The following is a 95,461-nucleotide window of genomic DNA, read 5'->3' on the forward strand; positions in this document are numbered from 1 at the left end:
CCGCGGCGGCGAGGTAGCCGTCGGGAGCGGGCTTGCCGTTCGCGACGTCGTGCGCGGTGACGACGGTGTCGGGGGAGGGGACGCCCGCCGCGGCCAGACGGGCGGCCGCCAGTGCCGGGCTCGCGGACGTGACCAGGGCGACGCGCTCGCGGGGGAGTGAGGCGAGGAACGCCGTCGCGCCGGGGATCTCGACGGTGCCCTCGGTGTGCTCGAGCTCGTACGCGTCGAGCTCCGCGACGATCGCGTCGACGTCGCTGCCGGCCGGAGCGAAGCGGCGGACGCTATCGGCGGCGCGGACACCGTGAACGGCGCCGAGCACCGCGTCGTGGTCGAGAGCGAAGCGCTCGGCGAAGGCGCCCCAGATGGTCTCCACGACGGCCGTCGAGTCGACGAGCGTCCCGTCCATGTCGAAGAGGGCGGCGCGGGCTCGGAGGAGGTGGGGCATGCGTCCATCCTGGCGGTCGGCGGCCTCCGGCGCCTGCCGGTGCGGACAGCGCTCGGACAGCGCGCGATCAGCTCGCCCTCAGGCCATGCATCGTGTCGCGGCGCTACGGTGGTCCGAGATCGCGGGCAGACGCCCGGAGGGGAGTGGAGGACGCCATGACGGACGACAACGGAACCGGCACGGACCAGGGCGCGAGCACGGGCGGCGAGGCCTCCGGACCCCGCGCCGGGTGGTACCCGGACCCGGCGGGCTCGTCCCGTCAGCGCTGGTGGGACGGGACCGGCTGGACGGAGTCGCTCCGCGACGCGCCGGCGGCCACTCCCACCGCCCCGGCCGAGAGCGGGTCGGCGCAGGCCGCCGCGACTCCCGTTCCGCCGACCGCACCGACTCCGCCTGCGCCGCCCGCCGAGCGTCCCGCCTACGGGGAGACGTCGAGCGGAGCGGCGACGAGCTACGGGCAGTCGGCCTCGGGTCAGTATCCGCAGCAGCCGTCGTCCGCCGACCCGCAGCAGAGCTACGGGCAGCAGGGCTACGGCCAGCAGGGCGCCGGTCAGCAGCCGCAGCAGCAGCAGCCCTCCGGCCAGCAGCAGCCGCAGCAGGGCTACGGCCAGCAGGCTCCCCAGCAGTACGGCCAGCAGGGGTACGGCCAGCAGCCCTACGGCCAGCAGCCGCAGCAGCCCTACAACCAGCAGCAGCCGCAGTACCCGGCCTACGCCGCGGCTCCCGGAGCACCCGTGCAGCAGCGCGACACGAGCATCGTCACGTCCACCCCGTGGATCTGGGTGGTAGTCCTCCTGCCGCTGCTCTCGGCGCTGTCGATCTTCCTCCTCCCGCCGAGCGCGATCGTCGACTCGTCGATGGCCTCGACCTACGGGCCGAGCTCCTCGATGGGGATGTCGACCGCCTACCTCGTCGGCCTCGGCGTGCTCCAGGTCGTCGGCTTCCTGATCTACGCGGCGGAGGTCGTCTTCGCCTTCCTCGACTGGCGCCAGCTGAAGCGAGCCGGCCTGCAGCGTCCGTTCCACTGGGCGTGGGCCTTCCTCGCCGCTCCCTACGTCTACGTGATCGGCCGCAGCGTGGTCGTGAAGCGCGTGACCGGCGGCGGACTCCTCCCGCTCTGGGTCTTCCTCGGCGTCGTGGTCGTGTCGTTCCTCATCGCGATCGGCTGGACGGTGTCGCTCTTCTCCCAGATGACGCAGGCCTTCGCTCCCGCGGGCTTCTGAACCCGTGCGCGCCCCCGATCTCGTCCTGACCGGCGGCGCCGTCTTCACCGCCGACGCCGTGCGCTCCCGAGCGCACGGCGTCGCTGTCGTCGGAGGGCGGATCGTCGCGGTCGGCGCCGACGCCTCCGACCTGATCGGGCCGCGCACCGAGGTGGTCGACCTCGAGGGCCGGATGCTCGTCCCCGGCTTCCAGGACGCCCACGTGCACCCGGTCTGGGGCGGTGCCGCGCTGCTGCGCTGCTGGCTCGGAGCGGGAGGGTCGCCCGCCGAGCACCTGGCGACGGTCGCCGAGTACGCGGCTCGGGAGAGCGGAGCGGAGTGGATCCTCGGCGGCGGCTGGAACCTGCCCGACTTCCCCGGAGGCACTCCGACCGCCCGCGAGCTCGACACGGTCGTCCCTGACCGGCCCGCCTTCCTCACCAACGCCGACGGGCACGGTGCCTGGGTCAACTCCGCCGCACTGCGCCTCGCGGGGATCGACCGCACGACGCCGGACCCCGCCGACGGCCGCATCGAGCGCCTGGCCGACGGCACCCCCTCCGGCACCCTGCACGAGGGGGCGATGGACGCGGTCCGCCGCCACCTCCCGCCCGCGAGCGCGGACGAGCTCCACCGCGCGCTGCTCCTCGGGCAGGAGACCCTGCACTCGTTCGGAGTGACGGCGTGGCAGGACGCGATCATCGGCTCCTACGGCGATGTGGGCGACCCCGGTCCGGTGTACCGCCGCGCGGCGCTGAGCGGCGAGCTGACCGGGCGCGTCCGCGGTGCGCTGTGGTGGGACCGGGGCCGCGGCGTCGAGCAGATCCCGGAGCTCGTCGAGCGGCGCGCGGCGCTCGCCGCCGACGGCTTCGCGCCGACGACCGTCAAGATCATGCAGGACGGGGTCGCCGAGAACTTCACGGCGGCGATGCTCGAGCCCTACCTCGACGGGCACGGCGGCCACGGTCACGGCGACGGCCTCTCGATGGTCGACCCGCGCCTCCTGAACGAGGCCGTGCCGCTCCTGGACGCGGCCGGGTTCCAGGTGCACTTCCACGCGATCGGCGATCGCGCCGTGCGCGAGTGCCTGGACGCCGTCGAGCGGGCGATCGAGGCGAACGGGCGCCGCGGCAACCGCCACCACCTCGCGCACCTGCAGGTCGTGCATCCGGACGACCTGCCGCGCTTCCGTGCGCTCGACGTCGCGGCCAACCTGCAGATGCTGTGGGCCTCGCTGGAGCCGCAGATGGTGGAGCTGACGCTGCCGTTCCTCGGTGAGCGGCGCGGCTCGTGGCAGTACCCCTTCGGCGACCTGCTCCGCTCGGGCGCGGTGCTCGCCGCGGGGAGCGACTGGCCGGTGTCGACGCCCGACCCGCTCGCCGCGATCCACGTCGCGGTGAACCGGCTCTCGGCGCCGTCCGAGCGCGAGCCGGGGTGGAGCGAGGAGGTGTTCCTCCCGGAGCAGCGCCTCGACCTCGCCACCGCCCTCTCCGCCTCCACGGCCGGCTCGGCGTGGGTGAACGGCCTGGAGGGCGAGTCGGGCTCGATCGCCGTGGGACTCGCGGCGGACTTCGCCCTGCTGCACCGGGACCCCTTCGCCGGCGACCCCCGCGCGATCGGGGACACCCGGGTGCTGGGCACCTGGATCGGCGGCGAGCGCGTCCACACCGCAGCGGACGCGCCCGCCTGATCCGGGTCGTTCAGGAGGCGGCGCTCAGCAGGTGATCGCTCCGCCGATGATCCCCGCGAGCAGCCCGCCGGTCGCGGAGGCGATCGCGCCGGGACCGGAGATCGCGCCGATCACCCCGCCGGTCGCGGCACCGCTGACGCCGCTCCCGGCGACGCAGTGGCCCCACTCGGGCGAGCTCCAGTCGCTGTTCAGGTGCAGGCCGCCCGCCGCCGAGCGGGACGCCGAGTCCGGGGCGAAGTGGAAGGTGAGCGTGTCGGAGTCGTCGATCGACCAGTGGCCCGACACGGTGCGGCCGCGTCCGACGTCGATCCTCTCCGGGAGTGCGTCGGACGTCTCGGCGCCGTCCGTGAAGCCGACCCCGCCGCCCGCCAGCTCGACGATCCGCGTGTCGTCGGTGACGTCGAAGGTCACCGTCGACGCCGATCCGCCCCGTGCCTCGAGGTGCACCCGGCTGCTCGTCTCCTGCCTCGCCGGCTCGGCGTGCGCGGCCTGCGCTGTGAACAGCGGCACCGCCAGCAGAGCGGCCGCCGCCGCGACCAGTGCCGTGCTCGTCCTCTGTCGTTCCATCGTCGTTCCCTCCCTCGGATTCCGATCCAGGAGGGAGGGCTCAGCGCCGCCGGTCGACGAGGGCGAGGACGACGGACGCCACCGCTGCCGCGACGGCGGCGGTGACCACGACGTCCCACGGATCCTCGGCGCCCACCGCGGTCGCGACGAGGTGCCCGGCCAGGACGCCGACGAACAGTGCCGGCAGCATCAGCCAGATGCGCCGTCTCCGTCGTGCCGCCGTACCGGCCTGTTCCCTGTCGCTCACGCTCGCCCTCCTGGATTCACCATACAGGTATGGAGTACCAGGCGGTCGCGACGCGCGTCGAGGAGGTGGCGCGATCCGTCAGGCCTCGCTGCGCTGGATGAGGCGGGAGAGGACGATCGCGGAGCGCGTGTGGTCGACGTTGGGCGCGATGCGGACCTTCTCGAGGGCGAGCTCGAGGCTGGGGATGTCGCGCGAGCGGATGTGGACGATCGCGTCGGCGGAGCCGGTGACCGTGCCCGCGTCGACGACCTCGGGGACCGCGGAGAGGATGCGGCGGAGCTCGTCCGGAGCGACGGTGCCGCGGCAGAAGAGCTCGACGTAGGCCTCGGTGGCCATGCCGTCGACCGCGGGGTCGACCTTGATCGTGAAGCCGCGGATCACGCCGTCGGCCACGAGGCGGTCGACGCGGCGCTTCACCGCGGAGGCGGAGAGCCCGACCACGCCGCCGATGTCGCCGTAGCCCGCGCGGGAGTTCTGGCGCAGCAGATCGAGGATCTTCCGATCGATGTTGTCCATGCTCCGAGGATAGGCGCGGCCGGAGCGGCGCCTGGGCGACAGCAGAGTGCCACTGGAGATTCGTGACGCCCGGCTATATAGTTGCTCTTGGTCAATAGTTGATCGCGGTCAACTAGAACCGCCGCCGTGCTGAAGAGGAGCCCATGTCACACCCCGAACACCGCGCCGCATCGCGCGGAACCACCGAGCCGCACGCCCCCGCCGGACCGGACGGCGCCATGTCGCACCGCCAGGTGCTCGAATCGCTCAGCGGCCTGCTGCTGGGCATGTTCGTCTCGATCCTCGCGGGCACGGTCGTGTCGACCTCGCTGCCCCGGATCATCTCCGACCTCAAGGGCGACCAGAACGCCTACACCTGGGTCGTCACCGCGACCCTGCTCGCGACCACGGTCTCCACCCCGCTCTGGGGCAAGTTCGCCGACCTGTTCAACCGCAAGCTGCTGATCCAGCTCGCCCTCGGGCTGTTCGTCATCGGCTCCGCCCTGGCCGGCTTCTCGCAGGACACGAACATGCTGATCGTCTTCCGCGTGTTCCAGGGCCTGGGCGCCGGCGGACTCGCCGCGCTGAGCCAGATCATCATGGCCGACATCATCAGCCCCCGTGAGCGCGGCAAGTACGCCGGCCTCTTCGGCGGCGTGATGGCGATCGGCACCGTCGGCGGCCCGCTCCTGGGCGGCGTCGTGACCGACGCGTTCGGCTGGCGCTGGAACTTCTTCATCGCGATGCCCGTCGCGATCGTCGCGATCGTCCTCCTCCAGATGACCCTCCGCCTCCCCGTGCACCCGAAGCGCAAGGTGCGGATCGACTACCTCGGCGCCGTGCTCATCGCGGGCGGAGTCTCGCTCCTGCTGATCTGGGTCTCCCTCGCCGGCAAGAACTTCGACTGGGCCTCGTGGGAGACCGCGGTCATGGTCGGCGGTGCCGTCGTGCTGCTGATCGCCGCCGTGATCACCGAGCTCACCGTGGCCGAGCCGATCATCCCGATGGGGATGTTCAAGAACCGCACCTTCAGCCTCGCCGTCGTGGCGAGCATCTCGGTCGGCGTCTCGATGTTCGGCGTCGCCGTCTTCCTCGCGCAGTACATGCAGCTGGCCCGCGGAGCCACGCCGACCCAGTCGGGTCTGCTCACCATCCCGATGATGGCCGGCCTGCTGATCGCGTCGACGATCTTCGGCGGGATCATCTCCCGCACCGGCAAGTGGAAGGCGATCATGATCAGCGGCGGCGTGCTCGCCGTGATCGGAACCTCCCTCCTCAGCACCCTCCGCTACGACACGGACCTGGTCCTCGTCGGGATCTACATGGCCGTCCTCGGCGCCGGCCTGGGCATGCTGATGCAGAACCTCGTCCTGGTGGTGCAGAACTCGATCGAGGTGAAGAACCTCGGCGTCGCGACCAGCGCGGTCACGTTCTTCCGCAGCCTCGGCGGCACCGTCGGAGTCTCGGTCCTGGGCTCGATGCTCGGCACCGTGATCGCCGACCGCATCAAGACCGGCATCGCGGGGCTCGCTCCCGCCGACCAGGCTCTCGCCGCGCAGGCGCTGGGCAGCGGCACGATCCCGCAGCCGGCCACCCTGCCCGACGCCGTGCGCGTCGTGGTCGAGAGCGCTTACGGGATCGGCGTCGGCGACGTGTTCCTCTACAGCATCCCGCTCGCCGTGGTCACGCTGATCGCCGTCGTCCTCCTGCCCAACGTGAGCCTCGGCTCGAAGAACGCGGTGCAGCTCAAGGCGGAGCCGACCACTCCGCTGCAGGCCGCGGAGGACGCCCTCATCGCCGCCTCGGACGGCCAGGCGGCGCTCCGCCCCGTCGGCCAGGCCCGGCGGACGGACGACGCGACGCACGCCCGGGAGGGTCGCGAGGCCACTCCCGTCGGACACGGCCGCCACGCCGACGAGGAGCGGCAGGAGGAGCCGGTCGGGCACGCCCGGCACGCCGCTCCCACCGGCTCCGTCGACGTGATCGAGCGCTCCTGATGCCCGCCGCCGCGCCCTCGGCCGAGGCGCTGCACGAGGTCGAGGAGCAGATCACCGTGCTCGCCGTCCAGGTGCGCCTCGCCGTCCGGGACGCGGCGGCGTCGATCGACCCGGCGCTGCCGCCCTTCGGACTGCGGCTGCTGCGGATCCTCGAGCGCTGCGGTCCGGTCCACTCCGGCGCCGCGGCGGAGCGGCTCGGGGTCGACCGCAGCGCGATCAGCCGCCAGGCCCGCCAGCTCGCCGAGCTGGGCCTGGTCGAGATGACCTCCGATCCCGCCGACGGCCGAGCGCGGTTCCTCTCGCTCAGCGCGGCCGGATGCGAGCGGATGCGCGACCTCGGCGGCCGTCAGCGGCAGCGGATGCAGGAGGCGCTGAGCGCCTGGCCCGAGGAGGACCTGCGTGCGTTCGCGGGATACCTGGAGCGGCTGACCGCGGCGGAGTGACCCGCATGATCTGGACGAGTGGCGCGGACCGACGGGGTCCGCGCCACTTCTGCGTGCGGGCCGCCGGACGCGGCGCGGGCGCGCTGACCGCGTGCCGTCTCGCGCCACCCGGTGCCGACGGTGTCGTGGCCGTTCTACATTTCCTGAGATGTTCTCACTCAGGAGGCGATGACCCTGTTCTCTTTCGACCACGCAGCAGCGGCGGAGCTGGTCCGCGCCTCGGACGAGGCGGCGGAGGCGCTCGCCTCCCAGGGGCTGCTGAGGTCCGTCGCTGCCGAGTACGCGCTGGGCGAGTTCCGCGGCGCGTACGCCGAGCTGTTCCGCCGGGTCTGCGTCTGCGACAGGGAGAATCGCGGTCGGCTGAGCGCCGAGCTGCACGAGCTCGCCGACACGGTTCGGCTCGTGGCACGGAAGGCCGAGGAGGAGCGTCGGCGCCGGGAGGAGTACGCGGCCTGGGAGCGGCGGGCGGACGAGCGCGAGCAGCAGCGCCGCCTCGATCCGGTCGCGGCCCTCGCGGCGGGAGTCGAGGAGGTCGTCGACCGGCCGCCGTCCGATCGGCCGGTCGTGCCTCCGCCGATCCGTGCGCTGTTCTCCCCCCGGTCGGTGCCCCGCACGTCCCCGGGCGGCCCCGCCTCGGGAGGCACGACCTCCGCCGACCCCGAGCGTCTCGACGTGTTCGTCTCGCAGACCCGGCAGGCGGACGAGGCGATGCGCTCCCGGCTCCAGGATCTGATGGCCGCCTGGGGAGCCTTCGGCAACCGCTGCTCGTGGGCGCCGGTCGAGTCCTTCTCGGTGCTCCAGGGCTTCCGCGAGCTGCTGTCGATCGGTGCGGCCGACGCGACCTGGGTCGAGCAGATCTCCCTGGCCTTCACCGCCGCCGGGGGAGCGGCGCTCTCCGTTCCCGTCCTCGACGCCGTCGGCACCCTGGCGCGGCCCCGGGGCGGCCGGAGCCTGCTCGACTCCCTCGCGGCGCTCTCGTCCGACGATCTCGCGACACTCCTCGCCGCGTCGCCCGATCTCGCGGCCCGCCTCGGGCGACTGGCTCCGACCCTCGTGAACGACTGGTGGCGGAGCCTCGACTCCACGGACGGCGCGCGCTTCTCGCCGCAGCAGGAGGCGCTGGTCGCCGGTCTGCCCGGGGTGATCGGGAATCTGGAGGGTGTTCCCTACCGCGCCCGGGTGAGGGCGAACGAGAGGGCGCTGAGGGCGCGGATCGTGGCGCTGAGGAGCGAGGCGGCGGGCCTGCGCGGGAAGGCGGACGACGGGGAGCGACTCGCGGCGGTGGAGTCGCAGCTGGTGGCGCTGAGGGACGTGCGGGCATCGCTCCGGCGCGGTCTCGGTCAGGACCCGCGCTTCCTCATCTCCCTGACCGCCGACGAGCCTCCGCTCGCCGCCGTCTCGATCGGCGATCCCGACACCGCCACGAACGTCACCTACGCCGTCCCCGGGATGGGACAGACGACGGAGAGCATGACCCGATGGACGAAGGCGTCGCAGAATCTGCAGTCGCTCCTCCCGCCCGGCAGCGCCGTCGTCTCCTGGATCGGCTACGAGACCCCGCCGATGGCGCGGCTCGGCGGGAACGGCATGGACGTCCTCACCTCGAACCAGGCGGTCGCCGGCGGCGCCGCACTCGCCTCGGCTGTCCAGGGGCTCTCCGCGGTCCGGGGCGACGACCTGCCGAAGCCGAACGTCGTCGCCCACTCCTACGGCAGCACCGTCATGGCCGTCGCCGCCTCGCGCTCGGACGTCGAGCTCGGGGTCGTCGTGACGCTGGGCTCGGCCGGCCTCCCGGACAGCGTCGACGAGGCGAGCGACCTGCACGCGGAATCCGTCTTCGCGGGGCAGGCGCGGGACAAGTACCTCGGCGAGACCGAGAGCGGCGACGAGGCCGCGTGGATGGGCCGCGCCTTCAGCTGGAACCACCACACGGATCCCGCTGACGAGGACTTCGGCGCGCGCGTCTTCGGTGTGGAGACCGGAGGCGACGCCGGGAGGATCGTGACGGATCACGCTGCGCTGAAGAGCGACGACGGCGATCTCGCGGGGTATCTCGACACGAACACCGAGTCCCTGCAGAACGCGGCGTGGGCCGTCTCCCGGCGACTCGACCTGCTGACCGAGAACCGGCCGCTCGGACCGACCGCCTTCCAGAAGGCGGTCGTGGGAGCCTCCCATGGCGGGTAGAGGCTCTCCTCAGCGGACGGGCGTCGCGCTGACCGTCGCCGCTCTGCTCGTGATGTCGATGACCGCTTGTGCAACGGAGAAGGAGGCGAGACCGGTGAGCACGATGAGTCCTCGGGAGGGTCGGGATCGGGTGGTGGAGTTCGTGCGGGACTCCGCGGGGCGGCTCGATGTGGAGGGGTGGTGGCCGCGGAGCGGCGCGGCCAGGCCCGATGTGTGCGGCCCCGGCGACCGGGTGAGCGGTGCGAGCTACAGCTACGCCTGGTGGGCCCCGGCGGGCACCGATGTCGAGGGGGATGCGCGGAAGGTCGCGGACTACTGGGAGTCGCTGGGGATGACGGTGAGAGTGACCGATTCGACTCCGCGCCCGACGGTCTACGGGCAGGGCGGACCGGTGCTGCGGGCGAGCTTCGTCACCGGCGCTGTCGAGGAGATGTACATGATCGGGGCGGAGATGCCGTGCGCGCCCGGCGATTTCGAATCACTCCTCCTCGAGGACGAGGCTCAGCGCGCGGCGGGCGCGGTCCTTCCGGGTGATGAAGGGGTCGTCCCGAAGCCGGATCCGCGGGACCTCCCAGTCTCCTCCGATCCGTCGGGTTCCGGCTCGGAGGGATGAGCCGCCCCGTCCACCGCGTCCGGATCGGAGATGCCGACGTCGCTTCCGTTGCCGGGGGAGGGGTCGGCCTCAGCGCGGTGCGCCCACCAGCTGCGCGACGTGCACGACGAAGGCGCGGCGGCGGTCGCGCGTCTTCTCCCCGCCCCGGGAGGCGAAGGGGGTGAGGTGCCAGATCTCGCAGAGGCCGAGGAGGGCGATGAAGAGGTCGTCGGCGGACCAGCTCGCGTCGACGACGCCGGTGCGCTGCCACTCGAGGACCCGGGCCTCGGGGGCGGGGACCCCGCCGAGCTGCTCGCCGGCCTCCTCCCAGACGCCGGCTCCCTCCAGGCGCGCCCACGTGAGCAGGCGCAGGAACTCCGGGTGCTCCCACACGTGGTCGAACATGCGGCCCGCGAGGTCGGGGAGGTCCGCCGCCTCGGCGAGGAGCGTCTCGTCGAGAGCGCCGAGCGCCTCGACGACGGTCGCGACGAACAGGCCGCGCTTGCCGCCGTAGTAGGCGTAGAGCCGCTCCTTGTTCAGACCCGCGGCCGCGGCCACACGGTCGACCCGGGCGCCCGCGAAGCCGTGGGCGGCGAACTCGACGGAGGCCGCGCGGAGGATCCGCTCGCGTGCGGGCAGCGCCGCATCGGATGTCGGCTCCATGGTTCACCTCCGGGCGCTCGAACGATACACTCTTCTTCGCCCAACCAACTGGTTGGGGTGGTTCGGCCCCGATGACGCGGCTCGGATCCGGACCCGCCGGTCCCGCTCCGCTCCGTGTGAAAGGCCGCCATGCCCTCCCCGTCCGCTCCCTCCTCCGCCCGCCGCTGGTGGGTGCTCGTGATCCTCGCGCTCACGCAGCTCGTCGTCGTGCTCGACGGCACCATCGTCACGATCGCCCTCCCCGCCGCGCAGGCCGACCTCGGCCTCACCGACGTCGAGCGCCAGTGGGTCGTCACCGCCTACGCCCTCGCGTTCGGCGCGCTCCTGCTCCTGGGCGGCCGCATCGCCGACTACACCGGCCGCAAGCGCACCTACCTGATCGGGATGATCGGCTTCGGCGCCGCCTCCGCCTGGGGCGGCCTCGCCACCTCCGGCACCGAGCTGATCGCCGCCCGCGGGCTGCAGGGCGCCTTCGCCGCGCTGCTCGCTCCGGCCGCTTTGGCCCTCCTCACCGTCTCCTTCCCCTCCGGCCGCGAGCGGGGCACGGCCTTCGCCGTCTTCGGAGCGGTCGCCGGAGCGGGCGCCGCCGTCGGCCTCGTGCTGGGCGGGCTGCTCACCGAGTTCGCCGACTGGCGCTGGTGCCTCCTCGTCAACGTCCCCGTCGTCGTAGTCGGCGCGATCGCCGGCCAGCTGCTCGTCACCGAGAGCCGCGCGGAGGGGCGCAACCGCTTCGACGTCGCCGGGACGATCACCGTCGCGCTCGGGCTCGCGAGCGTCGTCTACGGCTTCACCCTCGCCGAGCAGGGCTGGCTCCGCGTCGACACCCTCGGCTTCCTCCTCGTCGGCGTGCTGCTGCTGGCCCTCTTCGTGCGGATCCAGGCCCGCTCCGACCACCCGTCGCTGCCGCTGCGCATCGTCGCCGACCGCGTCCGCGGCGGAGCCTTCCTGGTCCAGGCGATCGTCGGCAGCGTGATGATCGGCTCCACCCTCTACCTGACCCTGCACCTGCAGCTGGTCCTGGGCCTGCCGCCGCTCGAGGCGGGCCTGGCCAATCTGCCGATGACGGTGACGATCATGATCGTCGCCGGAGTCGCCGCCAAGCTGCTGCCGCGCATCGGCCCGCGCGTGCTGATGATCGTCGGCCCGCTGATCGCGGCGGCCGGGCTCCTCTACCTGAGCCGCATCACCCCCGACGGCGGCTACCTCTTAGAGGTGCTGCCCGCGCTGATCCTCCTGGGCGTCGGCATGGCGATGGTCTTCGTGCCGCTGCAGAACCTCGCGCTCACCGGAGTCGCGGCCCACGACGCCGGTGCCGCCGGAGCGACCGCGAACGCCGCCATGCAGATCGGCGGCTCGATCGGGCTGTCGATCTTCACGACCCTCTACGCGGGAGTCGCGGGTGAGCAGCAGTCGCCGGTCGCCTTCGTCGACGGCTACTCCGCGGTCTTCGTCGCGGCCGCGATCGGGCTGGTCGTCGCCTCCGTCGTCGCCGTCGCGATGATCCGGGTGAAGAAGGAGGAGTTCCTCGCTCAGGCTCCGAAGGAGGCCGTCGCCCACCTGGGCTGATCCCGGCCTAGGCTCGGAAGCGCTATGCAGCCACTGACCGAGACCGAGATCCGCGAGTCCTTCGTCAACGCCTCCCGCAAGGAGGTCGCCGATCTCGCGCTGCCGAAGGACTTCGACGCGCTCGACTGGTCGGTCATCGACCATCTCGGGTGGCGCGACCGGAGGATGGGCCGCCGCGCCTACGTCGTCGTGCCGCTGGAGGAGCGCCTCGTCGGGGTCCTGCTCACCCAGGCCGACGCCCTACCGCGCTCGCGGGCGCAGTGCTCGTGGTGCCGCGACGTGCAGCTCCCGAACGACGTCGTCTTCTTCGGGGCGCGGAAGGCCGGAGCGGCCGGGCGGGCGGGGGACTCGCTCGGCACGCTCGTCTGCTCCCGCTTCGAGTGCTCGGAGAATGTGCGGCGGCGCCCGTCGGTGGCCTACATCGGGTTCGACCTCGAGGCGGCGCGGGCGCAGCGGATCGCGACTCTGCGGGCGCGCACCGAGGGCTTCGCGCGCGAGGTGCTCGGCGAGGCGTGACCGCGCTCAGCGGCGCGTGGACGCGCGCACGTGCATCCGCTCGCCCTGGCGGCCGAAGAGGCTGAGGAACTCGACCTGCTGCTCGTCGGCGCGGCCGAACCAGTGCGGCACCCGGGTGTCGAACTCGGCGGCCTCGCCGGCCGGCAGCACCAGATCGTGCTCGCCGAGCCGCAGGCGGAGCCGCCCGCTCAGCACGTAGAGCCACTCGAAGCCCTCGTGCGCGCGCTGCTCCGCCGGCTCCGTCACCGGCCCGGCCGGGAGCGTGTGCTTGAACGCCTGGAGCGCACCCGCGTCGCGGCTGAGCGGCTGGATGAGCATGCCGTTCCGGCGCACCGGCCGGCCGTGCACGCGGGGATCCTCCGGTGCGGCGCCGACGAGCTCGTCGAGCGGCGCCCCGAGGGCGCGGGCGATCGGGAGGAGCAGCTCCAGCGTCGCGCGACGGCCTCCGCTCTCGAGGCGCGAGAGGGTGCTCGCCGAGATGCCGGTCTCGGCCGCGAGGGACGCGAGCGTGCGGTCGCGGCGGGTGCGCAGGCGCCGGAGCCGTGGCCCGACGGCGGCGACGATCTCGTCGTCGGACGGGGCGGGCGGGGTCTCGGGCACGACGCCATCCTGGCACGTGCGGTCGCGCCGCATGCCGGAACGGCACGGATCCTCGCGGCCCGCCCCGGGGCGGCGGACCATCGACCCATGACCTCCACCGACGCCCCCACCGGCCCGTCCGTCCCCGCCCCCGCCGACGTCCTGATCCTCGGCGCCTCCTTCGCCGGCCTCGCCGCTGCCACCGCCCTCGGCCGCAGCCTCCGCGACGTCCTCGTCGTCGACGGCGGACCTCCACGCAACGCACCCTCGCCCGGTGCCCACAACGTGCTGACCCGCGACGGCGTCCCGCCCACGGAGCTGGTGCGCCTGGCGCGCGCCGAGGCCGAGGGCTACGGTGCCCGGGTGGTCGAGGGCGAGGCGGTCCGCGCCTCCGCGGGTGCCGAGGGCGTGACCGCGACCCTCGCCGACGGCACGGTCCTCCGCGCGCGCCGCCTCCTGCTCGCGACCGGCGTCCGCGACCTGCTGCCGGAGATCCCCGGGCTCGGCGCCCGCTGGGGACGGGACGTCCTGCACTGCCCCTACTGCCACGGCTTCGAGGTGCGCGGCCGGCGGATCGGCGTGCTCGGCAGCTCGTTCGCCGGGCACCAGGCGCAGATGTTCCGACAGCTCAGCGACCGGACGTCGATCCTGCTCCACGGCGCACCCGCGCCCGTCGGCGACGAGGCGGCGGGGCTGGCCGCCCGCGGGATCGCTCTCGTGCCGGGTCGCGTCGAGAAGGTCCTCGTCGAGGACGACCGCCTGGTCGGCGTGGTGATCGACGGTCGGCGGCACGAGCTCGACGCGCTCGTCGTCGGCCCGCGGGTCGAGGGGCGGCTCCCCGAGGGGCTCGGCCTCGAGCTCGCCGACCACCCGTCGGGAGTCGCGCGGCACCTCGCCGTCGATCCGATGGGCCGGACCGGCGTCGCCGGGGTCTTCGCCGCGGGCTCGCTGGTCGAGCCGATGGCTCAGGTCGTCGCCTCGTCCGCCGACGGGCTGCGCGTGGGCGCGGCGATCAACCACGACCTGATCGAGGAGGAGATCGCCGACGCGCTGCAGGCCGCCTGACGCGCGCTCAGCGGCGGCGGTACTCCAGCTCCGGGCGGCCGGGGGAGCCGTAGCGGGGCGCGCGGTCCGCCACTCCGGAGTCGGCGAGGTGCTCGAGGTAGCGGCGAGCGGTCACCCGCGAGATGTCGAGGCGGGTGGCGAGCTCGGCCGCCGAGAGGCCGACGGGGCCCAGCAGTGCGGTGACGGCCTCGAGGGTCTGGGCCGAGAGCCCCTTCGCCAGACCCGGGGCGTTGGAGGTGCGGAGCGCCGCGAAGGCCCCGTCCACCTCGTGCTGGCTGGCGACGTCGGCGCCGTGCATCCGCTCGCGGTACGACCGGTAGCTGGCGAGCTTGGCGGCGAACGCGCTGAAGACGAACGGCTTGATCAGGTACTGCACGATGCCGGCGGCGACGGAGGCGCGCACGTTCGCGGCGTCGCGGACAGCGGTGATCGCGATGACGTCGACGTCCAGGCCCGCCGCCCGGACGGCCCGGCAGAGGTCGAGGCCGCCCATGTCAGGCAGGTTCATGTCGAGCAGGATCAGCGCGATGCCCGGGTCCGCGCGCAGCGCCCGGATCGCCTCCGCGCCGCTGCCGGCGACCGCGGCCACCTCGAAGCCGTCGACCCGCCGGACGTAGTCGGCGTGGGCGCTCGCGGTCAGCGGCTCGTCCTCGACGACGAGCACTCGGATCACGACGCCACCCGCGCGGGCAGCGGCAGCTGCACCGTGAACACCGCGCCGACGTGGCGCGAGACCTCGATCGAGCCGCCGAGCCGCTCCACCACCTGCTGCACCAGCGCCAGGCCGATGCCGCGGCCGAAGCCGTCCGACTCCTTCGTCGAGTAGCCGCGCGCGAAGACGTCGGCGGTGCCGGCGACTCCGGGGCCGCTGTCCGACACCTGCACCACCAGCTCGCCCTCCGCGAGGCCGAGGTAGACCTCCACCCACGGCTCGCGGTCCGGAGCGGAGGAGGCGGCCGCGTCGAGGGCGTTGTCGATCAGATTGCCCAGCACCGTCACGAGGTCCCCGGGCTCCAGCCCCTGCGTGCCGGGCTCGAGGTGCGTCTCGAAGTGCAGCTCGACGCCGCGCTCGCGGGCCTGCGCGGCCTTGCCCAGCAGCAGGGCGGCGATCACCGGCTCCTGCACGGAGCCGAGGACCCGGTCGGCCAGGCGCTGGCTGAGGTTCAGCTCGCCGGCGGCGAACGCGAGCGCCTCGTCGGGCCGGCCGAGCTCGATCAGCGACGCGATGGTGTGCAGGCGGTTCGAGAACTCGTGGGTCTGTGAGCGCAGCGCGTCCGAGAGGGTGCGCAGCGACTCCAGCTCGCCGCTCACCCGCTGCAGCTCGGTGCGGTCACGGAGCGTGACGACCGTGCCCAAGGGGCGGGCGCCGGGGGAGGCGGCGGGCCGCTCGTTCACCACGAGGATCCGCTCGCGGGCCACGACCAGGCGGTCCGAGACGGGCTCGTCGTCCTGCAGCAGCTCGCGCAGGGCGACGGGGAGGTCGAGCTCGGCGACCGGCACCGGCGTCCGCACGCCCTCGAGCCCGAGCAGCTCCAGCGCGTGGTCGTTGGCGAGCACCAGTCGGCCGCGGTCGTCGACCAGCAGCAGCCCCTCCCGCACCGAGTGCAGGACGGACTCGTAGTAGGCGAAGACCTGGCTCATCTGCTCCGGGCCCCGCCCGCCCGTGACCCGCCGCAGGTAGCGGGCGAGGAGCCACGAGCCGAGTGCGCCGAGCGCGACCGCGCCGAGCGCGCCCCACGCGACGACCTGCACGCGGGCGGCGAAGGAGGCGTCCACGGCCGAGAGCGTGACGCCCGCCGACACGAGCGCGACGACCGCGCCGTCGGCGTCCTCGATCGGTGCGACGGCGCGGACGGAGGGCCCGAGCGTGCCGGTGTACGTCTCGGTGAAGGTCCGCCCCTCCAGCGCGGGCTCGATCGTGCCCTGGAACGGCAGGCCGATCCGGTCGCGGTCGCGGTGGGTGTACCGGGTGCGGTCGGGGGCCATGATCGTGAGGAAGTCGACGCCGGTGTCCCGCATGACCTCCTCGGCGTACGGCTGCAGGCTCGCGGAGGGATCCGCACCGGCCGTCGACTCGAGGACGAACGGATTGTCGGCCACCGTCCGCGCCACGACGAGGCTCCGCTGGGCGGCCTCGTCGCCCGCCCGGCTCCGCGCGTCGAGGGCCAGCACCGCGACGGCCGCTGCGGCGATCAGCAGGATGCTCAGCAGCTGCACGGCGAACAGGCGCGCGGCGATGCTGCCGCGCGGTCCGCGTGCGCTCGGCGTCCTGACCATGCCACTCCCTCGTGAGCGAGCGCTCGGGGCGCCCCGCCGTGAACAGTATGAACGCAACCGTGCCGGGCTCCGGAGCCGGGGCCACCATCGTCCTACCCCCTCACCTCGACGAAGAGAAGGACACCCCCATGGCGAAGACGCCTCAGACGCCGTCCGACCGGCTGATCCCCGCGGTCACCCCTCCGAAGACCCGGCGGCGCATCGATCGGAACCACTGGCTCTACATCGCCGTCATCATCGCCGTGGTCGCCGGCGTCGTGGTCGGACTCGTCGCTCCCGCCTTCGCGGCGACGCTCGAGCCCGTCGGCAAGGCCTTCGTCGGACTGATCAAGATGATGATCGCGCCGATCATCTTCTGCACCATCGTCATCGGCATCGGCTCCATCGCGAAGGCCGCCACGGTCGGCAAGGTCGGCGGACTCGCGCTGGGCTACTTCATCGTGATGTCGACCTTCGCCCTGGCGATCGGCCTCGTCGTCGGCAACATCCTGCACCCGGGCGAGGGCCTCGACATCTCGAGCGCCACCTACGACACCAGCGACCTCAAGGCCGAGAGCACCAGCGACTTCGTCCTCGGGATCATCCCCGTCTCGCTGTTCTCCTCGCTCGTGGACGGCAGCATCCTGCAGACCCTCTTCGTCGCGCTGCTCGTCGGCTTCGCGCTGCAGAAGATGGGCGCCAAGGGCCAGCCGATCCTCGGAGCGATCAAGCAGCTCCAGGTCCTGGTCTTCCGCATCCTCTCGATGGTGCTCTGGGTCGCCCCGATCGGCGCGTTCGGCGCCATCGCCGCGGTCGTCGGCAAGACCGGCTGGGGAGCGGTCGTCGCTCTCGCCACCCTGATGATCGGCTTCTACATCACCTGCGCGATCTTCGTGGTCGTCGTCCTCGGCCTGCTGCTGCGCCTGGTGACCGGCGTCAGCATCTTCTCGCTGATGAAGTACCTGGCCCGCGAGTACCTGCTGATCGTCGGCACCTCCTCCTCGGAGGCGGCGCTGCCCCGCCTGATCGCGAAGATGGAGCACCTCGGCGTCTCCAAGCCCGTCGTCGGCATCACCGTGCCCACCGGCTACTCCTTCAACCTCGACGGCACGGCGATCTACCTCACGATGGCGTCGCTGTTCATCGCCTCGGCCACCGGAGCGCCGATGTCGATCCCGGAGCAGATCGGCCTCCTCCTCTTCATGATGATCGCCTCGAAGGGCGCCGCGGGCGTCACCGGAGCGGGCCTGGCCACGCTGGCCGGCGGCCTCCAGTCCTTCCGCCCCGACCTGGTCAACGGCGTCGGCGTGATCGTCGGCATCGACCGCTTCATGTCCGAGGCCCGCGCGGTCACCAACTTCACCGGCAACGCGGTCGCCACCCTTCTCGTGGGCACCTGGACCAAGCAGATCGACATGGTGCAGGTCCGCGAGGTCCTCGGCGGGCGCTCGCCCTTCGACGAGACCACGCTCGGAGCGGACGAGCACGAGGCCCCCGCGTCGGGCACCTCGATCACCGAGGGGATCGCCTCGATCCAGGACTCCGATGAGGCGTCGCGGATGCGTGCGGAGATCGCGGCCAAGCGCTAGCCGATCCGATCGCGACGGCCCCGCCTCCCGGAACCGGTCCGGGAGGCGGGGCCTCCGTCGTCCGCGGGTCAGTGCCTCCGCACCCCGAGGAGAGGCAGGGTCACCGAGCAGAGCGGCCCGATCAGCACCGCGAAGAGGAGGGTGCCGAGGCCGGCGTCGCCGCCGAGGGCCCAGCCGATGAGCAGCACCGTGAGCTCGACGCCCGAGCGCGCCACCCAGATCGGCAGGCCCGTGCGGGTGTGCAGGCCCAGCATCAGTCCGTCGCGGGGCCCCGGACCGAGGTGGGCGCCGATGTAGATCCCGCTCGCGACCGCCAGAAGCACGAGGCCTCCGGCGAAGAGCAGGCCGCGGGCCCACCACTCGTCCGGCGTCGCCAGCACGCGCAGCCCGACATCGATCATCGTGCCGACCACGAGCACGTTCAGCACGGTGCCGAGACCGGGCCGCTGTCGGAGGGGGATCCACAGCAGCAGGACGAGCAGGCCGATCACGTTCGTGAGCAGTCCGATCCCGAGCCCGGTCTGGTGCGCGACCCCCTGGGCGAAGACGGTCCACGGGTCCACGCCGATCGCCGCGCGGATCATCATCGCGTCGGCGAATCCGTAGAGGATCAGGCCCACCAGCAGGCGCGGCACGGGTCGGAGGCGCCACTGGCCAGCCGGGGGAGCGGCGGCGGCGACGGGAGCGGTGAGCGTCATGGACTCATCACAGCGCGACATTGGCCTTCTTCGCGCGGTCCAATCCGGCTACCTTGGACGCATGGCTGATGTCCACTTCGGCGCGCGCGCCCTGCAGACCCTCCTCGGCGACTGGCGCGAGCAGCGCGGCACCCGGCCCGCCTACCTCGCTCTGGCCGACCGGATCCGCCTCCTCGGGATCGACGGCCGCATCCCCGCGGGCAGCCGCCTGCCCGCCGAGCGCGAGCTCTCGGCCCGCCTCGGCGTCAGCCGCACGACCGTGGCCGCCGCGTACCGCGAGCTGCGCGACAGCGGCTACCTCGTCAGCGTGCGCGGCTCCGGCAGCGTCACCCGCCTGCCGGGAGCGGCCGTGCACGCGGTGCCCTCGCTCGCGCCGGACTTCCTCGACTTCACCAGGGCGGCCCTGCCCGCCGTCCCCGAGCTGGCCGAGGCGTACACCCGCGCGGCGCAGGCGGCCCCCGAGCACTTCGACTCCGGCTCCTACGACACGGTCGGCCTGCCGGTGCTGCGCCGCGCGATCGCCGAGCGCTACACCGCGCGGGGTCTGCGCACCGAGCCCGGCCAGATCATGGTGACCATCGGCGCGCAGCACGCGATCGCGCTCGTCGCCCGCACCCTGCTCGCGCGGGGCGACCGGGCGCTGATCGAGGCACCGACCTACCCGCACGCCTACGAGGCCCTCCGGCTGGCCGGCGCGCGGCTCGTGCCGGTGAACGTCGACGGGGCGGACGGCTGGGACGGAGAGGGCCTGATCGCCGCGCTGCGCGGCACGAGCCCGAGCCTGGCCTACCTGATGCCCGACTTCCACAACCCGACGGGCCGCTCCATGGCCCCCGAGCTGCGGGAGCGGGCGATCGCCGCCGCGGCCCGGCAGGGCACGCTGATCATCGCCGACGAGACGACGGCCGAGCTCGACATCGACCGGCGGATGACGCCGCTGCCGTTCGCCGCCTACGGGCCCGAGGGGACGGTGCTCTCGATCGGCTCCGTCGGCAAGACACTGTGGGGCGGCATCCGGATCGGCTGGATCCGCGCCGAGCGGGCGGTGATCCGCAAGCTGGCGCTGGCGCGCTCGGCGAGCGACCTCGGCACGCCGATCCTGGAGCAGCTCCTGGTCGCGGACATGCTCGGCCGGATGGACGGCGTGCTGGAGCTGCGGCGCTCGCAGCTGCGCGCGGGCCGCGACCACCTCGAGGCGGCCCTGGCGCGCGCGATCCCGGAGTGGAGCGTGCCGCGGGTCTCGGGCGGTCTCTCCACCTGGGTGGGCCTGGGCCGGCCGGCGAGCTCGCAGCTGGCGCTCGCCGCCCGGACGGCGGGACTGCTGATCACCGCGGGCCCGCGCTTCGGGATCGACGGCGCCTTCGAGCGCTTCCTCCGCATCCCGATCGGCTACTCGCCCGAGGCGACCGACCGGGCCGTGGAGGCGCTCGCGACGGCGTGGGCGCAGGTCGCCCGGCACCCGGCGGCCGACCCGGGGTACCTCGCCGACGTGGTCTGAGGTGGAGTGCCCGCCGGGCGTGTGAGATCGTTCTCTCATGAGCGACGGGTACGGCTACCTGCTGGTCCACTTCGTGGAGGACCGGACCGGCCACAGCGAGAAGATCTTCCTCTCACTCAGCCGGGGCGACGATCCGCTGCGCTGGCGCGCGCTCGGGCCGGTGCTGGAGTGGACCGGCGGCACGGGCGGCGTCCGCGACCCCCACATCGTCCGCGGGCCGCGGGGCTTCCACCTCGTCGCCACCGATCTCCGCGTCTGGCGGCCCGAGGGCCCGGACTGGGACCTCTACCGGCACCGGGGGAGCCGCGACCTCGTGGTCTGGGACTCCCCGGACCTCCTCGAGTGGTCCGAGCCGCGCGCGGTCGCCGTCGCTCCCGAGGGCGCGGGCATGGCCTGGGCGCCGGAGTCGGTCTACGACCCGGTCTCGGGCGACTTCCTCGTGCACTGGTCCTCCGGCCTGGCCGAGGACGGCGACCCCGCCACCGGCGAGACGGGCGACAGCCGCGTCCTGCTCTCCCGCACGCGCGACTTCCGCACGTTCACCGAGCCCGAGACCTACCTGCGGCTGCCCGGCGGAGTGATCGACATGACGCTGCTGATCGAGGGCACGGCCGTCCACCGCTTCGCCAAGCAGCACGACGAGGCCCCCGACACGATGCAGGTGTTCCAGCAGGTCGGCTCCTCCCTCCTCGCGGACGACTTCGCCACCGTCGCCCGGGGGATCGGGCAGGAGCTCGGCCCGAGCATCGAGGGGCCGCTGGTCTTCCGGCACCACCGCGAGGAGCGCTGGTCGCTCTGGGTCGACCAGTACGCCCTCCGCCCCTACGGCTACCGCGCCTACACGAGCACCGACCCGGCCTCGGGCCGCTGGGAGCTCGTGGAGGAGTTCGACCTGCCCGAGGACACCAAGCACGGAGCGGTCCTCCCGCTCACCCGATCCGAGTACACGGCGCTCGACGAGCGCCACCCCGCCTGAGAGGCCCCGCATGACCGACTTCAGCCCCCGTCTCGCCGACGCCCTCGTCACCGTCCTCGGTGCCGACGGCGCTCCGCTCGCCCACGCCGACGTGACGGTCGAGCAGCGCCGCCACGCCTTCGCCTTCGGCTGCACCCCTCCGAGCACCGACCCCGCGCGCGCCGAGGAGCGCCGGCTCTGGCTCGACCTGTTCGACACGGCGACGCTCCCCGTCTACTGGGGCCGCTTCGAGCCGGAGCGCGGCCGCACCGCGACGGAGGAGGTGCTCGCCGAGGCGCGCGCGCTCGCCGCGGACGGCGTCCGGCTGAAGGGGCACCCGCTGGTCTGGCACTACGTGAAGCCGGAGTGGCTCGACGCGCTGCCGCTGGACGAGGCCGAGCAGCTCCTCCGCGCGCGCATCCGCCGGGAGGTGGGCGCCTTCGCCGGGCTGATCGACACCTGGGACGCGATCAACGAGGTCGTCATCATGCCGCGCTTCGCGAACGAGCCGGACGGCGTGACGAACGCCGTCACCCGCCTCGCCCGCGAGAAGGGACGCGTCGGCATGGTCGAGCTGGCCTTCTCGGAGGCGCGCAGCCTCGGCACCGGACCGGTGCTCGTGCTGAACGACTTCGACCTCGGGCCCGAGTACGAGCGGCTGATCGAGGACGTGCTCGAGGCCGGGATCCGGCCCGATGCGATCGGCCTGCAGTCGCACATGCACCAGGGGTTCCGCGGGGAGGAGCAGATCACGGCGATCTGCGACAGGTTCGCGCGCTTCGGCCTGCCGCTGCACTGGACCGAGACCACCCTCGTCTCGGGCGAGCTGATGCCCGCCGAGATCGAGGACCTCAACGACCACGTGGTCGAGGACTGGCCGACCACTCCGGAGGGGGAGGCGCGGCAGGCGGACGAGATGGTGCGGCACTACGAGACGCTGGTCGCGCATCCGGCGGTCGAGGCGATCACCTACTGGGGCTTCGACGACGCCGGAGCCTGGCTCGGAGCGCCGGGCGGGTTCCTCCGCCGCGACGGGAGCCCGAAGCCGGCCTTTGAGGCGCTGCGCTCGCGGATCCGCGGGGACTGGTGGCTCGAGCCGACGGTGCTCCGGACGGACGCCGAGGGGCGCGTCGGAGTCCGGGCCTTCGCCGGGGACTTCGCGCTCTCGAGCGCGGGGGCGGGCGCTGCAGTGAGCCTCACTGTCGGGTCGTCGACGGCGGAGGTCCGCCTGGGCTGAGGGCGTCCGGGCCGGCCGGTGGCGCGGGTCGCCCCGTCGCGCGCCCCGGAACGCCGCGTCCCTCCCAACACTCAGTCGGCTGATGGAAGACTCGGAGGGTGCATCTCCTCGCGGTCCTCAGCATGAAGAACCGGGCGCTCATCGCGCTCGTCACCGTCGTCATCGCCGTCTTCGGCGGAGTCGCCCTGACCGGGCTCAAGCAGGAGCTCGCGCCGTCGATCTCCTTCCCGCAGCTCGCCGTCGTCACGTCCTACCCGGGCGCCGCTCCGGAGGTGGTCAACGACGACGTCTCGACGCCGATCGAGACCGCCATCCAGGGGGTGCCGGGGCTCGAGACGACCAGCGCGACGTCCTCCACGGACTCCTCCCTCATCTCGGCGTCCTTCACCTACGGCACCGATCTCGCCACCGCCGAGCAGAAGATCCTGCAGGCGATCAACCGGATCAAGAGCACGCTCCCGGACGGCGTCGACCCGCAGGTGGTCACCGGCTCCCTCGACGACCTGCCGGTGCTGCAGCTCGCCGTCTCGAGCGACGGCGACGCGGACGCGCTGGCCGAGCGCCTGCGCACCACGGTCATCCCGGACCTGGAGAAGGTCGAGGGCGTGCGCGAGGCGGCGCTCGTCGGCGAGACCGCCCAGCGCGTCACGATCACCCCGGACGACGCGGCGCTCGCCGCGGCCGGCCTCTCGACCGGCGACATCCGCTCGGCCCTGCAGCAGAACGGCGTGCTCGTCGCGGGCGGACAGATCACCCAGGACGGGTCGACCTTCTCGGTGCAGTCGGGCGTCAAGCTCGACTCGACCGACGCGATCGCGGCGCTGCCGCTGCTGCCGTCCGCAGGTGCCTCCGCGGGTGCGGGCGGCGCCGGTGCGTCAGCGGGCGCGGGTGCCTCCGCGGGCTCCGGCGCTTCGGCGGGCGGCTCCGACGCCGGAGCGGCGGCGGGAGGCGCGGCCGTGACCGCAGAGCCGACCGTCACCACCCTCGGCTCCGTCGCGACGGTCGCCGTCACCGACGCCCCCGTCACCTCGATCTCGCGCGTCAACGGCCAGCCCGCCCTGACCCTCTCGATCACCAAGCTCCCGGCCGCGAACACCGTCGACGTGTCGACCGGCGTGGCCGCGCTGCTCCCGGACCTCGAGGAGTCGATCGGCGACAACGCAGCCTTCACCCCGGTCTTCGACCAGGCGCCCTACATCCAGGAGTCGATCGCGTCGCTCGCGCAGGAGGGGGCGCTCGGCCTCGTCTTCGCCGTGCTGGTGATCCTGCTGTTCCTGCTGTCGGTGCGCTCGACCCTGGTCACGGCCATCTCGATCCCGACCTCGGTGCTGATCACCTTCATCGGCCTGCAGACGGCCGGCTACACCCTCAACATCCTGACCCTCGGCGCGCTCACCATCGCGATCGGCCGTGTGGTCGACGACTCCATCGTCGTGATCGAGAACATCAAGCGGCACCTCGACGCGGGTGAGGACCGGGCCCGGACCATCGCGGTCGCCGTCCGCGAGGTCGCCGGCGCGATCACCGCCTCCACGATCACCACGGTCGCGGTGTTCCTGCCGATCTCGTTCGTCGGCGGCACCACGGGCGAGCTGTTCCGGCCCTTCGCGCTGACCGTGTCGATCGCCCTGCTCGCCTCCCTCGTGGTGGCGCTGACGATCGTGCCGGTGCTGGCCTACTGGTTCCTCCGCCCCTCGAAGCGGCCGGCGGTGCGCCAGGCCGCGCAGGCGGCGCTCGCGGAGGAGCGCGCGGCGGCCGGAGGGGCACCCGCCTCGGGGGTCCCGGCCGACACCGCCGCGCCGGTCGAGGAGGCCCCGCACCACGGCGCCCACGCCGCTCCCCGGCGGGCGCGCGGGCTGCAGTCGGTGTACGGCCCGATCATCCACTGGACGCTGAAGCACTCGGTCGTCACCGTCCTCCTGGCGCTGCTCGTGCTCGTCGGGACCGGTGCTCTGTACCCGCTGATGAAGACGAACTTCCTCGGCTCCAGCGGGCAGGACACCTTCACCGTCACCCAGACGGTCCCCGTCGGCCAGAGCCTCGACGCGCAGGACGCGACGGCGCAGCAGGCGAGCACGGCGATCCTCGGCGTCGGCGGCGTCGAGACCGTCCAGCTCACCGTCGGCTCCTCCGGCGGTCTGCAGAGCGCGTTCGGCGGAGGAGGCGGCGGCGGCACCTCGATCCGCTACTCCGTCACCACCGACGAGTCGGCCGACCAGGAGGCCGTGCAGGCGGACGTCCGCGACGCGCTGTCGGGCGTCGCCTCGGCCGAGGACATCAGCGTCGCCGCCTCCTCCGGCTTCGGCGCCTCCTCGGACATCGAGGTCGACCTCTCGACCGCCTCGCAGAGCGATCTCCAGAGCGCGAGCGACCAGCTCCTCGAGGCCCTGCGCGGGACCGACGGGATCAGCCAGGCCGAGAGCAACCTCTCCTCCTCGCTGCCCTACATCGCGGTGCGGGTCGACCGCGACGCCGCGGCCCGGGCGGGTCTCAGCGAGGTCGCCGTGGGCACGATCGTCAGCCAGGCGCTCCAGCCCAGCCAGGTCGGCAGCGTCGTGATCGACGACCGCACCCTCTCGATCTACCTGGCCGACGGGCAGCCGCCGGCCACCGTGGACGAGCTGCGGAACCTCGAGGTGCCGACCCTGACCGGCACCGTCGCGCTCTCCACCCTCGCGGCGGTCGAGCAGACGGACGGCCCGGCGAGCATCACCACCGAGCGTGGCCAGCGCACCGCGACCATCACCGTCACCCCGGAGGGCGACGACCTCGCCTCGGCCAACGTCGCCGTGCAGAACGCGATCGACGCCACGGCGCTTCCGGCCGGTGTCGACGCCTCCCTCGGCGGAGTGACCGCCGACCAGGCCGACGCGTTCTCGCAGCTGGGCATCGCGCTGCTGGTCGCGATCCTGATCGTCTACGTCGTGATGGTGGCGACGTTCCGCTCGCTCCTGCAGCCGCTGCTCCTGCTCGTGTCGGTGCCGTTCGCGGCGACCGGCGCGATCCTCCTGCAGGTGATCACCGGCGTGCCGCTGGGCGTGCCGTCCCTGATCGGCGTGCTGATGCTGATCGGCATCGTCGTCACGAACGCGATCGTGCTCGTGGACCTGGTGAACCAGTACCGCGACCGCGGGATGCCGGTGCGGGAGGCGCTGCTGCACGGCACCGAGCGGCGGCTCCGGCCCATCCTGATGACCGCCCTCGCGACGATCTTCGCCCTGCTGCCGATGGCGCTGGGGATCACGGGCCACGGCGGCTTCATCTCGCAGCCGCTGGCGATCGTCGTGATCGGCGGCCTGGTGTCCTCGACGGTGCTGACCCTCGTGGTCCTGCCCGTCGTCTACAACCTGGTCGAGGGGTATCGTGAGCGGCGGCGTGCCGCCCGCGCCGGGAAGGCGTCGGCATGACGGACATCAGGGATGCGGCCGAGACGGTCGGCTCGCGCTGGCGCAGCGGCCCGGAGCGCGCCACCGCGGTCCTCGACGAGATCGGTCCGGAGCGCTTCGTCGCCCGCGACTTCCGCCCGGGCACGCTCCGGCACCTCGTCCTGATCCGCTTCCGCCCGACGGCGCTGGTCGCCGAGGCGGACGAGGTCACCCGCCGCTTCCTCGCCCTCGCCGACGAGTGCGTCCGCGACGGACGGCCCTACATCGAGTCCATCGAGACCGGGCCGCAGCTGAGCATCGAGGGCGCGGGCGAGGGCTTCGACCGCGCGTTCCTGCTGACCTTCTCGTCCGAGGGCGACCTGCACTACTACCTGGGCCGGCCGGCCGTCGAGGACCCCGCGCACTGGGATCCGGCGCACGACGCGTTCAAGGAGTTCGTCGGGCCGTTCGTCGACACGGCCGGCATCGTCGCGTTCGACTTCCGACCCGAAGCGCACTGATGGCGACTCCCGAGTTCGTGCTGCGGCTGCGCGACCGGATCGGGACCGAGCTGCTCTGGCTCACCGGCGTGACCGCGGTGATCCTCCGCGAGGAGCCGGCGCTCGAGGTCCTGCTCGTCCGGCGCGCCGACACCGGCGCCTGGACGGCCGTCACCGGGATCATCGACCCGGGCGAGACCGTCGCCGGGACCGCCCGCCGCGAGGCGCAGGAGGAGGCAGGTGTCGAGATCGAGGTCGAGCGCCTCGTGCAGGTGCACACCCTCCCGCCGATGCAGTACCCCAACGGAGACCGCTCGCAGTACCTCGACCACGTGGTGCGCTGCCGCTGGATCTCGGGGGAGGCCCACGTCGCGGACGACGAGTCGACCGAGGTCGGCTGGTTCGCGCCCGACGCGCTGCCGCCGATGTCGGACGAGCACCGCGCGCGGATCGAGCGTGCGCTGTCGGACGAGCCGGGCTGTTCGATCGACTGACGGCGGGGGTGCGCGCCGGACGAGGCGGGGCCGCCTCTCGGGAGCGGCACAGGGATGGCGCCGGGCGTCCTGCCGTGTCGGCCTCCGACCGGGCGGGCCCTCGGGCCGGGCTCCTCGGACCCGGTTCGCCTCGGATCGGGCGCTGCTCAGACCGGACGCGCGAAGCAGAGCACCGCGTCGTCGCCGACGTGGGCTCCGAAGCCGTCGATCGCCGTGAAGCCGAGCGCCCCGGCCGCTGGGGCGAGCTCCGGAGCGGCGGCCAGGCGCAGCGTGCGGATCCGCTGCACCCGCGCCCACGACTCCGCCGCCGCGACGAGCCGTCGGGCGACTCCCGTGCGCCGATAGACGGAGGCGACCACGAGCTCCAGCACCTCGGCGAAGTCGTCCGGGCCGGGAGCGAGCACCAGCACGCCGGCCGCCGCCCCGTCGATCCGGGCGATCAGGACCCGGGCGTGCGGGGGCGGGACCGCGGCGAGGAGGCCCTCCGCTCCGGCTGCGTCCTCGAGGCGGACGACGACTCCGCTCACGAGCCCAGGTGGGCGCGGAGGAACTCGACGACCCGAGCACGCAGAGCGTCGTCGAGGAGCGCGATCGAGTGCAGCGAGCCGGGGAGGACGAGGAGGTCGACGCTCGAGCCCGCTCCGCGCAGCGCCTCCGCGAAGCGGGTCGACTGGCTGAGCGCGACCCGCTCGTGCGCCGCGTGCGCGATGAGGAACGGCGGCTCGGAGCCGTCCACCTGCGCGAGGGGCGAGGCGGCGGTCGCGGAGGGGCAGGAGGCCAGGTCCGCGCAGTCGAGGTAGCTGCGCACGGCGGCCGCGACTCCGACCACCGGGTCGTCGTCGGCGAGGCCGGCGGCGCTGAGATCGGAGGGGCCGCTCAGGTCGACCACGGCGGCCAGGCGCGACGAGGTCGCCGGCAGCGTGCCGAGCAGAGAGGCGAGGTTGCCGCCGGCCGAGCCGCCGAAGGCCGCCACCCGCTCCGGATCGATGCCGAAGCGCGCGGTCTGCTCCGGCTCGAGCAGCCAGTCGAGGGCGGCCGTCACATCGTCGAGCTGCGCGGGGAACACGGCGGCGGGCGCGAGGCGGTAGTCGACCGAGACGGCGACGAACCCCTCCGATCCGAGCCACTGGCAGATCGGACGCCAGTTCGCGTCGGCCTTGCCTCCACGGGCCCAGCTGCCGCCGTGCACGACGAGGACGGCGGGCCGCGGCTCCGCCGACGGGGCAGGGGAGGAGCAGACGTCGGCGCTCTGCCCAGTGCTCGCGTCGTAGACGACGTCGGCCGTCACGCTCACGCCGGACCAGTCGGGTGCGGGTGCCGCTCCGAGCGCCTGCGCCACCGGCTCCGAGACGGGAGTGGTGCTCGCGCAGCCCGAGAGGAGGAGTGCGAGGGCGGCCAGGACCGCGGCGACGCGTCGCGGGGATCGGGTGGGCTCGCGCATGAGTGCGATCAGCGTACGGGGTGCCCGGCGCCCCGGATGCGGCACCCCCGCGATCAGGGGGTGCCGGGCTCGCGCTGCAGCCGGACCAGGACGACCCCCGCGACGATCAGCGCGCCGCCGCCGAACTGGATCGGCGCGGGCAGCTCGCCGAGGATCAGCCACGCGGCCGCGATCGAGAACAGCACCTCCGTCAGGCCGACGAAGGAGGCGATCCGCGTGCCGAGACGGCGTCCGCCCTCGATCCCGAGCAGATACGCCAGCACCGTCGACATGCCGAGGATCACGCCCGCGGGGAGGAGCCAGCTGACCTCCGCTCCGACGAACACCACCTCTCCGAAGGTCGCGCGCAGCGGTGTGACGCGGAGCGCCCCGAGTGCCAGCAGGATCGCGGCGCCGACCGTCATCGCCCCCGCCGTGAGCGCGATCGGCGGCAGCTCCGGATCCACCCGGCCGGCGATGACGTAGTAGACGCACAGGCCGAGCGAGGCGGTCAGCGCCCAGGCGATGCCGACCAGCTCGGGGGTCGACTCGCCGGACAGGTCGAGCACGAGCACCAGGCCGCCGAGCGCGAGCGCGGAGCCGGCGAGGGTGAAGCGGCCGGGGTGCCGGCGCGTGCGCGCCCAGGCGAGGAGGACGAGGAACACCGGCGCGAGGTACTCGATCAGCAGGGCGACGCCGACCGACATGTGCTCGATCGCGCTGTAGAAGCAGAGCTGCGCGGCGATCACGGCGAAGACTCCGTAGAGGGCGATCGTGCCGAGGTTGCGGCGGAGCACGGGCCAACGGCCGCGGAGGGACAGGACCGCCGGGATCGCGAGGATCAGGGCCGCGCCGCCCGCCCGCCAGAGGACCGCGGACGCCGGCGTCCAGCCCGCCTCGAGGAGCGGCTTCACGAACGGCCCGCCCAGACCGAACGCAGCCGACGCGGCCAGCGCCGCGGCGAGGCCGGAGCCGAGGCGCCGTGCAGGCGCGGGCGCGCTCGCGGCGGGGAGGGTGACGGCGGCGGTGCTCTCGGCGGTCATGGCCGGCTCCTTCAGGAGTCAAAAGGATTACACTCGTGACAGCGAGCTGATCGCACACTACTGAGCCGCACTGTCAGGAGTCAACATGGTGTTCGCCTATGACGTCGAGGCGTCACTGACCTCCACCGCCACCCTCGTCAACACGCTCCCCGAGCTGTCGCCGTCCGGCGAGGACGAGATGGCGACGATCGAGCAGCTGGACGACTTCCTCCTCGAGAACCGGTACACGGGCAGCCGCGACGGATCGGCCGAGGAGCTGGAGGCCGTGCGGGCGATTCGCTCCTCCCTCCGCACACTCTGGCTCACGCGGGCCGAGGAGGACCTCGTCCCCGTCGTCAACGGGATGCTCGACTCCGGCCGCGCGCTCCCGCAGCTGGTCCGGCACGGACCCTACGGCTGGCACCTCCACGCGACGCGCGACGAGAGCCCGCTCGCCACGCGCATCCTGGTCGAGGCCGCCATGGCGTTCGTCGACGTGATCCGCGGCGACGAGCGCGAGCGGATCCGCGTCTGCGCGGCGGAGGACTGCGAGGCGGTGCTCGTGGACTTCTCCCGCAACCGCTCGAAGCGCTACTGCGACACGGGCAACTGCGGCAATCGCGCGAACGTGGCCGCGTACCGCGCTCGGCGGGCGTCGCAGTAGCGGACGGGCGGTCGTTGCGCGCGGGCGCGCGTCGATCGTGCTGCGGCTCGGGGCCGGGGGGCTGTATGCGGGGCGACTCCGCGGGGGACCGGTTGCGGAGGTGCCGCGACTCCCGGGCTTCGCGGCTCCCGGCTTTCGCGGCCCCCGACCTGAGCGGCTCCTGGCCGCACGTCTCCCCGCCCTAGCCAGGCTCCGGGGCCGCGTGTAGACTCGCTCGGTCGGCTCTTGACACCGTGCGTTCGCGTGCGGATGGGTTTGTTAGTCAAGTGGGCCGAGTCTCCGACAGTCGTCGTGAGACGAATCACATGTGTGAATCGGCCCCGGTCAATGACTCGCCCGGGTTCTCCCCCTGCTGCCCCGCAGCAGTCCAGCGCACGGACGCCCCTCACGACGGGGCTCCTCCGGCGTCGCCTCCTCGCGCACGACCTGAACCCAGGAAGAACTGCCATGCCCAAGAACAAGAAGCCCGCCGGCGGACGTCCGGCCAAGAACTTCGAGCCCAACCGCTTCGGCGCCTCGAGCGGCAAGTCCCAGCTCGGCGGCCGCTCGCGCTTCCCCGGCGCCAAGCCGGGCTCGCGCAGCGAGGGCCACCGCGGCTTCCGCGCCGTCGACGAGAACGCCCCCAAGAAGGCGCGCTGGAACGCCGATGAGCGCGCCGAGCGGGCCACCGAGCGCACCGATCGGCCCGCCCGCGGGAACGACCGCGACGAGCGGCCCTCGCGCGGCTACGACCGCGACGCGCGTCCGGCGCGCTCGAACGACCGTGACCAGCGTCCGGCGCGTTCCTACGGGCGCGATGAGCGTCCGGCGCGTTCCTACGGGCGCGATGAGCGTCCTGCGCGTTCCTTCGACCGGAGCGACCGCCCGGCCCGTTCCTTCGACCGTGACGCGCGTCCGGCCCGCTCGAACGATCGCGACGATCGTCCGGCCCGTTCCTACGGGCGCGACGACCGTCCTGCGCGTTCCTTCGACCGGAGCGACCGCCCGGCCCGTTCCTTCGACCGCGATGCGCGTCCGGCCCGCTCGAACGACCGCGACGATCGTCCGGCCCGCTCCTACGGACGCGACGACCGTCCGGCCCGCGCCGGCGACCGCGACGAGCGCCCCTCGCGCGGCTACGACCGCACCGAGCGTCCCGCCCGCTCGTTCGACCGCAGCGACCGCCCGGCCCGTTCCTTCGACCGGGATGCGCGTCCCTCGCGCGGCCACGACCGCGGCGACCGCCCGACCCGCTCGTTCGACCGCGACTCCCGGCCCTCGCGCCGCGACTCCGGCTCGGACTTCTACCCCAGCCGCGACGCCCGTGCGCCGCACCAGGCCGACGACGTCGTGCTCGAGCGCCTCGAGGCGACGGCCACTCTCGCCGTCGACGTCGAGGGCGTCACCTTCGGCGACCTCGGCCTGGGCGGGAACATCGTCCGGATGCTGACCGAGCTCGGAGCGGCCGCGCCGTTCCCGATCCAGGCCGCGACCATCCCCGAGGTGCTCGCCGGCAAGGACGTCCTCGGACGCGGCAAGACCGGCTCCGGCAAGACCATCGCCTTCGGCGCCCCCGTCGTCGAGCGGCTGATGGAGAACAACGGAGCGAAGGGCCGCAAGCCGGGCCGCGCTCCGCGGGCGCTCATCCTCGCGCCGACCCGCGAGCTCGCCATGCAGATCGACCGGACGATCCAGCCGATCGCCCGCTCCGTCGGCCTGTTCACGACGACCATCTACGGCGGCGTCCCCCAGTACAAGCAGGTCGGAGCCCTCCAGCGCGGAGTCGACATCGTCATCGCGACGCCGGGCCGCCTCGAGGACCTCGTCGAGCAGGGCCGCCTCGACCTCTCCAACATCACCATCACGGTGCTCGACGAGGCCGACCACATGTGCGACCTCGGCTTCCTCGAGCCCGTGCAGCGCATCCTCCGCCAGACCGCCGACGGCGGCCAGCGGCTGCTGTTCTCGGCCACGCTCGACAAGGGCGTCGCGACGCTCGTGGACGAGTTCCTGGTCGAGCCGAGCGTCCACGAGGTCGCCGGCGAGGACCAGGCGTCCTCGACCATCGACCACCGCGTGCTCCTGATCGAGCACCGCGACAAGGCCGAGATCATCGAGCAGCTCGCCGCCCGCCAGGGCAAGACGCTGATCTTCGCCCGGACCCGCGCGTTCGCGGAGCAGCTCGCGGAGCAGCTCGACCACGCGGACATCCCCGCGACGAGCCTCCACGGCGACCTCAACCAGTCGCGCCGCACCCGCAACCTCGCACTGCTCACCAGCGGACGCGTGGACGTGCTGGTCGCGACCGACGTGGCCGCGCGCGGCATCCACGTCGACGACATCGACCTGGTGATCCAGGCCGACGCTCCCGACGAGTACAAGACGTACCTCCACCGCTCCGGCCGCACCGGCCGCGCGGGCAAGACGGGCACGGTCGTGACGCTCATCACGCGCAACCGCCGCCGCCGCATGGAGGAGCTGCTCGACCGGGCCGAGATCGAGGCCGAGATGATCGAGGCCCGCCCCGGCGACCGCGTCCTGCGCGAGATCAGCGCCCCGGCCGAGTAGCCGCCGACCGCACGACACGAGGCGCGGACCCCCTGCATCGGGGTCCGCGCCTCGTGTCGTTCGTGGTGAGTGCTGTGGTGCGGAGTGACGGCGAGTGCCGGGTCGTGGTGACCCTCCGACTCCGCGCTGCGCAGGGCTCCTCGCTGTACGGCTTCCCGTGGGGCGGCGCTGCGTTGCGCGACTCTGTGCTGGACGACTCTGTGCTGGACGACTCTGCAGTGCCCGGCTTCGCGGAGGGCTTCTGCACGCACGAACGCCGAAGGGCGGACACCGCGAGGTGCCCGCCCTTCGGCGTGTTCACCGGCCGGAGCCGGTGAGGGGAATCAGCTGGCCGGGGGGGTCAGCACGGTGTCGATGAGGTAGACGGTCGCGTTGGCGGTCTGGACGCCACCGCAGATGACGGACGCGTCGTTGACCTTCAGGTCGTCGCCGGAACCGGTGACGGTGAGGTTGCCACCCTGGACGGTGGCGTGGTCGCCGGCGATCGCGTCAGGGGCGATCTGGCCGGGGACGACGTGGTAGGTCAGGATCGAGGAAAGCGTCGCGGCGCCCTCGGGGGTCTTGAGGGAGTCGACGGTCGCGGCGTCGAGCTTGGCGAACGCGTCGTCGACCGGGGCGAAGACGGTGAACTCGCCGCTGTTCAGCGTGTCGACGAGGTTGACGTCGGGGTTGAGGCCACCGGAGACCGCAGCGGTCAGGGTGGTGAGCAGCGGGTTGTTCGACGCGGCGGTCGCGACGGGGTCGAGCGACATGCCCTCGACCGAGCCGGCGCCGTCCGGGACCTGCTCGGCGTACGCGGCACAGCCGGGACCGACGAGGTTCGCGGCCGGGTCCATGGTCGCCATGGGGGTCGAGGAGGCGGAAGCCGACGAGGTGGCCATCGGGGTCGACATCTCGGTCGCCGCGTCGCTGGCGGCGGTGGTCGAGCCGCTTCCGCTCGAGCAGGCGGTGAGGCCGAGGGCGGCGGTGCCCAGCAGGGCGAATGCGGCGAGGGCGGAACGCTTGGTGGATCGCATGGGATTACTCCTTCGTGAGACGGCCCCCACGTGATGCGGAGGACCTGTTCTGTGTGGACCGTTTCGCGGCCGTTGACATGTGTTCGGAGCCCTCCCTGCGGGGGTTTGGATTTCTTTCGGTGATCTAGGTAACGGCTTCGTAACGGCAAGGATCCGGAACGCGGGGGGCTGCTCCGCCGCGTCGATTACCCTGGAGACGTCGCGCGCACGCGTCGACGCGACGACGAGAGGACGGGCGAGTGCAGACCCGAGGTGCACGAGTGGCTCGCGGCGTCGCCGCCGCTCTCGCAGCGACCGCCACGGCCGCCGCCTCCCACACGCTCGCGGGCGCCGAGACCCCCGCTCCTGCCGTGCTCGCCCTCGCCGCGGCGTTCGCCGTCGTCGTCTGCGTCCTCCTCTCGGGGCGCCGTCCGTCCCTTCCCCGGCTGACGCTCTCCGTGCTCCTCAGCCAGATCGCGTACCACGGCCTCTTCCTCATCACGGGCAGCGGTGGGGAGGTGAGCGTGGTCGGGACGACGGGCACCGGCGCGCACTTCCACGATGGGGCGACCATCGAGCTGATCGCCGGCGGAGGCGGACACGCGGCTCACGCGCCGGTGATGCTCGTCGCCCACCTCGCTGCGGCTGCCTTCACGATCGCGGCGTTCCGGTACGGCGAGCGCCTCTTCTGGACGCTGGGAGCAGGCCTCCACCGCGTCGTCGTACGGATCGTCGCCCGCGCGTCCGCGGTCGCGCTCCCGTCGGCACCCTGCGTCTCGATGACTCGCACCCCCGAGCCGCGGGCGCCCCGATCCCTCGACGCGGTCCTCTCGATCCTCCGGCACCGCGGGCCGCCGCTGCGGGTCCTCCGCGCCGCCTGACGCCCCTCCCGTGCGGGAGCGGCTCCGGTCGGCGCCTCCGCACGCACCGCAGACCCGCGCTGCGTCCAGAACTCCCGGCCCCGCGCCGGATCTCCCCCGAGGACACGACCGTCATGACCCGTTCTTCTTCTTCTTCTTCCTTCTCGCGGCTCCGCCTCGTCGGCAGCGGCGCACTCGTCGCCGCCGGATCGATCGCGCTCGCTGTCGCCGCGCCCACGGCGGCCAGCGCCCACGTGACCGCGGCGGCGAGCAGCACCGCCGCCGGCTCGTACACGGTGGTGACGTTCTCGCTGGCCCACGGCTGCGAGGGCTCGCCGACGACGGGACTCACGATCACGATGCCCGACGGCATCAACTCGGTCAGCCCGACGATCAACCCGAACTGGGACGTCGTGAAGAACGAGGTCGCGATCGCCGACCCGGTCACCGACTCCCACGGGAACACCGCGACCAAGCGGGTCTCGGACGTGGTCTACACGGCGAAGACGCCCCTCGCCGACGGCTACCGCGACACCGTCGCCCTCCAGCTTCAGCTCCCCGAGGACGCAGCCGGCTCCACACTGGAGTTCCCCGTGCTGCAGACGTGCGAGACCGGCAGCACCGCCTGGGACCAGCCGACCGTCGACGGCCAGGACGAGCCCGAGCTGCCCGCTCCCACCGTCGCGGTGACCGCCGCGGAAGCGGGGTCCGGCCACGAGGCCGGACACGACGACGACGGCGACGGTGACGACGCGGTCGCGACCACCGCCTCGGCGACGACTGCCACGAGCGGCGACGACGTGCTCGCCCGCATCCTCGGAGTCGGCGGGCTCGTCGTCGGCGCGGTCGGCGTGGCCGTCGGGCTCGCCTCCCGCCGCCGCGGACCCCGGGCGTCGGCGTGACCCGTCGGAAGGCCCTCGTCGCCGCTACCGCGATCGGGCTGCTCGGCTCGATCGCGGTGGCGGCGCCCGCCAGCGCGCACAACTACCTCGTCTCGACAACTCCCGCTGCGGACTCGACCGTGACGGAGCAGCCGGGAACGCTGGTGCTGACGACGAACGACGACCTGCTCGTCCTCGGGACAGACGGAGCGGCGGCGGCTCTGCGCGTCGTCGGGCCGGACGGGCTCTACTACGGCGACGGCTGCGTCAGCGTCGTCGGGCCGGAAGCGTCGATGCCGCTCGAGCTCGGCGCGGCGGGGGAGTACGAGGTGACGTGGCAGGTCGTGTCGACCGACGGGCACCCCGTGTCGGGCCAGTACGCGTTCGACTGGGCGCCGGCCGACGGGACCGCGCTCGCCGACGGGGCGGACTCGGTCCCGGACTGCAACGGCACCGTCGCGGTCTCAGGAGGACAGGCCGAGTCCGCCGACGAAGCGCAGGCGACCTCCGGATCGGACCCGGCATTCCTCGGGGACGTCCTGTGGATCGGCGGCGCTCTCGCCGCGGTCGCCGCCGCCATCGGAGTGACGCTCCTCGTGCTGCGACGGCGACCCCGCGACTGAGGCTCGTGAGCCTCCTGGGGTGGCGGTCGGTCAGTTCAGGAGGCTCGCGAGGGGCCCTTCACCGAGACCGGTGAGGACGGCCGCCGCGTCCTCGTAGACGGCGACGGCTCCGGCCTCGCGGAGTTCGGGCTCCGAGGTACCGCCGGAGAGGACTCCGACCGTTGCCAGGCCCGCGCGCTCGGCGGCCAGGACGTCCCAGGTCGCGTCGCCGACCATGACGGCGCGGTCGACGGAGACGCCCGCGCGGTCGAGCGCGATCGAGATCAGGTCGGGTGCTGGCTTGGCGGTCGAGACGTCTGTGCCGCTGGTGACAGCGTGGACGGAGCCGCCGAAGTCGAGGACGTCGAGAAGCACGTCCAGCTCGTTCTGCGGTGCCGAGGTGGCGAGGACGACGTGGACGCCTCGACCGACGAGCGTCGCGACGAGCTCGCGAGCTCCCGGGAGTGGAACGATGCGTGCTGTCGTCTCGGCGTAGTTCTTGGTGTGCAGCGACTTCAGCAGTGCGCGCTGCTCCTCCTTCACGTCGTCCTCGAGGAGCATGTCGAGCAGCTCCGACGAGTCTGCGCCGATCGCTCGTTGGATGCGCCAGGCGGGCACGACGAGGTCGGCCTGCCAGAAGGCGCGCGACCACGCCTCGACGTGGAGGAAGTTCGTGTCGGCGAGGGTCCCGTCGATGTCGAAGAGCACCGCCGAGGTCCCCGTCGTCGCGTCTTTCCTGTCCTTCGTTCCTGCCATGTCGCTGCCCCTCTTGTCGCTTCCGCGCCTATCGGCCCGTGCCGTCCACGCTACGCGGGCGCGCCGAAGCGGGCCCGCCCCTTGACCTGCCCGTCCACGCCACCCGACCTGCCCCTTGTCACGCCCCGCCGGTCCCGGTCGGATCGTGTCCGCCCTCCGTCCCGTTCCCCGGCTCCCCGGGCCGGGTGACATGCTGCCGTCCCGTCGGGCTCGTCCAGCGCAGCGTGCCGTCCGGCTCCTGCCGGTGGGTCCACCCCGTGGTGTGGCGGAGCCGGTGGTGGTGTCGGCAGAGGTGTGCGAGGTTGTCGGCCGACGTGGTGCCTCCGTGCTGCCAGTCGTTCGTGTGGTCGACGTCCGCGTGGCGGGTGCTGTGGGTGCATCCCGGGAACCGGCAGGTCCCGTCGCGGTGCTGGAGGTGGCGACGCAGGTCCGCCGGCACTCGGTAGGAGTCGCGTCCGACGGAGAGGACCGCTCCGCTCTCCGGATGGGTGAGCAGCCGCGTGAACGAGGGAGCACCTGCTGCGAGACGCCGCGCGGTCTCCGGATCGACGGGTCCGTATCCGTCGAGGACCGCGGGCTGGTCGGAGCGCCCGAGGAGGGTCAGTGCAGGCACGGTCACCGCGACTTCGGCGCGCACTCCCGCCGGCATCGACGTGCCGTCTCCCTCGGCCGATGTCTCCCCGTCGACCAGCAGCGCAACGGCGATGTCCGCGCGGAGCTGGCCCAGCGTCCGCTCCTCGTCCGGCAGATCCGCGAGGGAGCGGGCGGCCCGGTCGATCCTGTCCATCGCGCCGAGCGCATCGGGAGCTGCGGTGTAGAGGTGCAGGATCGCCATCCCGTCGTCGAGGCCCTCCACCCAGAGCGCGCGACGACGGGCGCAGTCCCGATGACGTTCGCTGAGCGTCTGCGGGTGCAGCCGTTCCCGGAGCGACCGGAGGGCGCGTCGCAGCTGGGGCGGCGTGCAGGCTACCGCGATCGTGGCGGCCTCCTCGTCGAAGCGCCCACGGACCTCGGCGGGGACGTCGAGCGCTCCTCGCACCACGAGTCGCGCGTGCTCGGGGGAGAGCGCTCCGTCCGCGAGTGCGCGCAACGTCGCCGGGAGGTCGTTCACCAGCAGGCGTGCCTCGTCGACCAATGCAGAGGCGTGCGCCTCCGAGACCCGGAGTCCCGTCGCGAGCTCCGCGATCAGCGCCCGGTGCGCCGCCTCCGCCCGATCCACCTGCACCTGGACGTGCTCGCCGACGAGAACCGCCGGTGCCGCCATCGCGAGGCGGCGTGCCTCCTCGACTGCCCGGTACCGGGATGCCTCGACGGCGGACCGCTCAGCGTGCCGTGAGCCGGCGAGCGCGAGCGCCTCCGTGAGCGCGTCGTCTACTGTCGCCGATTCCTTCATGCCCTGATCTCACCGGACGAAGTCTCGTCGTGGACCTCGGGACCGCCGTTTCATCGGACAGCATCGCGAAGAGCCGCCTGTGGAGGAAGTTCCCGCCCCCCTCACACCTTCCGCGGCACCGTGAACACGGTCTCCACTCCGGCCGAGTACAGCACCGAGTCCGGCGCGCGCGTCGCCAGCCCGGGGAAGCCCGCGGCGTCGAGCAGCCCGTCGTCGAGCGCCAGCAGTTCCGCGCGGCGCAGCGGCCACGGCCGGTGCAGGTTGCGGCCGTACCAGGTGGAGCCCAGGTGGCGCTCGTGGTAGGCCCAGCGTGCAGTGAGGAACGAGGCGAGCGGGTCCTCGCCGACCGGGTCGCCCGGGCGGACGACGATCCGGGAGCGGGCGGCCGAGTCCGAGTGCCGGATCGTGTCGTAGATCACCGCGCCGTGGCGGTGCTCGATGCTCATCCGGGCCCAGCGGTAGGGGAGCCCGAACACCGCCTGCGCGGTGAGCACGGGAAGGAGGTGGTAGGCGTCGAGCGAGACGAACACGACTCCGCGTCGTCCCTGCTCGTCGACGGAGTAGAGCCGGACGTTCACCTCGGGGAAGGTGCCGAGCCAGGGCACCCGCGGGCCGCCGAGGAAGGCCGTCCGCGAGAGCCGGAACGGGATCAGGCCCACCCAGGAGGAGCCGTCGTGCTCGTCGGGCCTCGTCCCGGCCGGGAGGTGGGGCGCCACCAGGGCGGGGTCGACCCGCCAGTGCAGGAACGTCGCCTCGGTCCAGCGCTGCTTCAGGATGCGCGGTCCGCCGAGCGCGGGCGCGGAACGGGTGACGGGTTCGACGGAGCTCACGCGCCCATCGTGCTCCGATGTGCTGCGAGCTCGCCCGTGCAGGCGCGCTCAGCGGCGCGCGACGAGGGCCTTCAGTGTCTCCAGCACCAGGGCCACCGGTGCGGAGGAGGCGGCGGAGTTCCGCACGACGGCCTCGAGGGAGCGGACGGGCCGGGGACGGACGACGGGCACGGCGCGGACGCCGTCCGGGAGGCGGTGGGCCGCGAGCTCCGGCAGGACCGTCACGCCCATGCCCGCGGCGACGAACGCGGCGGCGGTGATGTGGTCGTTGGCCTGGACGTGGAAGGGCGGCGCGAACCCGGCGGCGGCGCAGGCCTCCACGACGTTCCGGCGGCACCAGCCGGTGGGCAGGTCGTTGTCGACCCAGCGCTCGTTCGCGAGCTCGGCGAGGTCGATCTCGCTCCGGGAGGCGAGCGGATGACCGTCGGGCAGGACGACGAGGTAGGGGTCGTCGAGGAGGTGGTGCGCCGTGAATCCGGGGGCGGTCGGCTCGGAGGAGGCGACGAGGAGCTGCACGTCGGGGCGCGCTCCGACGTCGTCGTCGAGCTCCTCTCCCAGGCGCAGATCGAGGGCGAGGCCGGGGAACGCGGCGGTCAGCCGGCGGGCGACCTCCGGCATCCAGGCGCTGCCGACGGAGGCGAAGTACGTCACCGAGAGGCGGCCGGAGCGGCCCTCGCGCAGCTCCTCCACCACGGCCTCCGCTTCGGCGAGGCGCTCGAGGACGCGGTCCGCCTGGGCGGCGAGGGCGCGTCCGGCTGGGGTCGGGCGGACGCCGCGGCCCACCCGCTCCAGCAGGGTCAGTCCGGTCTCGCGCTGCAGAGCGGAGAGGTGCTGGCTGACGGCGGAGGACGTGTAGCCGAGGCTGGAGGCGGCTCCCGCGATCGAGCCGGAGGCGACGACGGAGCGGAGGATGCGGAGCCGGTGCACATCGAGCATGAGACGACCGTACAGTCCGGCTGAACGATCCGACAGTGAACGGAACTGGTGCTGAATCCCCGGCAGCGCCACGATGGCCTCATGACCGACGTCTCCTCCTCCGCCCCGCCCTCCACGAGGGACGCCCTCCTGCTGTGGGGAGCGATCGCGGTCACCGTCCTGCTCTGGGCGTCGGCCTTCGTCGGCATCCGCGCCACGACGGAGGACTTCGGCCCGGGCGCGCTGACCCTCGGCCGCATCGTGGTGGGGTCGCTCGCGCTCACGGTGGTGCGCGTCGTCCTCATCGCCCGGAGGCACCGCTCGGAGGCGGCTCCGGATCCGCGCACGGCGGTCCCGCGCGGGCGCCTCCTCCTGCTCGTGCTGGGCTGGGGGGTCGCCTGGTTCGGGGTCTACAACCTGGCGTTGAACGCTGCGGAGCGGCATGTCGACGCGGGGACGGCGGCGCTGCTGGTGAACATCGCGCCGATGATCACCGCCGTGCTCGCCGGGCTGCTGCTGGGGGAGGGATTCCCCCGCCGTCTCCTCGCCGGGATGCTCGTGGCGCTGACCGGCGTCGCGGTGATCGCGTTCTCCACCTCCACCGGGCAGTTCGACGTGATCGGCGTCGCCCTCGGCCTGGTCGCCGCCGTCGTCTACGGCAGCGCGGCGACCCTTCAGAAGCGCCTGCTGGGACGGATCGACGCACCGACGATGACCTGGCTCGGCTGCCTCGCCGGCACGGTCGCGTGCCTGCCCTTCGCCCCGGAGCTCGTCGAGGCGCTCGCCGCCGCTCCGCTCTCCTCGATCCTGGCCGTGGTCTACCTCGGGATCTTCCCGACGGCCGTCGCCTTCACGACGTGGGGGTACGTCCTCGCGCGCTCCAGCGCGGGTCGCACCGCGGCGTCCACCTACGCGGTGCCCGCGGTGGTGGTGCTGCTGTCCTGGCTCGTCCTGGGCGAGACCCCGCCGCTCGCCGCGCTGCTCGGAGGCGCGCTCGCCCTGGCCGGAGTCGCGGTGGCGACGCTGCGGAGGCGCCCGAAGGCGGTCTGACCGGCGGCGGACGCTCCTCCACAGCCGCCCGATCGCGTCGAGTCCTCGGGCGAGGCGGCTCGCGGGGATCCCGCGGGAGGGCCCGGGATATGCTGGGCGGACGTTCATCCCAGTCGGCGCCGAGCGCCAGGAACGGTGAGGATCCCGATGACCGAGGCCCTGCAGCCGCCCGTCCAGAACGCCCTCTCGCTCACGCCTCCGGAGCCGGTGGCGGCGGTGCCGACCACCTCGGCGCCGTCGATCGCGCCGAAGGTGCCCGAAGCCGCCCTGCCCGGCCTCGAGGCGAAGGTCGACGGCTACCTCGACACGCTCCTGGCGACGGAGTCCCGCAGCCCCGAGTTCGCGACGCGGGCCAACGACATCCGCACGATGGGCGACGCGGACATCCGCTCGGCCGCCGACTCGTCGAACCGGCTGCTGAGCACGCCGGTGCGCGCCCTCCAGGAGGGCGGGCTCTCCGAGGGGTCGACCATCGGGAAGACGCTGCTCGAGCTGCGCCGCACGGTGGAGGATCTGGACCCGTCCGAGGACAACCTGCAGAAGAAGATCCTGGGCTTCATCCCGTTCGGCAACAAGATCACCGACTACTTCCGCCGCTACGAGAGCGCCCAGTCGCACCTGAACGCGATCATCCAGGCCCTGTACGACGGGCAGGACGAGCTGCGGAAGGACAACGCGGCCCTGAACCTCGAGAAGCAGAACCTCTGGGAGACGATGACCCGTCTCAACGAGTACATCTACGTCGCCGAGCGGCTCGACGTGAAGCTCTCGGCGAAGATCGCCGAGCTCGACGCCACCGACCCGGAGCGGGCGAAGGCGCTGCGCGAGGACGTCCTCTTCTACGCGCGCCAGAAGCACCAGGACCTGCTGACCCAGCTGGCCGTGTCGATCCAGGGCTACCTCGCGATCGACGTCGTCATCAAGAACAACGTCGAGCTGATCAAGGGCGTCGACCGGGCGACGACCACGACCGTCTCGGCGCTGCGCACGGCGGTCATCGTGGCGCAGGCGCTCGCCAACCAGCGCCTCGTGCTCGATCAGATCACGGCGCTGAACACCACGACGTCCAACATGATCGAGGCCACCTCGCGCATGCTCGCCGACCAGTCGGCCTCGATCCAGTCGCAGGCCGCCTCGGCCACGGTCGGGCTGCCGCAGCTGCAGGCCGCGTTCGCGAACATCTACCAGACGATGGACTCGATCTCGGACTTCAAGATCAAGGCGCTCGACAGCATGGCCCAGACCGTCGGAGTCCTGCAGACCGAGACGGCGAAGGCCGGCGAGTACGTCGAGCGGGCCCGCCGCAGCAACTCGGACATCGACGCGACGTCCTCGCTCGATCTCGGCCGCTAGCCGATGGGCTGGTTCTCCCGACTGTTCACGGGTGCCCCCGCGGTGCCTGAGGAGGCCGCGCCCGCTCTGCCGAGCGTCCCGACGAGCGACGACATCCTCGCGGCGCTCGACCGGGTCGGCACGCGGACGGAGGGCCGGGTTCCCGGCATCGTCGCGGCACGCATCCAGCGGATCGACGAGACGGTCCGCGAGATGGTGCCCCGTCTCGACCGCCTCGGCGGGATGAGCCGGCAGGGCCACACCGTCGTCGCGACCGCGACCAGCTACCTCCCCGAGGCGGTGGAGGGCTACCTCCGCCTGCCGAGGGACTTCGCCGACCGCCGCGCCGTGCACAGGGGGAAGACCTCGCTGATGATCCTCTGCGATCAGCTCGACCTCCTCGGAGGCACGCTCGACCGCATCTCGGACGCCGTCTCGCGGCAGGACGCCTCGGCGCTGATCGCGCACGGGCAGTTCCTGGCCGAGAAGTTCACGGAGTCCTCGCTCTCCCCGAGCGGTCTCGACGCGCCTCCGCAGCCGGGAGCGCCGTCCGGATCCGGCTCGCTGACCCCGCCGAGCGCCTCGTGACCGCGCTCGCCCCGGCGCTGGACGCCCTCGTGCTCGCGGGGACGGCCGCCGGCCTCGACGCCGCGGCCGTCCGCGACGAGGGTGCGCGGCTGGCCGCCGCCGTCGCCGAGTCGATCCGCGGCGCCGGACAGGACTGGCTCGCCGCGACCGGCGCGACGGGCGGTCTGGAGGCGTTCTTCACCGCCGCCTCGAGCGGCCGGCGCTGGCGGTCGGGGCCGACCGATCAGCTGGCCGCCCTGGTCGGCGCGGGCTCTCACCACTCCTCCGCCTACGCCCGCGCCCTGACCGAGGTCGTCTCGGCGGCCAGCGCTCTCGGCGACCCGGGCATCGGCGGCATCGCCTCCGCCTCCGCGACCGCCGCGGCCCAGCTCTCCGCCGTCCCGGGCGCTCGGGGCGCCGCTCCGACGACGAGCGGAGGAGTACCGCACACTACCGGCCGGACGCCGGACGGTGCCGCGAGCGCCGACCTGCCGACCGGTCTGCCCGCCGGCGTGCCCGGGGTCGACGAGATCCTCGAGCGCCTCCGCCGGACCGAGCACGACGGTCCACAGGACGAGCCGGTGCCCGCCGCCGCTCCCGCCGCGGAGCCCGCCTCCGAGCCGGAGCCGCTCGACCCGCCGGAGTCCATCGACGACCTGCTCGCCGAGCTCGACGCGCTGATCGGCCTCGACCGGGTGAAGAGCGAGATCAAGCGGCAGACGCAGCTGCTCCGGATCGACACCCTGCGCCAGGCCGCCGGACTCAGCACGCCCACGCTCACCCGCCACCTCGTCTTCACGGGGAACCCCGGCACGGGCAAGACGACGGTGGCGCGGCTGGTCTCGCGGATCTACCGCTCGCTCGGCATCCTCTCGAAGGGCGTGCTCGTCGAGGTCGACCGATCGGAGCTGGTGGCCGGCTACCTCGGGCAGACCGCGACGAAGACCGCGGAGGTGATCGCCTCCGCGCGCGGCGGCGTCCTCTTCATCGACGAGGCCTACGCGCTCGCGCTCGACCAGTACGGCGCGGAGGCGGTCACCACCCTCGTGAAGGACATGGAGGACCACCGCGGCGACCTCGTCGTGATCGTCGCCGGCTACTCCGGGCCGATGCAGGGCTTCCTCGACACGAACCCGGGTCTCGCCAGCCGCTTCTCGACCACGATCGACTTCGCCGACTACTCCGACGACGAGCTCTCGGCGATCTTCGGCCGCCTCGCCGCCTCCGCGGACTTCGAGCCGACGGAGGAGGCGCTCGCCGCGTTCGCGGGCCTCGCCTCGGCGCAGCAGCGCACGGAGGCGTTCGGCAACGGGCGCTGGGTCCGCAACGTCCTCGACGCGGCGATCGCCCGGCACGCCTGGCGCCTCCGCGACGTGGAGGAGCCGACGCTCGACGAGCTGCGCATCCTGCTCCCCGAGGACGTGGTGGAGAGCCCCGAAGCCTCGAGCAGCCCGGACGGAGCCGGCGACGACGACGAGGGCGCGGTCGACGGCTCTGAGGAGGCCTTCGGGCAGGCGGACGCCGCCCCGAGCGGCGCGGCCGTCCCCGTCACCGACGACCCCGAGGAGGAGAGCCGTTGAGCACCGCACCCGCCGCGCCGCCCGCGCAGAGGATCCCCGAGCCGCCCCTCGTCCAGGTCGCCAACCGGCCGGCGCAGCGGAGGCCGTCGCTGCTGGCCCGCGCGACCGCGACCACTCCGGCCACCCTGCGCCTCCTGCTCGCCCTGACGGCGCTGGCGGCCGTGCTGTTCGGCGTGTTCGCGCAGCAGGCAGGAGCGATGCAGGCGCGCGCCGCGACCACGGCCCGGGAGCAGTCGGCGCAGCTGCTCGGAGTGCAGAACGTCCGCACGCTGCTGGTGGACGCCAACGCGATCGCGGCCAACACCTTCCTCGTCGGCGGACTGGAGCCGACCGAGCTGCGGGCGTCGTACGTCTCGAGCCTCACCGGCGCCGCCTCCGCGATCGCCGGGCTCTCGGCAGCCGACTCGGCGGACACCCGGGCCCTCGCCCGGGTCGCCAGCAGCATCACGACCTACAGCGGGCTGATCGAGCAGGCGCGGGCCAACAACCGGCAGGGCTTCCCCGTCGCCTCGGCGTATCTCGACCAGGCGTCGACGGCCCTCTCGGGAGACGGCGGCATCCTCGAGGACGTCGACGGACTCGTCGACTCCGGTGCCGACCGGGTCGCGGCCGCCTACGACGCCGTCCGCTGGAGCGTCCTGCTCATGATCGGCTCGCTCGTGATGCTGGTCCTCCTCCTGGCGGCGCAGCTCTGGCTCGCCCGCCGTACGCACCGCTACCTCAACCGCCCGCTCGCCACGGGGACCGCCCTCCTGCTGGTCGTCGGCGTCGGCGGGGCGCTCGCCTACGGATCGGTCGCGGCGGACGCGGGGACGGCGCGGGTCGAGTCCTACCGCGAGGCGCTCACCGTGTCGAACGCGCTCATCGCCGCGAGCGACGCCAAGTCGCTCGAGAGCTTCACGCTGATCAAGCGCGGCTCCGGCGCCGCCCTCGAGGAGCGCTACACCCAGGCCGTCGACTCCGCCCGGGAGAAGCTCTCGGGCGACCTGCAGGACGAGCTGGCGAGGACACGGCTCGTCGACGAGTTCGGGCAGTGGCAGTCGTTCCACGAGGAGATCCGGGAGGCGGACGACGCCGGGAACTGGGACCAGGCCGTCCGCGTCGCCACGATCACCGGGAACGGCACGCCGAACGACCTCTTCACCACCTTCTCCGACGACGCCCGCGACGTGGTGCAGGAGAAGGCCCTGGCCGCCGCCGCCACGCTCGACAGAGGTGCGGAGTTCGCGACCCTCGTCTCGTGGATCCTGCTGGCGGCGGGTCTCGCCGGAGCCGTGTTCGCCTGGCGCGGCATAGCCCAGCGACTGGAGGAGTACCGATGAACCGCCTGCGCGCCGCCGCCCTCGCCCTGGCCACCGCCGCGGCACTCGCCCTCACCGGCTGCACGACGGGGGCGGACGACCTCGGCACGCCCCTCGCCGCGGCGACCCCGACTCCGACGGCGAGCGCGTCCGCTCCCGCCGCTCCTGCCGCGGCGGACTGCTCGCCCTCGGCGGTCACCTCCTACGCGCCGACCGGCGTGACCGACAGCACCAGGCTCGCGGAGATCCGCGGGCGCGGGACCCTGCGCGTCGGCGTCTCGGCCGACACCCTCCTGATGAGCGCCCGCAACCCGATCACGGGGGCGATCGAGGGCTTCGACGTCGACATCGCCCGCGAGGTCGCCCGGGCGATCCTCGGCAGCGACTCCATCGACTACGTCGTGATCACCTCCGCTCAGCGCCTCCCCGCGCTCACCGGCGGCGACGGCGCCCCGCAGGTCGACATGGTGGCCCGCACCCTCACGATGACCTGCGATCGCTGGAGCTCGATCGCCTTCTCGTCCGAGTACTACGACGCCGGCCTCAAGGTGCTCGTCTCCGACGACCCCGACGGAGTCCCGATCACGGGCATCGGCGACCTCGACGGCGAGAGGGTCTGCGCGCCCAGCGGCACCACGACGCTCAGCCGCCTGCAGAACGACTACCCGGAGGTCGAGGCCGTCGAGGCCGCCACGCACTCGCAGTGCCTCGCCCTCTTCCAGGCAGGAGAGGTCGACGCCATCGCGGGCGACGACACGATCCTCGCGGGCTTCGTGGCGCAGGACCCGTACGCGAAGGTCGTCGGCGACGCCCTGAGCTCGGAGCCCTACGGCCTCGGCCTGCCCGCCGACGACCCCGACTTCGTGCGCTTCGTCAACGCCTCGCTCGAGAGCATCCGCAGCGACGGCCGCTGGCAGAGCATCTACGAGCGCTGGCTCGGGGTCCTCGGCGAGGCCTCGCCGCCGGCCCCGGTGTACGGCCGATGAGCACCGGTCTCGCGGAGGGGACCCCCGTCGCTCCGGGCCGGCTGGGGGAGGCCGCGCCGCAGCGCGAGCTCTTCGAGTACCTCGCCGCTCTCACCCGCTGGCTCCAGCGGACCACGCGAGAGCTCTCGCGGCTGGACGCCGCCGCGCTGGCGTCGCCGCAGGCCGAGAACTACACGGCCGACGTGGTGCTCGCCCAGTCGCTCCGCGAGTCCGTCACCCGGCGCCTCGCCGAGCTCGAGGCGGTCTGGGACTCCGGCCGCGTCGACGTCGTGGCGCGCGAGCGGATGTCGCAGCTGATCTGGGGCCGTCTCGACGCCTCCGGGAGCGGCGCGGTCTCGCTGGTGGAGGCGGTGCGCCTCTGCGACGCGGTCGTCGGCCAGCTGCGCTCCCGGCTCGAGCTCGACCCCAGCGGCACCGACGTCGCCGGACGGATCGTGGGGGTGCGCGCCGAGATCGAGCGCTGCCGCGACCTCACCCGTGACGGCGGCGGCACGGTCGACCGCGAGCGGGCGGAGCGGGTCGCCGTGCTGCGGTCCCGCCTCGACGCGCTCGCCGAGCGGGCGGGCCGGGGAGCCGACGTGTCGGGGCCGCTCGGCCAGCTCGAGAGCGACTCCGCCCGGCTCGAGCGCGACCTGATCATCGCCGCGTCCGAGCGGCGCGGACTCGAGCGCGACCGCCGTCGGGCGCGCGAGCTGGCGGAGGCGGCCGAGCACCGCGAGGCGCCGCTGCGCGAGCTCGTGGCCCGCTGCCGCCGCGAGATCGCCGACCCGCCGCGGCTGGCCGTGCCCGACGTCTCCCGGCTGGGCGATCCTCCGTCCGACCGCGAGGCGCTCGACGCGCACCTCGCCCGGCTCACCGCCGTCGGCCGCGCGTTCGACGCGGTCGAGGCCGCCTACACCTCGCCGCTGCGCGAACGGGCCGCCCTGGGCTTCCGCCTCCGGGCGCTGCGGGAGCGGGCCGAGGGCAACGGCCGCGCTGCCACCGCCGTCGGCGTCGCGGCCGAGGAGGAGGTGCGCGCCGCCCTCGACGCGGTGCCCTGCTCCGTCCCGCTCGCCCGTCACCTGGTCGAGCAGTACGACGTCGTCACCCGCGACCTCCCGCACCCCGACCCCGCGCACCACCGGAAGGCCACCCCATGAACGGCGCCCCCTGCACCGCGACTCCCGGCTGCACCGGAACGATCGAGGACGGCTACTGCAACGTCTGCGGCCTCCCGCCCGAGGAGGGCGCCGCCGCCTCCACGCCGACCGCGCGCCGCGCCGCTCCGGCCTCCCCGCCCGCCACCGCCTCCGCCGCCTTCGGCACCGGCTTCGTCGAGGGCACCCCCGGCGCCACGGCACCCGGCCCCGCGGAGGAGTCGGCCACCGCGCGCAGCACTCGCACCTCCTCCGCCCGCCTCGCCACCGCCGCTCTCGGCTCCGCCCGCACGGCGCAGACCGGCTCGAAGGTCACCCGCCGCGTCGGCACCACCTCGACCCGACTGCGCGGCCCGAGGCTCGGCGCCGGGCTCACCACCGTCCCGTCCCGCCCGGCCGCCGACCCGATGGCCGCCCTGATGACCGAGGCGGTCCTCCCCGAGCGCAAGCGCTTCTGCTCGCACTGCGGCACCGCCGTCGGCCGCGGGCGCGACGGTCGGCCCGGCCGCACCGAGGGGTTCTGCCCCAACTGCCGCACGCCGTTCTCGTTCACCCCGCAGCTGGTGAAGGGCGATGTCGTCGGCGGCCAGTACGAGGTCGTCGGCTGCCTGGCCTACGGCGGCCTCGGCTGGATCTACCTCGCGCGCGACCGGAACGTCTCGGGGCGCTGGGTGGTGCTCAAGGGCCTGCTCAACTCCGGCGACCCCGACGCGTACGCCGCGGCCGTCACCGAGCGCCGGTTCCTGGCCGAGGTCGAGCACCCGCTGATCGTCGAGATCTACAACTTCGTCCTGCACGACGGCGCCGGCTACATCGTGATGGAGTACGTCGGCGGGCCGAGCCTCAAGCAGATCCTGAAGGAGCGGCTGGACGCCAACGGCGGCGCCGCGGATCCGCTGCCGGTGGACCAGGCGCTCGCCTTCGTGCTCGAGGTCATGCCCGCCTTCGCCTACCTGCACGACCACGGCCTGCTCTACTGCGACTTCAAGCCGGACAACATGATCCAGGTGGGCGACCAGGTCAAGCTGATCGACCTCGGCGGAGTGCGCCGGATCGACGACGAGGACTCCGCCATCTACGGCACCGTCGGGTACCAGGCTCCGGAGGTCGCCGACCTCGGTCCCTCGGTCGCCTCCGACGTCTACACGATCGGCCGAACGCTGGCCTCGCTGGTGCTCGACTTCCGCGGCAACCAGACGACCTTCGTCGCCTCGCTGCCGCCGGTGTCCGAGACACCGCTGTTCCAGCGGTACGACTCCTTCTACCGCCTGATCGCGAAGGCATGCGCTCCCGACCCGCAGGACCGCTTCGCCACGGTGGACGAGATGCGCGGCCAGCTGCTCGGAGTGCTGCGCGAGGTCGTCGCGACCGACCGCGGTCCCGGACACCCCGCGCTGCACTCGACGGAGTCGGCCCTGTTCGAGGCGCCCGTGGCCGACGTGGTCGACCGCGTCCCGCCGTGGGACGCGCTGCCGGCGCTCCGCCGCGACGAGTCCGATCCCGCCCGGTCGTGGCTCGCGGGCGTGAACGTCGCCGACCCGATCGTGCGCCTGCGCGCTCTCGCGCTCGCGCCCACCGTGACGGTCGAGGTGCGGCTCGCCCGCGCCCGGGCGGCGATCGAGGCGCAGCGCTGGGAGGAGGCGGCCCGCGCGACGGGCGAGATACTCACGGAGGACCCGTGGGAGTGGCGGGCGGTCTGGATGAGCGGCCTCGCCCAGCTCGCGCGCGGCGACGACATCGGGGCCCGCGCCTCCTTCAACACCGTCTACGGTCAGGTCCCCGGCGAGCTCGCCCCGAAGCTCGCGCTCGCCGCGGCGTGCGAGGCGAGCGGTGAGCCCGAGGTCGCCGAGTCCCTCTACGTGATCTGCGCCCGCGCCGACGCGAACTACACGGCACCCGCCGCCTTCGGTCTCGCCCGGGTGCGGCAGCTGCGCTCCGACCTCGACGGGGCGCTCGACGCGCTCGACATCGTCGCGCCCACGCGCTCCTCCTACTCCGACGCGCGCCGCCGCCGGGCGGAGCTGCTGGCGGAGTCGGGCCGCGGGCTGCCCGCGCTCTCGGCCGCCCTCGCGAGCGTCGACTCCGTGTCGATCGACCAGCGGACCCGCCTCGAGCTCACGACCCAGGTCCTCGCCTCCGCCCTCGAGCTGGTGCGGCGCGACGGCCCGGCCGAGGGAGCGACCCTCGGCGGAGTCGAGGCGAACGAGGCCGCCATCCGCGACGGCCTCGAGGCCTCCTACCGCGCGCTCGCCGCCTCCACTCGCGAGCGCGACGAGCGCCTGCGCCTCGTCGACCGGGCCAACGAGGTCCGACGCTGGACGCTGACATGAGCGGCGCGCTGTCGACTCCCTGCCCGAACTGCGGCGAGCCGGTCACGACGGGCGACGCGTTCTGCGAGGCCTGCGGGACGCCGCTGATCGTCGCGGCCACCTCCTCCGCTCCGCCCGTCGCCGTCGGAGGATCCGCCGCCTGCGTCTACTGCGGGGGAGCGGTCGCCGAGGACGGCTACTGCGAGCAGTGCGGACGCCCCGCTCCGACCGAGCGCGAGCACTGGGCCGAAGCGCCGCACCCGCTGGTCGGCGGCGTCTGCGACCGCGGGCTCCGGCACCCGGCCAACGAGGACGCGATGGCGCTCGGGGCGACCACCGGCGCCGACGGCTCTCTGAGGGCGGCGCTGCTCGTGGTCTGCGACGGGGTCTCCTCGACCCCCGACTCCGACAAGGCGTCGCTCGCCGCGGCCCGTGCAGCACTCAGCGCACTGCAGGCCGAGGTCGGCGGGGAGAGCGCGGGAGCGGACCGCTGGCGCGCGCTGCTGCAGATGGCCACCGCGCGCGCCTCCGGAGCGATCGACGCGGCCGTGCCCGAGAAGCGGTCGAATCCGCCCTCGTGCACCTTCACCGCGGCGGTGCTGGACGGCGCGCTGCTCGTCACGGGCAACGTGGGCGACAGCCGCAGCTACTGGATGCCGGACGCGGGCGAGCCGCGGCAGCTCACGGTCGACGATTCGTGGGCGCAGGAGCAGATCGCCTCGGGAGTGCCGCGGGAGCAGGCCGAGACGGCGCCCGACGCTCACGCCATCACCCGCTGGCTCGGCGCCGACGCGCACGACGAGGAGCCGCGGGTCGCCTCCGAGGAGCTGACCGAGCCGGGCTGGGTTCTGGTCTGCTCCGACGGGCTGTGGAACTACGCGTCCGCCGCCGAGGACCTGGCGCGCGTGCTGCGCGAGTCGCAGGAGCGGGTGGGCGCGGATCCGGTCACGCTCGCGGAGGCGCTGGTCGCCTGGGCGAACGAGCGCGGCGGGCACGACAACATCACGGCGGCGCTGGCGCGGTTCGACCCGGCGGGTGCGGCGGAGGCAGCGGCTGAAGCGTCCGCTGCCGAGGTGCACGGTGAGGAGATCGGCACAGCCGAGCAGGATGCTGCCGACTCCGGTGCCGATCCCGATGGTGCGGAGCCGGACGCTGCCGAGCCGGACGCTGCCGGCGCCGCCGACCTCGGCGCTGCGGGCCCGAGCGCGGCCGACCCCGATGCTGCGGACCCGCGCGCGGCCGACCCCGCCGCCTCGAGCCCCGATTCGGCGACGCCCTCGCCCGACGCCTCCCGTCCCACCGACTGAGCGCGCCGATCCGTCCAGACCACCCCTCCACCGCTGGACGGATCGGCACCCCCGCGGCCGTGGTCACGCCCCTACAGTCGTCGCCATGAGCATCGCCGAGCCCGCCACCGCCCTGTCCGTCGTCGGCCACTGGATCGACGGGGCTCCCTCGGCCTCCTCGTCCGGCCGCACCGCTCCCGTCTACGACCCGGCGCTGGGAGTCGCGACCAAGGAGGTCGCGCTCGCCGACTCCGCCGAGGTGGACGCCGCCGTCGCCTCCGCGAAGGCCGCCTTCCCCGCCTGGCGCGACACGTCGCTCGCGAAGCGGCAGCAGATCGTCTTCCGCTTCCGCGAGCTCCTCGAGGCGAAGAAGCAGGAGCTCGCCGAGCTGATCACGTCGGAGCACGGCAAGGTCGTCTCGGACGCGCTCGGCGAGATCACTCGCGGCCAGGAGGTCGTGGAGTTCGCGACCGGGCTCGCGCACCACCTCAAGGGCGAGTACTCGGAGCAGGTCTCCACGGGCGTCGACGTCTACTCGACCAAGCAGCCGCTGGGCGTGGTCGGGATCATCTCCCCCTTCAACTTCCCGGCGATGGTGCCGATGTGGTTCTTCCCCATCGCCATCGCCGCCGGCAACACCGTCGTGGTGAAGCCCTCCGAGAAGGACCCGTCCCCGGCGATCTGGCTCGGCGCCCTCTGGAAAGAGGCCGGCCTCCCCGACGGCGTCTACACGGTGCTCAACGGCGACAAGCAGGCCGTCGATGGGCTGCTCGAGCACCCCGACGTCCGCTCGATCTCGTTCGTCGGGTCGACCCCGATCGCGCAGTACGTCTACGAGACGGGCACGAAGCACGGCAAGCGCGTCCAGGCCCTCGGTGGGGCGAAGAACCACATGCTGGTGCTCCCCGACGCGGACCTCGACCTCGTCGCCGATTCCGCGATCAACGCCGGCTTCGGCTCGGCGGGGGAGCGGTGCATGGCGATCTCGGTCGTCGTCGCGGTCGAGCCCGTCGCCGACGAGCTCATCACCAAGATCCAGGACAGGGCCGCGACCCTGCGCACCGGCGACGGACGTCGTGGCTGCGACATGGGCCCGCTGATCACCGAGGCGCACCGCGACAAGGTCGCCTCCTACATCGCGATCGCGGAGGAGGACGGCGCCGAGGTCGTCATCGACGGGCGCGAGATCGAGGTGGACGGCGACGCGAACGGCTTCTGGCTCGGCCCGACCCTGCTCGACAAGGTCCCCACCACCTCCCGCGCCTACACGGAGGAGATCTTCGGCCCGGTGCTCTCCATCGTCCGCGTCGCCTCCTACGAGGAGGGCGTCGCACTCATCAACAACGGCGCCTTCGGCAACGGCACCGCGATCTTCACCAACGACGGAGGAGCGGCACGCCGCTTCCAGAACGAGGTCGAGGTCGGCATGATCGGCATCAACGTCCCCATCCCCGTCCCCGTCGCCACGTTCTCCTTCGGCGGCTGGAAGGCGTCCCTCTTCGGCGACACCAAGGCTCACGGAGCAGAAGGCGTCCGCTTCTTCACCCAGCAGAAGGCCATCACCAGCCGCTGGCTCGACCCCTCCCACGGCGGCATCAACCTCGGGTTCCCGCAGCATTCCTAGGCTCTCTCCTCCTTCGTCGTCGATCGCCCGCAGTCGGCCTGGGAGGGTGGTCGCGTCTCGCAGAGCGTCCTGCGTTCCGCGCACGTCGATCCGCTGAGACGCGGATCACCGGTTGCGCTCCGCGGTGCTCGTGAGGCTCTCTCCTCCTGGCGTCGTCGATCGCCCGCAGTCGCGGTACGCGACCCGCTCTTCCCCGCGCGACCACCCTCCCCAGCCGACCGCGGCCGATCGACGACGCAGGAGGAGAGAGGCTCTTGAGCACCGCGCAACCGGCGATCCGCGTGGGAGCGGATCGTCGTGCGCGGTACGCGACCCGCTCTTCCCATCGTTCCCGCGTTCTGAGGCCGACCGCGGCCGATCGACGACGAAGGAGGAGAGAGGCTTTCCAGCACCGCGCAACCGGCGATCCGCGTGGGAGCGGATCGTCGTGCGCGGTACGCGACCCGCTCTTCCCAGCGGGACCACCCTCCCCGGCCGACCGCGGCCGATCGACGACGCAGGAGGAGAGAGGCTTTCCAGCACCGCGCAACCGGCGATCCGCGTGGGAGCGGATCGTCGTGCGCGGTACGCGACCCGCTCTTCCCAGCGGGACCACCCTCCCCGGCCGACCGCGGCCGATCGACGACGAAGGAGGAGAGAAGCTCTTGAGCACCGCGCAACCGGCGATCCGCGTGGGAGCGGATCGTCGTGCGCGGTACGCGACCCGCTCTTCCCAGCGCGACCACCCTCCCCGGCCGACCGCGGCCGATCGACGACGCAGGAGGAGATCGGCTATGAGTGCAGCCGCAGCGCCGTCCAGAGCTCGGTGCGGGCGGAGACGTCGTCGAGGTCGAGGCCGAGGGCGCGCTCGACGGCGGTGATGCGGTTGCGGAGGGTGTGACGGTGCACGCCGAGGTCGCGGGCGGCGGGCTCCCAGGCGCCGTTGCGGCGGAGCCAGACGCGGGCGCTCTCGAGCAGCACGGCTCCCTCGGGGGTCAGCAGCGGTGCGAGCATCCGGCGGGCGAGCGGTGCTGCTCCGGCGGCGGCGAGGAGCCCGATCATCCCCTCGGCGGTGACGTCCTCGAACCGGACCACCGGCCCGTCTCCTGTCCGCTCGGCGGCGCGCCGCGCCTCCTCGAGGCCCCGGTCCAGGTCCGACCAGCCGATCGGGGCGGAGGCGCCGGCGCTCGCGCCGTGCCGCTCCAGCACGGCGGTCAGCGGCTCGAGTCCGTCGGCGGCGGCCACGGCGACGAGCGAGCCGTCCCTCTCGGCGAAGAACAGGCATGCGCCGTCCTCCTCCGCCACGACCTCCAGCTCGTCGAGGAGCGAGTCGCCGTGCACGGGCGCGCTCAGCACGACCACCCGCACGGGCTCGGCGGGCAGCGGGCTCCCCAGGCGCCGTGCGGTGCTCTCGGCGACGTCGAAGGCTCCCGCCGCCAGCAGCTCGAGCAGTCCGGAGCGCAGCTGCCGGCGGGAGGAGTCCAGCGCGCGCCGCTGCTCCAGCGCGATGCTCGCCAGGGCTATGACGCTCGCGACGAGGTCGCTGCCCGCCGGGTCCAGGGGCGTGCCCGTGCCCACGGCGAGCACCCCGCGCAGGTGGTCGCGGCGCCCGATCGTCTGCAGCGTCACACCGCCGCCGTCGTCGAGCCTGAGTCCTGCTCGGCTACCGCGGGTCAGCGCGTGCCTCGCGGCCGCGGCGACCGCCTCCTCCGCCGGCACGTCGAGCCGGGTGGGCAGGTGCACCCTCTGCCCGGCCGCGTCGTAGAGGGCGACCCAGCAGTCCAGCTGCCGCTCCAGCTCGGTGAGGATCGCCGCGAGCCCGTCCGGCCGCAGCGCCGCGCGGGCGACCCGCCGCTGCGCCTCGAGCGACCACTCCAGCCGCTCACGCTGCTCCCGCGAGATCACGTCGGCGACGAAGCGGATGATCCCCATGAACGGAGTCAGGTCCGCCACCTCCAGCAGCGGCAGGCCCTGGCGCTCGCACGCCGTGACGAGAGCGGCGGGCACCTCGTCGTGCACGATGCGGGTGGCGAAGCCGAGCGCGCGGATGCCGCGGCCGCGCAGCCGGGCGACGTACTCCTCCGAGAACTCGGCGCTGTCGTGCCCGGTGAAGTGGACGCCGTCGGTCAGCAGCAGCTGCCCCGACTCGAGCCAGGGCGTCGGATCGACGAGGTCCGAGGAGTGCGCCCACACCAGAGGGGCGTCGAGGTCGGCCTCGTCGTGGACGCCGGCGAGCACGCGCAGGCGGAAGGCCGGTTCGGCCAGCAGATCGCGGACGGTCGCGGGCATGCGCGGCTCCCTTCGACGTTCCGTCCATCGTAGGGTCCGCGGATCGACGGATCCGCACGCCCGCTTCCGAGGCGCGCGCGGCACGATGGGGAGCATGACGTCCTCGACCGCCCCCACCGTCCGCGACAACGCCTCGGTCACCGCCGCCGACCGGTCCCGCGTGTTCCACTCCTGGTCGGCGCAGGGCGCGCTGAACCCGCTGCCGATCGCAGGCGGTCTCGGCGCCGAGGTCTGGGACGTCGACGGCACCCGCTACCTCGACTTCTCGAGCCAGCTCGTCAACGTCACCATCGGCTACCAGCACCCGAAGGTCGTCGCCGCCATCCAGGAGCAGGCGGGCGTCCTCACCACCGTCGGCCCCGCCTACGCGAACGAGACCCGCGCCGAGGCGGCCCGCCTGATCACCGAGCGGGCGCCCGAGGGCATGGAGAAGGTCTTCTTCACCAACGGCGGCGCGGACGCGAACGAGAACGCGATCCGCATGGCGCGGCTGTTCACCGGCCGCGACAAGGTCGTCTCGCTGTACCGCTCGTACCACGGCAACACGGGAGCGGCGATCGTCTCGACCGGCGACTGGCGCCGCATCCCCAACGAGTACTCCCGCGGGCACTTGCACGCCTTCGGGCCCTACCTGTACCGCAGCGAGTTCTGGGCCGAGACCCTCGAGCAGGAGTGCGAGCGCGCCCTCCACCACCTCGAGCGCGTCGTGCAGGCGGAGGGGCCGGAGTCGATCGCCGCGTTCCTCCTCGAGACCATCCCCGGCACCGCCGGCGTGCTCACCCCGCCGCCCGGCTACCTCGCGGGTGTCCGCGAGATCGCCGACCGGTACGGCATCCAGCTGATCCTCGACGAGGTCATGGCGGGCTTCGGCCGCACGGGGGAGTGGTTCGCCTTCGACGCCTTCGACGTGCGCCCCGACCTGATCACCTTCGCGAAGGGCGTGAACTCCGGCTACGTCCCGATCGGCGGCGTCGTCATCTCGGACCCGATCGCCCACCACTTCGACGAGCGCGTCTTCCCCGGCGGACTCACCTACTCAGGCCACCCGCTCGCCGCGGCCAGCGTCGTCGCGACGCTCGAGGCGATGGAGGAGGAGGGGATCGTCGACAACGCGCGCACCATCGGCTCGGAGCACCTGGCCCCCGGCCTGGCGGCGCTCGAGGCGAAGCACGACCTGATCGGCGAGGTCCGGGGCTCCGGAGTGTTCTGGGCCCTGGAGCTGGTCACCGACCGGTCCGCGCGTACCCCGCTGCCGGCGGCCTCCGTCGCCCGCCTCAAGACCGACCTGCTGTCCCGCGGTCTCCTGCCCTTCACCGCCGACAACCGGATCCACGTGGTCCCGCCGGCCGTCATCACCCCCGCCGAGGTCGCCCGCGGCCTCGGCATCCTCGACGACGCCCTCACCGCCTTCAACGGCTGACCGCACTCCGTTCCGCGGGGAGCGGCGTCCTCGCGGGGCGTATCCGGGGATCCGCGTTCCAGCGGATCCGCGTCGCCGTGCGCGACCCGCTCCTCGGGACCCGGCCCCGCGCTGGAGCCGACTGCGGGATGCCGCGAAGGCAGCGGCGCCGTCGCGAGGCGTATCCGGGGATCCGCGTTCCAGCGGATCCGCGTCGCCGTGCGCGACCCGCTCCTCGGGACCCGGCCCCGCGCTGGAGCCGACTGCAGGATGCCGCGAAGGCAGCGGCGCCGTCGCGACGCGTATCCGGGGATCCGCGTTCCAGCGGATCCGCGTCGCCGTGCGCGACCCGCTCCTCGGGACCCGGCCATGCGCTGGAGCCGACTGCGGGACGCCGCGCGGGGAGCGGCGCCGTCGCGAGGCGTATCCGGGGATCCGCGTTCCAGCGGATCCGCGTCGCCGTGCGCATCCCGCTCCTCGGGACCCGGCCATGCGCTCGAGCCGACTGCGGGACGCCGCGCGGGGAGCGGCGTCCTAACCAGCACTGTGCAAGGCGAACGCCGTCACGAACCCGAGGACCGCGTACAGCCCGGTGAGCACGTCGTCGCGGTCGAACGCCTCGGGGATCATCGTGTTCGAGATCATGGCGAGGATCGCGCCGGCGGCGACGGTCGTCACGAAGGCCACGACCGCGCCCGGTGCGGCGGCGAAGACCAGGAAGCCGACCAGCGCTGCGGCGGCCGAGATCGCGGCGATCCCGCCCCAGACGGTGAAGACGTAGCGGGCGGAGCGGCCGTCGGCTTTCATGCCGACCGTCGAGGACAGTCCCTCGGGGAGGTTCGAGATCGCGACCGCGGCGACGATGGGCACGCTGATCGCCGCTCCCGCTCCGCCCTGGGCGACCGAGAGGCCGAGCACGATCGATTCGGGGACCCCGTCGATCAGGGCGCCGGCCGCGATGGCCGCGCCTCCTCCTCCGCCCGACCCCTTCGCGCTCTTGCGGTTCCCCGCGCCGGCGCGGGTGAGCAGCGCGTCCGCGCCGACGAAGACGACGGCTCCCGCGAGCGTGCCGAGGATCGTCGGGAGCAGTCCTCCGTCGTCCGCCGCCTCCTGCACGAGCTCGTAGGCGAGCGCCGAGATCAGCACCCCTGCTCCGAAGGCGGAGATCGCGGCGGTGAGCTTCGGGGGCACGCGCACGAACCAGGCGAGCGCGGCGCCGATCAGGAGGGTGGCGCCGCCGATGGCGCCGCTGGCGAGGGCGAGGGTCCAGGGAGGCACGGCTCCACCCTGGCATCGGCGGCGTCCGGTCGCGGCGGGCTTGACGGGGGCGCTCCGGCGGCGCTCGACCCGCCTCCGCCCGCCCCGACAGCTGTCGTGCAGGCGTCGGGCCGCGATGCCCGGCCGATCCTCGGCGATGGAGGGCCGCTCGGGCCGGGCGTCCCCGTAAACTGCCGGAATGGCGGAGTTCAGCGCGAGTGTTTTCCAGAACGAGTTCCTCTCGGACGGCGCCACCGACGTGCACGCCATCGTCACGGTGACCGCGTCCGGCACGGGGGTCGCCGGGTCCGACGGGGCCGCGGCCGAGATCATCATCGTGGACTGCTCCGGATCGATGACCGGCGAGAACATGACGGCCGCGAAGCGCGCCGCCGCCGTGGCCGTCGACCAGATCCTGGACGGCACCTTCTTCGCCGTCGTGGCCGGATCCGAGCGCGCCGACCGCGCCTTCCCCTACCCCAATGCCACCGTCTCGATGGTGCGGATGGAGCCGGGGGCGCGGGCCGCGGCGAAGGAGGCGATCGGCTACCTCCAGGCCGACGGCGGCACCGCGATGGGCACCTGGCTGACCCTCGCCCGCCAGCTGTTCGCGACCGTGGCGGAGGCGACGCAGAGGCACGCGATCCTCCTCACCGACGGCAAGAACGAGCACGAGTCGCGGATGCAGCTGGACGCGGCGATCCGCGCGGCGTCGGGCGACTTCCAGTGCGACGTGCGCGGCGTCGGCTCCCGCTGGATCGTCGAGGAGGCGCGCACCATCGCGAGCGCCCTGCTGGGCACCGTGGGCCTGATCGCGAACCCGGCCGACATGGCCGCCGACTTCGAGTCGCTGATGCGGGCGTCGATGGGCCGGGGAGTCGCCAACGGCGAGCTCCGCGTCTGGACTCCGCAGGGCGCGCAGCTGCTCTTCGTCCGCCAGGTCGCGCCGAACCTCGAGGACCTCAGCTCCCGGCGGAACGCCGTGAACCCGCTCACCGGCGCCTACCCGACCGGCGCTTGGGGCGACGAGTCCCGGGAGTACCACGTGGCGGTCCGGGTCGCGTCGAAGCCGGTCGGCTCGGAGCAGCTCGCCGCGCGGGTGCAGCTCAGCGTGCGCGACGAGGTGGTCGCCTCGGCCCTGGTGAAGGCGCGCTGGACGGACGACTCCGCACTGACCGCCCGCATCGACCCCGCCGTCGCCCACTACACCGGCCAGACCGAGCTCGCCTCGGCGATCCAGGACGGGCTCGCGGCCAAGGCGCGGGGCGACGAGGCGACCGCCACGGTCAAGCTCGGGCGGGCGGTGCAGCTCGCCTCCGTCACCGGGAACGACGAGGCGACCGCGAAGCTGCGGAAGGTCGTCGAGATCGACGACCCGAACGAGGGCACCGTGCGGCTCAAGCGCGGCGTGGACCGCCTCGACGAGATGGCGCTGGACACCGCGTCGACCAAGACCACGCGGGTGCGCAAGTGAGCTTCCGCTGTCCCGAGGGGCACACCTCGCAGTCCGGCGACTACTGCGACGTCTGCGGGGCGCCCATCGGTGCCGCTGCAGCCCCGTCGCTCGCTCCCGCCGCGCCGACCACCGCGATCCCGACCGGCCCCTCGGTCTGCCCGCACTGCTCGTTCCCGAACGAGCCCGGCGCCCTGTTCTGCGAGAACTGCGGCTACGACTTCACGACCGGCTCCCTCCCCGAGGCCGATCCGTTCACCTCCTCCGGCGCCGTCCGCGCTCCGGGCGAGGTCGGCGGCTCCGCGACACCGTCGGGGGACCCGGCCCAGCACCTGGGCGAGGCGCCCGCGCCGCAGGCCGATCCCGCGGCTCCGACCGAGCTGGTCCCGGAGCAGGAGGCCGGCTTCGACACCCCGGTCGCGACCGCGCCGCCCGCCGCTCAGCCGACCGAGGTGATCCCGGAGGCCCCTGCACCCGAGGCCGCAGCCCCCGACGCGGCACCCGGGGCCTCAGCGTCGGAGGAGGAGGCCGCGTCCGCGCCGGCCACCGGCTCCGCCCGCCCCGCCGCCTCCGCGGACCCGGACCGCCCGTGGATCGCCGAGCTCTGGGTCGACCCGGAGTGGTACGCCGAGCAGCGCGCCGACGACCCGATGCCCTCGCCCGGCCCGCCCGCGACCGTCGTCCTCCGCGAGCGCACCCTGCTCGTCGGCCGCCCGTCCGTCTCCCGCGGCATCTCGCCGCAGGTGGACTGCGGCTCCGACTCCGGTGTCTCGCGGCGCCACTGCCAGCTGAGCACCGACGGCTACCGCTGGTGGGTCGAGGATCTGCAGTCGGCGAACGGCACGTACCTCGCCCCGGCCGGGGCGCCGCTCCCGCAGTCGCCGATCGCCGCCGGTCAGCGCCGCGAGGTCGAGGAGGGCGATCGGATCTACGTGGGCGCCTGGACGCGGATCGTGCTCCGTCCCGCGTTCCCCGGCGAGGCCTAGGGCCCCGCGCCCGGTCGTTCAGCGACCGGCGAGCGCTCCGAGCATCCACGACAGCGCCGCGATCGCGCCGACGCCGACCACGCTCGAGCCGATGATCACGGAGCGCCGGATCCGGGCCGCGCGCGAGTCCGAGGCGGTCGGCGCGCCCGAAGCCGAGCCCGTCGTCATCCCGCTTCGGAGCCGGTGCGCGACCTCGTCGGCGGTCGGCCGCTTCTCCGGGTCCCGCTGCGTCATCGAGGTCAGCAGCGCCCGCCACTCCGCCGGCAGGGTGTCGGGCACGGAGGGGCTGCGGTGGAGGCGGGCGATCGCCGCCTCGAGGACGGTGCCCGAGTACTCGCGGTGACCGGTGATCGCCTCGAGGAGGACCAGGCCGAGGGAGAAGACGTCGCTCGCACCGCTGATCGGCTCGCCCGCGACCTGCTCCGGGCTGACGAAGCTCGCGGTGCCGATCACGACGCCGTCGCTGGTGAGGCGGGAGCCGTCCATGAAGTGCGCCACGCCGAAGTCGGTGAGCTTGGCGGTGCGGGCGTAGCCGCTGGAGGCGACCTCGCTGACCAGGATGTTCGCGGGCTTCACGTCGCGGTGCACGACGCCGCGCTCGTGCAGGTAGGCCAGGGCCTCCGCGAGCTGTGTGCCGATCGCCGCGACCTCCGCCGCCGGGAGGGGGCCGGACTCGAGCCGCGCCTCCATCGTGGGGTCGGCGACGAGCTCCATCACGACGTAGCGGCGGACCTCGCCGCCGAAGTTGTGCAGCCCCGCGTCGAAGAGGTTGACGATGCCCGGGTGGGCGAAGGAGCTCAGCATCCGCACCTCGCGCTCCTGGCGGGCCACGTCCTCGGGGTTCGAGGCCTCCGCGCGGAACACCTTCACGGCGACCTCGCGCTGCACGGTCTCGTCGCGGGCCCGGTAGACCGAGCCCATCCCGCCGGAGCCGATGCGCTCGATCAGGTAGTAGCGGCCGGCCACCTTCTGCTGGGCGGCGTTCGCGGCGACGGTACTCATGGCGATCCCGCCTTCCGCTCGAACGGTGCGCTCCGGAGCGCACGAGGTGGGCGCCTGCGACGACGGTACCGCGGGGCGGCGCCGGCCGGGTCGGCGGAACGGGGGGATTGACACTCCCGGCCCCGGACGGGGGGACGAATGGCCGCTCAGCGCATCGATCCGCACCCCCCCCGCCGCGGGGTCAGCGGAGGCCGCTGCGCGCGAAGCCCTGCACGAAGTAGCGCTGGAACACCAGGAACAGCACCACCATCGGCACGACGTTCACCAGGGCGAACGCCATGGTCGCTCCGTAGTCGCTGCCGAACTGCCCCTGGAGGAAGAGCAGCCCGATCGGGAGCGTGAACAGCGCGTTCTCCTTCAGGGCGATGAGCGGCCAGGCGAAGTCGTTCCAGGAGCCGAGCAGCGACATGAAGAAGAGCACGGCGATGAGCGGCTTCGAGAGGGGGAGGACGATGGCCGTGAACACGCGGAAGTGCCCGGCGCCGTCGATCCGGGCCGCCTCGATCAGGTCCCGCGGGATCGCGAGGATGAACTGCCGCGCCAGGAACAGCCCGAACGCCGACGCCGCCGTCGGCAGGATCACCGCCCAGTAGCTCCCGTAGAGGCCGAGGTCGGTGACGAGCCGGAACAGCGCCACCATGATCACCTGCACGGGCAGGGTGAGCGTCGACAGGGCCAGGAGGAAGAGCACTCCGGATCCGCGGAACCGCAGCTGCGCGAAGGCGTAGCCGCCGAGCAGGTTGATCGTCACGGTGATCAGGGCGGTGACCAGGCTGATCGCGAGGGAGTTGCCGAACCAGGTCGCCACGGGGAACGACGAGAACACGCGCTCGAAGTTCACCAGCGTCAGCTCGCGGGGCCAGAGGCGGAGGGTGCCTCCGAGCAGCTCGGACCGCGAGGAGAACGCGACGACGACCATCCAGTACAGCGGGAAGACGATGACCACCGAGACGGCGAGGGCGAGGGCGAGGCGGAGCAGGCGCGAGGTGCGCGACGTGCGGATCATTCGACGAGGTCCCTCGAGCGGTTGGTGCGCCACTGCACCGCGGTGAAGATCATGGTCAGTATCAGCAGCACGATGCCGATGGCCGCGGCGTAGCCCTGGTCGCGGGTGACGAACCCGGTGTCGTAGGCGTAGGTCACGAGCACCGAGGTCGCGTTCTGGGGTCCGCCGCCGGTGAGCACGAAGACGATGTCGAACACCTGGAACGAGTAGATGACGTTGAGGATGAGCAGGAAGAACGACGACGGGCCGACCAGCGGCAGCGTCACGTGGCGGAACTGCTGCCACGCGTTCGCTCCGTCGAGCCGGGCCGCCTCGTAGAGCGCCGGGTTCACCCCCTGCAGCCCCGCCAGGTAGATCAGCATGTTGAAGCCGGTGCGCCACCACAGGGTGACGAGCACCACGGAGGCGAAGGCGGCCGCTCCGCCGGACTGCCAGGCGATGCGGGGGAGGCCGATCGTCTGGAGCATGCCGTCGAGCACGCCGCTGTTCTCGTCGAAGATCAGCACGCCCATCAGCGCCGTCGCCACGCCGGAGACCGCCATCGGCAGGATGAGGATGCTGCGGAACACCGGACGCGCGGGCAGCACCGAGTTCATCAGCACCGCCGCGCCGAGGCCCAGCGCCATCGAGAGCGGGGTCACGATCAGGGTGAACAGCGCCGTGTTCAGCGTCGAGCGCCAGAAGAGGCCGTCGCCGAGCAGCCGCGCGTAGTTGTCGAGCCCGACGAAGACGCCGTCGCCGAAGCCGTTCGTGCGCTGGAAGCCGATCAGGAACGCGCCGCCCAGGGGGACGAACACGAACAGGCCGAGCATCAGCAGGTTCGGCGCGAGGAACGCGTAGGCGGCCGCCGTCTCGCGGGCGGGGGCGCGGGAGGTGCGCCGGGGGCGGGCGGTCACCGCCTCCGGCGCGAGGACCGACCGGCTCACTGCGTCGCGGCCGCGATGCCGGAGGTGAGGCCGGCGATGGTGTCCTCGGTGCTGCGCCCGCCGACGAAGGCCTGCTCCAGCTGCTCCTTGAGCACCGTGATGATCGCGGCCATGTCGGGCGAGGCGACCTGCGCCGAGTCGGACGCCTGGACGGTGCCCGCCTGGCCGAGGAACACCTCGGCGAGCTCGGGGCGCACGGCGAACTCGATGCCCGACTCCGTGAGGTCGCGGCGAGTGGGGAGGAGCGAGGCGCCGGCGCAGAAGTCGCGCATCGCCTCCTCCTCCGTCACGAACGCGAGGAAGGAGGCGGCCAGCTCCGGGTTCTTCGCGGCCTTGGTCGCGACGAGGGCGTTGCCGCCGAAGTCGCCGCCTCCGCGCACGTTGCGCGGGGAGTAGGTGGCGCCCCACTCGAAGTCGAGGGTGGAGTCGGCGTCGGGGATGAGGAACGCGCCGGCGAAGGTCATCGCGGTGGTCTGCGAGTACCAGAGGTCGCTGGCGTAGGTGGTCGCCTGCACGGAGCTGCTCGGCGGCACGAGGCCGTCGGTGAAGAAGCTGCGGCTGAAGTCGATCGCGGCGCGGCCGGCGGCGGAGTCGATCGCGGGCCCGGACAGGTCCTCGGTGAGGAAGCGGCCGTCGGCCTGGAACAGCAGGCTCAGCCAGCGCGTGACGCCGTTGCCCTGCCAGTTGTAGGCGAAGGGGTAGCGCTCGGCGGGGAGCGAGGCGCGCAGCTTCCGCCCGACCTCGGTGAACTCCTCCCAGGTCCACGCCTCCTCGGGCGAGGAGGGGAAGGAGGTGACGCCCGCGTCGGCCAGCACCTGGGTGTTGTAGAGGATCAGCGAGGTGTCGGTGTGGTGGGGGACGCCGAAGGGGCTCCCGCCGCTCTGCACCGCGGCCCAGGCCGGATCGGTGAACCGCTCGGCGACGTCGGAGTCGAGGAAGCCCGACAGGTCCAGGAGCTGGTCGCGGCCGGCGTAGCTGCCGAACGTGTAGTACGGGACCCGGAAGACGTCCGGCGGGTTGCCCGCCTGCAGCTGCGCGTCGATGTTGGTGAACATCTGCTCGTACGGGACCGCGTTGAGGGTCACGGTGGCGCCGGCGTTCGCCGACTGGAACGCGTCGATCGCGCGCTGGAAGCCGGCCAGCTCGGCGTCGGTGCCCCAGGTGGTGAAGGTGAGGGTGTCGCTGCCGGCGCTCGCCGCGGGGCCCGCGGGGGCGAAGCCGCAGCCGGAGAGGACCGGGACGGAGGCGGCGACGCCGAGCGCTCCGAGGAAGCGGCGGCGGTCGAGGACCGCGCGTCCGAGCTGCGAGTGGTTGAGAGCCCCCGAGCGGAGCCCCTTGCTGGTCAGGCCCATGACGGCCTCCTTCCGGGGGCCAGCGGCAGGCTCCCGGGGGCAGGCTATTCCGGCAGGGCCGCGGGTATCGCGGCTGGACGGATCGGCCGATCCATGAGAGGAGCGGCCGATCCGCGCGGCGGGCGTTCAGCCGCGGCGGCCGAGCATCCCCTCGAACGAGCCGTCGAGCGCCCACGGGTCGGGCGCGGAGCCCGAGCGGGAGGAGCGGGCGGCTTCATCGGCCAGCTCGCGTCCGGCGCGCTCGATGCGCGAGGGCAGCGCCCGTCCGTCCTCGGTCGCGCCGCCCCAGTCGTCCGTCGCCGCGAACACGGTGGTCGCGAGGGGCGCCGCGTGCAGGTAGGTGAAGAGCGGGCGCATCGCGTAGTCGACGGCCAGGGAGTGGCGGGGGGACCCGCCCGTGGCCGCCAGCAGCACGGGCAGACCGCGCAGCGCCTCCGCGTCGAGCACGTCGACGAACGACTTGAAGAGCCCGCTGTAGCTGGTGGTGAAGATCGGCGTCACGGCGATCAGGCCGTCGGCGCCGGCGACCGCGTCGAGCGCGGTCTGCAGAGCGGGGCTCGCGAAGCCGGTGAGGAGGTTGTTCGTGACGTCGTGCGCGAGGTCGCGCAGCTCCACGACGCTCCGCTCGACGGCGAAGCCCTGCTCGGTGAGGGAGGACTCGGCGGCGTCGGCCAGGCGGTCGGCGAGCAGCCGGGTCGAGGACGGCTGGCTGAGGCCGGCCGAGAGGACGGTGATCCTGCGGGTGTCCATGGAGAGCTCCTGACTAGACGGTGACGGGCTCGGCCGCGGGCTGCGCGTCGCGCGCGGCCACGAGGGAGGCGTGGGTGGGGGCGTCGGGCACGTGCGCGGGGCGGCCCTCGGCGAAGCCGGCGCGGAGGGCGGGGAGGATCTCGCCGAGCATGTCCATCTGCTCCAGGACGGTCTTCAGCGGGAGTCCCGCGTGGTCCATCAGGAAGAGCTGGCGCTGGTAGTCGCCGACGTACTCGCGGAAGCCGAGGGTGCGGTCGATGATCTGCTGCGGGGAGCCGACGGTGAGCGGGGTCTGCTCCGTGAAGTCCTCGAGCGAGGGGCCGTGGCCGTAGACGGGGGCGTTGTCGAAGTAGGGGCGGAACTGCGAGACCGCGTCCTGCGAGTTCTTCGCCAGGAAGATCTGCCCGCCGAGGCCGACGATCGCCTGATCGGCGGTCCCGTGGCCGTAGTGCTCGAAGCGCTGGCGGTAGAGCTGCACCATCTTCTGGGTGTGCGAGGCGGGCCAGAAGATGTGGTTCGCGAAGAAGCCGTCGCCGTAGTAGGCGGCCTGCTCGGCGATCTGCGGGGAGCGGATCGATCCGTGCCACACGAACGGCGCGACACCGTCGAGGGGGCGCGGGGTCGACTGGAAGCCCTGGAGGGGAGTGCGGAACTGGCCCTCCCAGTCGACGAAGTCCTCGGTCCACAGGCGGTGCAGCAGGTCGTAGTTCTCGATCGTCAGCTCGATGCCGCGGCGGATGTCCTTGCCGAACCACGGGTAGACGGGGCCGGTGTTGCCGCGGCCGAGCATCAGGTCGACGCGGCCGCCGGCGAGGTGCTGGAGCATCGCGTAGTCCTCGGCGAGCTTCACGGGGTCGTTCGTGGTGATGAGGGCCATCGCGGTGGAGAGCGTGATCCTCTCGGTCTTCGCCGCGAGGTAGCCGAGCGTGGTGGTGGGGGAGGAGGACCAGAACGGCGGGTTGTGGTGCTCGCCCAGGGCGAAGACGTCGAGGTCGATCTCCTCCGCCTTCAGCGCGATCGCGAGGGTCGCCTGGATCTTCTCGGACTCGGACGGGGTCCGTCCGGTCGTGGGGTCGGTCGTGATGTCGCTGACCGTGAAGATGCCGAACTGCATCAGGCGCTCCTTCTGTCCTCCGGCCCGGTGGGGCCTGGTCCATGCGTTTGCATGTACATCCTCATTCAACCACGTGCGGCCGGATCTATTCCCGAGGATCCCCGGGCCTCCGCCGGGCTGTCGCAGGACGGCGGAGGCGCCGTGCCCGGACGTCGCCGACCTGCCCCGCTCGCCCCGCGGCCGCCCGAAACATCCCCGCAATACGCCCCGCACTAGAGTCGTGCCATGGGTGACCTCTTCGACGGATACGGGTCCCAGAAGGTCGAGCGGCCCGACACGGGCGCCACCCCCTGGGACGAGATGTTCGCCGACGTGGCGTCGACCGGAGGCCCCGACGGGGTCCGCGGCGCCTATCGCGACATCTACTCCTCGCTCGCGCGGATGACCCAGGAGGAGCTGCGCGGCCGCACCGACGCGCTCGCCTCCTCCTACCTCGCGCAGGGCGTCACCTTCGACTTCGCGGGGGAGGAGCGGCCGTTCCCCCTCGACGCCGTCCCCCGGGTGATCGAGCGCGCCGAGTGGAACGAGGTGCAGACCGGCATCAAGCAGCGGGTCCGTGCTCTCGAGGCGTTCCTCGCCGACGTCTACGGCCCGCAGAACGCCGTGGCCGACGGCGTCATCCCCGCCGGGCTCATCTCGAGCTCCAGCCACTTCCACCGGCAGGCCGCGGGCATCGTCCCCGCGAACGGCGTGCGGATCCAGGTGTCCGGGATCGACCTGATCCGCGACGAGAAGGGCGGCTGGCGGGTCCTCGAGGACAACGTCCGCGTGCCCTCCGGCGTCTCCTACGTCATCTCGAACCGCCGGGTGATGGCGCAGACGCTGCCCGAGCTGTTCGTCTCGATGCGGGTGCGCCCGGTCGGCGACTACCCGAACAAGCTGCTGCAGGCACTGCGCGCCTCCGCCCCCGACGGCGTCGACGACCCGACCGTGGTCGTGCTCACTCCGGGCGTCTACAACTCCGCCTACTTCGAGCACACCCTCCTCGCCCGCCTCATGGGCGTCGAGCTGGTCGAGGGCCGCGACCTGTTCTGCACGGGCGGCAAGGTGTTCATGCGCACCACCTCCGGCCCGACCCGGGTCGACGTGATCTACCGCCGCGTGGACGACGAGTTCCTCGATCCGCTGCAGTTCCGCGCCGACTCGATGCTCGGCTCGCCCGGACTGATGCTCGCGGCCCGGCTCGGGAACGTCACGATCGCCAACGCGGTCGGCAACGGCGTCGCCGACGACAAGCTCGTCTACACCTACCTGCCCGACCTCATCCGCTACTACCTCTCGGAGGAGCCGGTGATCAAGAACGTCGACACGTGGCGGCTCGAGGATCCGGGAGCGCTCGAGGAGGTGCTCGACCGCCTCGACGAGCTCGTCGTGAAGCCGGTCGACGGCTCCGGCGGCAAGGGCCTGGTCGTCGGGCCGGCCGCCTCGGCGAAGGAGCTCGCGGAGCTGCGCTCCCGCCTCCAGGCCGACCCGCGCGGCTGGATCGCGCAGCCGGTCGTGCAGCTCTCCACCATCCCCACCCTCGTCGACGACGGGATGCGTCCCCGGCACGCCGACCTGCGGCCCTTCGCCGTGAACGACGGCACCGACGTCTGGGTGCTGCCCGGCGGCCTGACCCGCGTCGCGCTCCCGGAGGGGCAGCTCGTCGTCAACTCGTCGCAGGGCGGCGGATCGAAGGACACCTGGGTGGTCGGCCTCGAGGAGGCGCGCAGCGCCGAGCCCGAGGCGCGCGACATCCAGGCGCTCGTCGCCGAGCAGGCCGCTGTCACCAGCTCCATCCCGATCGTCTATCCGCTCAACCACACGCCCGACCACTCGCCGCAGGACGCACCGAACACCGACCAGGACCAGCAGCAGCAGCAGACGCTCGCGGCGGGGGAGGACGACTGATGCTCTCCCGGATCGCCGAGTCGCTGTTCTGGATCGGCCGCTACATCGAGCGGTCCGACGGCACCGCCCGCATCCTCGACGTCCACCTGCAGCTCCTGCTCGAGGACCCGTGGATCGACGAGGACACGGCCTGCCGCTCGCTCCTGTCGGTGATGGGCTCGACCCCGCCGGACGACATGCGCGAGATCACCCGCGCCGACGTGCTGGCGATCCTCGCGATCGACCGCACGAACCCCGCCTCGATCGCCTACTCGCTCGGCGCGGCCCGCGAGAACGCCCGCCGGGCGCGCGAGATCGTCTCGACCGAGCTCTGGGAGTGCCTCAACACCACGCGCACCCGCATGCCGCGCCGCGTCTCGGGCGAGCGGGTGTCGGAGTTCTTCAGCTGGGTGCGCGAGCGCTCCGCCCTCGCCGTCGGCATCATCGAGTCGGCGACCTCGCGCGACGAGGCCTGGCAGTTCTTCACCCTCGGCCGCTCGATCGAGCGCGCCGACATGACCGCCCGCCTGCTCGCCACCCGCTCGCTGACCGAGGCGAGCGGCCCCTCCTGGACCACGATCCTCCGCTCCTGCGGCGCCTACGAGGCGTACCTGCGCACCTACCGGGGCGTGCCGAGCGCGCGGAACGCGGCCGAGTTCCTCCTCCTGGACCGGCTGTTCCCGCGCTCGATCCTCTTCTCGGTCTCGCGGGCGGAGGCGTGCATGCGCGACATCGAGCCGCGCACCGGCCGCATCGGCCACTCCGGCGACGCGCAGCGCGTCCTCGGGCGGATCCGCAGCGAGCTGGAGTTCCGGCCGATCACCGACATCCTCGAGGACCTCCCGCGGCACATGGACAGCGTGCAGGAGGCGACCTCGGCCGCGTCCGAGGCGATCCGCCAGCGGTACTTCCCCACCAACGTCATGCCGAGCTGGATCGGGGAGGCGCTGTGAGCAGGCTGCGCATCAGGCACACCACGGGCTTCACCTACGCGGGGGACGTGGTCGCGTCCTACAACGAGGCGCGGATGCTCCCCGCCTCCTCGGACGGGCAGCTGGTGCTGTTCTCGAACCTCGACATCCGGCCGGTGACCTCGGTGCACGCCTACACCGACTACTGGGGCACCCGCGTCTCGTCGTTCGACGTGCTCGACGCCCACCGCGAGCTCTCGCTGACGGCGACCTCGCTCGTCGAGATCCGGCCGAAGCAGCACCCCGACCACCCGACCGGGTGGGATCAGCTGTCCGAGCAGGTCGAGACGCGCACCGAGTACGTGGAGCAGTCGAAGCAGACCCACCGCACCGCGCCGCCGGAGGACCTCGCGGCGATGGCGCGCTCGCTCGCGGGCGAGGCGGCCGGCCCGTGCGAGGCCGCGCTCACGATCGCCGAGACGATCGGCCGGGCGATGACCTACCGGCAGGGCGTCACCGGCGTGCACTCCACCGCGACGGAGTCGTGGACCGCGCGAGAGGGCGTCTGCCAGGACATCACGCACATCGTCCTCGGGGCGCTGCGCTCGGTGGGCATCCCGGCGCGCTACGTCTCGGGCTACCTGCACCCCAAGCCGCACGCCGAGATCGGCGAGACCGTGGTGGGGGAGTCGCACGCGTGGGTCGAGTGGTTCTGCGGAGGAGCGTGGCGCGGATACGACCCGACGAACCTGATCGACATCGGCGACCGCCACGTCATCGTCGGCCGCGGGCGCGACTACAACGACATCGCGCCGTTGCGCGGGGTGTTCGCCGGGCCCCGCTCGTCGAAGCTCTTCGTCCGCGTCGAGATCACCCGCGAGGCCTGAGGGCGGGCGGCGGTCGCGCCCCGCGTCGGGGGCGACCCGTCGAGTGGGCGGTCCGCGGATCCGCCCGGCGTGCGGACCGGCCGACGGAGCCTAGGCGCGCGGGCGCAGCAGGGGGACTCCGCCGGTGGCGGGCAGAGCCTCCGGCCCGGGGGCCGCGAGCCGGGCGGCGCGGCGCAGGCGGAGGTGGAAGGCGAGTCCGATGGCGGCCGCCGCGATCCCGGAGGCGGCGCCGACCAGCATCGCCTGGCGCGGACCGTAGGCGTTCGCGACCCAGCCGATCAGCGGTGCGCCGATCGGGGTGCCGCCGACGAAGATGGCCATGTACAGCGCCATGACGCGGCCCCGCATCTCGGGGGCGGTCGAGAGCTGCACGTAGCCGTTGGCCGAGGTCATCAGCGTCTGCGCCGCGATGCCGACGAAGGGGAGCAGGATCGCGAACGCCCAGACCGTCGGCATGACGCCGGCCAGCGCGAGCGCGACGCCGAACGCCGCGGAGGCGCCGACGATGAGCCGGAGCCTCGGGCGTTCGCGGCGTGCCGAGAGGAGCGCCCCCAGCACCGAGCCGACGGCGATGGCGGAGGAGAGGAGGCCGAACTCGCTCGCCCCCATGTCGAACTCGACCGTCGCCATCGTCGAGGCGAAGATCGGGAAGTTCAGGCCGAAGGTGCCGATCAGGAACACGATCGCGAGCACCACGAGGATGTCCGGCCGCTTCGACACGTAGCGGAACCCCTCCAGCAGCGCACCCGGGCCGCGGGTGGCCCGCGGGGCGCTGCGGAGCTGGTCGCGGTGCAGCGCGCGCAGCGAGAGCAGGACGGCGAGGAAGCTCGCGGCGTTGAGGAGGAAGACCCAGCCGGAGCCGACCGCGGCGATCAGCACGCCCGCGAGGGCCGGTCCGATCATCCGCGCCGAGTTGAAGGAGGCCGAGTTCAGCGAGACGGCGTTGGTGAGGTCGCGCTCCTCGACCAGCGCCGAGACGAACGTCTGGCGCACGGGCGCGTCGATCGCCGCGGCGAAGCCGAGCAGCAGAGCGAAGAGGTAGACCATCCAGAGCTGGACCACCCCGGTCACGACGATGAGTCCCAGGCCGAGCCCGAGCGCGCCCATCGCGCCCTGGGTGGCCATCAGGAGCTTCCGCCGGTCGAAGCGGTCGGCGATGAAGCCGGAGAAGGGGACCATCACGAGCTGCGGTCCGAACTGCAGTGCCATGGTCACGCCGAGCGCCGTCGCGTCGTGGTCGGTCAGGTCGTTGATCACGATCCAGTCCTGGGCCGTCCGCTGCATCCAGGTGCCGACGTTCGAGACCATCGCGCCCGCGAACCAGATGCGGTAGTTCGGCACGGCGAGGGAGCGGAACATCGCGCTCATCGGTCGGCCACCGCGCGCAGGACCGCCGCCGCGTCGTGGAGCAGGCGCAGGTCCTCGGGAGGGAGCTCCTCGAGGCGCGCCACGAGCCACGCGTCGCGGCTGCGGCGCACGTCGAGCACCAGTGCGGTGCCGGCCCCGGTGGGGCGGATGCGGGTGACGCGGCCGTCGGCGGGGTCGGCCAGGCGCTCCGCGAGTCCTTCGTCGACCAGGCAGCCGACCGTGCGGGTCATCGACGGCGGGCGGACCCGCTCCGCCTGGGCCAGCTCGCCGAGGGTCTTCGCGCCCTCGCGGTGCAGGAGCGCGAGCACGCTGAACTGCGGATCGCTGAGCTCGTGCTGGGCCTTCTCCTGCCGGAGCCGCCGTCCGAGCCGGCCGACCGCTGCCCGCACCTCGCCCGCGAGGGAGGTCAGCGGGAGATCGGTCTGCGGGGTGTCGGTCGGAGGGGTCTCGGTCTGCAGGGTCTCGGTCGATGGCACATAGTTAGCCTAACAAAAGAACTGCCGCTCAGGCGGAGATCCGCGCGGTCCGCACCGCCCCGATGCTCGCGGCGACCACGAGCGCGATCCCGACGGCCTCGACGGCGCTGAGGCGCTGCCCGAGCACGAGGAAGCCCGAGAGCGCGGCCGCGCCGGGGGAGAGCGACATCAGGATCGAGAAGGTGGAGGAGCGCAGGCGCCGCAGCGCCAGCAGCTCCAGCGCGTAGGGCACCGCGGAGGAGAGCACCGCCACGGCGAGCCCGAGGAGCAGCACCGGCGGCACCACCAGGGCGGGCCCGGCGGAGGCGAGGCCGAACGGCAGCGACACGATCGCGCCGGCCGCCAGCGCCAGCGCGAGCCCGTCGATCCCCTGGAACCTCCCGCCGGTGCGGCCGGCGAAGACGATGTACGCGGCCCAGAGCACAGCGGCCCCCAGCGCGAAGCCGACGCCGACCGGGTCCAGCGCCGAGAACCCGCCCTGCGACAGGGTCACCACTCCGGCCAGCGCGAGCACCGCCCAGACCAGGCTCAGCACGCTCCTCCCGGCGATCACCGAGAGCGTCAGCGGCCCGAGCACCTCGAGGGTGACGGCGGCGCCCTGCGGAATCCGGGCGATGGCCTCGTAGTAGCAGGCGTTCATCCCGCCGAGGGCGAGGCCGTAGGCGGCGACGGTGGCCCAGTCGCTCCGGCTGTGGCCGCGCAGCCGCGGACGGCAGACCAGGAGCAGCACGACGGCCGAGAACACCAGCCGGAGCGTGACGGTGCCGATCGGCCCCGCGGCGGGGAAGAGCAGCACGGCGAAGGAGGCGCCCAGCTGCACGCTCGCGACCGACCCGAGCACCAGGCCGATCGAGCCAGCGCTCGCCGGGCGCCGCTCCGGAGCGGCCGCTGCGCTCAGCTGGAGCGCCGCTGCGTCTGGACGGGCGGGACGTTGTAGCCGAGCAGGCCGACGCCGGTCGCGTCCCAGCGCAGCGTGGTCAGCGAGACGTTGTCGACCACCGGGAAGGTGTGCCGGTAGGTCTCGGGGTTGATGCCGAGGTAGGCGCACAGCAGGAGGCGGATGAGCGTGCCGTGCGCGACGACGAGCACCCGGCCGTCGGGGTGCTCGCGGTGGATGCGCGCGAGTGAGGTGTTCGCGCGGGCGACGGCGTCGAGGCCGGACTCGCCGCCGGGCATCGGCTGGATGGCCGGCGCCGCGACCCACGCGTGGTACTCGTCCGGGAAGCGCTTCTCCATCTCGTCGGTGGTCAGCCCCTCACCGCGGCCGAAGTCGACCTCGACCAGCGCCGGGTCGGGCTGCAGCTCGAGGTGGGCCGCCCGCGCGGCGGGCACGGCGGTGCGCACGGCCCGGACCAGGGTGGAGGAGTACACCGCCTCGAGGTCGGCGTCGACGGCCCAGGCGGCCAGAGTCGCCGCCTGGTCCTGGCCCCGGGGGGTCAGCGCGATGTCGGAGGAGCCCGCGAAGCGGTTCTCGGAGTGCCAGACAGTCTCTCCGTGCCGGGCGAGGATCAGGGTCGTCACCCCCTGAGCCTACCGACCGCGCGGGCCCGCGGGCCCCGCGCTCAGGCGGCGGGAACGCCGTAGTGCGCGTCGACCATCACCGGGAGGTGGTCCGAGACGCCCTGGGGCAGCGTGGAGACCCGCTCGATCCGCACGGAGTCGCTGATCGCGAAGTCGAAGTGGCCGCTGAAGTAGCGGTAGCGCGCGTAGGTGGGGGAGTCGCTCCGCGAGACCAGGTAGCCGTTCCGGGTCATCCGGCGGTCGAGTCCGCGGAAGAACCACGGGTAGTTGTAGTCGCCGACCATCAGGGAGGGGGTGTCCGGCGCGTACTCGCGCAGCCGGTTGAGCGCCTCGTCGATCTGCTTGCGGCGCAGGGCGTTGCCGGCCGAGAGCGGGGCGGCGTGGAAGGAGGAGACGGCGATCGATCCGCCGTCGCGGTCGTCGAGGCGGACGGCCAGCAGGCGCTCGTGAGCGGGGGACATCACCCGGTCGTGCATGGACTTGCTGAGCTCGAACGCGGCGCTGCCGGAGAGCTCGAAGCGGTCCTGCGAGTAGTAGACGGCCAGGCCCAGGCGGTTGCGGGCCGTGACGGACGCGAGCCGGAGCGAGCCCACCTCCTGCGGCAGCTTCGTGGTGTCGCACTCCTGCAGGCACAGGACGTCGATGTCGTGGCGGGCGGCGAGGGGGGCGATCTCGGCGTGCGCTCGGTGCTCCCGGAGGTTGTAGGAGATCACGCGGAGGGCGCGTTCGGTCGGCTGCATTTCGCCAGTGTAGGGCGCGCCGACCGAGCGCCGGCCGACCCTCCGGCGAACACGGAGGGACCTCCTCGGAACGCGGTCGGAACGTTCGCCGACCGGCCGGGGAGGTCCCTCGCGGAGCCGTGTCAGTGCTGCTCGGTGCCCGAGGCGTCGGTCTCGGCGTCGGTGCCGTGGACGCCGTCGGTGGGGCCCCAGTCGGGCAGCGGGGGGTTCTGCTCCTCGCCGTCGGCGCCGACGCCGTCGGCCAGGGGGGAGGCCGCGCCGCCGACCTCGTCGAGGCCCGCGGAGGTGCCGGTCTCGGTGGCGGGGTCGGGCGTGCGCGCGCCGTCGGCCGTGTCGGTGCCGTCGGTGGTGTCGGTGGGGGTGGGCTCGATGTCGTAGTCGGAGCTGCTCATGCCCTGACGCTACGACTCCGCCGCCCGCGGGGGCACCCCCTTGCGCTCCCGCGAACGACGCAGGCCCCCCGCACCGGGAAGGTGCGAGGGGCCTCCGAAGGGGGAGTGCTCAGCGTCCGTAGGCGGAGGCGGCGGGGCAGTCGAACGGGTCGCCGCCGGCCGACAGGCCGACCTTGTTGAGGTAGCGGACGACGATCGCGTACGACTCCATCAGCGAGGTCTCGGTGTAGGGGATCTGGTGGGTGGTGCAGTACTCCTTGGCGATGACCTGCGCACGGCGCAGCGCCGGGCGGGGCATGTTCGGGAAGAGGTGGTGCTCCACCTGGTAGTTGAGGCCGCCCATGTAGAGGTCGGTGAACCAGGTGCTGCGGATGCTGCGCGAGGTGAGGACCTGGCGGCGGAGGAAGTCGACGCGCGCCTCCTTCGGCAGCAGCGGCATGCCCTTGTGGTTCGGCGCGAACGAGGCGCCCATGTAGAGGCCGAAGACGCCCAGCTGCACGCCGACGAAGGCGAACGCCATGCCGAGGGGGAGGGCCCAGAAGACGACGGCGAGGTAGAGGCCGACGCGGGTGACGAGCATGGTGATCTCGACCCAGCGCTTGTCGACCTTGCCCTTGCCGAACACGGTGCGGAAGCCGTGCAGGTGCAGGTTGAGGCCCTCGAGCAGCAGGAGCGGGAAGAACGCGTAGCCCTGGCGGCGGGTGAGCCAGGCGTAGAGGCCGCGCGAGCGGGCCGCGTCCTCGGCGGTGAAGGAGACGACGTCGCGCTCGATGTCCGGGTCCTTGCCCAGCACGTTCGGGTTCGCGTGGTGGCGGCTGTGCTTGGTCATCCACCAGGAGTAGCTGATGCCGACGAAGAGGTTCGCGAGGGTGCGGCCGGCGATGTCGTTGGCCTTGCCTGACTCGAACACCTGGCGGTGCGAGGCCTCGTGGGCGAGGAAGGCGAACTGCGTCAGCACGATGCCGAGGGCGGCGGCGAGCAGGAGCTGGAACCAGGAGTCGCCCAGCAGGACGAAGCCGGTGACGATGCCGCCGAGCGCGAGGACCAGCGCGCCGAACATCGTGTAGTAGAAGCCGGTGCGGCGGCGGAGGAGCCCCGCGTCGCGGACCGTGCTGAGGAGACCGGAGTACTCGGTCGTCGGGTTGACGCGGCCGTCGGCGCGGGGACGGGTGCGGACGACGCGGGGGGCGCCTCCGGTGACGGACGTGGTGGTGGGGGTGCTCATCGGCGCCTCGCTCTTCGTGGTGACCGTCGGCGTCGACGGTCTCTCGGCGAGCGATCCCGACGGGGGCGGTCCGCTCATGGTTCACCGCGTCGGTAGGGGCCGGACGCGGCATCAGGGCGACCGGGGTCAAGGGCAACCTGGTGTGAACACTACGGGGGCGGCGGCGGCACCGCACCATGGCGATTGCCAGCCTTCGCTCCGCGCGTGTCGGGAAGGGTGGGTTGCGCCTCCGGCGGGACCGCCGCCGGAGGCGCACGGGCTCAGGAGCCGATCGAGTCCTGCGGGCGGCCGGACTTGAGCGCGGCGAGGCGCGCCTCCACCTCGGTCATCTCACCGAGGTCCTCGAGCGACTCGAACTGCGCGTCCAGGCTCGAGGAGGCGAGCTCCTCCGCGCCGCGGACGCGCGCCTCCTCGCGGCGGATCTTCTGCTCGAAGCGGCTCACCTCGCTCGTCGGGTCCATCAGGTCGATGCTCTTCACGGCGTCCTGGACCTGGCTCTGCGCCTCGACGGTCTTGGAGCGGGCGATCAGCTCGTCGCGCTTGCTCGAGAGCTGCTGCAGCTTCTCGCGCATCTGGTTCAGGCCCGACTTGAGCTTGTCGACGACCTCGGTCTGCGAGGCGATGGTCGGCTCGGCGTCCTTCGCCTCCTTCTCGGACTGGATCTGGCGCTGCAGAGCGACCTTGGCCAGCGCGTCGAACTTGTCGGCGTCGCCGGCGCTCCCGCCGGTGCGCAGCTCGTCGGCCTTGCGGCTCGCGGCGAGGGCCTTGCCGCCCCACTCCTGGGCGTTCTGCACGTCCTCGCGGTAGTCGTCCTCGAGCAGGCGCAGGTTGCCGATCGTGGTGGCGATCGCCGCCTCGGCGTCGCGGATGCTGTCGGTGTAGTCGCGGACCATCTGGTCGAGCATCTTCTGCGGGTCCTCGGCCTGGTCGAGGAGTGCGTTGATGTTGGCCTTCGCGAGCTGCGCGATGCGGCCGAAGATCGACTGTCTCTGAGCCATGGGTGTCTCTCCTTGCGTCGTGGGTGGTGCCGGATGTCGGAGGTGGTGCCGGAGTCGTGGGGGAGGTGGTGGTCGTCGGTCGTGCGCGGATGCCCGGGGGCGCTCAGAAGCGCCCGCCGCCTCCACGGCGTCCGCCTCCGCCGCTGCTGCGCCCGCCGCCGAAGCCGCCGCCGCCGGAGCGCCGAGACGAGCCGCCGCCGCCGAAGCCGCCGCTGAACCCGCCTCCGCCGAAGCCGCCCGAGCGGTAGCCGCTGCGGCGTCCGCCTCCCAGGAGCGACTCGACCAGGATCCCGCCGAGGAACGCGCCGGTCGTGTCGCCACCGTAGGGGCTGCCGACGGCGTTCGGGGCGGAGTAGGAGCCGGCGTCGGCCCGCGCCCGCTCGAGCGCCTGCTGGGCGAGCTGCGAGGCGCGCTGGGCGGAGGCGAGAGCCTCGCGGGGGTCGGTGGCGGCGATGCGCTCGGCGTACTCGGCCGAGCGGGCGGCCTCGGCGACGCGGGTGCGCGCCTCCGAGCCGACCGCGCCGCGGCGGGCCGCGATGAAGTCCTCGGCGGCCGAGACGCGGCTGCGGGCGGAGGTGAGCTCGGCGCCGAGGGCGGCCCGCTCGCGCTCGCGCTGGGCCTGCGCGTCGCGGAACCCGCCGACGGCGGCGTCGATCGTGGCGTCGGCGGCGGTGAGCGCCTCGAGCAGGGCGAGCGGGTCGTTCGGCCGCACGGAGGCGGCGCGCTCGACGTCGTCGAGGGCGGCCTCGGTCGAGGCGACCGCCGCGGCGACGTTCTGCGCCTGGGCGGCGGTCTCCGCGTCCTGGGAGGCGGCGAGCGATCGTCCCTGCGCCACGTCGGCGCGGATCTCGGCGATGCGGCCGGCGAGCGACGCCTCCGCCTTCTGCAGCTCGTCGCCGCGCGTGGCCACCGCGTCGACGAGTCCGGAGGCCTGCTCGGCGGCCTGCTGCCCGGCGCGCAGCAGCACGGCGGCGCGGCCGGAGTCGCCGGCCTGCAGCGCCTGCTGGGCGCCGGCGAGCTGGTCGCGGGTGAAGCGGAGGCGGTCCTCGGCCTGGTCGGCGTCGTCGCCCACGTCGTCGATCGCGGTCGGCGCGTAGCGGGAGGCGAGCTCGGCGAGGCGGGCGCGGGCCGAGGGGAGGCGGTCGCCGACCTCGGCGGCGCGAGCCGAGAGCGCGGCGGCGACCTGCGGCGCGTTCTTCTCGAGGTCGCGCAGCTCCTCGAACGCGCTCGCGCGCTCGTCGAGCGTCTGCTCGGCGTCGGCGCAGAGCTGGAGGATGCGCTGGTAGCCGTCGCGGCGCTCCTGATCGGTCTCCGGCTCGGCGTCGTCGAGGCGCTGCTGCAGGGTGAAGGCCTCGCCGAGCAGGCGCTTCGCGGTGACGAGCGCCTCGCGGAACGCGCCGGTCGCGTCGGCGCCGAACTGCGCCTCCGCGAAGCCGACCTCCTGCTCGCTGGTGCGGACGGCGTCGTCGGCGTGGACGAGGGCCGACCCGGCACGGGTGGCGAGTTCGTCGATCGAGGCCTCCACCGCCTCCTGGGCGCGGCGCTTCCGCGCGCGGCGGACGAGCAGCAGCACCACGAGGCCGACCACGACGAGGGCCGCGAGCACGCCGAGCGCGATCAGCAGCCCCGAGCCGAGGGACTCGCCGGCGCTGGGCGCGTCGAGGCGCTGCCCGATCCCGTCGGCGGCGGCCACCGCGGCTCCGGCCCAGTCGCCGTCGGCGAGCCTCGGCTCGATGTCGTCGGACTGGAGCGAGGAGACCTGCGCGTCGTCGAGGGCGAAGCCCTGCGCGACCGACACCTGGTACTGGCGGGCGTCGACCGCGACGGCCAGGAGGACGTCGTCGGTGCCCAGTCCGTTGCGGGTCGCGGTCTCGTCCGCCCACGCGGCGCGGTCGGACGGATCGGTGAAGGAGTCGACGAAGGCGACGAACAGCTGCACGCGGTGCTGGTCGTAGAGGGCCCGCGAGGCCTGCTCGATCTCGGCGGTCTCTCCGGAGCTCAGCACCCCGACCGAGTCGAGGACGGTGGAGGAGGAGAAGGAGACGGGCGATTCGGCCGTCGCCGCGGTCGCGGGGACCAGCGCGAGGACCGCGGCGATCAGGAGGGCCGCGAGCGCCGGCAGCAGCCGGAAGCTCACGGGGTGGTGGGGTCTCGCCGGCATCGCGCACACTCCTTCGTCGTCGCCTCCCGAGTGTAGACAGCCCCGGTGTCCGAGCAGGGGTCGGGAGGCGGCAGGCCGTCGACCGCGTGCCCGGGGCGCGGGGGATGGGAGAACGCCGGGAGGAGGAATGACCGTGCTCCGCTCGCGGTTGCTGCTCGGAGTGCGCCGCAGGTGCACGTGCCTCCCTCCTCAGGGCAGCCCCCTGAGACAGCTCCGTAGAAAGGCGATCCCGTGGATCCGTTCTCCCCCCTCACCGCCGGCGACCTCGACCTCCCCAACCGCATCGTCCTGGCACCGATGACGCGACTGCGCTCCGACGAGCAGGGCGTGCCCGGCGCGATCGTCGCCGAGTACTACGCCCAGCGCGCGAGCATGGGCCTGCTGATCAGCGAGGGCGTCTTCCCCAGCGCCGAGTCCAAGGGCTACGCCGGGCAGCCCGGCATCGAGACCGACGCGCAGGCCGCGGGCTGGCGCGCCGTCGCCGACGCCGTGCACGCCGCGGGCGGGCGCATCGTCATGCAGCTGATGAACGCGGGCCGCGTCTCGCACACCGAGATCACCGGCACCGACCGCATCGTCGCCCCGAGCGCCGTCGCCATCGACGGAGAGGTGCACACCCCCTCCGGCAAGAAGCCCTTCCCGGTGCCGCACGCGCTGACCACCGAGGAGCTGGCGACCGTCCGCGACGAGTTCGTCGCCGCCGCCCGCCGCGCGATCGACGCCGGCTTCGACGGAGTCGAGGTGCACGGCGCCAACGGCTACCTGCTGCACGAGTTCCTCTCGCCCGTCTCCAACGTGCGCACCGACCAGTACGGCGGGACCCCGGCCGAGCGCGCCGCGTTCCCGCTCGAGGTCACCCGAGCGATCGTCGACGAGGTCGGAGCGGGCCGCGTCGGCCTCCGCCTCTCGCCGGCCCACAACATCCAGGACGTCGTCGAGACCGACGCCGACGACGTGCGCGCCACCTACGAGGCCGTCGTCGACGGGCTCGCCCCGCTCGGCCTGGCCTACCTCAGCGTCCTGCACGCCGAGCCCGCCGGCGAGCTGGTCCAGGACCTCCGCTCGCGCTTCGACGGCGTCTTCATCGCCAACAGCGGCTTCGGCTCGCCGACCAGCCGCGAGGAGGCGACCGAGCTGATCAGCGAGGGCCACGCCGACGCTGTGGCCGTCGGCCGCCCGGCGATCGCCAACCCCGACCTGGTCGAGCGCTGGCAGGGCGGGCACCCCGAGAACGAGGTCGTCCAGGAGACGGTCTACGGCGGAGGAGCCGAGGGCTACACCGACTACGAGCCCCTCTCGGCGTAGTCGCGACTCACGCGGAAGGCCCGCTCCCTCGAGGGGGAGCGGGCCTTCCGCGTACCGGGGGATCAGCTCTCGCTGCCCCGGCTCTTCAGCTCGGACTCGATGCGGGCGTCCTGCTCGGGCGAGAGCTCGTGGTCCTCGTCCTCCGGGCCGGCCGTCTCGCCGACGCGGCCCTCGCCGAGTGCCTGGATCGAGGTGATCTCGTCCTCGAGCGCGGCGTCGCGGTCGTGCTCGCTCACGAGCCGGTCTCGATCTCCCCGGCGGAGACGGCCTCGGCGTACTTGCGGAGGTCCGGGCCGGGCTCGAAGTCGATGAAGCGGTCCTTGAGGCGCGCGTTCAGCTCCGCGAACACGTCCTCCCAGGGCTCGCCCTTCTTGCTCGTCGCGAGGTCGAGCACCGCCTCGCGGAGGACCCTGTCCGAGTCCTCGAGGATCTTGTCGCGGGCTTCGTCGTTCCAGCGGATGTCCTGTGCGTCCATGCTCCGACCGTAGGCGCGGGGCCAGGACGCCCCAAGGACTTGCGGGCGGGGGGGCGGGAGGCGTAGGAGCCCCCGCCGCTCCGCGCTCAGGAGAGCGCCGGCAGCACCTCGCGCTCGAACAGCTCGATGCCGGACCGGTCGTAGGCGGCGTCCGGGAAGTAGAGGATGCCGTAGTCCATCCCGCGCGACTGCATGCCGGCGAGCCGGTCGACGATCTGCGCGGGAGTGCCGACCGCGAGCGCGTCGGGGCTGCGGTACTCGGCGACGAAGGACGCCGCTCCCTCCGCGCCGAGGTACGGGATCACGCGCTCCTCGAGACGCTGCAGCGCCGCCTCGACCTCCGCCTCCGTCTCGCCGATCACGACGTTGTAGTTCGAGCTCCGGGTGATCGCCGAGAAGTCGGTGCCCAGGCGCTCGCAGTGCCCGCGGAGGACCGAGCTCTTGTGGTCGAACGCCTCCGGGGTCCCGGCGAAGTTCGTGTACTGCGCGTACTGGGCCGCGATCCGCAGCGTGACCTTCTCGCCGCCGCCGGCGACCCACAGCGGGATGCCGCCCTCCTGCAGGGGCAGCGGCCGGTTCTGCGCGCCGTCCACCTGGTAGTAGCGGCCGTCGAGGGTCGCGGACCCGGTCGTCCAGGCCTGCTGCAGGATCTGCACGCCCTCGTCGAGCCGGCCCAGCCGCTCGGCGATCGGCGGGAAGCCGTAGCCGTACGCGCGCCACTCGTGCTCGTACCAGCCGCCGCCGATGCCCATCTCGACCCGCCCGCCCGAGACGATGTCGACGGTCGTCGCGACCTTGGCGAGGTAGGCGGGGTTCCGGTAGCCCATGCAGGTGCACATCTGGCCCAGCCGCACGCGCGACGTGGTGGCGCCGAACGCGCTCATCAGCGACCACGCCTCGTGCGTCGCCTCCTCCGTCACCTGCGGGACGGTGTGGAAGTGGTCGTAGACCCAGATCGACTCCCAGGCGCCGTCGTCGGCGTGCCGGGCGAGGTCGCTCATGGTGCGCCACTGGTCGGCGGCCGGGACGCCGACGAGGTCGTGGCGCCAGCCCTGGGGGATGAAGAGTCCGAATCGCATGCCGCCGACCCTAGGGCGGCCCGGCCCCCGAGGTCGAGGGGGTCGCGGTGCTCGCGTACGCTTCCGACCGATGCTGACCTTCACAGAGGATCTCGGACTCCCCGTCCTCGCGCTGATGATCCTCGCCGCCTTCGCGGCCGGCTGGATCGACGCGGTCGTGGGCGGTGGCGGACTCCTCCAGCTCCCCGCCCTGCTCCTCGTGCCGGGGATCTCGCCCGTGCAGGCGCTCGCCACGAACAAGCTGGCCTCGATCTTCGGCACGACCACCAGCGCGATCACCTACTACCGGCGCGCGAAGCCCGATCTGCGCACCGCGCTGCCGATGGCGGCGGTCGCCCTCGCGGGCAGCTACGGAGGCGCGACGCTCGCCGGCCTCCTCCCGGCCGCGGTGTTCAAGCCGATCATCGTCGTCGCGCTGATCGTGGTCGCCGTCGTGACGATCGCGCGCCCGGCGCTGGGCAGCGTCACGGTGCTCAAGCACGCGGGCCGGCGCCACCTCGTCACGGCGGCGGTGCTGGGACTCCTGATCGGCTTCTACGACGGCCTGATCGGACCGGGCACCGGCACCTTCCTGATCATCGCCCTGATCACCGCGCTGGGCTACGACTTCCTGCTCGCCAGCGCCAAGGCGAAGATCGTCAACGTCGCGACCAACCTCGGCGCCCTGCTCTACTTCGTGCCGGGCGGGCACGTGATCTGGCTGCTGGGCCTCCTGATGGGCGCCGCCAACGTGGCGGGCGCCTACCTCGGCTCGCGGATGGCCGTCGCTCGTGGCAGCCGCTTCATCCGGGTCGCGTTCCTCGTCGTGGTCGGCGCCCTCATCCTCAAGGTCGGCTCCGACGTCTGGACCGAGAACCTGGCGCCGCTGCTGCGCTAGCGCGGGCTGGGGACCGAGCCGCGGAACGAGGACGGGACCCCCGCCGCAGCAAGGGGTCCCGTCCTCGTTCCGATCGCTCGGCGCTCCGCTCCGCCGACCTCAGCCGAAGGGGATCGAGCCGACCAGCACGCCGACGGCGAGCATGACCAGCGAGACGACGACCGCTCGCCACAGCACCTTGCGGTGGTGGTCGCCGAGGTTGACCGCGGCGAGGGAGACGAGCAGGAGGATCGCCGGGACCAGCGGGCTCTGGAGGTGCACCGGCTGCCCGGTGATGGAGGCGCGCGCCATCTCGACCGGCGAGATGCCGTAGTTCGCCGCGCTCTCGGAGAGCACGGGGAGGATGCCGTAGTAGAACGCGTCGTTCGACATGAAGAAGGTCATAGGGATGCTGAGCACGCCGGTGATCACGGCGAGGAACGGTCCGAGCGCCGGCGGGATCACCGCGACGACCCACTCCGCCATGGCGTCGACCATGCCGGTGCCGTTGAGGACGCCGATCAGCACACCGGCCGCCAGCACCATCGACACGACGCCCACGATGCTCGGCGCGTGCTTGACGATCTCGGCCGCCTGGTCCTTCATCTTCGGGAAGTTGATCAGGAGGGCGACCGCGGAGCCGACCATGAACACGTAGGGCAGCGGCAGGATGTCGGCGACCAGCAGCGTCATCACCGCGAGGGTCAGGACCAGGTTCACCCAGATCAGCTTCGGGCGCAGCGTCTCGCGCTCGGGGTCGAGCATCGTGTCGGCCATCGCGGTGTCGGCGTCGTCGGCCTGCACGCGGGCGGCGACGGCCACCTGGGCTCCGCGCAGGGCCTGGGGGCCGCGGAGGAAGGAGAAGCGCTCCCGGGCGACGGTGCGGATGCCCCCGGTCAGGGCCGCGAGGCCGCCGGTGCGGGCGCCGCCCGAGCGGGAGGAGGAGCCGCGGCCGGCGCCGACGAGCTCCTGCTCGAGCATCGGCTCGGCCAGCGCGAGCGAGCCGAGGCGGCGGCGCTCGCCGAGCCCGAGGAACCAGGCGAAGACGAGCGTGACGGCCAGGCCCACCGCGAGCGAGGGGAGCATCGGCACGAAGATCTCGCTCGGCGAGACCTGGAGGGCCGCGGCGGCGCGCACCGTCGGTCCGCCCCAGGGGACGATGTTGAGCGTGCCGTTGGCCAGGCCCGCGACGCAGGTCAGCACGACCGGGTTCATCCCCAGGCGCAGGTAGATCGGGAGCATCGCGGCGGTGGTGACGATGAAGGTGGTCGAGCCGTCGCCGTCGAGCGAGACCGCACCCGCGAGCAGCGCCGTGCCGAGCACGACCTTCGCCGGGTCGTCGCCGAGCGCGCGGACGATGAAGCGGATCAGCGGGTCGAAGAGCCCGACGTCGATCATGATCCCGAAGTACATGATCGCGAACATCAGCAGCGCGGCCGTGGGCGCGAGGCTGCCGATCGCCTCGAGGACCATGTCGCCGATGCCGAGGCCGGCGCCCGCGAAGAGGCCGAAGATCGTCGGCACGACGATCAGGGCGACCATCGGCGTCAGCCGCTTGGTCATGATCAGGGCCATGAAGGCCAGGATCATGGTGAAACCGAGTACTACCAACACAGCTGACTCCTTCGTCCAGTGCCTCCGCCCGCGCTCGGCGGGAGAGCCGGCCGGGAGATGCTGGAAACCCTAGGCAGCTCCGCGTCCGGCGCCGGGGTATCGCTCATTACGGCGACATCTGCGCATAGTGTGGCTTCTGCGCATTCTGCGCACGACGACGGCGAGGAGGCCCCGATGCGCTTCGCGACCCACGTCCTGGTCCTGCAGCTCGCCACGGTGTCGGCCGCCGTGCTGGTCTGCGCCGGCCTCGTCACCGCGCTCAGCGTCCAGCAGCTGCGCGGCGAGGCGGAGGGGACGGCGCTCGCCATCGCCCGCACCGTCGCCGAGGACCCCGACGTGCAGGACGCGGTCGCCGCGTCCTCCGCGGTGCCCGGCGCGCCCGCCGCCTCGGAGCTGCGCGGCGGACCGCTCGAGGACGTCGCCGCCGCCGTCGAGCAGCGCACCGGCGCGCTCTTCGTCGTGATCACCGACGACCAGGGCATCCGCCTCGCCCACCCCGACGAGGACCGCCTCGGCGAGCGGGTCTCGACCAGCCCCGACGAGGCGCTCGCCGGGCGCGAGAGCGTCTCGTGGGGCACCGGCACGCTCGGCGAGTCGGCACGGGCGAAGGTCCCGGTCTTCGCCGCGGGGGAGCAGCGGGTCGTCGGCGAGGTCAGCATCGGCTTCGCACGCTCCAGCGTCTTCACCGACCTGCCGACCGCGCTGCTCGGCGTCCTCGCCGCGGCGCTCGCCGGGCTGGTGCTCGCCGCCGTCGCCTCCGTCTTCATCCGCCGCCGCCTGCTGCGCCTGACGCTCGGCCTCGCCCCGGAGGAGCTCACCTCGCTCGTGCAGGACCAGGCCGCCGTGCTCGACGGGGTCGACGAGGGCGTGCTCGCGCTCGACCGCGACGGGCGCGTCGGCGTCTGCAATGCGCGGGCCGCCGCGATCCTCGGCTCCGACGACCCGACCGGGCGGGCGCTGCACGGGCGGCCGCTCGCGGAGCTCGACCTCCCCGTACCGCTGGCCGACGCGATCGGCGCCGCGCTGCACTCCGTCGAACCGCCCCGCCCCGGAGGCGAGGAGGGCTTCGTCGTCCGTTCCCGCATCGTCTACGTCGACATCCGCCGGGTGACCCGCGGCGACCGCGACCTGGGCGTGGTGGTGGTGCTGCGCGACCGCACCGACCTCGCCGCGCTGAGCCGGCGCCTCGACGCGGTCGGCGCGATGACCAACGCGCTCCGGGTGCAGCGGCACGAGTTCGCCAACCGCCTGCACGTGGTCGCGGGTCTGCTGGATGCGGGGCGGACCGCGTCGGCGCGCGACTACCTCGACGAGGTGCTGACCCGCGGCCCGCTCAAGTACCCGGTGCAGCACGCCGACCGGCTGCAGGAGCCGTACCTCCAGGCGCTCGTCGGGGCGAAGGGGATCGAGGCGGCCGAGCGCGGCGTGCTGCTGACGCTCGGCGAGGAGACGCTGGTGCGCGGCACCGTCGTCGAGCCGGAGGACGTCGCGACGGTGGTCGGGAACCTGGTGGACAACGCGGTGCGCGCGGCGGTCGAGGGGCGGCGGGACGTGCGCTTCGTCGAGGTCGAGCTGCTCGACGACGGCGACGCGCTCTTCGTGACGGTCGCCGACTCCGGCGACGGAGTGCTCGATCCGGACTCGCTGTTCGACCGGGCCGGCGCGGGCGACCCCGTCGAGGACGACGGTCGCGTGCACGGTCGGGGCTTCGGCCTGCCGCTGTGCCGTGAGGTGGCCGCCCGCCGCGGCGGCGAGGTCTGGCTGGCGGACGCCGGCGGAGCGGAGTCGGGGGCCGTGCTGTGCGCGCGCCTCCCCGGAGCGGTGCTGCCGCCGGAGCAGGACGGGGACGGGTCATGAGCGCGGACACGGCGCGGGAGCGCACGGTGCTGGTGGTGGACGACGACTTCCGGGTCGCGCAGCTGCACGCGGACCTGGTCGAGGCGCGGCAGGGGCTGACGGCCCTTCCTCCGGTGCACACGGCGCGCGCGGCGCGGGCGGCCGTCGCCGAGCACGCGCCCGATCTGCTGCTGCTCGACGTGCACCTGCCGGATCAGAGCGGGATCGCGCTGCTCCGCGAGCTCGACACCGACGCGTTCGTCGTGAGCGCCGCCTCCGACGGGGCGACGGTGCGGCGCGCCCTGCACGCGGGAGCGCTCGGGTACCTCATCAAGCCGTTCGAGGCGCGCCTGCTCGGCGAGCGCCTCGACGCGTACGTGCGGTTCCGGAACGTGCTGCGGGAGGACCGCGCGGCCGATCAGGAGGCGGTGGAGCGGGCGCTGCGCATCCTGCACTCGGGCGACGCGACCGCCGCGCAGCCCTCGCGCTCGGCCACCGAGCAGCTCGTCCTGGCGCGCCTGGCCGAGTCGGGCGCCGAGCTGTCGGCCCTCGAGGTGGCCGAGCGCGCCGGTATCTCGCGTGCCACCGCCCAGCGCTACCTCTCGGGTCTCGCGGGCCGCGGCCTCGTCGAGATGACCCTCAGCTACGGCACCACCGGCCGCCCGGAGCACCGCTTCCGCGCCCGCTGACCCTCCGCGAGCGGAGTCCGCGCTCGAACCGGCGGGACGTTCTCGGCGGTCAAGACCCGCTCTCGGGGACCTGAGCGCCTAGGGGAGCTGACTGCGGAGCACCGGCGTGCGGTGCTCGGTCGAGCCGAACGGGGGATCCGCGTGTCAGCGGATCCTCCTAGGCGGTCGGGACCCGCTCTCGGGAACCCGACCGCCCGTGGGAGCCGACTGCGGTGCGCCGCCCTGCGGCGCACGAGACGGCCCGTCGAACGAGCGATCCGCGTGTCAGCGGATCGTTCTAGGCGGTCGGGACCCGCTCTCGGGAAACCGACCGCCTAGGAGAGCCGACTGCGGTGCGCCGCTTCGCGGCGCACGAGTCGACTCAGTGCGTCGCGTCGACGTCCGCGCCCGCGGCCACGCGGCGGCGCTCGGCGGCCTCGGCGGCCATGCGGCGGCCCTTGGGGCTGACGAGGGAGGCGATCACCGTGATCACGAGGACGCCGATGATGACCGAGAGCGACAGTCCGGTGCCGATCTCGAAGACCTCCACGTGCTCGCCGTTGTTGATGAACGGCAGGTTGTTCTCGTGGAGCGCGTGCAGGATCAGCTTCACGCCGATGAAGGCGAGGATCGCGGCGAGGCCGATGCTGAGGTAGACGAGGCGGTCGAGCAGGCCGTCGATGAGGAAGTACAGCTGGCGCAGGCCCAGCAGCGAGAACGCGGTCGCCGTGAAGACGAGGTACACGTCGCTGGTGAGGCCGAAGATCGCCGGCACGCTGTCGAGGGCGAACAGGATGTCCGTTCCGCCGATCGCCGCCATGACGAGGATCATCGGCGTGAGGACCTTCTTGCCGTCGATGTGCGTGTAGAACTTGTCGCCGTCGTACTGGTCGCTCGTCTTGAAGATCCGCTTGGCCAGGCGCACCATCACGTTGTCGCTGGAGTGGTCGTCTCCCGGCTTGACCAGGTTGAACGCGGTCAGCAGCAGGATCAGGCCGAAGATGTAGAAGACCCAGGCGAACGAGTTGATCAGTGCGGCGCCGAGGAAGATGAAGCCGGTGCGGGCGATCAGTGCGAAGACGATTCCGAAGAGGAGCACCTTCTGCTGGTCGGCGCGGGGCACCTTGAAGCTCGCCATGATGATGAGGAAGACGAACAGGTTGTCGACCGAGAGGGCCTTCTCGGTGATGTACCCCGCGAAGTACTCCGATCCGGGCGTCGCTCCGCCGAAGACGAGGACGCCGAGCCCGAAGAGCACGGCGATGCCGACGTAGAGCGCCGACCAGATCGACGACTCCTTCAGCGTGGGCTCGTGGGCCTTCCGGACGTGGAAGAAGAAGTCGAAGAGCAGGAGCAGGACGATGAAGGCGATCGTCAGGGTCCAGATCAGGGGCGATACGGTCATGAAGGGGCTGGCCTCGCTCGTGAAGGGGGGTCGGGGGACGGTCGCGGGGGTCGCTCGTCAAGGGAAAAGGTAGCGAGGCACCGTGGCGAGCAGGGCGCCCGCCGCTGGATCGTGAGTATCTTCTCAGTTCTCAGCGCGTCCCTCGCGCCCAGCGGCCGGAGCGCCACACTGGTCACCATGACCGGCGCCGCTGTCGACAGGACCTTCCAGGACGCCTCCGGCGTCGTCATCCACTACCGCTGGTGGCCGCACCCCTCGCCCCGCGCGATCGTGCAGCTGGCCCACGGGGTCGGCGAGCACTCGGGGCGCTACGTCGAGCTGGCGGAGGCGCTGGTCGCCGCCGGGTACGCGGTCGCGGCGGACGACCACCGCGGGCACGGCCGGACCGGCCTCGAGCAGCACGGCGGCGACTCCTCCCGGCTCGGACTGCTGGGGCCGGGCGGCCTGCGCGCGACCGAGGCGGCGATCCTCCGGCTGACGGAGCTGCTCGCGGAGGAGAGCCCCGGCGTGCCGATCGTGCTGCTCGGCCACTCCTGGGGGTCGCTCATGGCGCAGCGGATCGTCGACCACCACTCCGGCGCCTATGCCGCGCTCGTGCTGAGCGGCACGGCCTACCGCCTCCCCGGGCACATGAACGCGGGCGACCTGGCGAAGCGGCACCGCGTCGCCGGCGGCCTCGGCCTCGAGTGGCTCTCCCGCGACCCGGAGGTCTGGCAGCGGTTCCACGACGACCCCCTCACCTTCACCACGCCGCTCGCGAAGCGGATCGGGCTGGTCGAGACCCTGCGGCTGGTCGGCCGCCCGAAGCGCGGGCCCGAGCATCCGCTGCCCCTGCTGCTGGTCGTGGGCGCCGACGACACCCTCGGCGGCGAGCGGTCGGTGCGCGCGCTCGCCCAGGCCTACCGGCGGCGGGCCGGGTACACGGACGTCTCGGTGCGGGTGTACCCGGAGGCGCGGCACGAGCTGTTCCAGGAGCTCAACCGGGCCGAGGTCACGGCCGATCTCGTGGAGTGGCTGGGCGAGCGCTTCCCCGCCCCGGCTCGCGCCTAGGCTGGCGTCATGCATGGCGAGTACAAGGTCCCCGGCGGAAAGCTCGTGGTCGTCGACCTCGACGTGGTCGACGGGAGGTTCGCCGGGTTCCGCCTGGCGGGCGACTTCTTCCTCGAGCCCGACACGGCCCTCGACGACATCGATCGCGCGGTCGTGGGCCTCCCGGCCGAGACGGACGCGAAGTCCATCGCCGCCGCCATCCGGCAGGCGCTCCCGGCCGACGCGGTCCTGCTCGGCTTCACGCCCGAGGCCGTCGCGGTCGCGATCCGCCGCTCGCTGCAGAAGGCGACCAGCTGGCGCGACTACGACTGGCGCATCGTGCACGACCGGGCCGTCCCTCCCGCGACCCACCTGGCGCTCGACGAGGTGCTGACCGCCGCGGTCGGCGAGGGCCGCCGGGAGCCGACGCTGCGGATCTGGGAGTGGGACCAGCCCGCCGTCGTCATCGGCAGCTTCCAGTCGCTCCGCAACGAGGTCGACCTCGACAACGCGGCGAAGTACGGCGTCGACGTGGTCCGCCGCATCTCGGGCGGCGGCGCGATGTTCATGGAGGCGGGCAGCGTCGTCACGTACTCGCTCTACGTCCCCGGCGACCTCGTCCAGGGGCTGACCTTCGCCGACTCCTACGCCTTCCTCGACGAGTGGGCCGTCAGCGCGCTGCAGTCGCTCGGGATCGACGCGGTCTACCAGCCGCTCAACGACATCACCTCGCCCTCGGGCAAGATCGGCGGTGCCGCGCAGAAGCGCCTGGGCTCCGGCGCCGTCCTCCACCACGTGACCATGAGCTACGACATCGACGCCGAGAAGATGGTGCAGGTGCTGCGGATCGGCCGCGAGAAGCTCTCGGACAAGGGCATCGCCTCCGCCGTGAAGCGCGTCGACCCGCTGCGCAGCCAGACCGGGCTCAGCCGCGCCGAGATCATCGAGCGCATGAAGGCGACCTTCGTGCAGCTGCACGGCGGCGAGGCGGGGACGCTGACCGAGGAGGAGTACGCGGCGGCGGAGGAGCTGGTGCGGACGAAGTACTCGACTCCGGAGTGGCTGCGGCGCGTCCCCTGACCGGCGGGCCCGGGGCGGCGGTCGTCGGCGTGTGGCCCCGGAGCGGAACGCGGCGGACCGGTCCGGCGGGCGCCCCTCAGCTCGCGAGGAGCTCCTGGTAGTCCGGGTGCTCGGCGATGAACTCGGCGACGAACGGGCAGGCCGGGACGATGCGCCCGCCGAAGCGCTCGTGCGCGTCGTCGAGGGCCGCCTCGACGAGGGTCTCGCCGAGGCCCTCGTGGCGGTGCTCGGGCGCGATCTCGGTGTGGAGGAAGACCACGTCGCGGCCGCGGACGGCGTAGTCCGCGACTCCGACGGTCTCGCCGTCGAGCCAGAGCGTGTAGCGGGACGAGTCCTCGTCGTGGCGCACCTCGGAGATCATCGCGCCACTCTACGCCGGAGCCTCCCGGCACCCGTCGAGCGCGGGCGCGAGGCGCGGAGCGTGTCGCCGGGCTCGCGCGCACTGGCACAATTGCCGGGTGCCCAGGACGATCCAGATCGCGGACGGCGTCCCGGAGTCGCGGAGCGCGGTGTTCCACGCCGACAATCTCGAGGTCCTGCCGCAGCTGGCCGACGGGGCCTTCACCGTCGTCTACCTCGACCCGCCGTTCAACACGGGCCGGGCGCAGGTGCGGACCTCGACCACCTCGGTGCGCTCCACCACCGGCACGATCGCCGGCTTCAAGGGGCGCAGCTACGAGCGGATCCGCGGCGACCTGCTCCGCTACGACGACCGCTTCGACGACTACTGGTCGTTCCTCGAGCCGCGTCTGGCCGAGGCGTGGCGGCTCCTCGCCGACGACGGCACCCTCTACCTCCACCTCGACTACCGCGAGGCGCACTACGCGAAGGTGCTGCTCGACGCGCTCTTCGGCCGCGAGTGCTTCCTCAACGAGATCATCTGGGCCTACGACTACGGAGCGAAGGCCACGCGCCGCTGGCCGACCAAGCACGACACGATCCTCGTCTACGTGAAGGACCCGCGCGGCTACCACTTCGACTCCGCCGCCGTGGACCGCGAGCCGTACATGGCCCCGGGCCTGGTGACCCCCGAGAAGGCCGAGCGCGGCAAGCGGCCGACCGACGTGTGGTGGCACACGATCGTCTCGCCGACCGGCCGCGAGAAGACCGGGTACCCGACGCAGAAGCCGGAGGGGATCCTCCGCCGCATCGTGCAGGCGTCCAGCCGCGAGGGCGACGCCGTCCTCGACTTCTTCGCCGGCTCCGGCACGACCGGTGCCGTCGCGCATGCTCTCGGCCGCCGCTTCGTCCTCGTCGACGAGCACGCCGACGCGGTCGCCGTCATGCGCCGCCGCTTCGCCGCCCTCGACCCGGCGCCGCTCTTCCTCTGACGCGGGCCCTCTCGACTCCTCAGACGTGTCGAGGTCGGTCGCTCCCACTGTCCAGAAGGTGTCGCACTCGACATCGATCGCTCCGACTGTCCAGGAGTTGTCGCACTCGACGCCGACTGCGACAACTCCTGGACAGTCGTGGTGGGAGGCGCGCCTCCCCAGGTGCGGGATCAGGGGTTCGTCCACAGAATGCGGATCGCGGGAGTCGGACGAGGATCACGGACCGCCAGAATCGCGGCATGTCCAGCACCGACCTCGGAGCCTTCACCCGGCGAGCGGCACTCCGCGCAGGGGTGACGGACGCCCGACTGCGCACTCCCGCCCTGGCCAGCCCCTTCCACGGAGTGCGCACCCGGGTGGCGCCCGTGACGCACCTGGAACGAGCCGCCGCCTACCTGCCGCGGCTGCGGCCCTGGCAGCTCTTCTCCCACCTGACCGCGGCCGAAGCCTGGGGAGTGCCGCTCCCGGCGCGACCCGGCGAGGACGATCCGATCCACGTGGCGGCGACGACGCCGCACCGGCCCCCCAGGACCCGGGGTGTGATCGGCCACACCCTCACGGAGACGGACAGGGTCGAGCGGCACGGCCTGCCGGTGACGGGAGCGGTGTCGACGTGGATCGCGCTCGCCCCACTGCTGTCCGCCCGCGATCTCCTCGCGGCGACGGACCACCTCCTGTTCGAGCCGCGCTACCCGCGCCGGGACGATCCGCGTCCCCATGTCCGGCTTCACGAGCTGCAGGACCGCCTGGCCTCCCATCGGGGCCGGGGCCGACGCGGCCTGGCTGAGGCTCTGCGGCTGGCATCGACCGGAGCCGCCTCGCGGAGGGAGACCTGGCTCCGCGCTCTCGTCGAGGAGGCGGGACTGCCCGCGCCCGACGTGAACGCCGAGATCAGGATCGGCGGCCGACTGCTCGCGGTCGGCGATCTGGTCTTCGAACGGTGGAAGGTGGTGGCGGAGTACGACGGCGGCCAGCACCGGACGGACGACGCGCAGTTCTCACGCGATCGTGAACGGCTCCTGGCCCTGCACCTCGCGGGCTGGATCGTCGTGGTCGTCCGCGCGGAGGGTCTGACCCGGGGCAGGGCGCGCACGATCGCCGAGCTCCGTGCCGCTCTCGTGGCCCACGGCTGGCGACCGTGACGCACCCCGTCGACGGATCGACCCGCTCGTCCATCCCCGCCCCGCCGCCCGCGTCCGCCTCACCGTCCGGATCCGTTCGCCCGTCCGCATCCGATCGAGCACGCGGAGTTCTCCGACTGTCCAGGAGTCGTCGCACTCGGCGTCGACTGCGACGACTACTGCGTACTCGCGGGCCGGCGTCAGCTGCTGGCGCGGATGACCAGCGACGTCGGCATCAGCGTGCGGTGCTCCACGGGGAGCCCCTCGATGCGGGCGGTCAGCAGCTCCACCATGCGGGCGCCGAGCTCGTCGGGGAGCTGGCGCACCGTGGTCAGCGCGGGGACGGCGTTCCGCGCGAAGAGATCGTCGTCGAAGCCCACGACGGACACGTCCTCGGGGATCCGGCGGCCGGCCTCGCGGAGGGCGGCGTAGGCGCCGACCGCCATCTGGTCGTTCGCGGCGAAGACGCCGTCCAGGTCGGGGTCGCGGGCGAGGAGGCGGCGCATCGCCTCGGTGCCGCTGGCCGGCGAGAAGTCTCCCCACTCGACGAGGTCGTCGGCGAGGCCGGCGTCGGTGAGTGCGCCGCGCCAGCCGATCAGGCGGTCGACGCCCGGCGGCATGTCGGCGGGGCCCGCGATGGTGGCGATCCGGCGCCGGCCGCGCTCGATCAGGTGCGCGGTGGCGACGGCCGCCCCCTCCGTGTTGTCCACGTCGACGAAGTAGGAGCCGCGCTCGTCCGGCGAGAGCGGCCGGCCGCCGAAGACGATCGGCAGCGTGCCCGAGAGCGCCGCGTAGGAGTGGTCGCCGGAGTGGTGCGAGACCACGAGCGCGCCGTCGACATTGCCGCCGAGCAGGTACCGCCGCGTCTTCTCGCCGTCCGTCTCGGACGCGATCAGCATCGAGAGCGTGTAGTCCGTGTCGGCCAGGCGCATCGCGGCGCCCTGCACGATCGAGGCGAAGAACGGGTCCGCGAAGACGCGCGCGGTCGACTCCGGCACGATCAGCGCGATCGACTGCGTGCGCCGCGAGGCGAGCATCCGCGCCGCGTGATTGGGCACGTAGTCGAGCTCGCCGATCGCCTTCTCCACGGCGGCCACGATCTCGGCCGCCACCTGCGGGGCGCCGTTGACCACCCGCGAGACCGTCGCGCGCGAGACTCCGGCCCGCGCCGCGACCATCTCGAGGGTGGGGGAGCGGCCCCCGCCGCGGACGCCCGTCGGCTCGCTCACGGGTCAGTCCAGGATCGCCGCGGCGCTGCCGCCGAGCAGTCGGGAGTAGACCAGGCCCGAGTCCTTCACGATCCGCTCCTGCGTGTCGTAGTCGACGCGCACGATGCCGAAGCGCTTCTCGTAGCCCCAGGCCCACTCGTAGTTGTCGAGGAGGGACCAGACGAAGTAGCCGCGGACGTCGGCGCCCTGGTCGATCGCGTCGGCGACCTTCTCGACGTGGTCGAGCACGTACTGCGTGCGGTCCGCGTCGTGCACGCGGCCGTCCTCGACGACGTCGTCGTAGGCGGCGCCGTTCTCGGTCACGTAGAGCGGAGGGAGGTTCTCGTACTCCAGGCCCAGGCGGGTCAGCAGGTAGCGCAGCCCGTCGGGGTTCACCTCCCAGTCCATCGCGGTGCGCGGCAGACCGCGCGACGGGAAGGTGATGAACTCGGAGCCGACCCAGGGGGAGCCGACCTCGCGGTCGGTCGCCTGGGCGAAGTCGTCGGCTCCGGCCGGCAGCGGATGCGCCGAGACGTTGTCGTCGTGGTAGTGGTTCACGCCGAGGAAGTCGAGCGGGAGCGAGATGAGGTCGAGGTCGCCGTCGACGATCAGCTCGTCGAGCCCGAGCCCTTCGACGTCCTCGAGCAGGTCCTCGGGGTACTCGCCGCGCAGCAGCGGGTCGAGGAAGATCCGGTTCTGGAGCGCGTCGAAGCGGCGTGCGGCGTCGAGGTCGGCCTCGTCCTCGGGGTCGTCGGGGACGGCGTTCGAGAGGTTGAGCGTGATGCCCAGGTTCTGCGCTCCGAGCTGCCGGAGCGTCGAGACGGCCAGCCCGTGGGCTAGGTGCGTGTGGTGCACGGCGGCGAGGGCCTTCTGCTGCGAGATCACGCCGGGGGCGTGCACGCCCGCGCCGTAGGAGAGCAGGGTCGAGCAGAACGGCTCGTTGAACGTCGTCCAGTGCTGCACCCGGTCGCCGAGGCTCTCGTAGACGGCCTCGGCGTAGTCCCGGAAGCGCTCGGCGGTGTCGCGGTTCGCCCAGCCGCCGGTCTCCTCGACGGCCTGCGGGAGGTCCCAGTGGTAGAGGGTGAGCCACGGCAGCACGCCGGCGCCGAGCAGCTCGTCGACCAGGCGGGAGTAGAAGTCGAGGCCCTCGGGGTTCACCGCGCGGTCGCCCGGCTTGACGCGCGCCCAGCTGACCGAGAAGCGGTAGGAGCCGAGCCCCAGCTCCTTCATCAGCCGCACGTCCGCGGGCATCCGGTGGTAGTGGTCCACCGCGACCTCGGGGGTGTCGCCCTTCGCGACCGCTCCGGGGACGCGGGAGAACGCGTCCCAGATGCTGTCCTCCTTGCCGCCCTCGTGGCCGGCGCCCTCGATCTGGGCGGCGGCGGTCGCGGATCCCCAGAGGAAGCCGGCGGGCCAGTCGCGGACGGCGAGCCGGTCGACGCGGGCGATCTGCTCCGAGAGGCTCGGGGTCGCGGGGGAGGGGGGGGGGCG

General features: G+C 73.1%; 87 protein-coding genes (1 of these 87 running past the window's edge). 45 read left to right on the forward strand and 42 right to left on the reverse strand.

Annotation, left to right across the window (positions count from 1 at the left end; genetic code table 11):
• On the reverse strand, positions 1-445 hold the 5' portion of the coding sequence (locus tag C5C55_RS04905) for an HAD-IA family hydrolase (protein WP_104233104.1). The gene continues 212 nt to the left of window position 1, outside the view; only the first 445 of its 657 coding nucleotides appear in the window; the start codon lies at positions 443-445; the stop codon falls past the left edge of the window.
• 155 nt (positions 446-600) lie between these two features.
• Here C5C55_RS04905 and C5C55_RS16820 point away from each other — a divergent pair, with 155 nt between their 5' ends.
• Both C5C55_RS16820 and C5C55_RS04915 read left to right on the forward strand, forming a co-directional pair.
• Positions 601-1,668 (forward strand): DUF2510 domain-containing protein, encoded by a 1,068-nt coding sequence (locus tag C5C55_RS16820; RefSeq protein WP_258065106.1) that lies wholly within the window; start codon positions 601-603, stop codon positions 1,666-1,668.
• 4 nt (positions 1,669-1,672) lie between these two features.
• Complete coding sequence (locus C5C55_RS04915; protein WP_104233105.1) at positions 1,673-3,337, forward strand: amidohydrolase; 1,665 nt, start codon at positions 1,673-1,675, stop codon at positions 3,335-3,337.
• A gap of 24 nt (positions 3,338-3,361) precedes the next feature.
• On the opposite strand, the gene C5C55_RS04920 is transcribed toward C5C55_RS04915, so the two are convergent.
• The 3 genes from C5C55_RS04920 to C5C55_RS04925 form a co-directional block, all read right to left on the reverse strand.
• Positions 3,362-3,904: a hypothetical protein gene (locus C5C55_RS04920; RefSeq protein WP_104233106.1), complete on the reverse strand. Its 543-nt coding sequence runs from the start codon at positions 3,902-3,904 to the stop codon at positions 3,362-3,364.
• A gap of 40 nt (positions 3,905-3,944) precedes the next feature.
• Positions 3,945-4,151, reverse strand: a complete 207-nt coding sequence (locus C5C55_RS16285) for a hypothetical protein (RefSeq protein ID WP_146076614.1) — start codon at positions 4,149-4,151, stop codon at positions 3,945-3,947.
• Positions 4,152-4,229: 78 nt separating this feature from the next.
• Positions 4,230-4,667, reverse strand: a complete 438-nt coding sequence (locus C5C55_RS04925; RefSeq protein WP_104222855.1) for an Lrp/AsnC family transcriptional regulator — start codon at positions 4,665-4,667, stop codon at positions 4,230-4,232.
• Positions 4,668-4,885: 218 nt separating this feature from the next.
• On the opposite strand from C5C55_RS04925, the gene C5C55_RS04930 reads away from it, so the two are divergent.
• The 4 genes from C5C55_RS04930 (at position 4,886) to C5C55_RS04945 (ending at position 9,886) form a co-directional block, all read left to right on the forward strand.
• On the forward strand, positions 4,886-6,643 hold the full coding sequence (locus tag C5C55_RS04930; protein WP_104233107.1) for an MDR family MFS transporter: 1,758 nt from the start codon (positions 4,886-4,888) through the stop codon (positions 6,641-6,643).
• Positions 6,643-7,086, forward strand: coding sequence for a MarR family winged helix-turn-helix transcriptional regulator (locus tag C5C55_RS04935; protein ID WP_104222853.1), 444 nt, complete (start codon positions 6,643-6,645; stop codon positions 7,084-7,086). The genes C5C55_RS04930 and C5C55_RS04935 overlap by 1 nt, the downstream gene beginning before the upstream one ends.
• 168 nt (positions 7,087-7,254) lie before the next feature.
• Positions 7,255-9,273 carry an alpha/beta hydrolase gene (locus C5C55_RS04940; protein WP_104233108.1) on the forward strand — a complete coding sequence of 673 codons (2,019 nt, stop codon included), beginning with the start codon at positions 7,255-7,257 and terminating at the stop codon, positions 9,271-9,273.
• Entirely contained in the window at positions 9,263-9,886 is a 624-nt protein-coding gene (locus tag C5C55_RS04945; protein WP_104233109.1) for a hypothetical protein, read from the forward strand. The genes C5C55_RS04940 and C5C55_RS04945 overlap by 11 nt, the downstream gene beginning before the upstream one ends.
• Positions 9,887-9,955: 69 nt before the next feature.
• Here C5C55_RS04945 and C5C55_RS04950 read toward each other — a convergent pair whose 3' ends face one another.
• On the reverse strand, positions 9,956-10,528 hold the full coding sequence (locus C5C55_RS04950) for a TetR family transcriptional regulator (protein ID WP_104233110.1): 573 nt from the start codon (positions 10,526-10,528) through the stop codon (positions 9,956-9,958).
• 129 nt (positions 10,529-10,657) lie between these two features.
• Here C5C55_RS04950 and C5C55_RS04955 point away from each other — a divergent pair, with 129 nt between their 5' ends.
• Both C5C55_RS04955 and C5C55_RS04960 read left to right on the forward strand, forming a co-directional pair.
• Positions 10,658-12,094, forward strand: a complete 1,437-nt coding sequence (locus C5C55_RS04955) for an MFS transporter (RefSeq protein WP_104222849.1) — start codon at positions 10,658-10,660, stop codon at positions 12,092-12,094.
• 24 nt (positions 12,095-12,118) lie between these two features.
• Positions 12,119-12,610 carry an FBP domain-containing protein gene (locus C5C55_RS04960; protein ID WP_104233111.1) on the forward strand — a complete coding sequence of 164 codons (492 nt, stop codon included), beginning with the start codon at positions 12,119-12,121 and terminating at the stop codon, positions 12,608-12,610.
• A gap of 6 nt (positions 12,611-12,616) precedes the next feature.
• Here the strand turns inward: C5C55_RS04960 and C5C55_RS04965 are convergent, their stop codons facing one another.
• Positions 12,617-13,210 carry a helix-turn-helix domain-containing protein gene (locus C5C55_RS04965; protein ID WP_104283164.1) on the reverse strand — a complete coding sequence of 198 codons (594 nt, stop codon included), beginning with the start codon at positions 13,208-13,210 and terminating at the stop codon, positions 12,617-12,619.
• An 87-nt stretch (positions 13,211-13,297) separates the two neighbouring features.
• On the opposite strand from C5C55_RS04965, the gene C5C55_RS04970 reads away from it, so the two are divergent.
• Complete coding sequence (locus tag C5C55_RS04970; RefSeq protein ID WP_104233113.1) at positions 13,298-14,254, forward strand: NAD(P)/FAD-dependent oxidoreductase; 957 nt, start codon at positions 13,298-13,300, stop codon at positions 14,252-14,254.
• Between the two features lie 7 nt (positions 14,255-14,261).
• Here C5C55_RS04970 and C5C55_RS04975 read toward each other — a convergent pair whose 3' ends face one another.
• Positions 14,262-14,927 (reverse strand): response regulator, encoded by a 666-nt coding sequence (locus C5C55_RS04975; protein WP_104223809.1) that lies wholly within the window; start codon positions 14,925-14,927, stop codon positions 14,262-14,264.
• Positions 14,924-16,531, reverse strand: coding sequence for a sensor histidine kinase (locus tag C5C55_RS04980; protein ID WP_104233114.1), 1,608 nt, complete (start codon positions 16,529-16,531; stop codon positions 14,924-14,926). The genes C5C55_RS04975 and C5C55_RS04980 overlap by 4 nt, the downstream gene beginning before the upstream one ends.
• Before the next feature lie 128 nt (positions 16,532-16,659).
• Here C5C55_RS04980 and C5C55_RS04985 point away from each other — a divergent pair, with 128 nt between their 5' ends.
• A complete protein-coding gene (locus tag C5C55_RS04985; RefSeq protein WP_104223811.1) occupies positions 16,660-18,099 on the forward strand; it encodes a cation:dicarboxylate symporter family transporter in 1,440 nt (479 codons plus the stop codon).
• A 68-nt stretch (positions 18,100-18,167) separates the two neighbouring features.
• Here C5C55_RS04985 and C5C55_RS04990 read toward each other — a convergent pair whose 3' ends face one another.
• On the reverse strand, positions 18,168-18,797 hold the full coding sequence (locus tag C5C55_RS04990) for a YitT family protein (protein WP_374952930.1): 630 nt from the start codon (positions 18,795-18,797) through the stop codon (positions 18,168-18,170).
• A 61-nt stretch (positions 18,798-18,858) separates the two neighbouring features.
• On the opposite strand from C5C55_RS04990, the gene C5C55_RS04995 reads away from it, so the two are divergent.
• The 6 genes from C5C55_RS04995 to C5C55_RS05020 all read left to right on the forward strand — a co-directional run bounded on the left by C5C55_RS04995 (position 18,859) and on the right by C5C55_RS05020 (position 26,846).
• The gene (locus C5C55_RS04995; RefSeq protein ID WP_104233115.1) at positions 18,859-20,295 is read left to right on the forward strand and encodes a PLP-dependent aminotransferase family protein; all 1,437 of its coding nucleotides are present in this window, start codon (positions 18,859-18,861) and stop codon (positions 20,293-20,295) included.
• A gap of 37 nt (positions 20,296-20,332) precedes the next feature.
• Positions 20,333-21,271, forward strand: coding sequence for a glycoside hydrolase family 43 protein (locus C5C55_RS05000; protein WP_104233116.1), 939 nt, complete (start codon positions 20,333-20,335; stop codon positions 21,269-21,271).
• Between the two features lie 10 nt (positions 21,272-21,281).
• Positions 21,282-22,487 carry an endo-1,4-beta-xylanase gene (locus C5C55_RS05005; RefSeq protein ID WP_104233117.1) on the forward strand — a complete coding sequence of 402 codons (1,206 nt, stop codon included), beginning with the start codon at positions 21,282-21,284 and terminating at the stop codon, positions 22,485-22,487.
• Positions 22,488-22,585: 98 nt separating this feature from the next.
• A complete protein-coding gene (locus tag C5C55_RS05010) occupies positions 22,586-25,894 on the forward strand; it encodes an efflux RND transporter permease subunit (protein WP_104233118.1) in 3,309 nt (1,102 codons plus the stop codon).
• A complete protein-coding gene (locus C5C55_RS05015; RefSeq protein ID WP_104223816.1) occupies positions 25,891-26,373 on the forward strand; it encodes a Dabb family protein in 483 nt (160 codons plus the stop codon). The genes C5C55_RS05010 and C5C55_RS05015 overlap by 4 nt, the downstream gene beginning before the upstream one ends.
• Positions 26,373-26,846 (forward strand): NUDIX domain-containing protein, encoded by a 474-nt coding sequence (locus C5C55_RS05020; RefSeq protein ID WP_104233119.1) that lies wholly within the window; start codon positions 26,373-26,375, stop codon positions 26,844-26,846. The genes C5C55_RS05015 and C5C55_RS05020 overlap by 1 nt, the downstream gene beginning before the upstream one ends.
• Before the next feature lie 146 nt (positions 26,847-26,992).
• Here C5C55_RS05020 and C5C55_RS05025 read toward each other — a convergent pair whose 3' ends face one another.
• Genes C5C55_RS05025 through C5C55_RS05035 form a run of 3 tightly spaced genes read right to left on the reverse strand, consistent with a single transcriptional unit; the run spans position 26,993 to position 29,309 of the window.
• Positions 26,993-27,373 (reverse strand): GNAT family N-acetyltransferase, encoded by a 381-nt coding sequence (locus C5C55_RS05025; protein WP_104233120.1) that lies wholly within the window; start codon positions 27,371-27,373, stop codon positions 26,993-26,995.
• Complete coding sequence (locus C5C55_RS05030) at positions 27,370-28,287, reverse strand: alpha/beta hydrolase (protein ID WP_104233121.1); 918 nt, start codon at positions 28,285-28,287, stop codon at positions 27,370-27,372. Before C5C55_RS05030 ends, C5C55_RS05025 begins: the two co-directional genes overlap by 4 nt.
• A gap of 53 nt (positions 28,288-28,340) precedes the next feature.
• Positions 28,341-29,309 (reverse strand): DMT family transporter, encoded by a 969-nt coding sequence (locus C5C55_RS05035; RefSeq protein ID WP_104233122.1) that lies wholly within the window; start codon positions 29,307-29,309, stop codon positions 28,341-28,343.
• A gap of 85 nt (positions 29,310-29,394) precedes the next feature.
• On the opposite strand from C5C55_RS05035, the gene C5C55_RS05040 reads away from it, so the two are divergent.
• Both C5C55_RS05040 and C5C55_RS05045 read left to right on the forward strand, forming a co-directional pair.
• Positions 29,395-29,952, forward strand: a complete 558-nt coding sequence (locus C5C55_RS05040; RefSeq protein ID WP_104226176.1) for a CGNR zinc finger domain-containing protein — start codon at positions 29,395-29,397, stop codon at positions 29,950-29,952.
• A 447-nt stretch (positions 29,953-30,399) separates the two neighbouring features.
• Positions 30,400-32,499 carry a DEAD/DEAH box helicase gene (locus C5C55_RS05045; RefSeq protein ID WP_104233123.1) on the forward strand — a complete coding sequence of 700 codons (2,100 nt, stop codon included), beginning with the start codon at positions 30,400-30,402 and terminating at the stop codon, positions 32,497-32,499.
• Between the two features lie 323 nt (positions 32,500-32,822).
• Here C5C55_RS05045 and C5C55_RS05055 read toward each other — a convergent pair whose 3' ends face one another.
• A complete protein-coding gene (locus C5C55_RS05055; RefSeq protein WP_104223824.1) occupies positions 32,823-33,515 on the reverse strand; it encodes a fasciclin domain-containing protein in 693 nt (230 codons plus the stop codon).
• Between the two features lie 239 nt (positions 33,516-33,754).
• Between C5C55_RS05055 and C5C55_RS05060 the strand changes: the two genes are divergently transcribed.
• The 3 genes from C5C55_RS05060 (at position 33,755) to C5C55_RS05070 (ending at position 35,858) form a co-directional block, all read left to right on the forward strand.
• Positions 33,755-34,375: a hypothetical protein gene (locus C5C55_RS05060; protein ID WP_146080890.1), complete on the forward strand. Its 621-nt coding sequence runs from the start codon at positions 33,755-33,757 to the stop codon at positions 34,373-34,375.
• A 113-nt stretch (positions 34,376-34,488) separates the two neighbouring features.
• Positions 34,489-35,256, forward strand: a complete 768-nt coding sequence (locus tag C5C55_RS05065; RefSeq protein ID WP_104233126.1) for a YcnI family protein — start codon at positions 34,489-34,491, stop codon at positions 35,254-35,256.
• Positions 35,253-35,858 carry a copper resistance CopC family protein gene (locus C5C55_RS05070; protein WP_104233127.1) on the forward strand — a complete coding sequence of 202 codons (606 nt, stop codon included), beginning with the start codon at positions 35,253-35,255 and terminating at the stop codon, positions 35,856-35,858. Before C5C55_RS05065 ends, C5C55_RS05070 begins: the two co-directional genes overlap by 4 nt.
• A 30-nt stretch (positions 35,859-35,888) precedes the next feature.
• Here C5C55_RS05070 and C5C55_RS05075 read toward each other — a convergent pair whose 3' ends face one another.
• From C5C55_RS05075 to C5C55_RS05090, 4 genes are all read right to left on the reverse strand, one after another.
• Positions 35,889-36,593, reverse strand: a complete 705-nt coding sequence (locus C5C55_RS05075) for an HAD family hydrolase (RefSeq protein ID WP_104233128.1) — start codon at positions 36,591-36,593, stop codon at positions 35,889-35,891.
• A 118-nt stretch (positions 36,594-36,711) separates the two neighbouring features.
• Positions 36,712-37,986 (reverse strand): HNH endonuclease signature motif containing protein, encoded by a 1,275-nt coding sequence (locus tag C5C55_RS05080; RefSeq protein WP_104233129.1) that lies wholly within the window; start codon positions 37,984-37,986, stop codon positions 36,712-36,714.
• A gap of 101 nt (positions 37,987-38,087) precedes the next feature.
• Complete coding sequence (locus tag C5C55_RS05085; RefSeq protein ID WP_104233130.1) at positions 38,088-38,816, reverse strand: YqjF family protein; 729 nt, start codon at positions 38,814-38,816, stop codon at positions 38,088-38,090.
• Between the two features lie 48 nt (positions 38,817-38,864).
• Entirely contained in the window at positions 38,865-39,752 is an 888-nt protein-coding gene (locus C5C55_RS05090) for a LysR family transcriptional regulator (RefSeq protein ID WP_104233131.1), read from the reverse strand.
• Between the two features lie 81 nt (positions 39,753-39,833).
• On the opposite strand from C5C55_RS05090, the gene C5C55_RS05095 reads away from it, so the two are divergent.
• The 10 genes from C5C55_RS05095 (at position 39,834) to C5C55_RS05140 (ending at position 52,902) form a co-directional block, all read left to right on the forward strand.
• The gene (locus tag C5C55_RS05095; RefSeq protein ID WP_104233132.1) at positions 39,834-40,781 is read left to right on the forward strand and encodes a DMT family transporter; all 948 of its coding nucleotides are present in this window, start codon (positions 39,834-39,836) and stop codon (positions 40,779-40,781) included.
• Positions 40,782-40,928: 147 nt separating this feature from the next.
• On the forward strand, positions 40,929-42,134 hold the full coding sequence (locus C5C55_RS05100; protein WP_104223833.1) for a toxic anion resistance protein: 1,206 nt from the start codon (positions 40,929-40,931) through the stop codon (positions 42,132-42,134).
• 42 nt (positions 42,135-42,176) lie between these two features.
• Positions 42,177-42,701 carry a hypothetical protein gene (locus C5C55_RS05105; protein ID WP_258072501.1) on the forward strand — a complete coding sequence of 175 codons (525 nt, stop codon included), beginning with the start codon at positions 42,177-42,179 and terminating at the stop codon, positions 42,699-42,701.
• Positions 42,698-44,260, forward strand: coding sequence for an AAA family ATPase (locus C5C55_RS05110; RefSeq protein ID WP_258065108.1), 1,563 nt, complete (start codon positions 42,698-42,700; stop codon positions 44,258-44,260). The genes C5C55_RS05105 and C5C55_RS05110 overlap by 4 nt, the downstream gene beginning before the upstream one ends.
• On the forward strand, positions 44,257-45,582 hold the full coding sequence (locus tag C5C55_RS05115) for a hypothetical protein (RefSeq protein WP_104233135.1): 1,326 nt from the start codon (positions 44,257-44,259) through the stop codon (positions 45,580-45,582). The genes C5C55_RS05110 and C5C55_RS05115 overlap by 4 nt, the downstream gene beginning before the upstream one ends.
• Entirely contained in the window at positions 45,579-46,547 is a 969-nt protein-coding gene (locus C5C55_RS05120) for a glutamate ABC transporter substrate-binding protein (RefSeq protein ID WP_104233136.1), read from the forward strand. The genes C5C55_RS05115 and C5C55_RS05120 overlap by 4 nt, the downstream gene beginning before the upstream one ends.
• Positions 46,544-47,686: a hypothetical protein gene (locus C5C55_RS05125; protein WP_104233137.1), complete on the forward strand. Its 1,143-nt coding sequence runs from the start codon at positions 46,544-46,546 to the stop codon at positions 47,684-47,686. Before C5C55_RS05120 ends, C5C55_RS05125 begins: the two co-directional genes overlap by 4 nt.
• On the forward strand, positions 47,683-50,013 hold the full coding sequence (locus tag C5C55_RS05130) for a serine/threonine-protein kinase (RefSeq protein ID WP_104223838.1): 2,331 nt from the start codon (positions 47,683-47,685) through the stop codon (positions 50,011-50,013). The genes C5C55_RS05125 and C5C55_RS05130 overlap by 4 nt, the downstream gene beginning before the upstream one ends.
• Positions 50,010-51,299, forward strand: a complete 1,290-nt coding sequence (locus C5C55_RS05135) for a PP2C family serine/threonine-protein phosphatase (RefSeq protein ID WP_181067774.1) — start codon at positions 50,010-50,012, stop codon at positions 51,297-51,299. The genes C5C55_RS05130 and C5C55_RS05135 overlap by 4 nt, the downstream gene beginning before the upstream one ends.
• Positions 51,300-51,384: 85 nt before the next feature.
• Positions 51,385-52,902, forward strand: coding sequence for a CoA-acylating methylmalonate-semialdehyde dehydrogenase (locus C5C55_RS05140; protein ID WP_104233138.1), 1,518 nt, complete (start codon positions 51,385-51,387; stop codon positions 52,900-52,902).
• A gap of 771 nt (positions 52,903-53,673) precedes the next feature.
• Here the strand turns inward: C5C55_RS05140 and C5C55_RS05145 are convergent.
• Entirely contained in the window at positions 53,674-55,170 is a 1,497-nt protein-coding gene (locus C5C55_RS05145; protein ID WP_181067775.1) for a PucR family transcriptional regulator, read from the reverse strand.
• 94 nt (positions 55,171-55,264) lie between these two features.
• On the opposite strand from C5C55_RS05145, the gene C5C55_RS05150 reads away from it, so the two are divergent.
• Positions 55,265-56,590 carry an aspartate aminotransferase family protein gene (locus C5C55_RS05150; RefSeq protein WP_104233140.1) on the forward strand — a complete coding sequence of 442 codons (1,326 nt, stop codon included), beginning with the start codon at positions 55,265-55,267 and terminating at the stop codon, positions 56,588-56,590.
• 513 nt (positions 56,591-57,103) lie between these two features.
• Here C5C55_RS05150 and C5C55_RS05155 read toward each other — a convergent pair.
• The gene (locus C5C55_RS05155; RefSeq protein WP_104233141.1) at positions 57,104-57,847 is read right to left on the reverse strand and encodes a ZIP family metal transporter; all 744 of its coding nucleotides are present in this window, start codon (positions 57,845-57,847) and stop codon (positions 57,104-57,106) included.
• A gap of 178 nt (positions 57,848-58,025) precedes the next feature.
• On the opposite strand from C5C55_RS05155, the gene C5C55_RS05160 reads away from it, so the two are divergent.
• Positions 58,026-59,300 (forward strand): VWA domain-containing protein, encoded by a 1,275-nt coding sequence (locus C5C55_RS05160; protein ID WP_104233142.1) that lies wholly within the window; start codon positions 58,026-58,028, stop codon positions 59,298-59,300.
• The gene (locus tag C5C55_RS05165; protein ID WP_104233143.1) at positions 59,297-60,265 is read left to right on the forward strand and encodes an FHA domain-containing protein; all 969 of its coding nucleotides are present in this window, start codon (positions 59,297-59,299) and stop codon (positions 60,263-60,265) included. Before C5C55_RS05160 ends, C5C55_RS05165 begins: the two co-directional genes overlap by 4 nt.
• Positions 60,266-60,283: 18 nt before the next feature.
• Here the strand turns inward: C5C55_RS05165 and C5C55_RS05170 are convergent, their stop codons facing one another.
• The 6 genes from C5C55_RS05170 to C5C55_RS05195 form a co-directional block, all read right to left on the reverse strand.
• Positions 60,284-61,267: a serine/threonine-protein kinase gene (locus C5C55_RS05170; RefSeq protein ID WP_104233144.1), complete on the reverse strand. Its 984-nt coding sequence runs from the start codon at positions 61,265-61,267 to the stop codon at positions 60,284-60,286.
• 181 nt (positions 61,268-61,448) lie between these two features.
• Entirely contained in the window at positions 61,449-62,273 is an 825-nt protein-coding gene (locus tag C5C55_RS05175; protein ID WP_104233145.1) for a carbohydrate ABC transporter permease, read from the reverse strand.
• Positions 62,270-63,169 carry a carbohydrate ABC transporter permease gene (locus tag C5C55_RS05180; RefSeq protein ID WP_244229482.1) on the reverse strand — a complete coding sequence of 300 codons (900 nt, stop codon included), beginning with the start codon at positions 63,167-63,169 and terminating at the stop codon, positions 62,270-62,272. The genes C5C55_RS05175 and C5C55_RS05180 overlap by 4 nt, the downstream gene beginning before the upstream one ends.
• Positions 63,170-63,195: 26 nt before the next feature.
• Positions 63,196-64,551, reverse strand: coding sequence for a sugar ABC transporter substrate-binding protein (locus C5C55_RS05185; RefSeq protein WP_104233146.1), 1,356 nt, complete (start codon positions 64,549-64,551; stop codon positions 63,196-63,198).
• A 126-nt stretch (positions 64,552-64,677) separates the two neighbouring features.
• On the reverse strand, positions 64,678-65,301 hold the full coding sequence (locus C5C55_RS05190; RefSeq protein WP_104233147.1) for an FMN reductase: 624 nt from the start codon (positions 65,299-65,301) through the stop codon (positions 64,678-64,680).
• A gap of 13 nt (positions 65,302-65,314) precedes the next feature.
• Positions 65,315-66,415 (reverse strand): LLM class flavin-dependent oxidoreductase, encoded by a 1,101-nt coding sequence (locus C5C55_RS05195; RefSeq protein WP_104233148.1) that lies wholly within the window; start codon positions 66,413-66,415, stop codon positions 65,315-65,317.
• 225 nt (positions 66,416-66,640) lie between these two features.
• Between C5C55_RS05195 and C5C55_RS05200 the strand changes: the two genes are divergently transcribed.
• Genes C5C55_RS05200 through C5C55_RS05210 form a run of 3 tightly spaced genes read left to right on the forward strand, consistent with a single transcriptional unit; the run spans position 66,641 to position 70,082 of the window.
• On the forward strand, positions 66,641-68,305 hold the full coding sequence (locus tag C5C55_RS05200) for a circularly permuted type 2 ATP-grasp protein (protein ID WP_104223850.1): 1,665 nt from the start codon (positions 66,641-66,643) through the stop codon (positions 68,303-68,305).
• Positions 68,305-69,237, forward strand: a complete 933-nt coding sequence (locus C5C55_RS05205) for an alpha-E domain-containing protein (protein WP_104223851.1) — start codon at positions 68,305-68,307, stop codon at positions 69,235-69,237. The genes C5C55_RS05200 and C5C55_RS05205 overlap by 1 nt, the downstream gene beginning before the upstream one ends.
• A complete protein-coding gene (locus C5C55_RS05210; protein ID WP_104233149.1) occupies positions 69,234-70,082 on the forward strand; it encodes a transglutaminase family protein in 849 nt (282 codons plus the stop codon). Before C5C55_RS05205 ends, C5C55_RS05210 begins: the two co-directional genes overlap by 4 nt.
• 90 nt (positions 70,083-70,172) lie before the next feature.
• On the opposite strand, the gene C5C55_RS05215 is transcribed toward C5C55_RS05210, so the two are convergent.
• From C5C55_RS05215 to C5C55_RS05255, 9 genes are all read right to left on the reverse strand, one after another.
• Positions 70,173-71,450 carry an MFS transporter gene (locus C5C55_RS05215; RefSeq protein ID WP_104233150.1) on the reverse strand — a complete coding sequence of 426 codons (1,278 nt, stop codon included), beginning with the start codon at positions 71,448-71,450 and terminating at the stop codon, positions 70,173-70,175.
• A complete protein-coding gene (locus tag C5C55_RS05220; protein WP_258065429.1) occupies positions 71,447-71,926 on the reverse strand; it encodes a MarR family winged helix-turn-helix transcriptional regulator in 480 nt (159 codons plus the stop codon). Before C5C55_RS05220 ends, C5C55_RS05215 begins: the two co-directional genes overlap by 4 nt.
• Before the next feature lie 28 nt (positions 71,927-71,954).
• A complete protein-coding gene (locus C5C55_RS05225) occupies positions 71,955-72,767 on the reverse strand; it encodes a DMT family transporter (protein WP_258065430.1) in 813 nt (270 codons plus the stop codon).
• Positions 72,768-72,820: 53 nt separating this feature from the next.
• Positions 72,821-73,447, reverse strand: coding sequence for a histidine phosphatase family protein (locus C5C55_RS05230; protein ID WP_104223854.1), 627 nt, complete (start codon positions 73,445-73,447; stop codon positions 72,821-72,823).
• A 41-nt stretch (positions 73,448-73,488) separates the two neighbouring features.
• Positions 73,489-74,187, reverse strand: a complete 699-nt coding sequence (locus C5C55_RS05235) for an endonuclease/exonuclease/phosphatase family protein (RefSeq protein WP_104223855.1) — start codon at positions 74,185-74,187, stop codon at positions 73,489-73,491.
• 122 nt (positions 74,188-74,309) lie between these two features.
• Positions 74,310-74,579 carry a hypothetical protein gene (locus C5C55_RS05240; protein WP_104233151.1) on the reverse strand — a complete coding sequence of 90 codons (270 nt, stop codon included), beginning with the start codon at positions 74,577-74,579 and terminating at the stop codon, positions 74,310-74,312.
• 109 nt (positions 74,580-74,688) lie between these two features.
• Positions 74,689-75,804 (reverse strand): acyl-CoA desaturase, encoded by a 1,116-nt coding sequence (locus tag C5C55_RS05245; RefSeq protein WP_104292262.1) that lies wholly within the window; start codon positions 75,802-75,804, stop codon positions 74,689-74,691.
• A gap of 260 nt (positions 75,805-76,064) precedes the next feature.
• A complete protein-coding gene (locus tag C5C55_RS05250; protein WP_104223858.1) occupies positions 76,065-76,802 on the reverse strand; it encodes a PspA/IM30 family protein in 738 nt (245 codons plus the stop codon).
• Positions 76,803-76,905: 103 nt separating this feature from the next.
• Positions 76,906-78,963, reverse strand: coding sequence for a TPM domain-containing protein (locus C5C55_RS05255; RefSeq protein WP_104233153.1), 2,058 nt, complete (start codon positions 78,961-78,963; stop codon positions 76,906-76,908).
• A 231-nt stretch (positions 78,964-79,194) separates the two neighbouring features.
• Between C5C55_RS05255 and C5C55_RS05260 the strand changes: the two genes are divergently transcribed.
• Positions 79,195-80,268: an alkene reductase gene (locus C5C55_RS05260; protein ID WP_104233154.1), complete on the forward strand. Its 1,074-nt coding sequence runs from the start codon at positions 79,195-79,197 to the stop codon at positions 80,266-80,268.
• Positions 80,269-80,330: 62 nt separating this feature from the next.
• On the opposite strand, the gene C5C55_RS16495 is transcribed toward C5C55_RS05260, so the two are convergent.
• The 3 genes from C5C55_RS16495 to C5C55_RS05270 all read right to left on the reverse strand — a co-directional run bounded on the left by C5C55_RS16495 (position 80,331) and on the right by C5C55_RS05270 (position 81,822).
• On the reverse strand, positions 80,331-80,504 hold the full coding sequence (locus C5C55_RS16495) for a hypothetical protein (RefSeq protein ID WP_181067776.1): 174 nt from the start codon (positions 80,502-80,504) through the stop codon (positions 80,331-80,333).
• Positions 80,501-80,743 (reverse strand): hypothetical protein, encoded by a 243-nt coding sequence (locus C5C55_RS05265; RefSeq protein ID WP_068251275.1) that lies wholly within the window; start codon positions 80,741-80,743, stop codon positions 80,501-80,503. The genes C5C55_RS16495 and C5C55_RS05265 overlap by 4 nt, the downstream gene beginning before the upstream one ends.
• An 86-nt stretch (positions 80,744-80,829) precedes the next feature.
• Complete coding sequence (locus tag C5C55_RS05270; RefSeq protein ID WP_104233155.1) at positions 80,830-81,822, reverse strand: LLM class F420-dependent oxidoreductase; 993 nt, start codon at positions 81,820-81,822, stop codon at positions 80,830-80,832.
• 70 nt (positions 81,823-81,892) lie between these two features.
• Between C5C55_RS05270 and C5C55_RS05275 the strand changes: the two genes are divergently transcribed.
• Entirely contained in the window at positions 81,893-82,699 is an 807-nt protein-coding gene (locus C5C55_RS05275) for a TSUP family transporter (protein ID WP_104223862.1), read from the forward strand.
• Positions 82,700-82,798: 99 nt separating this feature from the next.
• On the opposite strand, the gene C5C55_RS05280 is transcribed toward C5C55_RS05275, so the two are convergent.
• On the reverse strand, positions 82,799-84,268 hold the full coding sequence (locus C5C55_RS05280) for a CitMHS family transporter (protein WP_104233156.1): 1,470 nt from the start codon (positions 84,266-84,268) through the stop codon (positions 82,799-82,801).
• 198 nt (positions 84,269-84,466) lie between these two features.
• Here C5C55_RS05280 and C5C55_RS05285 point away from each other — a divergent pair, with 198 nt between their 5' ends.
• Complete coding sequence (locus C5C55_RS05285) at positions 84,467-86,149, forward strand: sensor histidine kinase (protein WP_104223864.1); 1,683 nt, start codon at positions 84,467-84,469, stop codon at positions 86,147-86,149.
• Complete coding sequence (locus C5C55_RS05290; RefSeq protein ID WP_104233157.1) at positions 86,146-86,817, forward strand: response regulator; 672 nt, start codon at positions 86,146-86,148, stop codon at positions 86,815-86,817. Before C5C55_RS05285 ends, C5C55_RS05290 begins: the two co-directional genes overlap by 4 nt.
• A 361-nt stretch (positions 86,818-87,178) precedes the next feature.
• Here C5C55_RS05290 and C5C55_RS05295 read toward each other — a convergent pair whose 3' ends face one another.
• Positions 87,179-88,201 (reverse strand): TerC family protein, encoded by a 1,023-nt coding sequence (locus C5C55_RS05295; protein WP_104233158.1) that lies wholly within the window; start codon positions 88,199-88,201, stop codon positions 87,179-87,181.
• Between the two features lie 177 nt (positions 88,202-88,378).
• Between C5C55_RS05295 and C5C55_RS05300 the strand changes: the two genes are divergently transcribed.
• On the forward strand, positions 88,379-89,251 hold the full coding sequence (locus tag C5C55_RS05300) for an alpha/beta fold hydrolase (protein ID WP_104233159.1): 873 nt from the start codon (positions 88,379-88,381) through the stop codon (positions 89,249-89,251).
• A 9-nt stretch (positions 89,252-89,260) separates the two neighbouring features.
• Positions 89,261-90,310 (forward strand): biotin/lipoate A/B protein ligase family protein, encoded by a 1,050-nt coding sequence (locus C5C55_RS05305; protein ID WP_104225162.1) that lies wholly within the window; start codon positions 89,261-89,263, stop codon positions 90,308-90,310.
• Positions 90,311-90,386: 76 nt separating this feature from the next.
• On the opposite strand, the gene C5C55_RS05310 is transcribed toward C5C55_RS05305, so the two are convergent.
• Positions 90,387-90,671, reverse strand: a complete 285-nt coding sequence (locus C5C55_RS05310) for a GNAT family N-acetyltransferase (RefSeq protein ID WP_104233160.1) — start codon at positions 90,669-90,671, stop codon at positions 90,387-90,389.
• A gap of 97 nt (positions 90,672-90,768) precedes the next feature.
• Here C5C55_RS05310 and C5C55_RS05315 point away from each other — a divergent pair, with 97 nt between their 5' ends.
• Positions 90,769-91,641 (forward strand): site-specific DNA-methyltransferase, encoded by an 873-nt coding sequence (locus C5C55_RS05315; protein ID WP_104225160.1) that lies wholly within the window; start codon positions 90,769-90,771, stop codon positions 91,639-91,641.
• Positions 91,642-91,880: 239 nt separating this feature from the next.
• A complete protein-coding gene (locus tag C5C55_RS05320; protein WP_104233161.1) occupies positions 91,881-92,783 on the forward strand; it encodes a hypothetical protein in 903 nt (300 codons plus the stop codon).
• Positions 92,784-92,962: 179 nt separating this feature from the next.
• On the opposite strand, the gene C5C55_RS05325 is transcribed toward C5C55_RS05320, so the two are convergent.
• Together C5C55_RS05325 and C5C55_RS05330 are read right to left on the reverse strand one after the other, a co-directional pair.
• Entirely contained in the window at positions 92,963-93,940 is a 978-nt protein-coding gene (locus C5C55_RS05325; protein WP_104233173.1) for a LacI family DNA-binding transcriptional regulator, read from the reverse strand.
• Positions 93,941-93,994: 54 nt separating this feature from the next.
• Positions 93,995-95,419 carry a GH1 family beta-glucosidase gene (locus tag C5C55_RS05330; protein WP_104233174.1) on the reverse strand — a complete coding sequence of 475 codons (1,425 nt, stop codon included), beginning with the start codon at positions 95,417-95,419 and terminating at the stop codon, positions 93,995-93,997.
• Between the last annotated feature and the right edge of the window lie 42 nt (positions 95,420-95,461).

It is taken from the genome of Rathayibacter sp. AY1C2 (genome assembly GCF_002931195.1).
Classification (GTDB): domain Bacteria; phylum Actinomycetota; class Actinomycetes; order Actinomycetales; family Microbacteriaceae; genus Rathayibacter.

What these genes read in the sequence shown, in the direction of transcription:
- C5C55_RS16820 (WP_258065106.1), top strand. Translation starts at nt 601, where the DNA reads ATGACGGACGACAACGGAACCGGCACGGACCAGGGCGCGAGCACGGGC.
- C5C55_RS04920 (WP_104233106.1), bottom strand. Translation starts at nt 3,904, where the DNA reads ATGGAACGACAGAGGACGAGCACGGCACTGGTCGCGGCGGCGGCCGCT.
- C5C55_RS04925 (WP_104222855.1), bottom strand. Translation starts at nt 4,667, where the DNA reads ATGGACAACATCGATCGGAAGATCCTCGATCTGCTGCGCCAGAACTCC.
- C5C55_RS04930 (WP_104233107.1), top strand. Translation starts at nt 4,886, where the DNA reads ATGTCGCACCGCCAGGTGCTCGAATCGCTCAGCGGCCTGCTGCTGGGC.
- C5C55_RS04935 (WP_104222853.1), top strand. Translation starts at nt 6,643, where the DNA reads ATGCCCGCCGCCGCGCCCTCGGCCGAGGCGCTGCACGAGGTCGAGGAG.
- C5C55_RS04940 (WP_104233108.1), top strand. Translation starts at nt 7,255, where the DNA reads ATGACCCTGTTCTCTTTCGACCACGCAGCAGCGGCGGAGCTGGTCCGC.
- C5C55_RS04945 (WP_104233109.1), top strand. Translation starts at nt 9,263, where the DNA reads ATGGCGGGTAGAGGCTCTCCTCAGCGGACGGGCGTCGCGCTGACCGTC.
- C5C55_RS04950 (WP_104233110.1), bottom strand. Translation starts at nt 10,528, where the DNA reads ATGGAGCCGACATCCGATGCGGCGCTGCCCGCACGCGAGCGGATCCTC.
- C5C55_RS04955 (WP_104222849.1), top strand. Translation starts at nt 10,658, where the DNA reads ATGCCCTCCCCGTCCGCTCCCTCCTCCGCCCGCCGCTGGTGGGTGCTC.
- C5C55_RS04960 (WP_104233111.1), top strand. Translation starts at nt 12,119, where the DNA reads ATGCAGCCACTGACCGAGACCGAGATCCGCGAGTCCTTCGTCAACGCC.
- C5C55_RS04970 (WP_104233113.1), top strand. Translation starts at nt 13,298, where the DNA reads ATGACCTCCACCGACGCCCCCACCGGCCCGTCCGTCCCCGCCCCCGCC.
- C5C55_RS04980 (WP_104233114.1), bottom strand. Translation starts at nt 16,531, where the DNA reads ATGGTCAGGACGCCGAGCGCACGCGGACCGCGCGGCAGCATCGCCGCG.
- C5C55_RS04985 (WP_104223811.1), top strand. Translation starts at nt 16,660, where the DNA reads ATGGCGAAGACGCCTCAGACGCCGTCCGACCGGCTGATCCCCGCGGTC.
- C5C55_RS04990 (WP_374952930.1), bottom strand. Translation starts at nt 18,797, where the DNA reads ATGACGCTCACCGCTCCCGTCGCCGCCGCCGCTCCCCCGGCTGGCCAG.
- C5C55_RS04995 (WP_104233115.1), top strand. Translation starts at nt 18,859, where the DNA reads ATGGCTGATGTCCACTTCGGCGCGCGCGCCCTGCAGACCCTCCTCGGC.
- C5C55_RS05000 (WP_104233116.1), top strand. Translation starts at nt 20,333, where the DNA reads ATGAGCGACGGGTACGGCTACCTGCTGGTCCACTTCGTGGAGGACCGG.
- C5C55_RS05005 (WP_104233117.1), top strand. Translation starts at nt 21,282, where the DNA reads ATGACCGACTTCAGCCCCCGTCTCGCCGACGCCCTCGTCACCGTCCTC.
- C5C55_RS05015 (WP_104223816.1), top strand. Translation starts at nt 25,891, where the DNA reads ATGACGGACATCAGGGATGCGGCCGAGACGGTCGGCTCGCGCTGGCGC.
- C5C55_RS05020 (WP_104233119.1), top strand. Translation starts at nt 26,373, where the DNA reads ATGGCGACTCCCGAGTTCGTGCTGCGGCTGCGCGACCGGATCGGGACC.
- C5C55_RS05030 (WP_104233121.1), bottom strand. Translation starts at nt 28,287, where the DNA reads ATGCGCGAGCCCACCCGATCCCCGCGACGCGTCGCCGCGGTCCTGGCC.
- C5C55_RS05035 (WP_104233122.1), bottom strand. Translation starts at nt 29,309, where the DNA reads ATGACCGCCGAGAGCACCGCCGCCGTCACCCTCCCCGCCGCGAGCGCG.
- C5C55_RS05040 (WP_104226176.1), top strand. Translation starts at nt 29,395, where the DNA reads ATGGTGTTCGCCTATGACGTCGAGGCGTCACTGACCTCCACCGCCACC.
- C5C55_RS05045 (WP_104233123.1), top strand. Translation starts at nt 30,400, where the DNA reads ATGCCCAAGAACAAGAAGCCCGCCGGCGGACGTCCGGCCAAGAACTTC.
- C5C55_RS05055 (WP_104223824.1), bottom strand. Translation starts at nt 33,515, where the DNA reads ATGCGATCCACCAAGCGTTCCGCCCTCGCCGCATTCGCCCTGCTGGGC.
- C5C55_RS05065 (WP_104233126.1), top strand. Translation starts at nt 34,489, where the DNA reads ATGACCCGTTCTTCTTCTTCTTCTTCCTTCTCGCGGCTCCGCCTCGTC.
- C5C55_RS05075 (WP_104233128.1), bottom strand. Translation starts at nt 36,593, where the DNA reads ATGGCAGGAACGAAGGACAGGAAAGACGCGACGACGGGGACCTCGGCG.
- C5C55_RS05080 (WP_104233129.1), bottom strand. Translation starts at nt 37,986, where the DNA reads ATGAAGGAATCGGCGACAGTAGACGACGCGCTCACGGAGGCGCTCGCG.
- C5C55_RS05090 (WP_104233131.1), bottom strand. Translation starts at nt 39,752, where the DNA reads ATGCTCGATGTGCACCGGCTCCGCATCCTCCGCTCCGTCGTCGCCTCC.
- C5C55_RS05095 (WP_104233132.1), top strand. Translation starts at nt 39,834, where the DNA reads ATGACCGACGTCTCCTCCTCCGCCCCGCCCTCCACGAGGGACGCCCTC.
- C5C55_RS05100 (WP_104223833.1), top strand. Translation starts at nt 40,929, where the DNA reads ATGACCGAGGCCCTGCAGCCGCCCGTCCAGAACGCCCTCTCGCTCACG.
- C5C55_RS05120 (WP_104233136.1), top strand. Translation starts at nt 45,579, where the DNA reads ATGAACCGCCTGCGCGCCGCCGCCCTCGCCCTGGCCACCGCCGCGGCA.
- C5C55_RS05125 (WP_104233137.1), top strand. Translation starts at nt 46,544, where the DNA reads ATGAGCACCGGTCTCGCGGAGGGGACCCCCGTCGCTCCGGGCCGGCTG.
- C5C55_RS05130 (WP_104223838.1), top strand. Translation starts at nt 47,683, where the DNA reads ATGAACGGCGCCCCCTGCACCGCGACTCCCGGCTGCACCGGAACGATC.
- C5C55_RS05135 (WP_181067774.1), top strand. Translation starts at nt 50,010, where the DNA reads ATGAGCGGCGCGCTGTCGACTCCCTGCCCGAACTGCGGCGAGCCGGTC.
- C5C55_RS05140 (WP_104233138.1), top strand. Translation starts at nt 51,385, where the DNA reads ATGAGCATCGCCGAGCCCGCCACCGCCCTGTCCGTCGTCGGCCACTGG.
- C5C55_RS05145 (WP_181067775.1), bottom strand. Translation starts at nt 55,170, where the DNA reads ATGCCCGCGACCGTCCGCGATCTGCTGGCCGAACCGGCCTTCCGCCTG.
- C5C55_RS05150 (WP_104233140.1), top strand. Translation starts at nt 55,265, where the DNA reads ATGACGTCCTCGACCGCCCCCACCGTCCGCGACAACGCCTCGGTCACC.
- C5C55_RS05160 (WP_104233142.1), top strand. Translation starts at nt 58,026, where the DNA reads ATGGCGGAGTTCAGCGCGAGTGTTTTCCAGAACGAGTTCCTCTCGGAC.
- C5C55_RS05170 (WP_104233144.1), bottom strand. Translation starts at nt 61,267, where the DNA reads ATGAGTACCGTCGCCGCGAACGCCGCCCAGCAGAAGGTGGCCGGCCGC.
- C5C55_RS05175 (WP_104233145.1), bottom strand. Translation starts at nt 62,273, where the DNA reads ATGATCCGCACGTCGCGCACCTCGCGCCTGCTCCGCCTCGCCCTCGCC.
- C5C55_RS05185 (WP_104233146.1), bottom strand. Translation starts at nt 64,551, where the DNA reads ATGGGCCTGACCAGCAAGGGGCTCCGCTCGGGGGCTCTCAACCACTCG.
- C5C55_RS05190 (WP_104233147.1), bottom strand. Translation starts at nt 65,301, where the DNA reads ATGGACACCCGCAGGATCACCGTCCTCTCGGCCGGCCTCAGCCAGCCG.
- C5C55_RS05195 (WP_104233148.1), bottom strand. Translation starts at nt 66,415, where the DNA reads ATGCAGTTCGGCATCTTCACGGTCAGCGACATCACGACCGACCCCACG.
- C5C55_RS05200 (WP_104223850.1), top strand. Translation starts at nt 66,641, where the DNA reads ATGGGTGACCTCTTCGACGGATACGGGTCCCAGAAGGTCGAGCGGCCC.
- C5C55_RS05205 (WP_104223851.1), top strand. Translation starts at nt 68,305, where the DNA reads ATGCTCTCCCGGATCGCCGAGTCGCTGTTCTGGATCGGCCGCTACATC.
- C5C55_RS05215 (WP_104233150.1), bottom strand. Translation starts at nt 71,450, where the DNA reads ATGAGCGCGATGTTCCGCTCCCTCGCCGTGCCGAACTACCGCATCTGG.
- C5C55_RS05235 (WP_104223855.1), bottom strand. Translation starts at nt 74,187, where the DNA reads ATGCAGCCGACCGAACGCGCCCTCCGCGTGATCTCCTACAACCTCCGG.
- C5C55_RS05240 (WP_104233151.1), bottom strand. Translation starts at nt 74,579, where the DNA reads ATGAGCAGCTCCGACTACGACATCGAGCCCACCCCCACCGACACCACC.
- C5C55_RS05245 (WP_104292262.1), bottom strand. Translation starts at nt 75,804, where the DNA reads ATGAGCACCCCCACCACCACGTCCGTCACCGGAGGCGCCCCCCGCGTC.
- C5C55_RS05250 (WP_104223858.1), bottom strand. Translation starts at nt 76,802, where the DNA reads ATGGCTCAGAGACAGTCGATCTTCGGCCGCATCGCGCAGCTCGCGAAG.
- C5C55_RS05255 (WP_104233153.1), bottom strand. Translation starts at nt 78,963, where the DNA reads ATGCCGGCGAGACCCCACCACCCCGTGAGCTTCCGGCTGCTGCCGGCG.
- C5C55_RS05265 (WP_068251275.1), bottom strand. Translation starts at nt 80,743, where the DNA reads ATGGACGCACAGGACATCCGCTGGAACGACGAAGCCCGCGACAAGATC.
- C5C55_RS05270 (WP_104233155.1), bottom strand. Translation starts at nt 81,822, where the DNA reads ATGCGATTCGGACTCTTCATCCCCCAGGGCTGGCGCCACGACCTCGTC.
- C5C55_RS05275 (WP_104223862.1), top strand. Translation starts at nt 81,893, where the DNA reads ATGCTGACCTTCACAGAGGATCTCGGACTCCCCGTCCTCGCGCTGATG.
- C5C55_RS05280 (WP_104233156.1), bottom strand. Translation starts at nt 84,268, where the DNA reads ATGATCCTGGCCTTCATGGCCCTGATCATGACCAAGCGGCTGACGCCG.
- C5C55_RS05285 (WP_104223864.1), top strand. Translation starts at nt 84,467, where the DNA reads ATGCGCTTCGCGACCCACGTCCTGGTCCTGCAGCTCGCCACGGTGTCG.
- C5C55_RS05290 (WP_104233157.1), top strand. Translation starts at nt 86,146, where the DNA reads ATGAGCGCGGACACGGCGCGGGAGCGCACGGTGCTGGTGGTGGACGAC.
- C5C55_RS05295 (WP_104233158.1), bottom strand. Translation starts at nt 88,201, where the DNA reads ATGACCGTATCGCCCCTGATCTGGACCCTGACGATCGCCTTCATCGTC.
- C5C55_RS05300 (WP_104233159.1), top strand. Translation starts at nt 88,379, where the DNA reads ATGACCGGCGCCGCTGTCGACAGGACCTTCCAGGACGCCTCCGGCGTC.
- C5C55_RS05305 (WP_104225162.1), top strand. Translation starts at nt 89,261, where the DNA reads ATGCATGGCGAGTACAAGGTCCCCGGCGGAAAGCTCGTGGTCGTCGAC.
- C5C55_RS05310 (WP_104233160.1), bottom strand. Translation starts at nt 90,671, where the DNA reads ATGATCTCCGAGGTGCGCCACGACGAGGACTCGTCCCGCTACACGCTC.
- C5C55_RS05320 (WP_104233161.1), top strand. Translation starts at nt 91,881, where the DNA reads ATGTCCAGCACCGACCTCGGAGCCTTCACCCGGCGAGCGGCACTCCGC.
- C5C55_RS05325 (WP_104233173.1), bottom strand. Translation starts at nt 93,940, where the DNA reads ATGGTCGCGGCGCGGGCCGGAGTCTCGCGCGCGACGGTCTCGCGGGTG.